Source organism: Paractinoplanes aksuensis (genome assembly GCF_024137025.1).
Taxonomy (GTDB): Bacteria; Actinomycetota; Actinomycetes; order Mycobacteriales; family Micromonosporaceae; genus Actinoplanes; species Actinoplanes aksuensis.
Genome location: NZ_JAMYJR010000012.1, coordinates 57672 through 171712, shown reverse-complemented (window position 1 = coordinate 171712; position 114041 = coordinate 57672). Strand labels below are relative to the sequence as shown.

General features: G+C 71.1%; 102 protein-coding genes and 2 tRNA genes (1 of these 104 only partly in view). 45 read left to right on the top strand and 59 right to left on the bottom strand.

Features of this window, described 5'->3' with window-relative positions; all coding sequences use genetic code 11:
• Positions 1 to 499 precede the first annotated feature (499 nt).
• Positions 500 to 715 carry a hypothetical protein gene (locus M1L60_RS12830; RefSeq protein ID WP_253237605.1) on the top strand — a complete coding sequence of 72 codons (216 nt, stop codon included), beginning with the start codon at positions 500 to 502 and terminating at the stop codon, positions 713 to 715.
• Positions 716 to 1284: 569 nt separating this feature from the next.
• Here the strand turns inward: M1L60_RS12830 and M1L60_RS12825 are convergent.
• The 3 genes from M1L60_RS12825 to M1L60_RS12815 form a co-directional block, all read right to left on the bottom strand.
• Positions 1285 to 2082, bottom strand: coding sequence for a carbon-nitrogen hydrolase family protein (locus M1L60_RS12825; protein ID WP_253237604.1), 798 nt, complete (start codon positions 2080 to 2082; stop codon positions 1285 to 1287).
• Between the two features lie 134 nt (positions 2083 to 2216).
• The gene (locus tag M1L60_RS12820; protein ID WP_253237603.1) at positions 2217 to 2711 is read right to left on the bottom strand and encodes a hypothetical protein; all 495 of its coding nucleotides are present in this window, start codon (positions 2709 to 2711) and stop codon (positions 2217 to 2219) included.
• A gap of 103 nt (positions 2712 to 2814) precedes the next feature.
• The gene (locus M1L60_RS12815; RefSeq protein ID WP_253237602.1) at positions 2815 to 3174 is read right to left on the bottom strand and encodes a nuclear transport factor 2 family protein; all 360 of its coding nucleotides are present in this window, start codon (positions 3172 to 3174) and stop codon (positions 2815 to 2817) included.
• Between the two features lie 70 nt (positions 3175 to 3244).
• Here M1L60_RS12815 and M1L60_RS12810 point away from each other — a divergent pair, with 70 nt between their 5' ends.
• Positions 3245 to 3811 carry a PadR family transcriptional regulator gene (locus M1L60_RS12810; protein ID WP_253237601.1) on the top strand — a complete coding sequence of 189 codons (567 nt, stop codon included), beginning with the start codon at positions 3245 to 3247 and terminating at the stop codon, positions 3809 to 3811.
• A 64-nt stretch (positions 3812 to 3875) separates the two neighbouring features.
• Here M1L60_RS12810 and clpX read toward each other — a convergent pair whose 3' ends face one another.
• From clpX to M1L60_RS12785, 5 genes are all read right to left on the bottom strand, one after another.
• Complete coding sequence (clpX, locus tag M1L60_RS12805) at positions 3876 to 5165, bottom strand: ATP-dependent Clp protease ATP-binding subunit ClpX (protein WP_253237600.1); 1290 nt, start codon at positions 5163 to 5165, stop codon at positions 3876 to 3878.
• 255 nt (positions 5166 to 5420) lie between these two features.
• The gene (locus M1L60_RS12800) at positions 5421 to 6086 is read right to left on the bottom strand and encodes an ATP-dependent Clp protease proteolytic subunit (RefSeq protein WP_253237599.1); all 666 of its coding nucleotides are present in this window, start codon (positions 6084 to 6086) and stop codon (positions 5421 to 5423) included.
• An 11-nt stretch (positions 6087 to 6097) separates the two neighbouring features.
• On the bottom strand, positions 6098 to 6727 hold the full coding sequence (locus M1L60_RS12795; protein ID WP_253237598.1) for a ClpP family protease: 630 nt from the start codon (positions 6725 to 6727) through the stop codon (positions 6098 to 6100).
• Positions 6728 to 6989: 262 nt separating this feature from the next.
• Positions 6990 to 8339: a trigger factor gene (gene tig / locus M1L60_RS12790; RefSeq protein ID WP_253237597.1), complete on the bottom strand. Its 1350-nt coding sequence runs from the start codon at positions 8337 to 8339 to the stop codon at positions 6990 to 6992.
• A gap of 37 nt (positions 8340 to 8376) precedes the next feature.
• Positions 8377 to 8450, bottom strand: a tRNA-Pro gene (locus M1L60_RS12785).
• A 132-nt stretch (positions 8451 to 8582) separates the two neighbouring features.
• Here M1L60_RS12785 and M1L60_RS12780 point away from each other — a divergent pair.
• Positions 8583 to 8653: transfer RNA gene (locus M1L60_RS12780), tRNA-Gly, on the top strand.
• A gap of 427 nt (positions 8654 to 9080) precedes the next feature.
• On the opposite strand, the gene M1L60_RS12775 is transcribed toward M1L60_RS12780, so the two are convergent.
• Positions 9081 to 9752: a TetR/AcrR family transcriptional regulator gene (locus tag M1L60_RS12775; RefSeq protein ID WP_253237596.1), complete on the bottom strand. Its 672-nt coding sequence runs from the start codon at positions 9750 to 9752 to the stop codon at positions 9081 to 9083.
• Between the two features lie 60 nt (positions 9753 to 9812).
• Between M1L60_RS12775 and M1L60_RS12770 the strand changes: the two genes are divergently transcribed.
• Positions 9813 to 10736, top strand: a complete 924-nt coding sequence (locus M1L60_RS12770; RefSeq protein ID WP_256516378.1) for an oxidoreductase — start codon at positions 9813 to 9815, stop codon at positions 10734 to 10736.
• A 287-nt stretch (positions 10737 to 11023) separates the two neighbouring features.
• Positions 11024 to 11821 (top strand): SDR family oxidoreductase, encoded by a 798-nt coding sequence (locus M1L60_RS12765; protein WP_256516412.1) that lies wholly within the window; start codon positions 11024 to 11026, stop codon positions 11819 to 11821.
• Here M1L60_RS12765 and M1L60_RS12760 read toward each other — a convergent pair.
• Positions 11814 to 12401, bottom strand: a complete 588-nt coding sequence (locus M1L60_RS12760; RefSeq protein ID WP_253237593.1) for a DNA-directed RNA polymerase II — start codon at positions 12399 to 12401, stop codon at positions 11814 to 11816. The two genes, M1L60_RS12765 and M1L60_RS12760, sit on opposite strands and share 8 nt — an antisense overlap.
• A gap of 106 nt (positions 12402 to 12507) precedes the next feature.
• Here M1L60_RS12760 and M1L60_RS12755 point away from each other — a divergent pair, with 106 nt between their 5' ends.
• Positions 12508 to 13728: a GNAT family N-acetyltransferase gene (locus tag M1L60_RS12755; RefSeq protein ID WP_253237592.1), complete on the top strand. Its 1221-nt coding sequence runs from the start codon at positions 12508 to 12510 to the stop codon at positions 13726 to 13728.
• A 210-nt stretch (positions 13729 to 13938) separates the two neighbouring features.
• Here M1L60_RS12755 and M1L60_RS12750 read toward each other — a convergent pair whose 3' ends face one another.
• The 5 genes from M1L60_RS12750 to M1L60_RS12730 form a co-directional block, all read right to left on the bottom strand.
• A complete protein-coding gene (locus M1L60_RS12750) occupies positions 13939 to 15279 on the bottom strand; it encodes an extracellular catalytic domain type 1 short-chain-length polyhydroxyalkanoate depolymerase (protein WP_253237611.1) in 1341 nt (446 codons plus the stop codon).
• 113 nt (positions 15280 to 15392) lie between these two features.
• Positions 15393 to 16760: a glycoside hydrolase family 10 protein gene (locus M1L60_RS12745; RefSeq protein WP_253237591.1), complete on the bottom strand. Its 1368-nt coding sequence runs from the start codon at positions 16758 to 16760 to the stop codon at positions 15393 to 15395.
• A gap of 679 nt (positions 16761 to 17439) precedes the next feature.
• Positions 17440 to 17940, bottom strand: a complete 501-nt coding sequence (locus M1L60_RS12740; RefSeq protein WP_253237590.1) for a hypothetical protein — start codon at positions 17938 to 17940, stop codon at positions 17440 to 17442.
• 508 nt (positions 17941 to 18448) lie between these two features.
• The gene (locus tag M1L60_RS12735; RefSeq protein ID WP_253237589.1) at positions 18449 to 18973 is read right to left on the bottom strand and encodes a P-loop NTPase family protein; all 525 of its coding nucleotides are present in this window, start codon (positions 18971 to 18973) and stop codon (positions 18449 to 18451) included.
• A gap of 58 nt (positions 18974 to 19031) precedes the next feature.
• Positions 19032 to 19814, bottom strand: a complete 783-nt coding sequence (locus M1L60_RS12730) for an IclR family transcriptional regulator domain-containing protein (RefSeq protein ID WP_253237588.1) — start codon at positions 19812 to 19814, stop codon at positions 19032 to 19034.
• A 151-nt stretch (positions 19815 to 19965) separates the two neighbouring features.
• On the opposite strand from M1L60_RS12730, the gene M1L60_RS12725 reads away from it, so the two are divergent.
• The 6 genes from M1L60_RS12725 to M1L60_RS12700 all read left to right on the top strand — a co-directional run bounded on the left by M1L60_RS12725 (position 19966) and on the right by M1L60_RS12700 (position 24861).
• Complete coding sequence (locus M1L60_RS12725; protein ID WP_253237587.1) at positions 19966 to 20907, top strand: ABC transporter substrate-binding protein; 942 nt, start codon at positions 19966 to 19968, stop codon at positions 20905 to 20907.
• Entirely contained in the window at positions 20904 to 21677 is a 774-nt protein-coding gene (locus M1L60_RS12720; protein ID WP_253237586.1) for an ABC transporter permease, read from the top strand. The genes M1L60_RS12725 and M1L60_RS12720 overlap by 4 nt, the downstream gene beginning before the upstream one ends.
• Positions 21674 to 22438, top strand: coding sequence for an ABC transporter permease (locus tag M1L60_RS12715; RefSeq protein WP_253237585.1), 765 nt, complete (start codon positions 21674 to 21676; stop codon positions 22436 to 22438). Before M1L60_RS12720 ends, M1L60_RS12715 begins: the two co-directional genes overlap by 4 nt.
• Before the next feature lie 9 nt (positions 22439 to 22447).
• Positions 22448 to 23230, top strand: coding sequence for an ABC transporter ATP-binding protein (locus M1L60_RS12710; RefSeq protein WP_253237584.1), 783 nt, complete (start codon positions 22448 to 22450; stop codon positions 23228 to 23230).
• 36 nt (positions 23231 to 23266) lie between these two features.
• The gene (locus M1L60_RS12705; protein WP_253237583.1) at positions 23267 to 23530 is read left to right on the top strand and encodes a GlsB/YeaQ/YmgE family stress response membrane protein; all 264 of its coding nucleotides are present in this window, start codon (positions 23267 to 23269) and stop codon (positions 23528 to 23530) included.
• A gap of 176 nt (positions 23531 to 23706) precedes the next feature.
• Positions 23707 to 24861: a helix-hairpin-helix domain-containing protein gene (locus M1L60_RS12700; RefSeq protein WP_253237582.1), complete on the top strand. Its 1155-nt coding sequence runs from the start codon at positions 23707 to 23709 to the stop codon at positions 24859 to 24861.
• 737 nt (positions 24862 to 25598) lie between these two features.
• Here M1L60_RS12700 and M1L60_RS12695 read toward each other — a convergent pair.
• Positions 25599 to 26255: a TetR/AcrR family transcriptional regulator gene (locus tag M1L60_RS12695; RefSeq protein WP_253237581.1), complete on the bottom strand. Its 657-nt coding sequence runs from the start codon at positions 26253 to 26255 to the stop codon at positions 25599 to 25601.
• Positions 26256 to 26313: 58 nt separating this feature from the next.
• Here M1L60_RS12695 and M1L60_RS12690 point away from each other — a divergent pair, with 58 nt between their 5' ends.
• Positions 26314 to 27456: an SDR family NAD(P)-dependent oxidoreductase gene (locus tag M1L60_RS12690; RefSeq protein ID WP_253237580.1), complete on the top strand. Its 1143-nt coding sequence runs from the start codon at positions 26314 to 26316 to the stop codon at positions 27454 to 27456.
• Positions 27457 to 27468: 12 nt separating this feature from the next.
• Here the strand turns inward: M1L60_RS12690 and pstS are convergent, their stop codons facing one another.
• From pstS to M1L60_RS12675, 3 genes are read right to left on the bottom strand one after another with little or no spacing between them, the layout of a single operon-like run.
• Positions 27469 to 28506, bottom strand: a complete 1038-nt coding sequence (pstS, locus tag M1L60_RS12685; RefSeq protein ID WP_253237579.1) for a phosphate ABC transporter substrate-binding protein PstS — start codon at positions 28504 to 28506, stop codon at positions 27469 to 27471.
• A gap of 10 nt (positions 28507 to 28516) precedes the next feature.
• Entirely contained in the window at positions 28517 to 29803 is a 1287-nt protein-coding gene (locus M1L60_RS12680; protein ID WP_253237578.1) for a GlnX family signal transduction membrane protein, read from the bottom strand.
• Between the two features lie 56 nt (positions 29804 to 29859).
• Positions 29860 to 30174 carry a hypothetical protein gene (locus M1L60_RS12675; protein ID WP_253237577.1) on the bottom strand — a complete coding sequence of 105 codons (315 nt, stop codon included), beginning with the start codon at positions 30172 to 30174 and terminating at the stop codon, positions 29860 to 29862.
• Between the two features lie 194 nt (positions 30175 to 30368).
• Here M1L60_RS12675 and M1L60_RS12670 point away from each other — a divergent pair, with 194 nt between their 5' ends.
• The 3 genes from M1L60_RS12670 (at position 30369) to M1L60_RS47765 (ending at position 32657) form a co-directional block, all read left to right on the top strand.
• Positions 30369 to 31400, top strand: a complete 1032-nt coding sequence (locus M1L60_RS12670; RefSeq protein WP_253237576.1) for an alpha/beta hydrolase — start codon at positions 30369 to 30371, stop codon at positions 31398 to 31400.
• A gap of 306 nt (positions 31401 to 31706) precedes the next feature.
• Positions 31707 to 32123 carry a nitroreductase family deazaflavin-dependent oxidoreductase gene (locus M1L60_RS12665; protein WP_253237575.1) on the top strand — a complete coding sequence of 139 codons (417 nt, stop codon included), beginning with the start codon at positions 31707 to 31709 and terminating at the stop codon, positions 32121 to 32123.
• A gap of 84 nt (positions 32124 to 32207) precedes the next feature.
• The gene (locus M1L60_RS47765) at positions 32208 to 32657 is read left to right on the top strand and encodes an FAD-dependent oxidoreductase (protein ID WP_253237574.1); all 450 of its coding nucleotides are present in this window, start codon (positions 32208 to 32210) and stop codon (positions 32655 to 32657) included.
• A gap of 226 nt (positions 32658 to 32883) precedes the next feature.
• On the opposite strand, the gene M1L60_RS12655 is transcribed toward M1L60_RS47765, so the two are convergent.
• From M1L60_RS12655 to M1L60_RS12635, 5 genes are read right to left on the bottom strand one after another with little or no spacing between them, the layout of a single operon-like run.
• On the bottom strand, positions 32884 to 33342 hold the full coding sequence (locus M1L60_RS12655; protein ID WP_253237573.1) for an SRPBCC family protein: 459 nt from the start codon (positions 33340 to 33342) through the stop codon (positions 32884 to 32886).
• Positions 33339 to 33671 carry an ArsR/SmtB family transcription factor gene (locus M1L60_RS12650; RefSeq protein ID WP_253237572.1) on the bottom strand — a complete coding sequence of 111 codons (333 nt, stop codon included), beginning with the start codon at positions 33669 to 33671 and terminating at the stop codon, positions 33339 to 33341. The genes M1L60_RS12655 and M1L60_RS12650 overlap by 4 nt, the downstream gene beginning before the upstream one ends.
• A 56-nt stretch (positions 33672 to 33727) precedes the next feature.
• The gene (locus M1L60_RS12645; protein WP_253237571.1) at positions 33728 to 34981 is read right to left on the bottom strand and encodes an erythromycin esterase family protein; all 1254 of its coding nucleotides are present in this window, start codon (positions 34979 to 34981) and stop codon (positions 33728 to 33730) included.
• Complete coding sequence (locus M1L60_RS12640; protein ID WP_253237570.1) at positions 34962 to 36152, bottom strand: acyltransferase family protein; 1191 nt, start codon at positions 36150 to 36152, stop codon at positions 34962 to 34964. Before M1L60_RS12640 ends, M1L60_RS12645 begins: the two co-directional genes overlap by 20 nt.
• Positions 36153 to 36161: 9 nt before the next feature.
• The gene (locus tag M1L60_RS12635; protein WP_253237569.1) at positions 36162 to 36560 is read right to left on the bottom strand and encodes an NUDIX domain-containing protein; all 399 of its coding nucleotides are present in this window, start codon (positions 36558 to 36560) and stop codon (positions 36162 to 36164) included.
• A 137-nt stretch (positions 36561 to 36697) separates the two neighbouring features.
• Here M1L60_RS12635 and M1L60_RS12630 point away from each other — a divergent pair, with 137 nt between their 5' ends.
• Positions 36698 to 37597, top strand: a complete 900-nt coding sequence (locus tag M1L60_RS12630) for a ricin-type beta-trefoil lectin domain protein (protein ID WP_253237568.1) — start codon at positions 36698 to 36700, stop codon at positions 37595 to 37597.
• Here the strand turns inward: M1L60_RS12630 and M1L60_RS47560 are convergent.
• From M1L60_RS47560 to M1L60_RS12610, 3 genes are all read right to left on the bottom strand, one after another.
• On the bottom strand, positions 37551 to 39425 hold the full coding sequence (locus M1L60_RS47560; protein ID WP_308208456.1) for a diguanylate cyclase domain-containing protein: 1875 nt from the start codon (positions 39423 to 39425) through the stop codon (positions 37551 to 37553). The genes M1L60_RS12630 and M1L60_RS47560 overlap by 47 nt on opposite strands.
• A gap of 21 nt (positions 39426 to 39446) precedes the next feature.
• Positions 39447 to 41306: a SpoIIE family protein phosphatase gene (locus tag M1L60_RS12615; RefSeq protein WP_253237567.1), complete on the bottom strand. Its 1860-nt coding sequence runs from the start codon at positions 41304 to 41306 to the stop codon at positions 39447 to 39449.
• 167 nt (positions 41307 to 41473) lie between these two features.
• Entirely contained in the window at positions 41474 to 41788 is a 315-nt protein-coding gene (locus M1L60_RS12610) for a type II toxin-antitoxin system PemK/MazF family toxin (protein WP_253237566.1), read from the bottom strand.
• Positions 41789 to 41962: 174 nt separating this feature from the next.
• Here M1L60_RS12610 and gnd point away from each other — a divergent pair, with 174 nt between their 5' ends.
• Positions 41963 to 43402: an NADP-dependent phosphogluconate dehydrogenase gene (gnd, locus tag M1L60_RS12605; protein ID WP_253237565.1), complete on the top strand. Its 1440-nt coding sequence runs from the start codon at positions 41963 to 41965 to the stop codon at positions 43400 to 43402.
• A 4-nt stretch (positions 43403 to 43406) separates the two neighbouring features.
• Positions 43407 to 44528 (top strand): FAD-dependent oxidoreductase, encoded by a 1122-nt coding sequence (locus tag M1L60_RS12600; RefSeq protein WP_253237564.1) that lies wholly within the window; start codon positions 43407 to 43409, stop codon positions 44526 to 44528.
• On the opposite strand, the gene M1L60_RS12595 is transcribed toward M1L60_RS12600, so the two are convergent.
• Both M1L60_RS12595 and pgm read right to left on the bottom strand, forming a co-directional pair.
• Positions 44494 to 46800 (bottom strand): putative bifunctional diguanylate cyclase/phosphodiesterase, encoded by a 2307-nt coding sequence (locus M1L60_RS12595; protein WP_253237563.1) that lies wholly within the window; start codon positions 46798 to 46800, stop codon positions 44494 to 44496. The two genes, M1L60_RS12600 and M1L60_RS12595, sit on opposite strands and share 35 nt — an antisense overlap.
• A gap of 70 nt (positions 46801 to 46870) precedes the next feature.
• Positions 46871 to 48514, bottom strand: a complete 1644-nt coding sequence (pgm, locus tag M1L60_RS12590; protein ID WP_253237562.1) for a phosphoglucomutase (alpha-D-glucose-1,6-bisphosphate-dependent) — start codon at positions 48512 to 48514, stop codon at positions 46871 to 46873.
• A 160-nt stretch (positions 48515 to 48674) separates the two neighbouring features.
• Between pgm and M1L60_RS12585 the strand changes: the two genes are divergently transcribed.
• Together M1L60_RS12585 and yaaA are read left to right on the top strand one after the other, a co-directional pair.
• Positions 48675 to 49040, top strand: coding sequence for an STAS domain-containing protein (locus M1L60_RS12585; protein WP_253237561.1), 366 nt, complete (start codon positions 48675 to 48677; stop codon positions 49038 to 49040).
• 9 nt (positions 49041 to 49049) lie between these two features.
• Entirely contained in the window at positions 49050 to 49847 is a 798-nt protein-coding gene (gene yaaA / locus M1L60_RS12580) for a peroxide stress protein YaaA (protein WP_253237560.1), read from the top strand.
• Between the two features lies 1 nt (position 49848).
• Here yaaA and M1L60_RS12575 read toward each other — a convergent pair whose 3' ends face one another.
• Entirely contained in the window at positions 49849 to 50469 is a 621-nt protein-coding gene (locus M1L60_RS12575) for an FKBP-type peptidyl-prolyl cis-trans isomerase (RefSeq protein ID WP_253237559.1), read from the bottom strand.
• 291 nt (positions 50470 to 50760) lie between these two features.
• Between M1L60_RS12575 and M1L60_RS12570 the strand changes: the two genes are divergently transcribed.
• Entirely contained in the window at positions 50761 to 51654 is an 894-nt protein-coding gene (locus M1L60_RS12570) for a hypothetical protein (RefSeq protein WP_253237558.1), read from the top strand.
• A 62-nt stretch (positions 51655 to 51716) separates the two neighbouring features.
• Positions 51717 to 56540: an MMPL family transporter gene (locus M1L60_RS12565; RefSeq protein WP_253237557.1), complete on the top strand. Its 4824-nt coding sequence runs from the start codon at positions 51717 to 51719 to the stop codon at positions 56538 to 56540.
• 4 nt (positions 56541 to 56544) lie between these two features.
• On the opposite strand, the gene M1L60_RS12560 is transcribed toward M1L60_RS12565, so the two are convergent.
• Both M1L60_RS12560 and M1L60_RS12555 read right to left on the bottom strand, forming a co-directional pair.
• Positions 56545 to 57282, bottom strand: a complete 738-nt coding sequence (locus tag M1L60_RS12560) for an SDR family NAD(P)-dependent oxidoreductase (protein ID WP_253237556.1) — start codon at positions 57280 to 57282, stop codon at positions 56545 to 56547.
• A gap of 141 nt (positions 57283 to 57423) precedes the next feature.
• Positions 57424 to 58326, bottom strand: a complete 903-nt coding sequence (locus tag M1L60_RS12555; protein ID WP_253237555.1) for a DMT family transporter — start codon at positions 58324 to 58326, stop codon at positions 57424 to 57426.
• Positions 58327 to 58396: 70 nt separating this feature from the next.
• Here M1L60_RS12555 and M1L60_RS12550 point away from each other — a divergent pair, with 70 nt between their 5' ends.
• Entirely contained in the window at positions 58397 to 59308 is a 912-nt protein-coding gene (locus tag M1L60_RS12550) for a LysR family transcriptional regulator (RefSeq protein WP_253237554.1), read from the top strand.
• A 370-nt stretch (positions 59309 to 59678) separates the two neighbouring features.
• Positions 59679 to 61094, top strand: a complete 1416-nt coding sequence (locus M1L60_RS12545; RefSeq protein ID WP_253237553.1) for an SDR family NAD(P)-dependent oxidoreductase — start codon at positions 59679 to 59681, stop codon at positions 61092 to 61094.
• Between the two features lie 1254 nt (positions 61095 to 62348).
• Here M1L60_RS12545 and M1L60_RS12540 read toward each other — a convergent pair.
• The 6 genes from M1L60_RS12540 to M1L60_RS12515 all read right to left on the bottom strand — a co-directional run bounded on the left by M1L60_RS12540 (position 62349) and on the right by M1L60_RS12515 (position 69352).
• The gene (locus M1L60_RS12540) at positions 62349 to 63182 is read right to left on the bottom strand and encodes an SWIM zinc finger family protein (protein ID WP_253237552.1); all 834 of its coding nucleotides are present in this window, start codon (positions 63180 to 63182) and stop codon (positions 62349 to 62351) included.
• A 293-nt stretch (positions 63183 to 63475) separates the two neighbouring features.
• On the bottom strand, positions 63476 to 66421 hold the full coding sequence (locus M1L60_RS12535) for a DEAD/DEAH box helicase (RefSeq protein WP_253237551.1): 2946 nt from the start codon (positions 66419 to 66421) through the stop codon (positions 63476 to 63478).
• Positions 66418 to 66861 (bottom strand): DUF5990 family protein, encoded by a 444-nt coding sequence (locus tag M1L60_RS12530; RefSeq protein WP_253237550.1) that lies wholly within the window; start codon positions 66859 to 66861, stop codon positions 66418 to 66420. Before M1L60_RS12530 ends, M1L60_RS12535 begins: the two co-directional genes overlap by 4 nt.
• A gap of 57 nt (positions 66862 to 66918) precedes the next feature.
• A complete protein-coding gene (locus M1L60_RS12525; RefSeq protein ID WP_253237549.1) occupies positions 66919 to 68181 on the bottom strand; it encodes an ATP-grasp domain-containing protein in 1263 nt (420 codons plus the stop codon).
• A gap of 10 nt (positions 68182 to 68191) precedes the next feature.
• Positions 68192 to 68947, bottom strand: coding sequence for an alpha/beta hydrolase (locus M1L60_RS12520; protein ID WP_253237548.1), 756 nt, complete (start codon positions 68945 to 68947; stop codon positions 68192 to 68194).
• A gap of 54 nt (positions 68948 to 69001) precedes the next feature.
• On the bottom strand, positions 69002 to 69352 hold the full coding sequence (locus M1L60_RS12515; RefSeq protein WP_221381009.1) for an STAS domain-containing protein: 351 nt from the start codon (positions 69350 to 69352) through the stop codon (positions 69002 to 69004).
• Between the two features lie 193 nt (positions 69353 to 69545).
• Here M1L60_RS12515 and M1L60_RS12510 point away from each other — a divergent pair, with 193 nt between their 5' ends.
• From M1L60_RS12510 to M1L60_RS12500, 3 genes are read left to right on the top strand one after another with little or no spacing between them, the layout of a single operon-like run.
• Complete coding sequence (locus tag M1L60_RS12510; protein ID WP_253237547.1) at positions 69546 to 71024, top strand: amino acid permease; 1479 nt, start codon at positions 69546 to 69548, stop codon at positions 71022 to 71024.
• Positions 71021 to 71890, top strand: coding sequence for a universal stress protein (locus M1L60_RS12505; RefSeq protein WP_253237546.1), 870 nt, complete (start codon positions 71021 to 71023; stop codon positions 71888 to 71890). Before M1L60_RS12510 ends, M1L60_RS12505 begins: the two co-directional genes overlap by 4 nt.
• Before the next feature lie 50 nt (positions 71891 to 71940).
• Positions 71941 to 72507 (top strand): Uma2 family endonuclease, encoded by a 567-nt coding sequence (locus M1L60_RS12500; RefSeq protein ID WP_253237545.1) that lies wholly within the window; start codon positions 71941 to 71943, stop codon positions 72505 to 72507.
• A gap of 3 nt (positions 72508 to 72510) precedes the next feature.
• Here M1L60_RS12500 and M1L60_RS12495 read toward each other — a convergent pair whose 3' ends face one another.
• On the bottom strand, positions 72511 to 73473 hold the full coding sequence (locus tag M1L60_RS12495; RefSeq protein WP_253237544.1) for a serine/threonine-protein kinase: 963 nt from the start codon (positions 73471 to 73473) through the stop codon (positions 72511 to 72513).
• Positions 73474 to 73556: 83 nt separating this feature from the next.
• Here M1L60_RS12495 and speB point away from each other — a divergent pair, with 83 nt between their 5' ends.
• Both speB and M1L60_RS12485 read left to right on the top strand, forming a co-directional pair.
• On the top strand, positions 73557 to 74591 hold the full coding sequence (gene speB / locus M1L60_RS12490) for an agmatinase (protein WP_253237543.1): 1035 nt from the start codon (positions 73557 to 73559) through the stop codon (positions 74589 to 74591).
• Between the two features lie 180 nt (positions 74592 to 74771).
• Positions 74772 to 75329 (top strand): winged helix-turn-helix domain-containing protein, encoded by a 558-nt coding sequence (locus M1L60_RS12485; RefSeq protein WP_253237542.1) that lies wholly within the window; start codon positions 74772 to 74774, stop codon positions 75327 to 75329.
• 13 nt (positions 75330 to 75342) lie between these two features.
• Here the strand turns inward: M1L60_RS12485 and M1L60_RS47555 are convergent, their stop codons facing one another.
• On the bottom strand, positions 75343 to 75819 hold the full coding sequence (locus tag M1L60_RS47555) for a GNAT family N-acetyltransferase (protein ID WP_274622877.1): 477 nt from the start codon (positions 75817 to 75819) through the stop codon (positions 75343 to 75345).
• 663 nt (positions 75820 to 76482) lie between these two features.
• Here M1L60_RS47555 and M1L60_RS12475 point away from each other — a divergent pair.
• Entirely contained in the window at positions 76483 to 77613 is a 1131-nt protein-coding gene (locus tag M1L60_RS12475) for a M20 family metallopeptidase (RefSeq protein ID WP_253237540.1), read from the top strand.
• On the opposite strand, the gene M1L60_RS12470 is transcribed toward M1L60_RS12475, so the two are convergent.
• The 3 genes from M1L60_RS12470 to M1L60_RS12460 all read right to left on the bottom strand — a co-directional run bounded on the left by M1L60_RS12470 (position 77540) and on the right by M1L60_RS12460 (position 80237).
• Positions 77540 to 78007: a response regulator transcription factor gene (locus M1L60_RS12470; RefSeq protein ID WP_253237539.1), complete on the bottom strand. Its 468-nt coding sequence runs from the start codon at positions 78005 to 78007 to the stop codon at positions 77540 to 77542. The two genes, M1L60_RS12475 and M1L60_RS12470, sit on opposite strands and share 74 nt — an antisense overlap.
• 302 nt (positions 78008 to 78309) lie before the next feature.
• Entirely contained in the window at positions 78310 to 79221 is a 912-nt protein-coding gene (locus tag M1L60_RS12465; protein WP_253237538.1) for a glycoside hydrolase family protein, read from the bottom strand.
• An 80-nt stretch (positions 79222 to 79301) separates the two neighbouring features.
• A complete protein-coding gene (locus tag M1L60_RS12460) occupies positions 79302 to 80237 on the bottom strand; it encodes a sulfotransferase family protein (protein WP_253237537.1) in 936 nt (311 codons plus the stop codon).
• A 677-nt stretch (positions 80238 to 80914) separates the two neighbouring features.
• Between M1L60_RS12460 and M1L60_RS12455 the strand changes: the two genes are divergently transcribed.
• From M1L60_RS12455 to M1L60_RS12435, 5 genes are all read left to right on the top strand, one after another.
• Entirely contained in the window at positions 80915 to 81847 is a 933-nt protein-coding gene (locus tag M1L60_RS12455) for a glycosyltransferase family 2 protein (protein ID WP_253237536.1), read from the top strand.
• Positions 81848 to 81892: 45 nt separating this feature from the next.
• A complete protein-coding gene (locus M1L60_RS12450; protein WP_253237535.1) occupies positions 81893 to 82858 on the top strand; it encodes a glycosyltransferase family 2 protein in 966 nt (321 codons plus the stop codon).
• Positions 82855 to 84195, top strand: a complete 1341-nt coding sequence (locus M1L60_RS12445; protein ID WP_253237534.1) for a glycosyltransferase family 2 protein — start codon at positions 82855 to 82857, stop codon at positions 84193 to 84195. The genes M1L60_RS12450 and M1L60_RS12445 overlap by 4 nt, the downstream gene beginning before the upstream one ends.
• 96 nt (positions 84196 to 84291) lie before the next feature.
• Complete coding sequence (locus M1L60_RS12440) at positions 84292 to 86733, top strand: hypothetical protein (RefSeq protein ID WP_253237533.1); 2442 nt, start codon at positions 84292 to 84294, stop codon at positions 86731 to 86733.
• 67 nt (positions 86734 to 86800) lie between these two features.
• Positions 86801 to 87166, top strand: a complete 366-nt coding sequence (locus tag M1L60_RS12435) for a hypothetical protein (RefSeq protein ID WP_253237532.1) — start codon at positions 86801 to 86803, stop codon at positions 87164 to 87166.
• Here the strand turns inward: M1L60_RS12435 and M1L60_RS12430 are convergent.
• From M1L60_RS12430 to M1L60_RS12420, 3 genes are read right to left on the bottom strand one after another with little or no spacing between them, the layout of a single operon-like run.
• Entirely contained in the window at positions 87163 to 88548 is a 1386-nt protein-coding gene (locus tag M1L60_RS12430; RefSeq protein ID WP_253237531.1) for a right-handed parallel beta-helix repeat-containing protein, read from the bottom strand. The two genes, M1L60_RS12435 and M1L60_RS12430, sit on opposite strands and share 4 nt — an antisense overlap.
• Complete coding sequence (locus tag M1L60_RS12425; RefSeq protein ID WP_253237530.1) at positions 88545 to 89549, bottom strand: glycoside hydrolase family 26 protein; 1005 nt, start codon at positions 89547 to 89549, stop codon at positions 88545 to 88547. Before M1L60_RS12425 ends, M1L60_RS12430 begins: the two co-directional genes overlap by 4 nt.
• Positions 89546 to 90358: a polysaccharide deacetylase family protein gene (locus tag M1L60_RS12420; protein ID WP_253237529.1), complete on the bottom strand. Its 813-nt coding sequence runs from the start codon at positions 90356 to 90358 to the stop codon at positions 89546 to 89548. Before M1L60_RS12420 ends, M1L60_RS12425 begins: the two co-directional genes overlap by 4 nt.
• Positions 90359 to 90517: 159 nt before the next feature.
• Here M1L60_RS12420 and M1L60_RS12415 point away from each other — a divergent pair, with 159 nt between their 5' ends.
• Both M1L60_RS12415 and M1L60_RS12410 read left to right on the top strand, forming a co-directional pair.
• Positions 90518 to 90748 (top strand): hypothetical protein, encoded by a 231-nt coding sequence (locus tag M1L60_RS12415; RefSeq protein WP_253237528.1) that lies wholly within the window; start codon positions 90518 to 90520, stop codon positions 90746 to 90748.
• Positions 90749 to 90815: 67 nt separating this feature from the next.
• Complete coding sequence (locus tag M1L60_RS12410) at positions 90816 to 91472, top strand: hypothetical protein (RefSeq protein WP_253237527.1); 657 nt, start codon at positions 90816 to 90818, stop codon at positions 91470 to 91472.
• Here the strand turns inward: M1L60_RS12410 and M1L60_RS12405 are convergent.
• A complete protein-coding gene (locus M1L60_RS12405; protein WP_253237526.1) occupies positions 91449 to 92156 on the bottom strand; it encodes a ScyD/ScyE family protein in 708 nt (235 codons plus the stop codon). The genes M1L60_RS12410 and M1L60_RS12405 overlap by 24 nt on opposite strands.
• Positions 92157 to 92273: 117 nt before the next feature.
• Here M1L60_RS12405 and M1L60_RS12400 point away from each other — a divergent pair, with 117 nt between their 5' ends.
• Positions 92274 to 93458, top strand: a complete 1185-nt coding sequence (locus tag M1L60_RS12400) for a metallophosphoesterase (protein WP_253237525.1) — start codon at positions 92274 to 92276, stop codon at positions 93456 to 93458.
• Between the two features lie 138 nt (positions 93459 to 93596).
• Positions 93597 to 97079 (top strand): ATP-binding cassette domain-containing protein, encoded by a 3483-nt coding sequence (locus M1L60_RS12395; protein ID WP_253237524.1) that lies wholly within the window; start codon positions 93597 to 93599, stop codon positions 97077 to 97079.
• Between the two features lie 50 nt (positions 97080 to 97129).
• Here M1L60_RS12395 and M1L60_RS12390 read toward each other — a convergent pair whose 3' ends face one another.
• On the bottom strand, positions 97130 to 98080 hold the full coding sequence (locus tag M1L60_RS12390; protein ID WP_253237523.1) for a hypothetical protein: 951 nt from the start codon (positions 98078 to 98080) through the stop codon (positions 97130 to 97132).
• Positions 98081 to 98137: 57 nt separating this feature from the next.
• Positions 98138 to 99034 carry a S1C family serine protease gene (locus M1L60_RS12385; RefSeq protein WP_253237609.1) on the bottom strand — a complete coding sequence of 299 codons (897 nt, stop codon included), beginning with the start codon at positions 99032 to 99034 and terminating at the stop codon, positions 98138 to 98140.
• 214 nt (positions 99035 to 99248) lie between these two features.
• Here M1L60_RS12385 and M1L60_RS12380 point away from each other — a divergent pair, with 214 nt between their 5' ends.
• Genes M1L60_RS12380 through M1L60_RS12370 form a run of 3 tightly spaced genes read left to right on the top strand, consistent with a single transcriptional unit; the run spans position 99249 to position 100871 of the window.
• Positions 99249 to 99518, top strand: coding sequence for a peptidoglycan-binding protein (locus tag M1L60_RS12380; protein WP_253237522.1), 270 nt, complete (start codon positions 99249 to 99251; stop codon positions 99516 to 99518).
• 10 nt (positions 99519 to 99528) lie between these two features.
• On the top strand, positions 99529 to 100236 hold the full coding sequence (locus M1L60_RS12375; protein WP_253237521.1) for a TIGR03089 family protein: 708 nt from the start codon (positions 99529 to 99531) through the stop codon (positions 100234 to 100236).
• Between the two features lie 32 nt (positions 100237 to 100268).
• Positions 100269 to 100871 carry a class I SAM-dependent methyltransferase gene (locus M1L60_RS12370; protein WP_253237520.1) on the top strand — a complete coding sequence of 201 codons (603 nt, stop codon included), beginning with the start codon at positions 100269 to 100271 and terminating at the stop codon, positions 100869 to 100871.
• Between the two features lie 192 nt (positions 100872 to 101063).
• Here the strand turns inward: M1L60_RS12370 and paaE are convergent, their stop codons facing one another.
• The 9 genes from paaE to paaN form a co-directional block, all read right to left on the bottom strand.
• A complete protein-coding gene (gene paaE, locus M1L60_RS12365) occupies positions 101064 to 102110 on the bottom strand; it encodes a 1,2-phenylacetyl-CoA epoxidase subunit PaaE (RefSeq protein WP_253237519.1) in 1047 nt (348 codons plus the stop codon).
• A gap of 1 nt (position 102111) precedes the next feature.
• Positions 102112 to 102603, bottom strand: coding sequence for a 1,2-phenylacetyl-CoA epoxidase subunit PaaD (gene paaD, locus M1L60_RS12360; protein ID WP_438862097.1), 492 nt, complete (start codon positions 102601 to 102603; stop codon positions 102112 to 102114).
• The gene (gene paaC, locus M1L60_RS12355) at positions 102597 to 103463 is read right to left on the bottom strand and encodes a 1,2-phenylacetyl-CoA epoxidase subunit PaaC (protein ID WP_253237518.1); all 867 of its coding nucleotides are present in this window, start codon (positions 103461 to 103463) and stop codon (positions 102597 to 102599) included. The genes paaD and paaC overlap by 7 nt, the downstream gene beginning before the upstream one ends.
• Positions 103464 to 103470: 7 nt before the next feature.
• Positions 103471 to 103797, bottom strand: a complete 327-nt coding sequence (gene paaB, locus M1L60_RS12350; RefSeq protein ID WP_253237517.1) for a 1,2-phenylacetyl-CoA epoxidase subunit PaaB — start codon at positions 103795 to 103797, stop codon at positions 103471 to 103473.
• Positions 103794 to 104717: a 1,2-phenylacetyl-CoA epoxidase subunit PaaA gene (gene paaA / locus M1L60_RS12345; protein WP_253237516.1), complete on the bottom strand. Its 924-nt coding sequence runs from the start codon at positions 104715 to 104717 to the stop codon at positions 103794 to 103796. Before paaA ends, paaB begins: the two co-directional genes overlap by 4 nt.
• Positions 104714 to 105565 carry a 3-hydroxyacyl-CoA dehydrogenase family protein gene (locus tag M1L60_RS12340; RefSeq protein ID WP_308208457.1) on the bottom strand — a complete coding sequence of 284 codons (852 nt, stop codon included), beginning with the start codon at positions 105563 to 105565 and terminating at the stop codon, positions 104714 to 104716. Before M1L60_RS12340 ends, paaA begins: the two co-directional genes overlap by 4 nt.
• Before the next feature lie 119 nt (positions 105566 to 105684).
• Entirely contained in the window at positions 105685 to 106413 is a 729-nt protein-coding gene (locus M1L60_RS12335) for an enoyl-CoA hydratase/isomerase family protein (protein WP_253237515.1), read from the bottom strand.
• Complete coding sequence (locus tag M1L60_RS12330) at positions 106410 to 107612, bottom strand: thiolase family protein (protein ID WP_253237514.1); 1203 nt, start codon at positions 107610 to 107612, stop codon at positions 106410 to 106412. The genes M1L60_RS12335 and M1L60_RS12330 overlap by 4 nt, the downstream gene beginning before the upstream one ends.
• An 18-nt stretch (positions 107613 to 107630) precedes the next feature.
• Positions 107631 to 109301: a phenylacetic acid degradation protein PaaN gene (gene paaN, locus M1L60_RS12325; RefSeq protein ID WP_253237513.1), complete on the bottom strand. Its 1671-nt coding sequence runs from the start codon at positions 109299 to 109301 to the stop codon at positions 107631 to 107633.
• A gap of 74 nt (positions 109302 to 109375) precedes the next feature.
• On the opposite strand from paaN, the gene M1L60_RS12320 reads away from it, so the two are divergent.
• Positions 109376 to 110011, top strand: coding sequence for a TetR/AcrR family transcriptional regulator (locus M1L60_RS12320; RefSeq protein ID WP_253237512.1), 636 nt, complete (start codon positions 109376 to 109378; stop codon positions 110009 to 110011).
• Positions 110012 to 110030: 19 nt separating this feature from the next.
• Positions 110031 to 111209, top strand: coding sequence for a glycoside hydrolase family 3 N-terminal domain-containing protein (locus M1L60_RS12315; RefSeq protein ID WP_253237511.1), 1179 nt, complete (start codon positions 110031 to 110033; stop codon positions 111207 to 111209).
• A gap of 23 nt (positions 111210 to 111232) precedes the next feature.
• Here the strand turns inward: M1L60_RS12315 and ileS are convergent, their stop codons facing one another.
• Positions 111233 to 114041, bottom strand: the 3' portion of a protein-coding gene (ileS, locus tag M1L60_RS12310) for an isoleucine--tRNA ligase (RefSeq protein WP_253237510.1). The gene runs 308 nt beyond the window's last position; 2809 of the gene's 3117 nt are visible here — the last part of the coding sequence; its start codon lies beyond the right edge, outside the window; its stop codon occupies positions 111233 to 111235.

The window sequence follows — 114041 nt, the reverse complement described above, 5'->3', positions numbered from 1 at the left end:
TTAATTGGCACTGGCTTATCAAGCACCCTGTTGAGTTCTCAAAGAACAACCGCTACCCGGCTAACCGCTCCGGGGCAACCGCTCAAACTTACCTGGTCGACTTCGCAAGCGCAAGATCCGAGATCTTGCTTGCATCGCCCAAGTTTGTCCCACGACTCGAACCCGCCGTCCGGCGGGTAGATCGTGAGAGTGGCCTCGCGGACCGGCCGACGATCACTTTCGCGATCTGCTTGCCCGGTTCCCACTGGCCTGACTAACTTACCCGGTTGGTTTCGCTAGCGCAAGTCGCCCTGCCCCGCTCCACCCGGCCTCGTCGGTCAAGCGTAACGCCTACCCTCCGGAGCCGCCGGTCAAGCGTCGCTTTCGCGCCGTTCGTCCGGGTTTCCCTCGGGCAGAGAGAAAGTTACTTGACCGAGTGCCGCCCATGCAAATCGGCCCCCGTGCCCAACCAGGAACCGAGACGACCCGAAACGGCTTCGCGACGTGAAAGAGTGGGCACATGGGTGCTTCGGAGACGCTGGCGGCCGACGTGCTCGTAGACATGATCATGCCGTTCGGCCAGTTCGTCATCGGCGCACTTGTGCTGGTCGCGCTGGTTGTCTCGGTCCGCCGGCTTCTCGCACGGGGCCCGTCCCGCATGGGCGGGGCCATGCTTCTCTCGGGCGTCGCGGTCATCGGTTTCGCGCTGGTCGGCTACTTGATCCAGCTTTTGTGACGCCGCTGACACCCTCGCGCAGAGCACACTGAAGCAAGCCTTTTCGGTTTCGTAGCCGGTCGCGACTGCCATCACGGGGAAGGTGGAACCCGCGCCTCCCCGAGGACAGCTGCGTCTCGAACTTGCCAAGGCGACCGGCACCGGGGCACCCAGCACCGAGCGCCTGGCCGGGGACACCCGCGACGAGGACGACCGGGAACGACTGCGCGACGGGGTCGAGCGGCTACCGGGGACCGCCCCACCGGTCACGCGTGAGGGAAGCGCGGTCCGGGTGCCGGCTTACGTCGGCCGCAGAGCCGTCTCATACCGGTGCCGTGCCGCCCGGCCGCTACCTGGCCGCTTCACGCTCGGCCTGCCACCCATGCGGCCGCTTCGGGGACGCCGTCCGGCGCTGCCCAAGCGACGCCGCAGCACCGCGGGATCGGCAAGACAATCCCTTCGGGGAGCGGCGTCCACATCCTTGGTGCGCCCAGCCTTCCCCTCAGCTTTCAGGGCGAGGACGTGTCCCGGGTACGCGGGAGCCGGCTCCACGGTGAACATGGCCGCACGCCCCGGACACCGGCCGGCGCCTAGAGGCGGCGGTTGGCCAGGCTGGGCAGTTCGGTGCGGATCTTGTCCAGCCGTTCGAAGTCGAGGTCCGCGGTCACTGTGCCGACCGTGTCGGGCGCCTGGGCCAGCACGGTTCCCCAGGGGTCGATGATCATGCTGCGCCCGAAACACGTACGCCCGGGGTCGTGATCGCCGATCTGGCCGGCCGCCACGACGTAGCACTGGTTCTCGATCGCGCGCGCCCGGAGCAGGACCTCCCAGTGGTCGCGTCCGGTGTGCATCATGAACGCCGCCGGCACGACCAAGATCCGCGCGGCCCCGTCGACGGCGAGCCGCCGGTACAGCTCGGGGAAGCGCAGGTCGTAACAGATCGAGAGGCCCGTACGCACGCCGGCGATCTCGGCCACGACTGTCTCGTCGCCCGGCGCCACGGACCTGGACTCCTGATAGGAGACGCGACCGGCGATCTCGACGTCGTACAGGTGGATCTTGCGGTAGCGGGCGACCAGGCCGCCGCTCGGGTCGAAGACCAGGGACGTGTTGTAGGTGCGCTGGGGGTCGGGGCCGCTCTCGTGGAAAGAGCCGGCGTGCACCCACAGGCCGAGCTCACGCGCCGCGGTCGCGAAGAACTCCGCGAACTCGCCGTCGGCCGGCTCGGGTTTGGGAGCCGTCTCCCCCGGGCCGAGGTAGTCGACGTACTCCGGCAGCACGGCCAATTCGGCTCCCGCGGCCGCGGCCCGTTCGAGCTGATCGCGGGCCACCTGGAGGTTGTGGTTCCGGTCGGCCCGGGAGTTCACCTGACACACCGCAACACGCATGCCTGAAGCCTACGAGCGCTCACCGCACGGTCCAACCTTCCCGGCTGACCCAGTACCGAAGAACTGCTTCGTCCCCCTACCGACGGCGCTACCCACAGGCCGGGGTCCACGGTTGACTCTCCCCCGAGCGGAGGTCAGGCGGAAGGAGGTGATGCAGCGGCCCGGCCGAGCAGAGCACGGAGAAAGCGGCGATGCTTCGGCGCCAGGCGGCCCCAGATCCGGCGTCCGAGAGGCCGGTCGAAGCGGACCACCATCGCCTGGGTCACCGAAGTCGCAGTGGTGTGCAGGACGAGGCGGGCGGTGACGCCGGTCGCGGCCCGCGCTTCCAGAACGATGTCGGAGGTGGTGTGGTGCAGGATTCGCCAACCGAGTACCTGGGCCCGGGACCACGGCGGGGCCAGCCGGATGCCCAGCAGGGTCCATACGGTGATCATCTGCGCCCGCGTCGTCAGGGGGCAGCGTTCGAGGGTCTGGCGCGCCCATTGCTCCGCCGTGCGGTCGGTCGACGTGGCAAAAGTGAACGACTCGCGGTAGTCGACGGGGTGCAGGCCGGCGAGCGCCTCGAGGCCGGGTGGCGTCTCGATCTCGCGGACGACGGTCATGACGATGGCCGAGCACAAGATCCGCACGGCACGGCATGGGCCGGGCGAGCAGGAGATCCGCACGGCACGGCATGGGCCGGGCGAGCAGGAGATCCGCACGGGCGCATTATTGGCCGGGCGACCATCGGGGTCAGGCCAGCCGAGCTTGCATGGCTTCGGCCAGGGCATGGATTCCCTTGAGCGGGCGGATCATCACCGTGAAGTCGGTGACCAGGCCGCCCGGGCCCACCCGCAGGAAGTCGCAACCCTCGAGGTGCTTGTCGCCGATGCGGGCCTCGAACACCAGGGCGTGATCGGGCGGGGAGGTGAGCTCGCGGGTGTAGCGGAAGTCCTCGAAGACCTGAATGACGGCCCTGAGGATCGGGTCGACGGCGAAACGGCCGCGATAGGGGGTGTAGACCACTGGGCTGCGGAAGACGACGTCCTCGTGGAGCAGGGCCAGGGCGGCGTCGATGTCTCGGGCTTCGATGGCGGCTCGGAACGGATGCACGACGGCCCCCGATAGGCAACTAATTGAATAGGTGCGGATTACGCTAACCTGCGGGCGAGGAGGTGTCCAGATGTCACTGCGCCACGCACTGCTGGCGGCCCTGGCCCAGGGCGAAGCATCGGGGTACGAGCTGGCCAAGCGATTCGATGTGGGAGTGGCGAACTTCTGGTCGGCCACCCCGCAGCAGCTCTACCGCGATCTGGAACGGCTCGAGCAGGACGGTCTGGTCAGCGCCCGGGTCGTGGAGCAGACCCGGCGGCCCAACAAGCGGGTGTTCGAGCTGACGGCCGAGGGTCGCGACGAGCTGCGGGCGTTCGGCGCCCGGCCGGCCAAACCGCCGGCGATGCGCGACGAGTTCCTCGTCAAGTTGCAGGCCGTCGACCCGGGCGAGCCGGGGGCGATCATCGCGGCAGCCGCGGAGAGGATCGGGCGGTCACGGGAGAAGCTCGCCGGGTACGACCAGATGCGGGAGCGGATGCTCTCGGGGCGCGACGAGGACGAGTACCTGCGCGAGAGCGAGCAGGTCGGGCCCTATCTGACCCTCATGGCGGGGCGGATGTACGAGCAGATGAACATCCGCTGGGCCACGACCGTGATCGAGACGCTCACCAACCGCCAGGCGACCGCGTCCGGTTAGGGCGCCGCACATGCAAAAGCCGCCGCGGCACCGGGGAGGGTGACGGCGGCGGCTTCTGGTGGTGTCAGGCGGACTTTTCCTCGCGCTCGCGACGGCGGCGGCCGACGAACTCGCGCGGGACGATGGTCGGGTTGACGTTTTCGAGGACGACCTCGCGCGTGATGACCACGCGGGCGGCGTCGGGGTTGCTGGGCACCTCGTACATCACGGAGAGCAGAACCTCTTCCATGATGGCGCGGAGACCGCGGGCGCCCGTGCCGCGCAGCATCGCCTGGTCGGCGATGGCCTCGAGCGCGCCGAAGTCGAACTCGAGCTCGACCCCGTCCAGCTCGAAGAGGCGCTGATACTGCTTCACGTAGGCGTTGCGAGGCTCGGTCAGGATCTTGATCAGCGCCTCGCGGTCGAGGTTGCGGACCGTGGTGATGACCGGCAGACGACCGATGAACTCGGGGATCAGACCGAACTTCAGCATGTCTTCCGGCATGACGCGGCTGAAGATGTCGTCGGTGTTCCGCTCGGAGATCGACCGCAGGTGGGCGCCGAAACCGACACCGCCGTGACCCACGCGCGACTCGATGATCCGGTCGAGACCAGCGAACGCGCCACCCACGATGAACAGCACGTTGGTGGTGTCGATCTGGATGAACTCTTGGTGGGGGTGCTTACGGCCGCCCTGCGGCGGGACGTTGGCCACCGTGCCCTCGAGGATCTTCAGCAGAGCCTGCTGAACGCCCTCGCCCGAGACGTCGCGGGTGATCGACGGGTTCTCGCTCTTACGGGCGATCTTGTCGACCTCGTCGATGTAGATGATGCCCTGCTCGGCCCGCTTGACGTCGTAGTCGGCGGCCTGGATGAGCTTGAGCAGGATGTTTTCCACATCCTCGCCCACGTAGCCGGCCTCGGTGAGCGCCGTGGCGTCCGCGATCGCGAACGGCACGTTCAGCATGCGGGCCAGGGTCTGCGCCAGGTGCGTCTTACCGCAGCCCGTGGGGCCGATGAGCATGATGTTGGACTTGGCCACCTCGACGTCGCTGCCCGCACCGGGGGCGCCGCTCGACTCGGCCTGGATCCGCTTGTAGTGGTTGTAGACGGCGACCGAGAGCGCCTTCTTGGCCTGTTCCTGACCCACCACGTACTGGTCGAGGAACTGGCAGATCTCCATCGGCTTGGGAAGCTCTTCCCACTTCACCTCGCCGGTCTCGGCCAGCTCTTCCTCGATGATCTCGTTGCAGAGGTCGATGCACTCGTCGCAGATGTAGACCCCGGGGCCCGCGATGAGCTTCTTGACCTGCTTCTGGGACTTCCCACAGAAGGAGCACTTCAGTAGGTCGCCGCCGTCGCCGATCCGTGCCACCTACGTACTCCTAAGACTCATCGGCCGGCTTTCACCGACCCCTGACTGAGGGCTGATTGCCTCGTTGCCATCTCATCGTCTGCCGAACCGCGTAACTGAGGCTGCACGCTCGACGTTACCCGCAAAGGTGCCGTTCTCCGACCCCCCAAAACGGGCGTGTCAGGGGTCGGCCAGTCTATATCGTGCCGACCGGCCCCTGAGATCCCGTCCGACCGCCCCGCCGCCGCCGAAGCGGCCGACCGGGACGGCCAGTGGTCAGCTGCCCGAGCCCACCGACTGCAGGCTCTTCTTGCGGCTCGCGAGCACGACGTCGACGATGCCGTACTCCTTGGCCTCGTCGGCCGTCATGATCTTGTCGCGGTCGACGTCCTTGCGGACCTGCTCGGGCGTGCGACCGGTGTGACGCGAGATCATCTCTTCCATCTGGGTCCGCATGCGCAGGATCTCGCGCGCCTGGATCTCGATGTCCGAGCCCTGGCCGTAACCACCCTCGGTGGCCGGCTGGTGGATCAGCACCCGGGAGTGCGGCAGGGCCATGCGCTTGCCCGCCGTGCCACCGGCCAGCAGAACAGCCGCCGCGCTGGCGGCCTGCCCGAGGCAGACCGTCGAGATGTCGGGGCGCACGTACTGCATGGTGTCGTAGATCGCCGTCATGGCGGTGAAGGACCCGCCGGGCGAGTTGATGTACATCAGGATGTCGCGGTCGGGGTCGGAGCTCTCCAGCGTCAGCAACTGGGCCATCACGTCGTTGGCCGACGCGTCGTCCACCTGGACGCCGAGGAAGATGATCCGGTCCTCGAACATCTTGTTGTAGGGGTTCGTCTCCTTCATCATCCCGTTCGAGGAACGCTCGACGAAGGAGGGCAGCACGTAGCGGTTGTGCACCGGCGCGAACCCAGAGGGCAAGGTCAGGTCAGTCATAGTTCAGCTCCTCAGTTCAGCGTGCCGGCGCCATCGGTGACCTGAGTGGCCCCGGTGATCACCTTGTCGATGAAGCCGTAGTCAACAGCCTCCTGAGCCGTGAACCAGCGGTCACGGTCGGAGTCCTGCTCGATCTGCTCCTGGGTCTGGCCGGTGTGGAAAGCGACCCGCTCCTGGAACATTCGCTTGGTGTAGAGCATCTGCTCGGCCTGGATGGCGATGTCGGCGGCCGTGCCGCCCATGCCACCCGAAGGCTGGTGCATCATGATCCGCGCGTGCGGCAGCGAGAAACGCTTGCCCGGGGCGCCGGCGCAGAGCAGCAGCTGCCCCATCGACGCGGCCATGCCCATGGCCACAGTCTGCACGTCGTTGTCGATGAACTGCATCGTGTCGTAGATCGCCATACCCGAGTAGACGGAGCCACCGGGCGAGTTGATCCAGAGGTGGATGTCGCGCTCAGGGTCCTCGGCGGAGAGCAGCAGCAGCTGCGCGCAGATGCGGTTGGCCACCGAATCGGAAACCTCGCTGCCGAGGAAGATGATGCGCTCGCGCAGCAGGCGGTTGAAGACCGAGTCGTCGAGGTTGCCACTGAGGGAATCGCCGCGGAGCACAGGGCTCGCGGGGAGATGAAGATCGGTCATGGCAGCCCTTCGAAGCTGACTGTGCCGGCCAGTGGCGGCCGGCAAGTTGTCCGTCGTACGACCAACCTAACCGGTCCTTTGCGCATCAGCTTCCCGCTCGGGCAGGTGTTCGCTGACAGCGCAGGGAGGCCCACAAACACAGCGACGCGATCGCCCCGCTGATGAGGAGACAGTCGATTTTTCGTCGCCGCCGGGTTTGCGGTGATGGAAAATCGACTGTCTCCTCATCAGCCAAGAGGGGCGATCGCGTTCGCCAATGAACTCAGTGGTTGTGGCCGGCGTGCTCGTCCTCGCTGGCGGCGCGGAGGTCGTCGAGGGTCAGGACGGTGCCTTCGCTGTCCTTCATCTCGACCTGCTCCATGACCGAGGCCAGGGCCTTGCCGCGACGCACGTCGCCGAACACGGCGGCTGCCGCGCCCGACTGCACGAGCTGGTCGTAGTACTGCTGAGGCTGCATCTGAGCGCGCTGCGCCCGGTGCACGATCTCGTGGCCGAACTCGTCGTCCGACACCTGGACGTCCTCGGCGTCGGCGATCGTGTCGAGCAGCAGCTGAATGCGGACGCCCTCCTGAGCGGCCTCGGTCAGCTCCTCGTCGATCTGCTCCTCGGTCTTGTCCTCCGAGGTCAGGTAGTCCTGCAGGGTCGCGCCGATCCGCTCCAGCTGGTCGGTCATGGCCTGCTTGCGACCCTCGACCTCGTCCTTGACGACGCCTTCGGGAGCCGGGATGTCGGCCGTCTCGACCAGCTGCTTGAGCGCCTCGTCGCGAGCCGCGTAGATCTGCTCGACCTTCTTGACCTTGGTCAGCCGCTCGCGCAGGTCGCCCTTCAGCTCGTCCAGCGTGTCGAACTCGCTGGCCATCTGGGCGAAGTCGTCGTCGATCTCGGGCAGCTGCTTGTCCTTGACGCTGCGGACCGTCACCTCGACGTCGGCGTCGCGGCCGGCGAAGTCGCCGCCCACGAGCTGCGTGGTGAACTGCGCGTCGGCCCCCGCGACCAGGCCGACCAGAACCTCGTCGAGGCCCGGGAGCAGCTGCTTGCTGCCCACCTCGTGCGAGATGTTGGTGGCCGAACCGCCCGGCACCTCGACGCCGTCGACAGTCGCCTTCAGGTCGAGCTGCACGTAGTCACCCTCGGCGGCCGGGCGCTCCACCGTCTTCAAGGTGGCGAACCGCTCGCGCAGGCCGTTGATCTGCTCATCGATCTCGTTGTCGCCGATCTCGACCGCCGGGACCGTGACCGAGATGGTCTTGAGGTCGGGCACGGTGATCTCGGGACGGACGTCGACCTCGGCCGTGAACTTCAGCGGCTCGTTGTCGCCGAACTCGGTGATCTCGACCTCGGGGCGGCCCAGCGTCTTGACGTCGTGCTCACGCACGGCGGCCAGGATCTGCTGCGGGATCGCCTCTTGGACGGCCTCGTTGAGGACCGCGCCACGCCCGACACGCTGGTCGATGACCGCTGAAGGGATCTTGCCGCGACGGAAGCCCGGCACCTGCACCTGCGCGCCGATCTCCCGGTACGCCTTCTGCAGGCTCGGCTTGAGCTCGTCGAACGGCACCTCGATGGCGAGCTTCACCCGAGTCGGGCTCAGAGTCTCGACGGTGCTCTTCACAGGCGTACTCCTTGTTGCTGCGGATAGTTGATGTCAGTCGGGGTGGCGGGATTTGAACCCACGGCCCCTCGCTCCCAAAGCGAGTGCGCTACCAAGCTGCGCCACACCCCGTGGCGACGGCCAGTGTATGCGGTCCGCTTCCGCGCGCGTGCGCTGGAGTCACCTGCTGGGGAATCCGGTTCGCGCGGACGGGAGTTGATTCAGTAAGCTGTCCCGAGCAACCCCGTTCCAGACGGGGGCGTTGCGGGCGTAGCTCAATGGTAGAGCCTCAGTCTTCCAAACTGATTACGCGAGTTCGATTCTCGTCGCCCGCTCGTCGGTGGGAGGCCCCTGTCCGCAGAAAGCGCGGAGCTGGCCTCCTCGCATTCTCACCTGGGGGCCGAGCCCCCAGACCCCACGTTCCGGCCGGTAACTGGCCGTAGAGAGTGGGGGCGCTTCGACTCCTGTCGCCTTCGGCGTCCAGCTCGGCGGGGTGTTTGGTGTGGCGTACGGCCTTCAGCACGGTCCCGCGGTGGTCGCGGTGGGTGATATCGGGTTGATCTCTGCGTGGGAATTAAGGGTTTGCTAATAGACGGACGTCTAAGTGCGGGACTAAATTCTGCGCGGGTGTCTGGGGTTGTGACTCCAGGAGTTCTCGGTTGGGGCACCCATGCCGGCCGAGACGCGCGGCGCTGGGTGGCGGCCCGGCGCCGCGCCCCACACCCGCGACGGCCTCGCTCCGGTTGAGCCGTTGCCGTGGGTTCAGGCGGGGTGGGGGGCGGCGCCGCGCAGGAATTGGGTTACTGCTGTGGTGGTCAGGGTTTCCAGCAGGGTGGGGTCCACCCAGGCGCCGTTGATCAAGGTGGCTATGCCTTGCATGGTGGCGAAGAGGACCAAGGCCGAGGGTTCCAGGTTGCCTGCGGGTAGGTGGGCTGTGGATTGTCCCTGGAGCATCAGGTCTTGTAGCTGGGTGAAGGCGGGGACTGCGGCTGCGGCCACCTCGGTGGCGCCGGGGCGGTGCTTGGTGGTGAACATCAGGTCGAGCAGAGCTGCGTCTTGGGTGGCGAAGGTTACGTAGGCGGCGACGGTGGCTTTCAGGCGCGCTGGGAAGTCGTCGGGGGGTGCGGTGGCCAGGGCGGCGTTCAGCTGGATGGTCAGGCGGTGGAAGCCGGTGATGGCCAGGGCGTCGAGCAGGGACTGGCGGTCGGGGAAGTGGCGGCGGGGGGCCGCGTGACTTACGCCGAGCTCTCGGGCGAGCTCGCGTAGTGAAAGTTCTGAGGCGCCTTGCGTACGCAGGGTGCGTTCTGCTGCTTCGAGCAGGGCTGTGCGTAGTTGGCCGTGGTGGTAGGGGCGGCCGGGCGTGTCGGCCGGCGGCGATATGGGTGCGGGTGGCGTCGTCGGCGTCGGCGTCGTTGAAAGTTCGGGGTCGGGCACGGGGTGATCCTAGCTAAGTTGTCGTTGACGACTTTGTTGTCGGTGGCTACATTGTTGGCTATGACTACATTCTCGGTGGCTACAGTTCCGGACATGAGCGGGCGGACGGTTGTCATCACCGGCGCCAACAGCGGCATCGGCAAGGTCGCGGCGCGCGTGCTGGCCCAGCGCGGGGCCCGCGTCGTGCTGGCCGTGCGGGACGTCGCCAAGGGGCAGGCGGCGGCCGGGTCGATGCGTGGGGACCTCGAGGTGCGCGAGCTCGACCTGGCCGACCTGAGGTCGGTGCGGGCGTTCACCGCGGAGTTCACGGAGCCGATCGACCTGCTGATCAACAACGCGGGGGTGATGTGGCCGCCGCTGACCCGGACCGTGGACGGGTTCGAGCTGCAGTTCGGCACCAACCACCTCGGGCACTTCGCGCTGACCAACCTGCTGCTGCCGCAGATCCGCGGGCGCGTGGTCACCGTGTCGTCGGGCGGGCACCGGGCCGGCACCATCGCTTTCGACGACCTGCAGTGGGAGAAGCGGCCCTACAAGCCGATGGCCGCCTACGGGCAGTCGAAGCTGGCCAACCTGCTGTTCACCGCCGAGCTGCAGCGGCGGCTCACCGAGGCCGGCTCGCCGGTCATCGCCACCGCGGCCCACCCGGGGCTGGCGTCGACGAACCTGTTCCGGTCGACGGGGCGGTTCGCGCGCCTCGAGCGCTGGGTCCTGAGCCTGTTCGCGCAGAGCGAGGACGACGGGGCCCTGCCGACCCTCTTCGCAGCCGTGGCCGCCGTCCCGGGCGACAGCTACGCCGGGCCGAGCGGGTTCCTGGAGGGGCGGGGTGCGCCCAAGCTGGTCGGGCGGTCGAAGGAGGCCCGCGACCCCGGGGTGGCGCGACGGTTGTGGACGGTCTCGGAGGAACTCACCGGGGTCACGTTTCCCCGGATTGCGCGGATGGCGCACGAAAGCGAGGCGGCGGACCGGACGGGTCGGCGCTAGCCTCGCACGATGACCGTGCTCTGGACCGCGCTCATCGTCATCGGGGTGGTCATGGTCGTGGCGGCGGTGTGGCCCAGTGTCCGCGAGGGCCGGCGACGCCACGACAAAGACCGGGACGGCGCCTGACCCGAGCGTCGGCCGGGCCGCCGGAATACCCGGCCGGTTCGCGGGCATACCCGTGCGGGACGACACCCGTACACAGGAGGCACCCCGTGAATCCGAGCGACAAATACCCCGGTCCCCCGCTCGACGGCGGCGATCAGCAACCGCCCGGCTCGACCGAGGCGATGCCGGACCGCCCGGACCACGGCGAGGAGAGCTACCAGGGTTCGGGCCGGCTGAACGGCCGCAAGGCGGTCATCACGGGCGGGGACTCCGGCATCGGGCGGGCGGTCGCCATCGCGTACGCGCGGGAAGGCGCCGACGTGCTGATCTCGTACCTGCCCGAGGAAGAGAACGACGCGCGCGACACTGCCGGGTACATCGAGAAGGCCGGCCGCAAGGCCGTGCTCGTGCCCGGGGACATCCGCGACGAGGCGCACTGCCGCGCGATCGTCGACCGCGCCCGCGCCGACCTCGGCGGCCTGGACATCCTGGTCAACAACGCGGCGTACCAGATGGCCCAGCCGGGCGGGATCACCGAGATCACCGACGAGCAGTTCGACCGGGTGATCAAGACCAACCTGTACGCCATGTTCTGGCTCTGCCGGGCGGCCGTGCCCCACCTGGAACCGGGCGCCACGATCATCAACACGGCCTCGGTGCAGGCGTACCAGTCGTCGGCCCACCTGATCGACTACGCCACGACCAAGGGCGGCATCGTGGCCTTCACCAAGGCGCTGGCCGAGGACCTGGCCGACAAGGGGGTCCGGGTCAACGCGGTCGCGCCCGGCCCGATCTGGACGCCGCTGATCCCGGCCACCATGCACGACGAGAAGGTCAAGAAGTTCGGCGCCGACGTGCCGCTCGGGCGGGCCGGCCAACCGGCCGAGCTGGCCGCGGCGTACGTCTATTTCGCGAGCCCCGAGTCGAGTTACACGACCGGCGAGGTGCTGGGCGTCACGGGCGGCAAGCCGGTCAGCTGAACAGGCCGAGGACCCAGTTGACGGCGTCCATGACCCACTCCGTCTGCTGGAGCCAGGCCAGGCCGACGCCGGCCAGGAACAGGGCCGTGACCAGGTGGGAACCGCGGGCGGTGCGCCGGACCCGGCCCATCTGACGTTCGAGCACCAGGTGGCCGACGACGCGGGCCAGGCAGAAGACGCCGACCGCGACGGCCAGCGTCACGACCAGCACGACCGTCGGCGTGCCGAACGGGCCCTCGCCCGAGAGGGCCCAGATGCCCCAGCAGACGAAAGCGAACAGCACCGCGGCGCTGGTCCACTCGCCGCCCTGGCGCAGCTCGCTCCACTTCCAGCTGATGCTGTGGTGGGCGTGCGGCGCCGGGGCGCCGGGCCAGCCCACGCCGGTCGGCTCGTGCTCGGCCTGGGGCCGCGCGTTGACCTGAGCCCGGCCCTGGTTGAACGGGGCCGACGGCGCGGCCTCGGGCGCCGGGAAGTGGGCCGTCGGCGGTGGGCCGTTCGTCGGCGTGGTGGGCGCGTCGGCCCACGGGTCTTGCGGCGGCATGTCGAGCGTCCGCTCCGACCACTGCGGTTGCTCAGGCATTGGTTGTTCCCCCTCCGGTCGGGCGGTGCGTGCCACCCGCCCTCATCGAGAGTAGCGACCCGGCAAATCATTCGCTCCCACGGCCGCCGTCCGTTACACAAGTCCCATGTTCGAATCCGTGAGCCTGCGCGCTGCCACCGAAGACGACCGGCGCGGGATCGCCGACCTGTTGCTGTTCCTCTTCCACGAGCATGGCACCGACGATCAACTCGATCTGGAAATGAAGATCATCGAGCCCGGCCGGTCGGTGGTGGCGATCGACGAGGGCACGATCGTCGGCAACGCGGCCGTCCAGTCGCGCGACCTGACCGTGCCCGGGGCGGTGATCCCGGCCGCGCACGTGACCGGCGTCGGCGTCGCGCCCACCCACCGCCGCCGCGGCCTGCTGACCGCGATGATGCGCCGCCAGCTCGCCGACATCGCCGCGGCCGGCCGCGAGCCGGTGGCGGCGCTGTGGGCGAGCGAGACCGCGATCTACCCGCGGTACGGCTACGGCCCGGCGGCCGACCGGCTGCGGTTCGACATCCGCAGCCGCGAGGTCAAGGTGACCGGTCCCGCGGCGCCGCCCGGCAAGTTCCGGCTGATCGACCCCGAAGCGGCCCGGGCCGAGCTGGTGGCGATCCACGACGAACTGCGGATCCACCGGGTGGGCTGGTCGAGCCGGCCCGACTACTGGTGGGACTACCTGCTGGCCGACATCGAGCCGTTCCGCGACGGTGCGACCCCGCAACGCGGCGTGGTCTACGAGACCGCCGACGGCCCGGCCGGCTATGCGCTGTGGCGGATCAAGGAGGGCTGGGACTCGTACGGACCGGCCGCCCAGGTGCTCGTCAACGAGCTGGTCGCCGGGCACCCGGGCGTCTACGCCGAGCTGTGGAAGTTCCTGCTGGCCACCGATCTGACCCGCACCGTGAAGTACGACTTCGCGGGACTCGACGAACCGCTGCAGTACATGGTCGACGAGCCCCGCAAGCTCGCCCCGCGCTACGCCGACGCGCTCTGGATCCGGCTGGTCGATCTGCCGGCCGCGCTCGAGGCCCGCCGTTACGCGACCCCGGTCGACGTGGTGTTCGAGGTGACCGACCCGGTGCTCGAGGCCAACGCCGGGCGGTGGCGGCTCATCGGCGACAAGGACAAGGCTTCCTGCGTACGTACGGACGACGCCCCCGATTTCGCCTGCACGGTCACCGAGCTGGGCGCGGCCTACCTGGGCGGCACGACGCTGGCCGCGCTGGCCACGGCGGGCCGGATCGAGCAATTCACCGCCAACCTGCCGTCGACCGCGTTCCAGTGGTACCGGCTGCCGGGCGCTCTCGAGGTGTTCTGACCGTGCTCGCGGTAGCGTCGGCGGCATGGCTGAGCCCGAACGCCGCCGCCGGCGCCTGCGTCCCCCGTCCGGCTCGGCGGTGCCGGCCCCGCCGCCGGCCCTGGACGAGGTCGTGACCGAGCCGATCCCCGACCCCGAGCCGGTGGCGCGGCCGCCGCACGGCGGCCGCGGCGGTCGCCCGCCGACCCGCCCGGGGGCCGCCCCCGCGGCTCAGGCGGCGGAACAGGCCGCGCCGTTGAGCGTGAAGCCGCTCGGCGCGCCGCTGTTCCCGGTGTGGTTGGCCTGGAAGCCGATCGAGACCGACGAGCCGGGCGCGATCGAGCCGTTGTAGCTGACGTTGCGCGCGGTCACCGCCCCTGACGGGGGCGAGTAGGTCGCGTTCCAGCCCGAGGTGATCGTCTGCCCGGACGGCAGGGTGAAGCCGAGGCTCCAGCCGCTGATCGCCGCGCTACCCGTGTTGGCCACCGTCACCTGCGCCGTCAATCCGGTGTTCCACGCGTTGACCGTCGTCGTCACGCGACACGCTCCCCCACCCGGCGGAGGCGTCGTGGGCGGAGGCGTGGTCGGTGGCGGCGTCGTGGGCGGAGGCGTGGTCGGCGGCGGCGTGGTGGGCGGAGGCGTGGTCGGCGGGGTGCCCGCGTCCAGTCCGAAGAACGCGATGGCCAGGCGGGCCATCCCGCTCAGCGGCAGCGAGTGACCGACCCCGGCCACACTGATGCCCTCGACCGGCGCTGTCACGGCCGAAGACCCATAGCGCGTACGGGTCCAGTTGCTCTGCGGCGAGTCCGTGAGCACGGGCGTGGCGCTGACGCCGAGCACGTTCGTCCACTGCTTGATCTGCTCGCCGAAGTTCGGATACTGCAGCGTGGCGTCCGTCGTGCCGTGGACGACCTGCATGCGCGGGCGCCGGCCGCTGTAACCGGGGTAGGCCGCGCGCACCAGATCGCCCCAGGCCTGCGCGGTCCGGCTCACCTGACCGTTGGCGCAGGCGCTGTTCCACATCGAGCCGTCGGTCGTGGCGAAACAGCCGAACGGGACGCCCATGAACGCGGACCCGGCCGCGAACACATCCGGATAGTCACCGAGCAGGACGTTGGTCATCATCGCGCCCGAGGACGCCCCGGTGACGAACGTGCGGTTCACGTCGGTGCTGTAGCGCTGCTGCACGTACCGGACCATGGACACGATGCCGGCCGGGTCGCTCGTGCTGTCGTGCTTGAGCGCGCCCGGCGTGGACACGTCGTAACACTGGCCGGACCGGGTGGCCGACGGGTAGATCACGATGAACCCGTGTTGATCGGCCAGCGAGGCGAACTCCGTACCGGAAAAGAAAGCCGGACCCGTGCCGGTGCAGTAATGCACGGCGACGAGCAACGCGGGGTTGGCCGCGAGGCGATCCGGGACGTACAGATGCATGCGCAGGTTGGTGGGGTTGTTGCCGAAGCCGGTGACCTCTTGCAGGCTCGCGGCCGAGGCCGGCGACGCCGGAGCGACAAGGGTCAGGGCAGCGGCCGCCACGGCTGCGGCCGCGAACCGCCAGATCCTTCTCATGGCACGGCGCGGGGCGTGCTTCATCGCGTCCCGTTTCGCCGCGCTCGGCAGCTCGGCACTCACCGCGTCGCGGTGCGACGGGGCATCCGACTCGGGTTCCACCGCATCGCCTTTCATCGGGCGGCGCAGGTCGCGGTGGCGGGGCCGGTGCCGGTGCCCTGGAAGCCGAATTCGGTGCTGGCGCCGGCGTTGACCCCGCCGTTGTATGCGACGTTGGTGAAGCTGACGGCGCCGCTCGAGCCGCTGGCCGAGGCGTTCCACGAATTGGTGACCGACGAGCCGGACGAGAGGGTGAGGCCGGCGGTCCAGCCGTTGATCCGGGCGCTGCCCGCGGTGACCTTCACGGTGGCGACGAAGCCGCCGTTCCACTGGTTCAACGCGACGGTCGCGGTACAGCCCGAGCCGGTCGGCGGAGTGGTCGGCGGGGTGGTCGGCGGGGTGGTCGGCGGGGTGGTCGGCGGGGTGGTCGGCGGTGGCGTCGTTCCGCCGTTCAGAGCATCCAGGGCCGCGGTATACGCGGCTTTCTTGTTGCCGTTGTTGTCGAACAGGAGCGGGGTGCCGCTCGCGCGCCAGGAATCGGAGTCACGGATGCCCCACACGGTGATGCCGTTGCAACGGGTCACGGCCAGACAAGCGCGCACGGCCGTGGCGTACGCATTGGCCTGTGCAGTTCCGGAACCCTCGATGTCGAGCTCGGTGATCTGCACGTCGAGACCCAGATCGGCGAAGCGCTGCAGGTTGGCCTGATAGTCCGAGGGAAGTGGAGAATTCGCGTTGAAGTGCGACTGGAAACCGACACAGTCGATCGGGACGCCGCGCGTCTTGAAGTCTTGCACCATGGCGAAAACGGCGTTGCTCTTGGCGTTCTGACCGTCGGTGTTGTAGTCGTTGTAGCAGAGCTTGGCGGCGGGATCGGCGGCCCGGGCGGCCCGGAACGCGGCCTCGATCCAGTCGTTGCCGGTGCGCTGCAGATTCGAATCCCGGCGGGCGCCGGAACTGCCGTCGGCAAAGGCCTCGTTGACGACGTCCCATGAGTCGATCTTGCCCTTGTAGTGGGTGGCGACCTGGGTGACGTGATTGAGCATGGCGTTGCGCAGGGCGGTGCCGCTCATGTTCTGGGCCCAGCCGGGCTGCTGCGAGTGCCAGGCCAGGGCGTGGCCGCGAACCTTGGCGCCGATGGACGCGGCCCGGGCGACGATCTGGTCGGCGGAACCGTAGGAGAACTGGCCCTGGGTGGGCTCGGTGGCGTCCCACTTCATCTCGTTCTCGGGGGTGACGCTGTTGAACTCGCGGTTGAGGATCCCGGAGTAGGTCGAGTCGGAGAGCTTGTAGGCGGCCACCGCAGTGCCGAAATAGCGGCCCTTTTCGGCGGCTGAGGCACCGAGGGTGGTGGCGGCCTCGGCGGTCGGGGCCAAGACGAGCGCGCCGGCCGCGGCCAGGACGGTGGCCGAGGCGGCCAGGAGGAGACGGCGTGGGTCCATGGAGGTGCCTTTCCGAGCTGTGGAGCGTCGGTGGGAGCGCTCCCGGGGATGCGACAGAAAGTGACCCGGATCGATCGAAACATTAACGCCGGGTTCCGGTATCCACAACGGCCAATCTTCTTTCCAGTTCTCGGGTATTGGTCGTGGTAGTTGGCCTGGGCTGGCTCTATGCCGTCTATGCGCTGCCGGAAGTTTCGGGATTTCCCTTCGCGGGGGGCGTCGTTGCTTGCTTGCGCTGGGACGGCTGGGCCCGACGGTGACCATGCTGGGCTGAAAGGCAGCTACGCCCTGCATGGTCACCGTCGGGCCCAGCCTTGGGTGGGATCCAACTAACGGCAGCGTCGTGGTCGGCGCTTCTCTGATTGCCGGGGTGGCTGAGGAGACCCCTTGCGGCTGGGGGATTTGGCTTCCGCGTTGTGCATGGAGCCGCGATTTTCTGTCACCCGGGCCGGCCTGGGTGGTGGGGTGCGCGTTCGCACCGTGCCGGTTGCGATGGTCGGTTGAGATAGGAGCGACAGGAGCGATAGGACGGAGGTGAGGGCTGGGGTGGGGGTATCCCCAAAGGGAGGGGGGTGGCTTGAGCGGGTGTGCGCCTGTGGGGGTATTTACATTTGGGGTGGCGCCCGCTGTGGACAGTTGGAGGCGGTCGGGCAGCTGGTCCCTGGTTGCTGGTTGCTGGTCAGGTTAGGTTCTTGGCGTGGTGCCAGGCTTGGTCGAAGTCTTTGCTGTCGGTCTGCCACTGCGGCAGGTCGGGGTCGTACAGGTCGATCGGTGGGTTCAGTGGCCAGTCGTCGGGGGTTGTTCTGATGGCGCTTCCGTTGCGGTAGACCTCTACCTGGCGTAGTCGGCGGCCGTCGGGGCCCAGCTCCTCGAAGTACAGGCAGGGCTCGGTGTCGTCGGCGTCGTCCCACGGGCGTCGTAGGTAGACGACCTCCAGGGCGGCCAGGGCGCCGAAATCTGGGTGGCCGCGCTGGGCGGCGCGCTGTTTCCTCAGACCGTCCAGGCCGAGCGGCATGTCCGCGGAGTTGATGTCCACCTCCACGAGTTCCTCCTCGGCGAACTGGGCCACCCTGTCCGGGTCGTCGACCACCTCGACCTCGGCGAACGTCTCCGCGATCTCTTGTGCCGACCGGGCGTGAATCCACCGCCACAGGCCGCCCATCCCGTAGTCGTGCAACACCAGGAATCGCTTTTCGCCGCGTCGCTCACACCGTGATCGTGCCTGAACAGCCAAGCGTGCGGGCGCGGGAACCGCCCGCGGTCAGGCTGACAACTCGCGGTAAGGAACGCGAAAATCGGCTGAGCCCAGCAGGCTGGGTGCGTGACTACTTCCGACCGGATTCACCTACGCCTCTTCGTTGAAGTGTCGCCGAGCCGGAGCGCGGAAGTCGCCGCCGCTCTGACCCGTCGGCTGGCCCACCTCGGCAATGTGCGGACGGCGGACCTCGGCCGGTACTGGAAGATCCCCGAGTACACGGAGTTCGACATCGAGGTCACGCCGACCGGGAACGTATCAGCGTGCGTCGCGGCCATACGAGCGCTACAGCCCGCGGGATGGTCAGGCGACGCCTGGACGTCGCATCCCGACGGGCCGAAGTTTCTTCTCCCGCAAGTCCGGTGGGTGTGGCTCACGTCAGACGACCGATGATTCGGACTGCATACACAGCGGCAGAACCAGAGGCGCTGGGTCAGCCTTGGGGGATGCTGGCCGCGTGGAGCGGTCCTTCTAGCCAGCGGTCGGCGGCGGGGGTGGTGCGCAGCCGGACGACGGGTAGGTCCGGGCGTTGCCGGGCCAGGTTGGTGACCCGGGCGGTGGTGCGGCCGTGGGTTTTCCAGGCCCAGCGGATGATGTGCTCGTCGTCGGTGAAGAACGTTCGTAGTGGGGGCTCGATATTGCCGTTCCACAGGACCTGGCGGCGTAGGCGGCGGGTGAGGGTTCGTTGCACGACGCGGCGCATGACGGTTCGGCGGGGCAGGTCGAGCCACACCAGCAGGTCGGCGCGGCCGGCCAGGTGGGCCAGGACCGAGTCGTACTGCCATTCGGTGACCCAGGACGGGCCGGCGCTGAAGCGGTGGACGTCTTCCTCGAAGGAGGGGCGCTTGGTCCAGGACGGGCCGTGGAAAAGGCTGTCGATCTCGATGTGTGGCACGTCCAGAGTCGCGGCTATGCGGGCGGCCAAGGTGGTCTTGCCGGAACCTGAGGTGCCGGTCACCAGGATTCGCCGCGGTCGGCGCGGTAGAGGGCTGTCGGCGTCGAGCACGGTGGCGTGGTCAGGCTCGGGCCGCGTGGTGGGTGTTGAGGCGCAGGTCGGCGTCTATGGCGGCGGTGGCGGCCAGTAACGGGGGTAGCAGGCGGCGGCGCATGGCTTCGACGGTGGCTCGGGCGGCGTGGACGGAGATGTTCACGGCTCCGGCTACGGCGCCTGCGCGGTCGTGGATGGGGGCGGCTATGGCTCTCAGGCCCTTTTCCAGTTCCTGGTCGATGATGGCGTAGCCCTGGGCCGCCACTCGCGTGAGCTCTGTGTGCAGGGCCGCGGGTGTCGTCAGGGTCTTGGCGGTCAGGCGGGTGAGCTCGGCCCGGGCCAGGTAGGCGTCCAGGTCGGCCGGGGGGAGGGCGGCCAGCAGGACCCGGCCCATCGAGGTGGCGTACGCCGGGAATCTGGTTCCTAGATTGATCGAGACGGCCATGATGCGGCTCGTGGGGACGCGGGCCACGTAGACGATGTCGTCGCCGTCCAGGATGGACAACGACGAGCTTTCGTGGACCTGGGCCACCAGTCGTTCCAGGTGGGGCGCGACGACCTCGGGCAGGGACAGGCTGGAGAGGAACGCGTAGCCCAGCTCCAGCACCCTCGGGGTCAGGCTGAAGAGGCGGCCGTCCGTGCGTACGTAACCCAGGTCGGCCAGGGTGAGCAGGAACCTTCGGGCGGCGGCGCGGGTCAGGTCGCAGATCCGGGCGACCTCGCTGAGGGTCAGCTCGGCGTGTTCGGCGTCGAAGGCGCGGATGACGGCCAGGCCGCGTTCCAGCGACTGGACGTGGTGGGGCTGCCTCATAGCGAGGATCTCGAGCGCATACCGATCGATGAAGATCGTTGACGTGACACGGCCCACATCCTAGCGTTCACATCGAGAACTTTCGTTCGCAATGCGCACAGCTTACCGGAGGAAACGAATGCGACGGGTCTTCACGGGGATAGCTACAGGGATGGCGTTGGCGCTGGTCGTAGCGACGGGCGCGTGCGGGTCGGACGGCGGCTCCGGTGGGGACACCGGTTCCGGCGGCGTCGACCAGGTCAAGGTCGGGGTCATTCCGATCGTCGACGTGGCGCCGATCTACCTCGGGCAGCAGAAGGGCTTCTTCAAGAGCCGCAGCATCGAGCTGACCATGGAGAGCGGCCAGGGCGGCGCGGCGATCGTGCCCGGTGTGGTCAGCGGGCAGTTCCAGTTCGGCTTCAGCAACTTCACCTCGCTGCTGATCGCGCAGACCAAGAACGTGCCGATCAAGACGGTGGCCAACGGCGTCGCCTCCACCGGCGAGCAGGGCAAGGACTTCGGCGCGGTCATGGTGAAGGCGGACAGCCCTATCAAGACGGCGGCCGACCTGGTCGGCAAGAAGGTCTCGGTCAACACGCTCAAGAACATCGGCGACACGACCGTGCGCGAATCGGTGCGCAAAGCCGGGGGCGATCCGAAGAACATCAACTTCGTCGAGGTGCCCTTCGCGAACGCGCCGGCCGCGCTCGAGGAGGGTCAGGTGGACGCGGTCTGGGTCGTCGAGCCGTCGCTGTCACAGGTCAAGGCGGCCGGCGGACGGCTGGTGGCCTCCAACTACGTCGACGCGGCGCCGAATCTGAGCGTGGCCGCCTACTTCACCTCGGCCAAGCTCGCCGGGGAGGACGCCGACCTGGTCAAGCGGTTCACCGAGGCGATCAACGAGTCGCTGACGTACGCCGACGGGCACCCGGACGAGGTGCGGGCCGTGCTCGGCAGCTACACGAAGATCGACGAGAAGACCCGGGCCGGGCTGACGCTGCCCAAGTGGCCGACCGAGATCAACAAGGAGTCGGTGGACACGCTGGCCAAGCTGGGCGGTCAGGACGGCATCTTCGACGGGGCCACCCCTGACGTGGCGAAGCTGCTGCCGTGAGAAACAGAACCGGCCTGCTCGGCCTGGCCGGGCTGGCCGGTCTGCTCGTACTCGTCGAGGCTCTGCCCCGGCTCGGCCTGGTCAACGACGCCTACCTGCCGCCGACCAGCCGGATCGCGGCGGCGCTGGGCGACGAACTCATCACCGCCGAGTTCTGGCGGGCGATCGGCGACACGCTGACGGGGTGGGCCATCGGGCTGGTCATCGCGGTGGCGGCGGGCGTGGTGGTGGGCATCGTCGTCGGGTCGGTGCCGGTGTTGCGCGCGGCGACCGCGTCCACGATCGAGTTCCTGCGGCCTATCCCGTCGGTGGCGCTGATCCCGCTGGCGGTGCTGCTCTACGGCACCGACCTCGGCTCGACGTTGCTGCTCGTCGTGTACGCCGCGTTCTGGCAGGTGCTGGTGCAGGTGCTGTACGGGGTGGCCGACGTCGACCCGATCGCCGACGAGACCGCGCGCAGCTTCCGGTTCGGGGCGTGGGCCCGCGTACGCCATGTGCTGTGGCCGACCGCCCTGCCGTACGTCTTCACCGGCGTACGGCTGGCGGCTTCGGTTGCTCTGGTTCTGGCCGTCACGGCGGAACTGGTGATCGGTGCGCCCGGGCTCGGCAAATCGATCGCGGTGGCGCAGACGTCGGGGGCGGTGCCGCTGATGTACGCCCTGATCGCGGTGACCGGCCTGCTCGGCGTGGGGATCAACCTGGCCGCCCGGATCTTCGAGCGCCGCTCGCTGGCCTGGCACCAATCCGTACGCGGGGAGGTTCCCGCATGAAGCGAGTCGCCTACGTGCTTGGGTTGCCAGTCGTGTTGTTCGCGGCCTGGTACCTGCTCAGTGCGGGCAGCGAGAGCTTCTACGCTCCCCCGCTGTCCAAGATCCTGGAGTCGTTCGGGAAGACGTGGACGCTCGACCGCCTCACCGCCGACGTCGTGCCGAGTCTGCTGCGGCTCGGGGCCGGTTACCTGCTGGCCGCGGTCATCGGTGTGGCCCTCGGCATCACCATCGGGCTGAACCGGTGGGTGCGGGCCACCCTCGAACCGGTGCTCGAGTTCTTCCGGGCCGTGCCGCCACCCGTGCTCGTGCCGGTCATCATGCTGTTCGCGGGCATCGGGGACGGCATGAAGGTCATCGTCATCGTCTTCGGGTGCGTGTGGCCGGTGCTGCTCAACACGGTCGAAGGCGTGCGGGCGGTCGACAGCGTCCAGATCGACACCGCCCGGGCGTACGGAATCAGTGGTCCCGCCCGCATCGGCCGGGTGATCCTGCCGGCGGCGTCGCCGCAGATCGCCGCCGGGCTGCGGCAGGCCCTGTCGATCGCGATCATCCTCATGGTGATCAGCGAGATGTTCGCGGCCAGCAACGGGCTCGGCTTCACCATCGTCCAGTTCCAGCGCAGCTTCGCCATCCCCGAGATGTGGAGCGGGATCATCCTGCTCGGCCTGCTCGGTTTCGGGCTGTCGCTGCTGTTCCGGCTCGCCGAGGGGCGGGCGCTCCGCTGGTACCACGGTCTGCGCGCGGCGCAGCGCAGGTCCTGAGAGGTCGACATGCTCGAGGTTTCATCGCTGAACAAGGTCTACCGCTCGGGCGCGCGCGAGGTCGAGGCGCTGCGCGACCTCACGTTCACCGTCGACAGCGGCGAGTTGGTCTGCCTGGTCGGCCCGTCCGGCTGCGGCAAGACCACGCTGCTGCGCTGCATCGCCGGCCTGCTCGAGCCCAGCGCCGGGAAAGTCCGCCTGGACGGGCGCGAGGTGAGCGGTCCGCCGCCGGGTCTCGCGATGGTCTTCCAGGAGTACGGGCGTAGTTTGTTCCCTTGGATGTCGGTGCGCGACAACGTCGAGCTCCCGCTGAAGCAGCGCAAGATCGCTCGCCATCGGCGGACCACACTGGTTCAGGACGCTCTCGACGCGGTCGGGCTCACCGGCACCGAGTCGGCCTACCCGTGGCAGCTCTCCGGCGGCATGCAACAGCGCGTCGCTATTGCCCGGGCCATTGCGTACGAGCCGTCGACCCTGCTCATGGACGAGCCGTTCGCCGCGGTCGACGCGCAGACCCGGGCCGACCTCGAGGATCTGGTCCGCGCGCTGTGGCAGCGGCTCGAGGTGACCGTCCTGTTCATCACGCACGACATCGACGAGGCGGTCTATCTGGGGCAACGGGTCGTGATGCTGTCGTCGTCACCGACCGTCGTGCAGGACGAGATCACGGTCGACCTGCCGCCGGCCCGCGACCAACTGCACACCCGGGCCGATCCGCGCTTCACCGAACTGCGAACCCATGTGTACGAACAAATCCAGGCTGCCAAACGTGGCGCGGGCGCGTCATCCTGAAGAGGACCGCGCCGCTAGCGCAGCAGGAGGCGTCACATGGAGATCTCGGGATTCTTCACCGCCATCATCGTCGGACTCGTCATCGGCGTACTGGGCCGTCTGGTCCTTCCGGGCCGCCAGAAGATCTCAATTTGGCTGACGTTGCTGATCGGCATTGTCGCCGCCGTCATCGGCACGTTCCTGGCCGCGCTGATCGGCGTCGACGAGACCGGCGGCGTCGACTGGATCGAGCTGATCCTGCAGGTCGCGCTGGCCGCGGGCGGGGTCGCCCTGGTGACCCGGGCCCGCTCGACCCGTTGACGACATTCCGGTTACCGGTCCTTTGCGGAATACCGCCGGCGTGATCACGCACTGACGGCTGGTGACGGAGCTATGTCTTTTGTCGCTCCGTCGGTACCACCCTCATGGTGTGCATACGCGGCGATGTGCGATGCTGCGCGCCACATACGCAGCTCTCATTGTTCGGAGCCCTTCATATGGCATCGTTCCTCTTCCTTGTCGCCGGGGTTGTCGTCGGATTCGCGGCCGGCTGGCTGGTGCGCGCGCAGCGCTCCCCCAAGCCCGCCGCCGACGAGACGCCCGCCTCTAGCGCCACCACCAGCGCGCCGGTGACGGCCGCCCCCGCCACCACCACCGAGGACGAGCCGAAGGCCGCCCCGGCCACCGAGCCGGCCCCCGAGCCCGTCGCGGCCTCCGAGCCCGTCGCGGCCACCTCGCCGGCGGCGTCCGATGAGCCGGTCGCGGACGTCAAGGACGTCGAGCCCGCCAAGGACGCTGAGCCGCTCGCGGAGGTTCCGTCCGCTGTCGAGCCGAAGGCCTTCGCCGCAACCGAGCCGGCTGTCGATCCTGTCGTCGAGCCGAAGCCGGTCGAGGTGTCGGAGCCGATCACCGCCGAGCTCGAGCCGGTCGTGGCGGCCGACGAGCCCACGTCCGAGGCCGAGCCCACCGCCAAGCCCGAGGCGGCCGCTGCCGCGGAGTTCGAGGCCGAAGCCAAGGCTGCCGCCGCCGACATCGAGCTCGCGGCCAAGCCGGAGCCGATCACCGAGCCGGAGCCGATCGCCGTCACCAAGGTGGAGCCGGTCGCGGTGGCAGTGGCCGCCGACCCCGTCGCCGTGGTCGTGCCGCCCACCGAGCCCGAGCCCGTGGCCAAGCCGGCCCCGAAGCCGCGCGCGACCCGCACCCGCACCCCGGCGAAGCCCAAGCCCGCCCTCACCGAGCCGCCGGCCGCGGGCGAGCCCGCCCTCGCGCCGGCAGCCATCGCCGAGCCCGTGGTCGCCGCCCCGGTCGTGGCCGAGCCGGCCACGATCCCGTCGCAGGCCGCCCCTGTCTTCTCCAGCGCCGACACCGCGGCTGCCATCCCGGGAGCCGCCGAGGCCGACGAGGTCGCCGCCGTCCCCGCCCCGGTCGCCGTAGCCGCGATCACCGAGCCCGACGACCTCACCAAGATCGCCGGCATCGGCCCGAAGATGGCCATGGCCCTGGCCGCCAGCGGCATCACCACGTTCCGCCAGCTCGCCGAGACCGACGTGCCCACCCTGCGCACCGCCGTCACCTCAGCCGGCCTGCGCCTCGCCCCCACCCTGCCGACCTGGCCCGAACGCGCCAAGCAACTGGTCGACACCAACCTCTGAGCAACAACACGACGATGCCCGGCGGCCCATGGTCCGCCGGGCATCGTCGTTCCCAGAAGCCGGAACGCTGCAGCAGCGGGACACGGCTGGATCAGGCAGCCCGGCCCCGGCCGGTAGCACCATCACCTTCCCGTCCGCCTGTCGGACGAGGCCGATCTCAACGCCCGGAAGCCCTGACGCCACCACGGATCCCGCGCGCCAAAACCCGCCCATCTCCCCGGCCAGCCAAGCAGGTCTTCCACCCCACCCCACCGGAACCGACGTCGAAAGAGCAAACGCCGACCTTCCTGACAGTGGGGGTCGACGGTAATCACGGCGGCGTCCAGCCTCGGCGAGATCCCGCACGTGGCCAAGCTGTCGCCGTTCGCGCTCACCGGCAAGCCTGACGGCGGAGCAGATCGCATTCCCGACCTCGCCCTTGCTTAGGAGCGCGGTCGTGTCTCGATGGCACGCGTGGTCACGCAGGGGCAATTCACCTGGTCCGCCGGCGCCGAGGAGATGTTCGGGGACATCGAGCCGGGACGGGGCCGCGCCTCCGGAACGTGCGGCCCCTCGGAAAGACAGCGTGCGCTCTAGGGTCCGTTTTAGAAGTGGGGTCGAGTTGCGGTGCGGTCCAGGTGTCGTCTGGGTGTGCGCCGGAATCGTCCTAATACCGGGGTTGTATTCGGATGATTTCGGCGTGCAGCCAGGCGGCGGCTGGGCCTCGCCGCAGCCCGGCTCCACTTCTAAAACGGACCCTAGCGGGCCAGACGGTCCAGCAGTTCGCCGAGCAGGGCGTGTTCGCCCGGGCTGAGGCCGGCCGGGTCGTCGTCGACCAGTGCGCGCAACCTCAGTGCCGCGCTCGCGCGGGTCGCGGGGGCGTCGGCCGAGGGTGTGTGCAGGACCCCGGCCAGCGCGGCCTCGCGGACCCGCTCGGACAGGCCGAAGTCCGGCTCGGGCTGGCTGATCAGGGTGAGCGTGATGCCGACGTTGGCCGCGAGCACCTGTTCGGCGGCGTCGGCGGCCGGCACCTTGAGCAGGCCCTGGGCCGCGGCGGCGGTGAACCGTTCGCGCAGCGCGGCGTGCGCGGGGGCCGTGACGGCGCAGGGCTTTCCCGGCTCGGCCCGGCCGTAGAGCAGCCCGTAGAACGACGGGTGCTCCAGCCCGAACCGCACGTGCCGGTCCCAGCCCTCGCGCAGGTCGTGCCGCGGGTCGCCCGAGTTCTCGATCGCCGTGTACTGGGTGAAGCCGTGGTTGGCCACGGCGTCGATCAGGCCCTGCTTGCTGCCGAAGTGGTGGTAGAGCGTCGGCGCCTGCACCCCGGCGCGTTCGCACACCGCCCTCGTGGACACCGAACCGCCATTTTCCAGCAACTCCGCCGCGGCGAGCAGGAGCCGATCCCGTGCGTTCTGCATGCTTGCTACATTAGCTCATGTAGCGCTACATTGCCCGCTATAGCGAAAGGAGAAGTCCATGAGGACCTGGTTCATCACTGGTGGGACGCCCGGGGGTTTCGGCCTTGTCTACGCCGAGGCCGCACTGGCCCTGGGCGATCAGGTGGTGGTCACCGCGCGCCGGCCCGCCGAGCTGCAGGAATGGGCTGAACCGCACGGCGACCGTGTGCTCGTGCTCCAGCTCGACGTCACCGAGGCCGAGCAGGTACGGGCGGCGGTCAAGACGGCCGAGGAGCGGTACGGCGGGATCGACGTGCTCGTCAACAACGCGGGCCGGGGCTGGTTCGGCTCGGTCGAGGGATCGCCCGACGAGACGGTCCGGCGCACGTTCGACCTCAACCTGTTCGCGGTGGTCGACGTGATCCGCGCGGTCCTGCCGGGCATGCGGGCCCGCGGCGACGGCTGGATCGTGACCATGTCGTCGGTGGCCGGTCTCGTCGGCGCCCCGGGGTTCGGCTACTACTCGGCGGCGAAGTTCGCGCTCGAGGGACTGTCGGAGACCCTGCGCCAAGAGGTCGAGCCGTTCGGCGTACGCGTGCTCGTCGTGGAGCCGGGAGCGTTCCGCACCAACGCCTACGCGAGCTTCGAGAGCGAGCCCGTCAATGAGACCGTCGACGCCTACGTGCCGATGGTCGAGGGGGTCAAGGCCGCGTTCGTCGACGCCAACGGCAACCAGGCCGGTGACCCGGAACGCGGGGTGCAGGCCGTGATCAGCGCGATGAACGCGCCCGTCCCGCCGCAGCGGATCGTGCTCGGCAACTCCGGCTACGACGTCGTTGTCGCGGTGCACGAGAACGCCCTGGTCGAACTGCGGGCGCACGAGAAGCTGTCGCGCGGGGCCGACTTCGATCCTCTTCCCCCGGCCGTCGCGAACTTCGTCGCGGCCACCAACGCGCACGACCTGAACGCGCTGGCCGCGGTCTTCGGCGACCGGGCCACCGTGCGCGATGACGGCGCGACCTTCACCGGCGCGGCCGAGATCCGCGAGTGGATCCAGGCGCACCTGCTCAACCCCAGGATCGTGATCACGCCGACCTCGTTCGCGGGCGACCGGCTGGTGGCCTCCGGGGACGGTGACTTCCCCGGTGGGCCGCTCTCCTTCGCGTTCGTGTTCGGTATCGAGGACGACCGGGTCACCGACCTCACGATCGAGCCCGTCTGATCGGCCCGGGTTCTACAGCGACGCGATCGACTGTTCGACCCGGGTGCGCAGTTCGTCCGGCAGGGGTGCGTAGCCCGAGGCAGCGGCCGTGTCCTGGCCGGCGCGACTGGCCGCGTACGCCAGAAAGCTCTTGGTCAGTTCCGACGAGCCCTGCCGGCAGGCGATCTCATAGGTGACCAGCACCAGCGGATAGGCCAGGGCGTCGCCGGTGCGGTAGTCGAGCTCGAGGCGCAGGTCGCCCTGGGCGCCGGTGACCTCGGCGCCGGCCACGGTACGGGCGGCAGCCGCGTCGTTCAGGGCCACGAACTCGCCCGCCGCGTTGCCGACGCGGGTGGTGGGCAGGTTCGAGAAGCGGGCGTACGAGGATTCGACGTAGCCGATCGCGCCGTCCGTGCGTTCGATGGCCGACACCACGCGGTTGCTGCCGTCGGCCCCGACGCCGGTGGCCGGCGGCCACAGCGCGCGCCGGAAGTCGGTGGCCGCCGTCGCCGTCAGGAACTTCGTGAAGTTGTCGGTCGTGCCGGAGCTGTCGGAGCGGTACACCGGGCGGACCGGCGTGGACGGCAGCGCGACCCCCGGGTTGTCGGCCTTGATCTTCGGGTCGTTCCAGCGGGTGATCCGCCCGGTGAAGATGCGGGCGATGGTGGCCGGTGACAGACGCAGGTCGTCGACGCCGGTGACCGTGAAGGCCAGGGCGATCGGGCCCACCACCATCGGCAGGTGCAGCACCGGGCCCCGGCAGCGGGCGGTGGCCCGGGCCTGCTCGGCGGCGGCGATCGGCGAGTCGGAGCCCGCGAAGTCGCCGGTGCCCGCATAGAAGGAGCGTCGGCCCGCGCCCGAGCCCGTGCTGGCGTACTCAATGGTCGCCTCGGCACAGCTCACCTGGTAGTCCTTGATCCAGGCGCTGACGGCGTTGGCCTGGGCCGACGAGCCCTGGGCGGTGATCGAGCCGCCGGTGCAGTCGATGGCGGCCCGGGGCGGAGTGCTCGGCGATTCGCACGCGGCGACGCCCAGCAGCAGGAGGGCCGCGGCGATGATGCGTTTTCTCATGGCAGCCTCCTCAGCGGTATTCGGCCAGGCGCTTGCGGACCGACAGCGGGACCAGCAGGATCACCAGGCCGAGGGCGACGGCGGGGATGAACGGCCAGCCCGTGAGCAGGATGTCGGCGTCGCGCCGGGCCACGTCGAAGTCGTCCCGGCGGGCGGCGGTGATCTCGGCGACGGCCGCGTCGTAGTACGAGAAGTCGAACGACGCGTCGCCGCGCCGGATGCCGGTCAGGGCGGTGATCGCCTCGGCCTTCTTTCCGGAGTCGGCCAGCTCGACGATCTTTTCGTGACCGGCCCGGTACGCCTTCCAGCGCTCCACGACCTGCTCGGTGTAGTACGGGCCGATGTCGGGGCCGCCCGCGACCGTCGGCAGACCGGAGTCGCCGGCCTCCAGCGCGTCGGCCTTGCGGTCGAAGTCCTGGCGGTAGACGTCGAGGCGGTTGCTGATCAGGTAGCGCGAGGTGTCGGCCGACGCGTCGTAGCTGACCGCCCGGGCCCGGGTCAGGTCGAGGAACGGGATCAGGCTCTCGTCGCGCGCCTTGCTCAGCACCTGCCCCTGCAGGATCAGCACACCCGCCATCGGAACGAGCAGCAGCGCGGTCAGCACGGTGGCGGTGATCAGGGCCGGGTTGAACAGCCGCCGGAACCGCCGGGCCAGCCACACCTGCAAGCCGATCAGCAGGATCAGCAGCAGCCCGCCCAGAACCGCGGCGAGGGTCACCCCGGCGACCTCGGTCGCGCGCTTGCTTCCGTACGCCGTATCGAGTCTTTCCTCGGCCGCCTCGCGCAGACTCGTGGCCGCGGGCAGCAGGTCGAGGTGCAGCACGTTCGTCGCCTGCGTGTAGTAGCCGGCGGCGGCCGGCCCGGCGGTGAGCGCCTGCCAGACCCGTTCGCGGTACGCGCCCAGGTCGTGCAGCAACCCGAGCACGAGCGCGCGTTCGTCGTCGCCGGTCGCGCCGGTCAGCGAGCGTTGCAGGCTCTCGTCGATCTGGCGGCCGCGCTCCCGGTAGGCGCCGAGCGCGTCGATGTTGCTGCCGGCCAGGTCGTCGCGGCCGGTGGTGAGCACGAGCCGGGCGACCTGGGCGTCCATGTCGCTGAGGGCGAAGTAGAGGTCGGCCGCGTTGGCCGCCTGCGGGGCGGTCTGATCGCCGATGATGCGGGCCTGCTGCTGAACGCGGGCCATGACCAGGCAGGCCGCGACGAGCAGGACGGTAGCGGTCAGGACGGCGGCGCCGGCCCAGAGCCGTAACTGGGCCGGGGTCTGCCTTTCTGCTACGGGCACGACCTCAAAGTAATGCACGTGCACCATTCTCAGAACGCCGGGTTTTTGTTAACCGCGCGTTTTCCTGCAATTCCTCAGGCGGTTGCTCCGCGTAGTCTTTGGCGGGGTACGCCGGCCGCGGCGAGGCGCTGGGCGACCGGGCCGCGAGGGTTGTCGACGAACACGGTGACCTGATGGTCGTCGCCCAACTCGCAGGCGGCGGCGACCGATCCGACGTCCAGCGGGTCGAGCTCGGGCACGTCGGCCAGGTTGACTATCAGGCGAAACGGACGGACGCGGCGCACCGTGTGGACCAGGACGCGACGCAGTTCGACGCCGCGCTCGGCGTCGGCCAGGCCGCGCGGGGTGATCACCACGCTGCCGTCCGGAACCGTTTCCACGTCTACCACGATCTCACCCTCCGTATAACTCCCGGACCACTTTACGACGCGAATGCATCGTGTGTCGACGGCGTGTGCCGTTTGTGATCCCACACTCGAAAAGCTTGCTTTCCGGCGTCCGGGCAATACACAAAAGCGGAAAGCGCGTGGCCACCATTCGGGACAGGACGGGCATCACCGGCGCGATGCGGCACAATTCACCGGTGCGAATCGGTCGGATCCTGGCGGCAACGGTCATCGTGCTCGCGGCGGTGGCGGGCTTCCTGACGTACGCGCGGACGCAGTCCCAGCGCGCGGTCAGCCTGGCCCCGTCCGGGCCGCATCCGGTGGGCCGGCTGACCGATCTGTGGGTCGACCGGTCCCGCACCGACCAGTTCGCCCCCGTCGGCGGCACGCCCCGCATGCTGTCGACCTGGGTCTGGTACCCGGCCGCGGCCGGCGCCCGCGAGCCCGAGTCGGCCTACGCGCCCGGCCCGTGGGCCGGCCTGCACCGCTTCGGCTGGGCCGCGACCGAGCTCGACCGCGTCCGCACCGGCACCCGTGACGAGGCGCCGTGGGCCCACGGCCGCTTCCCGATCGTCGTGCTGCTGCCCGACCTCGGCCTGTCGGCCCCGCAGTACGCGGCGGTGGCGTCCGGCCTGGCCGCGCGGGGCAACCTCGTCGTCGGCGTCACGCCCACCTACAGCTCACGACTCAGCGTCATCAACGACCACCCGATCGCCGCCAGCGCCGCCGGTTCCGCACCCGACCGGCAGGACCAGCTGGTCTCGGTGTGGGCGGCCGACGCCCGCTTCGCCGCCGCCCGCGCGTCCCAGCAGTTCGGACCAAGAGCCGACAACAACCGAATTTCGTACGTGGGTCACGGGCTGGGCGGCACCGCGGCGATCGCGGCGTGCCGCGTGGCCCGCCGCTGCACCGCCGCGGTGTCGCTGGCCGGCCCGCCCCCGACCGACGGTTCCAGCCGCCCGCTGCTGCTCCTCGACACCGCCCCGGCCCCCGGCAGCCGCTCGTTCGAAGTGCGGGGCGCCGGCCGCCTGTCGTTCACCGACCTGGCCGCCTTCCACGTGTCGGCCCCCCTGCGCTGGACACTGCCCCTCGGCTCCATCGACGGCCGCCGCGCCCTGGCCATCACCATCGACTACACAGCCTCGTTCCTGCACGCAGCCACCACCGGCGAAACCTGGAAAGCCCCGCCCTACCCCGAAGTAAGCGAGGCCACTGTCCTCAGCCGCTGAGCCGAATCGGACCACCCTTCCACCCGCGCGTGGTCAATGCGGGGGGCGGCTTCGGCGTCCCCCGCCACCCTGCCTGGTTCCCGGTACGTCCTACGGCGAGGCGCAAGCGTGGCCGACCCTGCGCAACGGTGACAGCGGTCCGAGCTGCGGGTCCGGTAGGGTGCTCGGTGTGACTGCCGGGTCGGCCTTGGGCCATCACCGAGTGGGGCACCCGGCTGAAGGGTGATCCCGCGGCGGGCGCGCGGCCCGCCGCCGCTTTCTGTTCCCCCCGTTGCTCATCTTCCCGGGACCGACAGAGAGCGACCCATGCCCAACCCTTTCAACCAGCAGATCATCGACGAGTTCCGCGCCAACGACGGCCGCGTCGGCGGAATGTTCGCCGGCAGTGACCTCATCCTCCTGACCACGCGCGGCGCCCGCTCGGGCAACCCGCACACCACTCCCCTGGGCGTCCTCACCGACGGCGACCGCATCCTGGTGATCGCCTCGGCCGCGGGCGCACCGACCAACCCGGACTGGTTCCACAACGTCCGCGCCCACTCCCAGGTCACCGTGGAGACCGGCGCCGAGACGTACGAGGCCACAGCCACTCCCCTGACCGGCGCGGAACGAGACGAAGCGTTCACCCGCGCCGCCGCCGACGACCCCGGCTGGTCGGACTACCAGGCCAAAACAACCCGGACGATCCCCGTGATCGCCCTGACCCGAATCACCGCCGGCTGACCCGGCTCCCAGGGCGGGCGGTCGTCACTGCCGCCCGCCCCACGCAGCATCATCACCGCCCCACGCCGCATCCACACCTACGCCGTGCTCAGTCGTCCGGTCGAATGGTTCGCCGCGATCAACTTCGCCGACCCTGAAACCGCCCGCCGGCAGATCGCGGCCGAGTTCGAAGGGTGGGCCCCCGAACTCGTCTCCCTGATCGCCGAAAGCGACGCTGCCCCGATCCTGCGCAGCATCTACGAACTACCGAACCGGCACCGCTGGAGCCCCACAACCGGCGTCACACTGCTCGGCGACGCCGCCCACGTCACCGTCCCCGGCGGCGAGGGCGCAAACATCGCCATGCTCGACGGCGCAGAACTCGGGCTGGCCATCGCGGCCGACGCAGCCACCGCTTTCGCGTCATACGAGCGCGTCATGTTCGAACGGGCCGAGTCAGAAGCCATTGCGGCCCACGAGACCATCGAGCTCATCTTCGGCGCTACCGCTCCCCACGGCCTCGCCGGCCTCTTCAACAATGCAGACGAGGAATAGGCCTGACACGTCGGGTTTCGGGCGTAACCATTTACGCAGGTCGCCCGGGTGGGTTTCGCGGTCTGGACGCGCCAGCGGCCAGCGAAACTCACCCGGGCCCTCGACGGGAGTTGCGGTCTGTGCCACCCACCCCGCCACGACATCCTGCTCTTGATCTTGAAGAAGATTGCCCCTCGACGGGAGTCGCGGCCTGAACGGCCGGCTACAACATCTGCTGCGGAATGGCTCAAGAAAGCTTCAGCAGATACGCGTCCAGCGCGGCGTAGGACTGTTCCGCTCCGTCTTCCATTCCGGACTCGATCATGCCGTCGCGGTCGGCCTTCGAGTCGAAGGTGGACGACGACGTGACCGTGGTGCGGCCGTTCTCCTCGGTGAAGACGTATTGCTCGGTGAGGATGTGGCCGGCCATCGGCTCGTACTCGAAGGTCCAGGTGAAGCTGTTCGGGGCGTCGATGGCCTTGATCTCGCCGCGGAAAGCGTGCTGAGTGCCGTCGGCCGTTTCGACGAAGCGCCATTTGCCGCCGACCTGGAAGTCGATGTCGACGTCGAGCGGGTTGCCGCGGCCCCACCAGTGGCGCAGGTGCTCCGGTTGGGTGTGGCAGGCGAAAACGACGTCGCGCGGGGCGTCGAACGTGCGGCTCATGACGAGTGTGGTGTCGGTGGGGGTCTGGACGTTGATGCTCACGATTGCTCCTCGGACTGGATTTGGCCCAGGTAGGCGTCGAGCGCGTCGTACCTCTCGGTCCACAGGCGTTCGTATTGCGACGCCCATTCCGCGACCGAGCGCACCTGCGCCGGGACGATGCGGCACCACCGCCGCTGGGCCTCGCGGGTGCGGACGATCAGCCCGGCCGCTTCGAGCACGTTGAGGTGTTTCGAGACGGCCTGGGCGCTGATGGGGAAGTCTCCGGCGAGTTCGCCGGCGGTCGCGTCGCCCGTGGCGAGCCGGGCGAGGATCGCGCGGCGCGTGGGGTCGGCGAGGGCGGAGAAGACACCGTCGATCGGATCCGGCATGACAACCACCTGGTTTATAAACTGGTAGGTTGAGAATACGCCGCACCGCCGAGTTGTCAAACCCCGGTCGGGTAGGTCTCCAGTTCGTGCGTGTCGACGTGCAGCGGATGCAGCGGGCGCAGGGCCCGGGTCTCGTCGAACCACAAGAACGCGTCGTAGCGGTCGCCGATCACCGACGGCACGTAATTGGCCAGCTGTTCCTGCTCGGGGCGGTAGACGACACCGATCGCGCGGTGCGGCAGCGGGTCGACCAGCACGTCGGGGCGCTCCCCCAGCGGCGGGAAGACGAACAGCGCCCGCGGCGGGGCCGTCGCGTGCAGCACGTCCTCGAGCGAGCCGGGACGGCCGGGCGGCACCGGCAGTTCGGTCATCGGCCCGCCCCACGTGCGGCCGGCGATCACCGAGCCGCGGTGGCCGGCCAGCCCGACCAGCACGACCTGGTCGACGCCGAACCGTTCGCGGGCCAGCGATCCGATCGTCACCTCGCCCAGCGCGGCCTGGTCGGTGGCGTTGGCGTCGCCGACGTGCGTGTTGTGGGCCCAGACGACGGCCCGCGAGCCGTCGCCGTAGTGGTCGAGCAGGCGGGCCAGCGTGGCGTCCATGTGGCGGTCGCGCACGTTCCAGGCCGTCGGGCCGCCCGCCGCCATCGCGCGGTAGTAGTGCTCGGCCCCGGCCACCACCTCGGCGTTCTGCCACACCGCGAGGTCGCGTCCGCGCAGGTCGATGAGCATCCGGACGACGCTGTCGGCACAACTGGCCCGCAGGAACTTCGTCGCCCACGCGTACGACTGCGGGTCTTCCGAGTACGCGGCCAGGCAGTGATACGCGGCCAGCGCCGGCTCCACGCTGTCCGGGTCGTGCTCGCGCAGCCAGGTCAGGATCTCGCGCAGCGACTCCCACATCGAATAGACGTCGAGCCCGTGGAAGCCGACCTCGCGCCCGTTGGACATGTTGAACGTGCGCAGCCAGGACGCGAAGTCGACGACCTCGTCGTTGCCCCACATCCAGGTCGGCCACCGTTCGTAACCGAGAAGGGCCTCCAGCGGCGACGCGTCCCCACCCCGGACAGACGCGTGGACCCGTTCGCAGTCGGGCCAGTCGCCCTCGACCGCGACGAACGAGAAACCACGCTCCGCGATCAGGCGGCGGGTCAGCGCGGACCGCCACGCGTAGTACTCGTGGGTGCCGTGGCTGGCCTCGCCGATCATCACGACCCGCGCGGCGCCCACCCGGTCGAGCAGGACGTCCAGGTCCCCCTCGTCGACCAGGGGCCGGGCGATGGCGGCAACCTCATCCCCGTACCGATGCATGGGGTTGACGTACCCGTCGTGGTTTGTCCCATACGTCGGACATTCGGCGGGCCCAGCGCTGTCCCGGCAGTTCGAGGTAGCGGTGGGTCACCCACGACACGGTCAGGACCACGCACAGGTACGCGGCCACGAGCGCGATCTGCGACCAGAGCCCCAGCCCGGCCGGGAACAGTGGCCGCATCACCAGCAACAGCACGTAGTGGTTGAGATAGACCGAGTAGCTGACCACCCCGATCCAGGCCAGCCACCCCGGCGTACGCCACCGGCGAGTCAGCATCCCGGCCGCGAACAGCCCCGCGAACACGGTCAGGGTGATCACGGCCCGGGCCACATAGCGCGGGGTCAGCGCGTCCAACGCGACCAGTTCGGCCGACCAGTTGAACAGCAGCCCGGCCGCCACCACGGGCGCGACGACGGCGACCGGCCACCAGCCCGTGCGGCCGGTGTCGGCTCGGTAGATCGTGGTGCCGGTGAACATGACGGCCACGATCAGCAGCCCGTCCCAGGCGTGCGCGGGGTCGGCGCCCGCGGTGACCAGCGTGACGGCCAGACCGCCGAGGGTCAGCGCGCCCGCGGTCACCGCCCACCGGCGCCGGCTGAGCAGGGCGGCCAGGCCTCCTACGAGTGCGAGAGCGGCGTACGGCGTCCGCACTGCCTGGGGTGCGAGCGGCGCGCTGAGGACGGCGGCCAGGGCCAGCACAACGGCCACCACCCCGTCGGCCCGGTGCAGGCGCAGCGCGAACAGGGCCGCCACGAGCAGGTAGAAGACCATCTCGAAGCTGAGCGTCCAGAACACCGGGGTGGCCGGCGCGACCCCCAGCAGGAACGGCACCATCGTCGCGTGGGCCACGACCGCCGTGCCCGGGTCGGCCGGACGGTAGTAGCCGAGCAGCACGACCGCGAGGGCGACCGCCGTGTACAGCGGCAGCAGCCGCCCGGCCCGGCCCACCCAGAAGCGGCGCAGGCTGCCGTGGCGCTCCAGCGAGGCCGGGACGATGTACCCGCTGACCAGGAAGAACAGCATGACGCCGGCCGGACCGGCGTGCAGCCACTCGGCGCTGACCGCGCGCGCATCAGTGAGCAGGTAGCGGCTCACGTGGGCGTAGAGGACGAGCAGGACGGCGACGGCCCGCAGTCCGTCGAGCCAAGCCATCCGGGGCGCGGCGGGCATCCGGGCACCCTACGCCGTGAACAGCTCCAGCGCCGCCGGGAGCTGCGAGTGCAGGGGCGCGGGCAGTGCGTCGAGCGGGAACCAGCCGAGCTCGTCGAACTTGTGCGGCTCGCCGATCCGGGCCGCGGCCGGGTCGAGGCGCACGGCGAACACGATCGCCACCCAGTGCGAGCCGGGCCGCAGCACGTTGCGGACGCCCCGCAGGTCGATGCTCAGCGGCGGGGTCGCGTACTCCTCGGTGACCTCGCGGGTGACCGCCTGCTCGAACGTCTCGCCGAACTCGAGAGCGCCGGCCCCGCAGTCCCAGGCGCCCGGCTCGTCGCGGGCCTGGGCCGATCGGCGGGCCAGCAGAACGCGCCCGTCACCGTCGTGACAGACGAACACACAAGAGACTTCCGGTCGATCCATGGAGATCATCATTCCTCACTGATCATCAGACCGTTACGTACGGTAAAAGTCCGGTATCGGGTGATCGAAGCCGCCCGATATGGCGTATGTTCTCGTACCGGTCCAGGGTGGACCTCGATCTTGTCCAGGGGGAAACTATGGCGGAGGACGAGAAGCGCGAGGATCCCGTGCTGGTGCGGCCGTACGTGAAGGCCGTGGCCGAGGCCGAGCGGGCGCCCGACGAGCAGGCCGAGACCTGGCCCGCGACCGCCGACGAGCCCCGCGAGGCCGACACGCTCGTGCAGCCGGCCGTCGAGGACGAGCCGCCCGCCCCGGCCAAGCCGCGCCTGACCATGCACCCGCTGGCCCGGGCCGGGATCTTCGTGGGCGGGGTCGCGGTCGCGCTCGGCGTGGTCGGCTACCTGATCTTCGGTCCGGCCGCCGACCCCGCGCTGCCGCAGCCCGGCGTCGCCCTGCCCGCCGCCCCGGGCCAGGCCCCGCTCGACCAGCCGCCCAGCGCCGGGCCGTCCGCGGCGAAAGCGTCGGTCAGCGCGTCGGCGAGTGTCTCGGCCGGCGCGTCGGTGTCGGCCTCGCCCAGCGCGTCCTTCCAGTCGCTGGCGCCGCTCGTGCCGAGCGGCTCGGTGCCCCCGCCGACCAGTGCCGCGCCGCCCACGACCGAGCCGACGCTCGGGCCCCCGGCCGCCGACCGCACCGGCCAGGTGACCGCGGCCAGCGGGCGCTGCCTGGCCCTGGGCAGCCTGTTCGGCTCGAACGGCAGCCCGGTCAACGTCTCCGGCTGCATGTCGGTCGCCTACCAGTCGTTCACCCTGGCCACCGACGGCACGCTGCGGGTCAACAACAAGTGCGCGCAGTCGACCGGCGACGGCACCGTCCGGGTCACCGACTGCGGCGACGGCGCGTCGTCCCAGTGGCGGGCCGGCGACAACGGCACCCTGATCAACGGCGGTGGCTGCCTGACCGACCCCGGCCGCTCCGGCGCCACCACCACGGTCAGCGCGTGCTCGGGTGGGTCGAGCCAGAGCTGGACGCTGCCCTAGACGCGAGCTTGGCCCGGTACATGGCGGCGTCGGCCTCGCGCAGCAGGCTTTCCGGGTCGGCGCCGTCGCGGCTCACAGCCACGCCGATGCTGACACCGACCGTGACCCGGCCGCCGTCGATGGCGTAGGGCTCGGTCAGCCGGGTGGCGATGGTGTCGCGCACCAGCTCCTCGGCGCCGTCGGCGGGCAGGCCGTCGAGCAGCACCACGAACTCGTCGCCGCCCAGGCGGGCCACCGTGTCGGACTCGCGCAGCAGGCCGGTCAGGCGCTGCGCGACCTCGATCAGCAGCACGTCGCCGGCCGCGTGGCCCAGCGAGTCGTTGACCGCCTTGAAGCCGTTGAGGTCGAGCAGCAGCACGGCGAACCGGTGGCCGGCCTGCCGGGTCGCGCGCAACCCGGCCTGGCCCATCCGGTCGGCCAGCAGCACCCGGTTGGGCAGGCCGGTGAGCGGGTCGTGCAGGGCCGCGTCGCGCAGCCGCTCCTCCTGCTCGCGCAGCGCCGACACCATCGCGCTGCGGTCGAGGGCCGCGGCCAGCAGCGCGCCCGACTGATTCATCATCTCGCTGCCGGGCGGGGTGCTCTGCTGGATGTGGCCGACCGCGGCCAGCATCCCCCAGTCGCGGGTGGCGCTGCGCACCGGCACCACGAAGACGGCGTCGCCGGCCGCACCGTCGGCCAGCTCGAACAGCGCGCGGGGCGGGAACGCGCTGACCGGCATGACCGCGCCGGCCAGGTCGTGCCCGGCCGGGTACTCGCCCTCGATGCGCAGCTCGGTGTCCAGGGCGGGCACCGCCCCGTCGCGCCACAGGCCGAGGCAGCCGGCGAAGGCCGTGGTGCGCTTGAGCCAGGCCATCTCGCGCGGGTCCCGGTCGTGCGCGCCGAGCAGGTCGATGCCCAGCTCGTGCTGCACCTTGAGCGTCTCCTGGAGGCTGCACACCTGGCCGAACAGATAGCGGGTGAGGTCCTCGGTGACGGGCAGGCCGCTGGGCGGGCAGCCGCACGAGTCGCGCTGCACGAAGCTGGTCGGCACCCGGCGTACGATCCGGGGCGCCTCGAACCGGCCGGTCAGCTCGGCCAGCAGCCCGATGGCGGCCGCGCCGATCGTGTCCGCGGGCTGGCGCACGGTCGACAGGCTGGGCCGCATGTACATGCCCCCGGCCAGGTCGTCGAAGCCGATCACGGCCAGGTCGCCGGGCACCTTGTGGCCGAGCTCGGTCAGCCGGCGGATCAGGCCCATCGCGTTGCGGTCGGTGCCGCAGACCACGGCCGTGGCCGGCATCCCGGCCGCGACCAGCCGATCGGCCGCCAGTTCACCGCCGCTCTCGTGGTTGTCGCCGGCGTCGAAGAGCAGCTCGGGCCGCGGAGCCAGACCGTGCTCGAGCTGCTCGGCCTCGTACCCCTCGCGACGTTCGCGCACGTCGAAGTGGGCCAGGTGACCGGCGAACGCGATCCGGCGGTGCCCGTGCTCGAGCAGGTGCGCGACCGCGGCCCGTACGCCACCGTTGTTGTCGGCGAAGACGGCCGAGCAGCCGGTCATCTCGTGGCCGACGGTCACCACCGGGATGCCCGCGCCCAGCACCGATTGCGCGTACGTCTCGGGGATCGCCCCGGCCAGCACGATCACCCCGGCCAGATGGCCCCAGGCGACCGGCCGCCGATAGTCGGGGACCCCGCTGCGGTCGGCGTTGTACGAGCCGGGGTCGAGCGTCTGCAGCGCGAGGAGGCGGTCGCCCGCGAGGACGGCCGCCTCGTTCGCGCCGGCGATGATGGTCCCGTAGTAGTCGCCCCCGACGAAGGGCGACAGGACACCGTACGTGCGACCACCCACGGCGGACATGATCTCCCGAAATCAGGCGTTGAGGGTCGCAGATGAGAGATATCGCCGCAGATCCTGGGTTTCTCCGGTAACGGGCCGGGCGGCCAGGATGCAGGTGTCGTCGTCCGGGTTGGTGCGCCGCAGCCGCGACAGCAGCTGGGCCAGCGGCTGCCCGGGCGAGGCCCGCACGGCCTCGTCGACGGTGGCGATCACCGAGGCCAGCCCGTCGTCGGGGCCGCGCCGGCGATGCTCGACCAGCCCGTCGGTGTAGAGCAGCAGGACGTCGCCGACCCGGAAGTCGAGCCGCGCGGTCCGGTACGTCGCGTCCTCGACCACGCCCAGCATCGGGCCCTCGGGCCGGTCGAGGGCGGCGGTGCGGCCCCCGCGGCTCAGCAGCGGCGGCGGGTGACCGGCCTGGGCCCAGACGACCTCGTGGCGGGCCGGGTCGAACCGGGCGATCACGGCCGTGGAGGCCAGCTCGGGCGACTCGCGGGCCAGCTCGCACGACAGCGTGTTCAAGTGTTTGAGCAGCTCGGCCGGGCAGCTGGTGGTGACGGCCAGCGCGCGCAGGGCATGCCGCAGCTGGGCCATCGTGGTCGCGGCCGGGGTGCCGTGCCCGGCCACGTCGCCCACGGCCAGCAGCACCGAGCCGTCGCGCAGCTCGGCCGCGTGGTACCAGTCGCCGCCGACCAGGCTCTCGTCGCCGGCCGGCAGGTAGCGCAGGGCCACCTTGAGCCCGGGCAGCACGATCGGGCCCTCGGGGATGGGCAGGATGATGCGCTGCAGGCGGGCGGCCAGCTCGTGCTCGGCGGCCAGGCTGCGGCGCTGCTCGTCGAGCTGGCGTTCGACCTCGGCCAGGCGCTTGGCCCCGGTCTCCTGCGCGGTGACGTCCTGCACGATGCCGTAGACGCGCAGCGGGCGGCCCTCGGCGTCGCGGCTGGCGTCGGCCACCGTACGCAGATGTTTGATCCGGCCGTTGACCCGCACCCGGGTCACCACGTCGACCCGGTCGCCCCGGTCGAGCTGGGCCTTGGCCGCGGCCCGCAGGGGCTCGTCCTCCTCGAGCGCGCTGCCGTCGGACGCGCCCGGGGCCAGCGGACCGAGCCGCGGGTCCCGCTCGTAGATGCGGTAGAGCTGGTCGGACCAGTAGATCTCGCCGCTGACCAGGTCCCACTCGCCCCAGCCGAGGTTGCCGAGGCGCTCGGTGCTGGCCAGCCGGTCGCCCAGCCCGCCCGGCACCTCGTCGTGCCGGGTCCAGTTGAGCAGCAGGCCCTCGCCGAGCCGGTGGGCCCGCACCGAGTACGTGCCGTCGCGGTGCGCGAACGGGCCGAGCGCGGCCGGCGCGCCGGTGTCGAGGACGGCCTGGTAGGCGGCCCAGCGCTCGCTGGCGATGACCTCGGGGAAGTGGTCGGACATCCGCAGGCCGAGCAGCTCGGCGCCGCGCAGGCCGTTGGGCGCGACGGCCTCGGGGCTCACCGCCGTCCAGATCAGGTCGATCAGGCGGCCGTCGGGGCCGCGCTCGGCGCTGAGGAACGAGGCCATGCCCGGGGTGATGTCGAGGACCCGCTGCACCATGCCGGTCCAGGGCGCGAACCGCCGCACCGGCACGGTGAGCTGCGGAGCCGTGCGGCCGGTGTCGAGGCCGGAGATGATCGGGGTGTCGGAGTCGGCCACGTCGAGCAGCCGGATCACGCCGGTCGCCACCTCGAGCAGGCCGCGGTCCTCCTCGGCGGCCATCCGCAGCAGGTGGCGGTGGGCGTCGGCCAGACGGCACCGGGCCCGGCCGGCCAGCAGGCCGACGGCACGCTCGATGGTGAGCCGGCCCGCCTCCCCGGCCACCGCCGGTGCGGTCGGGCGGAGGCTCTCGACCGCCGCGGCGTACGCCTGTGCCACTGCTCGTCCTCCCCAGGCTCCGTATGTCCGGTTCCTGAATACGCCAGTGAGGAGGGGGTCGTCATCGGCCGTTCATCTCGACCGCTCGCTACCTGCGGCGTGTCCGGGCGCTGGTCACCCGACCGGGGATACCCCGATGGAGTGTCGCAACAGGAGAACGGCCCTGATCAGAGTTCGAAGAGTGACCGCATGGCCTCGGTGAGTCGAGCCATGCTCGAACCGGTGACCATGCCGATGCGCTCCGCGCCGACCTCGGGCGGGATCCGGCGCATGCGGTTGACCACGACGACGCCGGTGATCGGGTCCTGCTCGGTCAGCGGCACCGCGTACGGCGGCAGCTCGGTGACCCCGCGCTGGCGCACGATCGGCGCGCAGAAGGGCGAGGCGTTCTTGCGTTCGTTGTACGAGTCGGCCGAGAGCACGAGAACGCGGTAGCGCAGGTCGGTGCGGTTGCCGATGGTCCAGATCTCGCCCCGCTTCATGTGGGCGTCCCCGTCGGCATGGGCCAACCCTACCGCCGCGCGATCTTAGGCCACCGCGGGGCACACCGGCCGAAAATGCCGCGGTGCTCACCGGGTGGGACGGTGATGAACCCTGACCGACACGAAGCCGTAAGAATAGGCGGCGTGGCTTGCTGCTAGGGAAGGGTGTCAATGATGTCGGAGAAGGCACAAATCGGGGTCACCGGCCTCGCGGTTATGGGACGGAACCTGGCTCGCAACTTCGCCCGGCACGGGCACACCGTGGCCGTGCACAACCGGTCGTACAACCGCACCAAAGAGCTCGTCGAGGAATTCGGGCACGAGGGCAAGTTCCTGCCTTCCGAGTCGGCCGCGGATTTCGTGGCCAGCCTGGAGCGCCCGCGCCGCGTGATCATCATGGTCAAGGCCGGTGGGCCGACCGACGCCGTGATCGAGGAGTTCGCGCCGCTGCTCGAAGAGGGCGACATGCTCATCGACGCGGGCAACGCGCACTACCTGGACACGCGCCGGCGGGAGGCGGCCCTCAAGGAGCGCGGCCTGCACTTCGTGGGCACGGGCGTCTCGGGCGGCGAGGAGGGCGCGCTGCACGGCCCGAGCATCATGCCGGGCGGCTCGGTCGAGTCGTACCAGGCGCTGGGCCCGCTGCTCGAGGACATCTCGGCCAAGGTCGACGGCGAGGCGTGCTGCGTGCACGTGGGCCCCGACGGCGCCGGGCACTTCGTCAAGATGGTGCACAACGGCATCGAGTACGCCGACATGCAGCTCATCGCCGAGGCCTACGACCTGCTGCGTCAGGTCGGCGGGCACTCCCCGTCGGAGATCGCCGACGTGTTCCGCGGCTGGAACGAGGGGCGTCTGGGGTCGTACCTGATCGAGATCACGGCCGAGGTGCTGAAGCAGACCGACGCGGCGACGGGCAAGCCGTTCGTCGACATCGTGGTCGACCAGGCCGAGCAGAAGGGCACCGGCCGCTGGACCGTGCAGGCCGCCCTCGACCTCGGGGTGCCGGTCAGCGGCATCGCCGAGTCGGTGTTCGCCCGGGCCCTGTCCGGCGGGGCCGACGTGCGGGCCGCGGCCGCGCAGGCCGGTCTGCCCGGTCCGTCCGCGACGGCGGGCGCGCACCAGGGTGACCTGCAGGCCGACGTCGAGCAGGCGCTGTTCGCCTCCAAGATCGTGGCCTACGCCCAGGGCTTCCAGCAGATCCAGGCGGCCAGCGCCGAGTACGGCTGGTCGATCGACCCGGGCGCGATGGCGAAGATCTGGCGTGCGGGCTGCATCATCCGGGCCAAGTTCCTCGACTTCATCAAGCAGGCGTACGACAAGTCGCCCAAGCTGACCACCCTGCTCGTCGACCAGTACTTCCTCGACGCCGTCAGCGGCGCCCAGGACGCCTGGCGCCGCGTGGTCGTCACCGCCGCCCAGCACGGCATCCCGGCCCCGGGCTTCGCGTCGGCCCTGGCCTACTACGACGGTCTGCGCGCCGAGCGCCTGCCGGCCGCCCTGATCCAGGGCCAGCGCGACTTCTTCGGCGCCCACACCTACCAGCGCGTCGACAAGGACGGCAAGTTCCACACCCTCTGGGCCGCCGACGGCCGCCCCGAAGTGGACGCCTGATCCGATGAGGGTCGGGGTTGTGGGCGCCGGGATCGGCGGCTTGACCCTGGCCCATGCGCTGCGGCGCCGGGGCATCGACTGCGTGGTTCTCGACCGCGACGCCGGCCCCGGCGCCACCGACGGTTACCGGCTGCACCTCACCGAGGAAGCCTTCACGGCGCTCGGCGAGGTGTTGCCGGAGTCGTCGATGCGGGCGCTGCGTGACTGCGGCGCCGGCAACAAAAGCTTCCGGCAGTTCGCCGTGCTCGACCATCGCGGCCGCACCCGTCTGCGCATCCCGATCGAGCACGCCGGCGAGGTGCTGCTGATCGGCCGCCGCCCGCTGCGGACCATCCTCGCCCGCGGCCTCGAAGATCAAATCCGCTGGCGTACGACGGTGACCGAGCCGCCCGGCCCGGAGTTCGACCTCGTGGTCGCCGCGGACGGCACCGGGTCGCGGATCGCCCGGCAATGGGTGGGCCGGCCGACCGCCCGCCGGTCGGGGATCATCGGCATCGCCGGGCGCGCCCAGCTGCCGCAACGCATCCCCGCCGACCTGCACGACGGGCTCGCCTTCATGATCGGCCCGCGCGGAGTCGGCGCCTTCCTCAGCCTCCACGCCGATCCAGGTGACGATCCGGCGGCCGAGGAGCCGTACGTTGTCTGGTCGGTCGCCGCTCCCCTGGATGCGGCCGACGGCGACCTGAAAGCGCTCGCGCACCGGCTGACAGCGGGCTGGACCGACGACTTCCACACGCTGATCGACCGGTCCGAGCCCGGCAGTGTGGCCGCCTTCCCGTTTTTCTTCCCGGCCGCGCTCGAACCGTGGCCGGCCGGGCGGGTGACGTTGCTCGGCGACGCCGTCCACCCGATGCCGCCGACCGGCGGGGCGGGCGCGAGCACCGCGATCCTGGACGCCGTCCACCTCGCCCGGGACCTGGCCACCATGCCGTCGGCCACGGCTCTGGCGACGTATCAGGCCCGCCTGCTGCGGTACGCGCCGCCGGCCGTCGACGAGGCCCGGCCCGCGCTGCGCTGGCAGCGCCGGCTCGCCCACACGGTGCTGTTCGCCCTGGCCACCGAGGTCGGCCTGCCCGCGGCCGGGGCCTGGCTCAGACTGCGCGCAGCGCGGGCTTCTCCTTCATGAGGGCGCCGGCCTCGTCCGGTGAGAGGGGCTTGGCCATGAAGAAGCCCTGGCCCAGGCGGTAGCCCATCTCGCGCAGGCGGACCAGCTGGGTCTCGTTCTCGATGCCCTCGGCCACGGCGCTGAGCTGCAGGTACTCGGCCAGCTGGGCGACCGCGGCGGCCACGGCCAGGCGACCCCGGTCCGCGCCCTCGGCGATGCCGTCGACGAACGACTTGTCGAGTTTGAGGACGTCGACCGGGAAGGCCCGCAACAGGCTCAGCGAGGAGCTGCCGGTGCCGAAGTCGTCCAGGGCCAGCCGTACGCCCATCTCGTGCAGAGCGTGCAGCGTCTCGCGGACCTGGCGGCCGTCGGCCACCGACGACTCGGTCACCTCGAGCACCAGGTTGCGCGGCAGCAGGCCGGTGTCGCTGAGCACGGCCGCGACCTCGTCGACGAAGCCCGACTCGCGCAGCTGGCGGACCGCCACGTTGACGTTGATCGCCTTGATCGCGCCCTCGCCGTGCTCCCGCTGCCAGCGGGCCAGTTGCTCGCACGCCTCGCGCAGCACCCACGAGCCGAGCGGCACGATGAGACCGGAGCGCTCGGCGACCGGGATGAAGTCACCCGGCGAGACGAACCCGCGCGTCGGGTGCTGCCAGCGCACCAGCGCCTCGGCGCCGTGCAGGCGGCCGGTGACGATGTCGAAGACCGGCTGGTAAACCAGGAACAGCTCGTGCCGGATGATCGCGTTGTGCAGCTCGCTGCCCAGGCGGGCGTGGTTCACGACCTCCTGGCGCATGCGCGGCTCGAACCGGGTCCAGGCCGCCTTGCCGCCCTCCTTGGCCGCGTACATGGCGATGTCGGCGTTGCGCAGCACCTCGTCGGCCGAGTCGCCCGAGCCGGCGATGGCCACGCCCACGCTGGCGTGGGCCAGCAGCAGGTGCTCGCCGACCCGGAACGGCTCGGTCAGGGCCTGGATGAGCCGGTCGGCGGCCGATTCGGCCGACGCCTCCTCCTCGATGTCGAGCAGCACCGCGAACTCGTCGCCGCCGAGCCGGGCCGGCAGGTCGATGTCGGACCGGGTCCGCCGCAGCCGCTGCGCGACCTGGTAGAGCAGCTGGTCGCCGACGGCCGGGCCCATCGTGTCGTTGACCATCTTGAAGTCGTCGATGTCGATCAGCAGCACGGTCGCGGGCTGGTGCGCGGCCAGACGGTCGGCCAGGGCCGAGGTGAACCGGGTGCGGTTGGCCAGCCCGGTCAGCGGGTCGGTCATCGCCAGGCGTTCCAGCTCGGCCTGCTGCTCGCGCAGCCCGGCCAGCATCCGCCGGTGGTCGCTGATCCCGATCAGCTGGCGGGCCACGACCAGGGCCGTGATGAGCACGGCGCCGAGGATCACGGCCCGTTCCCGGCCGTCCATCTGCTGAGCGGCCACGGTGGTGAACAGGGTCGCGGTGGCGACGATGGCGACGAACGGCAGCAGGTCGTAGACCGAGCGGCGGCGCCGGGGCGCGGCCGGCGCGGCCGGGCGTTGCAGGGTGAGCCGCTGCCGGTAGGCGGCCGCGCCGAACGAGAGGGCGACCAGCGGGCTGCCCAGCACGGACAGCAGCAGGCGGAAGAAGTCGTTGCCGGCGATGAGCAGCACGGCCAGGGCGACCGCGACGATCGGGGCGACGGCCAGCAGGCGCAGCGAGAGGGAGTCGATGGGCCCGTCCGGGCGGCCCGCGGCCTTGCCGATGACGACCAGGCAGAGCAGACCGGCCACGCCGACCACGCCGGCCGTGGCCCGGGTGGCCAGGTCGGTGCCGGCCGGCGCGTAGCTGAGCACGACGTACCAGAAGATCAGCGTGCCCGAGACGGCCACGGTGGCTCCGTCGAGCAGCACCCGGGCCCAGCCCAACGGCGTACGGTCGCCCATCGGCAGCCGCAGGAAGGCCGACATCACCCAGAACATGCCGGTCAGCATCGGCCCGGCGACGTAGAGGGACATGCCGGCGTTGTTGTTGGCCAGGGCCAGCGCGGTGCACGAGCTGATCAGCAGGATGACCGCGCCGTGACCGAGCTGACGCCAGAACGCGCGGACGACGCGCGGCAGCACCACCATCGAGCCGATGCGCTGCAGCGACCACGCCGCGGCGGCCAGGGCGATGGGCCCGCCGATATAGCCGAGCACCACATCCTGCGGGTCGCGCACCAACAGCCACACGGTGACGGCGAGAGTCGCCACCAGCGCGACCAGCAAAGATGTGAGCCCGCTACCGGCACGCCGGGCGGCGGGCCCCACGGGTTCAGTCATGCGCGTCCTAGGGCTGAGTCGGTTTCCCTACCGCCTTCCTGTCGGCCGCACGACGCGTTTTCTGAGAATTTCAGCCCCGGAGCGCCGCCGACACCACGGCCCGGGCCTCCTCCTGGATCCGGGCCAGGTGGTCGGGGCCGCGGAACGACTCGGCGTAGATCTTGTAGACGTCCTCGGTGCCGGACGGGCGGGCCGCGAACCAGCCGGGCTCGGTGACCACCTTGAGCCCGCCGATCGGCGCGCCGTTGCCGGGCGCGCTGGTCAGCACGGCGGTGATCGGCTCGCCGGCCAGTTCCTTGGCCGTGACCTGCTCGGGCGAGAGCTTGGCCAGCACCGCCTTCTCGTCCCGGGTGGCCGGGGCGTCGATCCGGGCGTACGCGGGCTCGCCGAACTTGGCCGTCAGGTCGCGGTAGTGCTCGCTCGGCGTGCGCCCGGTGACGGCCAGGATCTCGGAGGCCAGCAGGTCGAGCAGCAGGCCGTCCTTGTCGGTGCTCCACGGCCCGCCGTCGCGGCGCAGGAACGAGCCGCCGGCGCTCTCCTCGCCGCCGAAGCCGATCGAGCCGTCGAGCAGGCCCGGCACGAACCACTTGAACCCCACCGGCACCTCGTCGAGGCGGCGGCCCAGGTCGGCCGCGACCCGGTCGATCATCGAGGACGACACCAGCGTCTTGCCGATGGCGGCGCCCGACGGCCAGTCCTTCCGGGCCGCGAACAGGTAGTTGATCGCCACCGCGAGGTAGTGGTTGGGGTTCATCAGACCCGCGTCGGGGGTGACGATGCCGTGCCGGTCGGCGTCGGCGTCGTTGCCGGTGGCCAACTGGAAGCGGTCCTTCTGCTGGATCAAGGACGCCATGGCGTACGGGGACGAGCAGTCCATCCGGATCTTGCCGTCCCAGTCCAGCGTCATGAAGCCGAAGGTCGGGTCGACGTTCGGGTTGACCACGGTCAGGTCGAGTTTGTAGCGGTCGGCGATCGCGCCCCAGTAGGCGACGCTGGCCCCACCCAGCGGGTCGGCGCCGATGCGCAGCCCGGCCGACCGGATCGCGTCGAGGTCGATCACGGCGGGCAGGTCACCGACGTACGCGTCGAGGAAGTCGTAGCCGGAGACCGTGTCGGCGGCCCGGGCCCGGGTGGCCGGCACCCGCCGCACGTCGCGCAGCCCCTCGCCGATGAGCACGTTGGCCCGGTCCTGGATCCACTTGGTGGCGTCGGTGTCGGCCGGGCCGCCGTTGGGCGGGTTGTACTTGAAGCCGCCGTCGTCGGGCGGATTGTGCGAGGGCGTGACCACCACCCCGTCGGCCAGCCCGCTCGACCGGCCGCGGTTGTACGTGAGGATCGCGTGCGAAACGGCCGGCGTCGGCGTGTACCCGTCGCGGCTGTCGATCAGCGTGGTCACGTCGTTGGCCGCGAACACCTCGAGCGCAGTGATCATGGCCGGCTCGCTGAGCGCGTGCGTGTCGCGGCCGAGGAACAGCGGCCCGTCGGTGCCCTGGGCCCGGCGGTACTCGACGATGGCCTGGCTGGTGGCCGCGATGTGATCCTCGTTGAACGCGGTGCGCAGGCTGGAGCCGCGGTGCCCGGAGGTGCCGAACGCGACGCGCTCGCCGACCACCTCGGGGTCCGGGTGCTCGGTGTAGTAGCGCGAGACCACCTTCGGCACGTCGATCAGATCGCGCGGCTCGGCGGGCTGTCCGGCGCGGGGGTTGACGGACATGGGCGGCCTCCTTCAGGGGCATGGACCTGCCATGGAGCGTATCGATAGCTCCTTCCCCGCACCGCCGATCGGTACTCGGTTGTCCAGCAGTTGAGTTCGCGGACATCAACAAGGTGACTTTCGGTCACCGATTGGGCAGAGACAAACCGTTGATGAAGACGTGAATGAACCGGGGGTCGGCGTGCATGTGTCAGTGGTCGACAACAGCGACGAATCTGTGGTCGTCACCGTGCGGGGCAATCTCGACATCGACAGCGGGACGACCCTGACGACGACGCTCGATCAGGTGCTCGGCCGACCGGAGCCACGGATCGTCGTCGACCTGTCCGGCATCGAGTTCTGCGACTCGACCGGGCTGAGCGCCCTGGTCGTGGGGCACAACCGGGCCGCCGCCGGTGGGGGCTGGCTGCGGCTGGCCGCGCCCGGCGAGTTCCTCGGGCGGCTGCTCGACACGGTCGGGCTGACGCCGCGGCTCGCCGTCTATGCGACGGTGGGTGACGCGCTGGTGGGGCGGGACGAGGTCTAGTCTCGCGGGGTGCTGATCCTGTTGCCGCCGTCCGAGGGCAAGACCGCTGCCACCGAGGGTGAACCCGTCGACCCGGGCGCGTTGTGGCTGCCGGGGCTGAGGACGGCCCGCAAGCGGGTGCTGACCCGGCTGGTGGCGATGAGCAAGCGGACCAGCGCCCGGGCCGTGGCCGACTCGCTGGCCACCCTGGGGTTGTCGGCCGGGCAGGGCGACGAGATCACCCGCAACGCCGGACTGCTGACGGCCCCCACGGCGCCGGCCGCCTCGATCTACAGCGGGGTGCTGTACGAGGCGCTGGACGCGCACAGCCTGGCCCCCGAGGCGCGGGCCTGGGTCGATCAGCAGACTGTGGTGTTCTCGGGGCTGTGGGGCGTGGTACGCCTCGACGACCGGATCCCGGCCTACCGGCTCTCGGTCGGGGTGACCCTGCCCTCGGTGGGCGGGCTCACGGCGTACTGGAAAAAGCTCTTGCCGAAGGCGCTCGACCCGGTGGCGGCGGGCGGGCCGGTGCTCGACCTGCGCTCCGGGGCGTACGGGGCCATGTGGATCCCGCCCGGCCGCGACGCCGCCACCGTGCGGGTGCTGCACGAGCGGGTCGTCGACGGCGTGGCCAAGCGCTCGGTGGTCAGCCACTTCAACAAGGCGACCAAGGGACGCATCGTACGGGCCCTGGCCGAGGCCGGCGCGCAGCCGGCCTCGGTCGACGAGATCGTCGCGGCCCTGCGCGACCTGAAGTACACCGTCGAGGAACAGCCCGTCGCGGCGGGCCGCCCCCGTCAGCTCGACGTCGTGGTGGCCGAACTCTGACCTACTTGGCGTCGAGGATGTCGACCACGAAGCGCAGGTCGCCGCGCTCGGGGCCGTAGGCCATGGCGGCCGGCACGTCGATCTGGATGCGGCTGCCGACCTTCTGGCCGGGGATGCTCTTGTCCCAGCCCTCGATGACCTGACCGGCGCCGATCGCCGTGCTGAACGGCTGGCCGCGCTGCCACGACGAGTCCATGATCTCGCCGGTCTTGTAGCTGACCAGCACGTAGTTGGCGGTGACGGTCTGGCCCGCCTTGACCGCGGGGCCCTTGCCGGCCACCAGCGGGGTCACCTTGAGCTCGCTGACGGCGCCGGTGCCGCCCTTGACCACGGGCTCCTTGGACAGCGCGGCGGGCGTGTCGACCGGCGCGGGCTGGTCCTGGGCCGGCGGCACGGCCTGCTCCGACGGCGGGACCTCGGCCGGCGGGGTCTCGGCGGGCGCGGCGGCGGACGGCGGCGCGGCGGCCGTCGGGGTGGCGGGCTCGTCGTCCCCGCCGCGGACGGTGACGAAGACGGTCACCAGAACGGCGACCACGGCCAGCCCGGCGACGGCGCCGCCGATGGCCTGGCTGCGGCGCTTGGCAGTGTCGCCGGTGATGGGTCGGGCGGTCTCGGTGCTCATATGTCGTCGACTCTCCTGTTATCGGCGTGGGCCGGAAACTTCGGACACGGTACCCGTCCCCGTGACGAAGCCCACGGCGAACCTCGTCCGAACCACCTAGGCCCGTGATCACCCGAACGGGCGGTCACTCATTCCGCTCTTCACCGTCACGCATCGAAGTGCCATTGTTGACGCCCTGCACCGCTTTTATCGCGCTGTGAACCCTTCCAACCACCCCGGCCACCGCCCCTGAACACGACTAAAGACTCTGCCTACTTCGTTCTGTGCTCATTGTGATTTCTGGAGGGTCGGTTGCCGTCGACCGAAGATGGTCGCCGCAGGCGCCGGACCGGCCACCGCGCCCGCCCCTCGGGGTTCGCCGAGGGCGGTCGCCAGTGGAACGAGGTCCTCTCCTCGGCCGCGGTGATCCTGGCCGGGGTCCTCGTCGTGATCGGGTTCGGCTTCGTCGCCGTCCGCGGGCTCAAGGGCAACGACGAGCCGGCCCCGCCGATCGACCCGCCCGCACCCGCCCTGGGCGACCTGCGGCTGCCCCCGCCGACCGGTAGCAGCAACGGTCAGGGGCTCATCCCGTTGGGCAGCGCGTCGCCCTCGCCCCCGCCGAGCCCGACCAAGGTCGCCACGGTGCCGCCACCCTCACGCGACCAGCTGCGGCTCGCCCAGGACCCCGTACCGTCGCTGGTGAACCTGTCGGCCGAGGGCGAGAGCGACTGGGTGCACTGGGGACTCGACGGCACGTTCTCCCTGGAGCGGGACAAGAAGGGCGAGTTCCGCATCCTGGAAGGCGCCCCGACCGCGCCCCGCTTCCAGCACACGCTCAGCCCGCAGAAGTTCAAGTGGACCGGCGGTGACCCGGTGGCCGCCAGCGACGGCACGACCACCGGCATCCGCACCTGCGGCCAGGGCAACGGGTTCACGCTCACGGCGCCGGCCGGCCCGACGCCGCGGGTACTGAAGCTCTATGTAGGTGTCTTTGCGGCACGCGGAAAGCTGACCGCGCGGCTGAGCACCGGAGAGTCGACCGGCACTACCGTCTTGGACCAACGCGGTGACACGCTGCGCACGGCCGTCCTGACCGTGGCCTACCAGGCGCCCCGATCGGGCCAGGTTCGGCTGAGCTGGACTACCGACGCGGCGTACGGGAAAGGTTGCTCAGGGGTAGCCCTGGAAGCGGCCACGCTTTCGTGAAGTGTTCTCATAGCACTCCTGCCGGGATCCGGCGGTAGTCAGGAACGACCAGAGGGGTTGACGTGTTCGCGGGCTGGGGATCGTGGGTCGCCCGCTTCCGGTGGCCGGTGCTGTCCGTCGCGCTCGTCGCGGTGATCAGCGCGGGCATCTGGGGGCTCGGTGTGTTCGGCCAGCTCTCCGAGGGCGGCTACAACGACCCGAACAGCGAGTCGGCCCAGGCCACCGAGGCCGTCCAGAAGGCGTTCGGCGCCCAGGGCGGCGACCTCGTGGTCATCTACACGCCGACCAAGGTCAAGATCACCGACGTCCCGCTGGGCAAACGCGTCCGCGACAGCCTGACCGCGCTACCCAAGTCGGCTGTGAAGGGCAGCACCTCGTACTTCTCGACGCGGTCGCCCCAGTTCGTCTCCAAGGACAAGACGAGCGCCGTCGCCCTGGTCACGCTGGTCGGCGCGGACGACGGGGCCAAGCTCGAGTCGTACCGGGACGTCAAGGACAAATTCGCCGTCGAGGGCGCGACCGTGCAGCTCTCGGGCGGCGTGGTGCTGGCCGACACGACCTCCACCCTGTCGACCCAAGACCTGGCCAAGGCCGAGATCATCTCGCTGCCGGTCGTCCTGGTGCTGCTGCTGTTCCTGTTCGGCTCGCTCGTCGCCGCTTCCCTGCCCGTGCTGGTCGGCGGGGCGGCCGTGCTCGGCTCGCTCGGCATCCTGCACGCGATCGCCGGGGTGCACGAGGTCAACTCGTTCGCGGTCAACGTGGCCAGCCTGCTCGGCCTGGGCATGGCCATCGACTACGGCCTGTTCATGGTCGGCCGCTTCCGCGAGGAACAGGCGGCCGGGCTCACGCCGTCCGAGGCCGTGCGGCGGACGGTCGCCACCGCCGGGCGTACGGTCGTCTTCTCGGCCACCCTGCTGATGATCGCGCTCGCCGGGCTGATGCTGTTCCCGCAGGGGTTCCTCAAGTCCCTGGCGTACGGCGGTCTGGCCGCGGTCGGATTGGCCGCGCTCCTCTCCCTGACGTTGCTGCCGGCCCTGCTCGCCATCCTCGGCCCGCGCGTCGACAAGCTGCCGATCAAGCTGCCCGGGCGAGGCAAGGAGGGCACGTTCTGGGGCCGCCTGGCCGCCGGCGTGCTGCGCCGGCGCGTCATCGTGGCGCTGCCCATCCTGGCCGGGCTGCTCGTGCTGGCCGCCCCGATCGCCGGCGCCCGGTTCGGCGAGGCCGACGAGCGGACGCTGCCCCCGGGCAACGCGGCCCGGCAGGCGATCGAGACCCTCAAGTCCGACTACCCGCAGTTCAGCGGCAACGGCATGCCGATCGTGCTGCGCGGGCAGGCCGACTCGTCGGCGTTCGCGGTCACGCTGCGCCAGATCCCCGGCATCGCCCAGATCAGCCCGGCCCAGCGCGCGGGCGAGATCACCGTCTTCAACGCGACGCTGCGTACGGCCGACCCGTTCAGCACCGAGGCCCGCGAGGTGGTCGACCAGATCCGGTCGCTGCCCGTGCCCAACGGCGCCGAACTGCTGGTCGGCGGCACGACGGCCCGCAACGTGGACAGCCTCGCGGCCACCGCGGCCAAACTGCCGTGGATGGTCGGCCTGCTGGTCGGGGCCACGCTGCTGCTGATGTTCTTCGCGTTCGGCTCGATCCTGCTGCCGATCAAGGCGGTGGTGATGAGCGCGCTCAGCCTCAGCGCCACCTTCGGCATCCTGGTCTGGATCTTCCAGGACGGGCACGGCGCGTCCTGGCTCAACGTCACACCGGCGCCGCTCGAGGCGGGCATCGTCGTGCTGATGGCGGCGGTCGTGTTCGGGCTGTCGACCGACTACGAGGTGTTCCTGCTGTCCCGGATGGTCGAGGCGCGGGCCCACGGCGCGTCGACCAACGAGGCGGTGACGATCGGCCTCGCCCGTACCGGCCGGGTGATCAGCGCGGCCGCCCTGCTGCTGATCGTGGTGACCGGGGCGTTCGCGCTGTCGTCGGTGACGACCATGCGGTTCGTCGGGGTCGGCATGATCGTGGCCCTGCTGCTGGACGCCACGGTCGTCCGGATGCTGCTGGTGCCGGCCGTGCTCGGGCTGATGGGGAACGCGGCCTGGTGGGCGCCGGCGTCCTGGCGCCGCTTGCAGGAGAGGGCGGGGCTGGCCGAACACGCGGGGGAAGAGGCCCCGGCGCTGACGTCGGGGCGGCACGCGGTGGGTGAGGTGACGGCGGTGCTGGCGTTGCCGCCGGGGCCCTCGGCTTCGAAGTACTCGGCCTGGGACCGGGAGGCGGCGGGGGTCATGCTGCTGCCGCCGGGGATGATGGGGCGGTCGATCCCGATCGGCGAGGAGGCGGCGACCCAGATCCTGCCGAAGATCACCGAGGCCAAGTCGGGGTCGGCTGTGGTGCCGGCGTTGCCGGCCGCGCCGGTGGACGACGACATCGTCGACGCCGAGATCATCGAGGACGACGAGATCGAGCCGGCCCAGAACAAGAAACCCGCCAAGAACGACGAACCGGACGACGAGCACGTCGACGCGGAAATCGTCGACGCCGAGCCCTTCGCGGCCGGCTCCCCCGCTCACGACTCGTCCTCCGACGAGCCCGACCCATCCGCCTCTGACCCCGCCGCTTCCGACCCCTCCGCCACCGCCGCTTCCGACCCCTCCGCCACCGCGCCCTCCGCCTCTGACTTCGCTTCCGACGAGCCGGTGGCCGGTTCGGTGGAGAGCGATAAGTCGGACGACGCAGATGCTGACATCGCCTCGGAGGGTGACGACGAACCGGTCGCCGCCACTGAGGAAACCGCGGCCGCCGGGCCCGCGAAGGAGGATTTCGCGTCTGCGACGGCCGACTCCGCGGGAGTCGACACGGATGCCCCGACGACCGATGACGACCACGCTCCGCTGCTCGCCTCGGACGAAAACATCTCGGCGGTCGTCGAGGACGCCTCCCCCGGCGCCGTGGAGTCGGGCGCTCCGACCCCGGTTGTTGAAAAGGTCCCGGCGGCCGCGGGGAAGGAAGTCTCAGCCCCCGTTGTGGACGCCGTCCCGACACCGGCCAGCGACGCCGTCCCGGCCCCTGTTGCGGAGGACGCCCCGGCTGCTGCCGAAGAAGCCATCCCGGCTCCTGCCGTGGAAGATGTCCCGGCCCCTGTCGTGGAAGATGTCCCGGCTCGTGCCGCGGAAGTTGCCCCGGGCCCCGGTGCGGAAGATGTCCCGCCCGCTGCCGCGGAGGACGTCCCGGCCGTTGCTGTGGAAGACGTGCCGGCCCCCGGTGCGGAAGATGTCCCGCCCACTGCCGTGGAAGACGGCCCGGCCGCTGCCGTGGAAGACGTTGAGGAACCCGTCGCCGAAAAGGTGGCCGAGGCCGAACCGGTCGCCGATGACGTGGTCGAGGGTGAGACGGTTCCGGACGAGCCGTTCGTCCCCTCGTACCAGCCGGAGCCTTACTACCCGATGCCGGGCGTCTACCGCTCGGAGTCGCGGGGCACCGAGCCGGACTACTCCGCGCCCGACGACTTCTTCTTCGCGCCGTCGTCGGCGGGGACGTTCGCCAGCTCGCTGGAGCTGCCGTCCGCGCCGGAGTCCACCGTCCCGTACTTCGGTGACCGGCCCGACTTCGAAAGCACCCGCAACCTGGCCACGCCGCGCAGCCTCGACGACCCGGAACCGGCGCCGACGTTCGAGGCCCCGAACCGCCAGGTGGCGCGCACGTTCGAGACGCCCGACCCGGAGACCTCGGGCAGCATCGTCCTGCCCGACCTCGACCCGCCCGCCGCCACGCCGACGCCGGCTGCCGTCGAGGAGCCGGAGCTCGACGTCACGCGCAGCTTCGACGCGCCCGACCTGGAGGCCACCCGGCGCCTGCAGGTGCCCGGCCTCGAGTCGACCCGTCGCCTGGACGCCACCGCGATCGACCGCGCCCGCCGCCTCGAAACCCCCAAGACCGACCCGGTCGAGTCGGCGGCCCCGACAGCCGGAACGGTCTCCGAGCCGCTGCCCAAGCGCCCGGCGCCGACCGCCGAGACCATCGCTGAACCGGTGCCCAAGCGCCCCGCACCGACAGCCGAAACGGTCGCCGAGCCCCTACCGAAGCGTCCAGTTCCGACGGCTGAGACCGTCGCCGAGCCGCTGCCCAAGCGCCCGGTGTCTCCCACCGACACGCCGCGTTCGGTGCCGTTCGTGCCCGGGACGAGCGCGGACCCGTTGCCCCGGCGTTCAGTGACGCCGCCCGCGGCTGAGCCCCTGCCGAAGCGGATCGTCCCGCCGCCTGCGGCCGAGCCTCTGCCCCAGCGGATCGTTCCGCCGCCCGCCGCCGAGCCTCTGCCCCAGCGGATCGTGCCGCCACAGCGGGCCCCGGAGCCGACGCGCGCCGCCGAGCCGCTCCCCCAGCGCCCGCTGCTGCCGCCCGCCGCCGAACCGCTGCCGCCGCGGTCCGAGCTGAACCGCCCGTTCGCCACCGAGCCGCCGCCGGCCGAGAGCGGCACCCGCCGCCCCGACCTGGGCGGCCTCTTCGCCCCGCGCCGGCCCGCCGAACCGGACCCCACTCCGTTGCGACGGCCCGCGACTCAGGGCGAACAGCCGTACTCGTTCCGCCCGGGGCAGGAACCCACGGCCCCGGCCGCGGAGACGGCCCCGCCGGTGACGCCCGCTCCGTCGTACGCAAATCCGCCGACCACCCCCCGGCGCCCGGCCGACCTGGGTGACCACCTGCGCGAGTCGCGCCCGGCCGACCTCGGCGACCACCTGCGGGAGTCGCGGCCGGCCGACCTGGCCCAGTACAGCAGCCGGCCTCGCCGTACGACCTCGGAGAAGCCGAAGCCCGCCCGCCGCCCGGCCACCCTGGCCGACCAGGTGCCCAAGCCGCGCCGCAAGCCCGACCCGGAACAGCCGGGCGAGTAGGACCTCAGCGGAAGACCAGGCCGCCGCCGACCTCGAGCACCTGCCCGGTGAGCGCGCCCGAGCCCTCCGACACCAGCAACCGCACGGTGGCGACCAGGTCCTCCGGGACCAGCGCGCGCGGCAGGGCCTGGGTGGCCAGCAACGGCGCGTGCGCCTCGGCGTCCCGGCCCGCGGCCAACTCGGCCTCACCCTCGGTGCGGATGGCGCCCGGCGACAGCGCGTTGACGGTGATCCCGGCCGGGCCGAGCGCGCGGGCCAGCGACCGGGTCAGCCCGATCAGCGCCGCCTTGCTCGACACGTAGGCCGGGCCGGACGGGCCACCCATCCGCACGGTCGGCGAGACCACGTTGACGATGCGCCCCCAGCCCCGCTCGGCCATGCCCGCGCTGAGCGCCTGGGCCAGCAGCATCGGCGCGGTGACGTTGACCGCGAACGTCTGCTGCCACTCGGCCAGCGGCAATTCGGCGAAGTCCACGTTGGAGGCCTTGGCCGCGTTGTTGACCAGCACGTCGATCGCCCCGGCCCGCTCGGCCAGTTCGCGGACCGCGCCCGGGTCGCTCAGGTCGGCGTCGAGCAGCGTCGCCTCGGCGCCGAGGTCACGGCAGAGCCGGGCCACGTTCTCGGCCTCGTCGGCGGCGGCCAGGTGATGCAGCCACAGCTTGTGCCCGGGCCGGGCCAGCCCGACGGCGATGGCCGCCCCGATGCCGCGCCGAGCCCCCGTGATCAGAATCCGCCGCCCCATGTCGTTCACCTTATGCCGATCAACAGCGAAAAAGACCAGGTGAACATCGATGTGTTGACGAACGGCGGCGAGGCCGAGCGGCCCGCTGGCGCAGGGTCGCTCGGCCTCGCCTGTCCTTGTGGTGCCCAGGGGCCACGATCGTTACACCGCGCGCTCCCCGGCCATGGCGGCGCTGGGCACCGGCAGCGGCGCGACCGGGACCGGGCGGGTCGAGAGCCAGCAGCCGGCCGCGACCAGGGCGAACCCGGCGATCGTGCTGAGGCCGAAGTGCTCGTCGAGCAGCGCCACGCCGAGCAGGACGGCCACCACCGGGTTCACGTAGGTGACCAGGCCGGCCCGGGTCGAGCCGACCTGGCCGATGAGCTGGTAGAAGGCGAGCAGGGCCAGCGCCGTGCAGAACAAGCCGAGGACGGCCAGAGAAGCCCAGGCCTCCGTGCGTACGGGCTGGGTCGGCAATGCGAAGGCCGTGAACGGGAGCAGGGCCAGCGCGGTGATGCCGGTCGTGGCGCCGACCAGCGACTCGGTCGGCACGTCGGACAGGCGGCGCTGCACGAGCATCGTGGCCACCGCGTAGCTGATCGCGGCGACCAGCACCATGCCCGCGCCGAGCAGCCCGAGGCGGTCGCCGGAGAGGTCGAGCCCGACCAGCAGGGCCACGCCCCCGAAGCCGAGGACCAGGCCGGCCACGCGGATCCGGGTGAGCCGCTCGGTGCGGGCCATGAGCAGCGCGATCGCCACCGGCTCGACGGCGATGAGCAGGCCGGTCAGCGAGGAGCTGATGTGCGTCTCGCCGTGGGTGATGAGCAGGAACGGCCCGAGGATGTGCACGAAGGCCAGCACGATCACGGGGCCCATGCGCCCGCGCAGGCTGGCCAGCGAGCCGCGGGCGGCCGCGATGGGCAGCAGCACCAGCGCGGCGATGGCGACCCGGCCGAAGACCACGAGCAGCGGCGACAGGTCCTCGATGGCGATCTTGATCAGGAAGTACGGGATGCCCCAGAGCACCGAGACCACGAGGAAGAGAAACCAGGCGCGTCGATTCACACCTCGACCCTGCTCCCGTACGGTAGTAAGCGGTAGTACTGACTTGCTGATGTGGTGATTAGGTGAGCTTATGATCGACGTGCGCCGGGTGGCCGTTCTCCGCGAGGTGGCGCGGCTGGGCAGCTTCAACCAGGCCGCGACCTCGCTCCGGTTGACCCCATCGGCCGTGTCCCAGCAGGTCGCAGCCCTGGAACGCGAACTCGGGGCGGCCGTCGTGCTCCGCAGCACACGCGGCGTCGAGCTCACCGCCGCCGGCCGCGTGCTGGTCGAGGCGGGCGAGGCGATAGCAGCCGAACTGGCCCACGCCGAACGCGAGATCGCCCGCCTGGGCCAGGCCGACAGCCTGACCGTCGCGACGTTCACCAGCGGCGGCCAGGGCCTGCTGCCCGCGGCTTTGACCCGCTTCGCGGCCGAACGCCCAGGCGTCGAGTTCACCGTCCTCGAGAACGACCCCGAGGACGCCCTGCCCCTCGTGCGCTCCGGCGCGGCCGACCTCGCGCTCGTCTACCACTTCGACGAGATTCCCCCCGTACGACCGGGAGACCGCTCCGGTCTGGCCTACGCCCCACTGCTGGACGACCCCATGTGGATCGTGCTGCCGGCCGCCCACCCCCTGGCCGCGCGCGAATCGCTGACGATCGCCGAACTGGCCGAGGAGCGCTGGGTCCACGGCTGCCTCGAGATCGTCGACATGCTCGGCCACTACGCGGCCCTGGCCGGCTTCGAGATCCGCACGGCGTGCCGCGGCACGGACTACATCTTCGCCCAGTCCCTGGTCCGGGCCGAGGTCGGCATCAGCATGATCCCGCAGGTCGCGCTGACGGCCGGTGCCCAGCCCGGCCTGGCCGCGGTGCCGCTGGCCCCACCGTGCCCGTGCCGCTACATCGGCATCGTCACCCCACGCCGCCGCCCCAACCCCCTGACCGACGCCCTGGTCCGAGCCCTGCACGACACCGTCGCCGCCCTACCCGTCCTCGCCTGAAGCGCGCCACCAGCCGCAACCAGCCCACCGCCCGCCGCTCGTGGGCCCGCCGCTCGTGGGCCCGCCGCTCCCCAGCCCTTCGGCGCGCCGCCCAGCCACCGCCTGCCGCACGTCGGCCCGCCGCCCCCAGCCCATCGGCTCGCAGCCGCCAGCCCACCCGCCCTGGGGGAGCCCCCACCCTAAAGACAGCGCCGAATTTCGCGCCGAGTTTTCCACAGGGCGGCGAACCGGCACGGCCGTTGTCCACAGGGTCGGGCGCGAGGGGAAATTGGTGGGAAGCTCTTGCCGAGGGACGCGAGCGGTCGATGGTCACGAGGGCTCAGTACAGTTCCTGGGTCGGAATTTTGTGGGTGAAGGATGGGCAGTGGGCATGACGGGCGAACCTGAGACGGCCGCCGGGGTGGACGCGGAGCGGCTGGCACTCTGCCTTTCGGTGATCGCCGAGGTGGAGGCGCTGCCCGCCGAGCACCCTGACGCGGTCGCGGTGCGGCGGGCCACCGCCGGGCTGTTCAAGACCGTGAAGCTCAAGCGCCGGCGCGATCGGCGCGACGCGATCCTGGCCGCCGACCGCGCGGTCACCGAGGCCACGGCCACGGGCGCGCCGGGGCGGATCGACGACGAGACGGCGGGCATCCCGCTGCGGTCGTCGGTCGGGTCGTCGGGCACGGCCGGGGTGCTGCGGCAGGCGCGCGGCTGCTACGTGTGCAAGCAGCGGTTCACTCAGGTCGACGCGTTCTATCACCAGCTCTGCCCGGACTGTGCCGTGCTCAACCACGACCGCCGCGACGCGCGCACCGACCTGACCGGCCGGCGGGCGCTGCTCACCGGTGGCCGCGCCAAGATCGGCATGTACATCGCGCTGCGGCTGCTGCGCGACGGCGCCGACCTGACGATCACGACGCGCTTCCCGCACGACGCCGTGCGGCGCTTCTCGGCCATGCCGGACAGCGCCGAGTGGCTGCACCGGCTGCGCGTCGTCGGCCTCGACCTGCGCGACCCGGCGCAGGTGGTGGGGCTGGCCGACTCGGTGGCCGCACGCGGCCACCTCGACATTCTCGTCAACAACGCGGCCCAGACGGTCCGGCGCTCGCCCGGTTCGTACGCCGCCATCGCCGCCGCCGAGGCCGAGCCCCTGCCCGACGGCCCGCTGCCCGAGCTGGAGTATTTCGGCACCGCGGGCGTCTCCCCGGCCGCCATGCTGACCTCGGGCGCGCCCGTGCTCACGCCGCAGCAGATCACCGAGATGGCGCTGACCGCCCGCTCGGTCGAGATCGACGCCGGCGGCCTGGTGCCCGACACCGCGCCCACCAACAGCTGGAGCGACCGCGTGCACGAGGTCGACCCGCTTGAGTTGCTGGAAGTGCAACTCTGCAATGTAACGGCCCCGTTTGTGCTGGTCAGCCGCTTGCGTACGGCGATGACGCGCTCACCGCACCCGCGGCGTTACGTGGTGAACGTGTCGGCCATGGAGGGGATCTTCGCCCGCGGCTACAAGGGTGCCGGGCACCCGCACACCAACATGGCGAAGGCGGCGCTCAACATGCTGACCCGCACGAGCGCGGTCGACATGTTCGCCGACGGCATCCTGATGACCAGCGTCGACACCGGCTGGATCACCGACGAACGCCCCCACCCGACCAAGATGCGCCTGGCCGACGAGGGCTTCCACGCCCCCCTCGACCTGGTCGACGGCGCGGCCCGCGTGTACGACCCGATCGTCCGCGGCGAAAAAGGCGAAGACCTGTACGGCGTCTTCCTGAAGGACTACGCCCCCGTCGACTGGTGAACGGCGCGCGAGCCATGGCCGTCAACGGACCATGGCTCGCCCCGCACGTTGCCCGCTCAGGGCTGGTTGGCGCCGCCGTCGCGCTGGGCCCCACCGTCACCGCGGGTGCCACCATCACCGCGCGTCGCACCGTCACCGCGGGTGCCACCGTCACCGCGCGTCGCACCGTCACCGCGGGTGCCACCGTCACCGCGCGTCGCACCGTCACCGCGGGTGCCACCATCACCGCGGGTGCCACCATCACCGCGGGTGCCACCATCCCCGCGGGTCGCACCGTCACCGCGGGTGCCACCGCTACCCGAGCCCGAGCCGCTGCCGGTGCCAGTTCCCGTGCCACTGCCCGAAGCAGAACCACTGCCCGTGCCGGAGCCGCTGCCCGAGCCACTGCCAGTCCCAGAGCCACTGCCCGTACCTGAGCCATTGCCAGCACCCGAGCCGGAACCAGCACCCGACCCACTGCCAGCACCCGAGCCAGAACCAGCACCCGACCCACTGCCAGCACCCGAGCCAGAACCAGCGCCTGAGCCACTGCCAGTGCCAGATCCCGAGCCAGTGCCAGTGCCCGAACCAGAACCACTGCCGGCGCCCGACCCCGAACCGCTGCCGTTGTCGCCGCGGCTGCCGCCCTGCCCGTTACCCCGACCATCGCGGTCGCCGTTGTTGCCGCCCCGACCATCGCGGTCGCCGTTGTCGCGGCCGCCGCCCTGCCCGTTACCCCGACCATCGCGGTCGCCGTTGTTGCCGCCCCGACCATCGCGGTCGTTGTTGTCGCGGTCGCGGGACGGGAAGCGGTCGCCGTGGGGGCGATGGCCGTGACCGAACCGGTCGCGGTCCCAACTGACCTCGAGGGCGAAGGTGCGCCGGCCCGCGCGCTCGCAGTCGAAGTCGTCCCAGCGGCCGAGGCGCTCGCCGATGCGGCCGGCGATGACGCAGTCGCGGTAGTTGCGGAAGTAGCGGACGACCCGTTCACGGTCGGCACCCTGCGAGGCCGATGCCGTCTTGGAGACGCTCGCGTCCGTCCCGGTCGCCGCCGGCGCCGGACCCGCACCGATGGTGACCCCTGCGATGACACCAAGACCGGTGACGGAGAGCACCCGGGTAACACGGTTCATTTCACACCTTTTTCTCGCCAAGACATCACGTCGCGAGAAGAAGATCACCTACGCAGCACGTAACCGTGTATTTCCACAGCACTTACTTCATCAGGGACGAAAGCCCTACTAAGGGATTAATCCAACCAGTCAGGCGCCCGGCCTATTCGTCCGGCAGGGCCCGATAAGCGGGCCGCAGCACCTCGACGATCGGCCGCCCGGCCTCGGCCAACGGCGGTGGATCAAGCTGGTCGAGCAGGGCGTCCGGCCGGCTCACCGCCCCCGGTCGTCCACCGACCGGCACCGCCGCCGGCCCCGCGCTCCCCCAGAAGTGGTCCACCTCGCCGAGGTCCTCGCCCGACCCCGCAGGCTCATCGGTCCGCGCGCCCGCCGACGAGCCCGCGCCGTAACCGCCCACCGAGGAGCCCGCGCCATGACCGCCCGCCGCTCCGCTCCCCGAAGAGGAGGCAGCGACCGCGTGAGCGCTGCGGAGTTCGCGCAAATGGACCAGCAACTCGTCCCGCCCGCGCCCCCGCCACGTGAAAGCGCCGAACGGGTCCTCCTGGAAACTGCGGGCCACCGCGTAACAGGTAGCCGCGAGATGCACGCACGGCATCGGCCAGCGCTCGCACGAGCAGTCCATCGCCACTTCGTCGAGCGACAACGGCACCAGGCTGAGCCCGGCCGCGGCGAACACGTCGGCGATCCCGTCCGGCATTCGTCCGCCCAGCAGCGAGGCCGCAAATCGCGCCTCGCTCGCCATCGCCTCTTCCAGCGCCGCCCACTCGGACGCCCCGAACGCCCGCACCGCGATCCGCGCCCGGAACGCCCGCGGGTCCTCGGGCCCGCGCACCTGCGCGACCACCAGGCTGCTCGAGATGGTCAGGCTGCGCACGTGCCCCGACCGCTCGTCCCGCCGCCCCCGCGCGAACGTCGGCCCCATCCGCAACGACTCGAACGTCCCGAGGAACGCGACCGCCAGCCGATCGTCACTCACCACGAACCCCCACCCGCGAGAGGAAAGGGGCCACAGGCCGAGGAAGCAGGCGGCGAGCTCCGATCGGCCCGCCGGGAACGCCGGCAGCGGAAAGGTCGCCCCGGCGGAAACGCCGCCTTGCGAATGGTCGGCCCGGCGGAAACGCCGGCAGCGGCAGGGCCGCCCCAGTAGGAACGCGGAAACGCCGCCTTGCGAATGGTCGGCCCGACGGAAACGCCGACAGCGGCAGGGCCGCCCCAGCAGGAACGTCGACGGCGAGTGGGGCAGCGGGGCGAGCAATTCGGAGGGCGGCGTCAGTCAACGATGGCCTCCGGGGCGAGGGTCAGCAGGTCGCGGATCTCGGTCGTGGACAGGGCGGTCAGCCACCCCTCGCCGTTGCCGACGACGCGGGCGGCCAGCACGCCCTTGTCGGCCAGCAGGCGGTCGATCCTTTCCTCGAGCGTGCCCAGGCAGACCAGCGTGTGCACCTGCACGTCGCGCTGCTGGCCGATGCGGAAGGCGCGGTCGGTGGCCTGTTCCTCGGTGGCCGGGTTCCACCAGCGGTCGACGTGCACCACGTGGTTGGCCGCGGTCAGGTTGAGCCCGGTGCCGCCGGCCTTGAGCGAGAGCACGAAGATGCCGGGCCGCTCGTCGGCCTGGAACGCGGCCACCATGGCGTCCCTCTCCTTGCGGGACGTGCCGCCGTGCAGGTAGCGCACCGGCACCCCGAACCGGGCGGCCAGGTGCGGCGTCAGCATCGCCCCGAAGCGGGCGAACTGCGTGAAGCACAGCGCGCTCTCGCCCCGGGCCAGCGCCCCGTCCAGGATCTCTTCGAGGCGTTCCAGCTTGCCCGAGCGGCCGGGCAGCGGGGAGCCGTCGCCCAGCAGCAGCGCCGGGTGGACGCAGGCCTGTTTGAGCTTGGTCATGGCGGCCAGCACGATGCCCTTGTTCCAGCGCTCGGTGCTCTCGTCGAGCTTGGTCGTCATCTCGTCGAGGACGGCCCGGTAGAGCGTGCTCTGTTCGCCGGTCAGCCCGCACAGGTGCCGCACGTGGCGCTTGTCGGGCAGGTCGTCGATGAGGATCGGGTCGGATTTGGTGCGCCGTAGCATGAAGGGCCGGGTGGCCTGGCGCAGCCGCGCGGCCGCGTCCTCGTCGCCGAAGCGTTCGATCGGCACGGCGAAGCGGGCCCGGAACGTGTGGGCCGAGGCCAGCACGTCCGGGTTCAGGTAGTCGAGGATCGACCACAGCTCGGCCAGCCTGTTCTCGACCGGTGTGCCGGTCAGCGCGATGCGCATGCGGGACGGGAACCGCCGGATGGCCCGCGCGGCCGTGCCGGCGCTGTTCTTGACGTGCTGGGCCTCGTCGAGCACGACCCTGTCCCATTCGACCGCGGCCAGTTCATCGGCGTCGCGCACGGCGGTGGCATAGGTGGTCAGCACGAGGTCGGCATCGCGCGGGACGACGCGTTCGTCGCCGTGCAGCACCGCCACGCGCAGCGAGGGCGCGAACCGGGCGGTCTCGCGCTGCCAGTTGCCGAGCACCGACAGCGGGCAGATGAGCAACGCCGGCCCGTCCCGCTTGTGCAGCAGCAGCGCCAGCAGCTGGATCGTCTTGCCCAGGCCCATGTCGTCGGCGAGGCACGCGCCCAGCCCGAGCGAGTCGAGAAAGGCCAACCACGAAAAACCCCGGCGTTGGTACGGCCGCAGCGTGCCCTGCAAATCGGGCGGTGGATCGAGCAGTTCGAGCCGCTGCTCCAGATCGCCCGCGAGCAGGTCGGCCACCCACCCCTCGCCGCTGCTGGCCGTCACCGGCAGCGGCAGCTCTTCCGGCGGCAGCAACTTGATCGTCTGCAGCGCGCGCCCGGCCGTCATGCTGCCGCCGCCGCGCGCGAGGAAGCGCAGCCCGGCATCGAGCCGCTGGGCATCGAGATAGACCCAGCGACCCCGCAGCCGTACGAGGGGAACCTTGGCCTGGGCCAGGTCGGTGAGCTCGTCGGTGGTGAGCATCTGGCCGCCCAGCGCCAGGTGCCAGTCGTAATCGATCATATGGGCGAGGTCGGCCGCCTGGTCGCGCAGCACGGCCGGGACCGCGTCGCGCGGCCGCACGTTCAGGCCGAGCCCGAGGCTGGGCCGGTCGCGCCACCAGGCCGGCAACAGCACGCCGTTCCCGGCCGCCTCGAGCGCGGCCGCGTGGGTGAGGAACCGGTGCGCCCCCTCGGTGTCGAGCACCACCTCGACCGGGCGCGGCTCGCGCAGCGCGGCCTCGAGGTCGGGGTAGAGCCGGGCCGCCCGGCCCAGCCCGCCGAGCAGACGTTCCTGCGGGTGACTGGTCCAGCGGCGCAACGGCGCGTACCGGTCACGCCAGACGTCGGCCGCGGTCACCAGCGCGCTCGGCTCGTCGACCGCCTGCAGCAGGAACTCGAGCAGCCACGAGTCGCGGGCCGGGACCGAGGCCGAGGCCGGGCGCGGGTCGAGCGCGCCGGACCCGGACTCGTCGAGGTGGCTGAGCCGGAAGCAGAGCCGCACGGCAGCGCCGGTCACGGCGTCGGTGTGCCAGGCGTCGAGCCGCTCGCTCAGCTCGTCGACCAGGGCCGGCGCGGCCCGGAAGGCCGGTTCGCCGGTGAGCGCGGCCAGCCAGCCGTCGCCCAGCCGCACCCCGGACTCGGCCAGCCGGGTGCGGACCAGGCCGTCGACCAGCCGGTCGAGGGCCGCGGCCAGCGCGTCCTCGGCGGGCAGGCCGGCCACGGCGCCGGGGCGGGCGCGTTCGGCCCGGGCCGCCGCGGGCAGCCGCCGCAGCAGGTCGTTGCGGTGGATGGCGTCGAAACCGGTGAGCACGGGCCGCCACCGGGCGACCGGGCCGTGCGGATGGACGGCGGGCAGCACCCGGCCCCGCCGCACGAGGTCGGCCGCGAAGTCGCACAGCTCGATCAGCCACGTGACCGAGGCCCCGGCCCGGCCGTCGAACTCGTCGACCACCTCGTCGTCGACGAACGGCACGACGACGGCCGGCACCGGCCACGCCCGCAGTCGCGGCGTGCCGCGGCGCGGCGGCAGCCCGAGCTGGGGTGACGGCAGCGGCCCGGCGCTGGTCGACGGCAACACCAGCGTGGCCGGTGGCCGCGCCTCACCCGCGGGCAGGGCCGCGGCCGGAACGGCGACCGGAAGCCCCTGACGGACGGCCTCGCCCCACAGGTTGATCGAGCCGTCGCGCCCCACGAACCCGTGGAGCACGCGCGGCCCGATCGCGACCAGATCAGTCATCGCACCGACCACTCGACGGCGGGCGGCCGCACCCGGGCACAGACCGGCCCGCCGAGCTCGTCGGTGAGCCCGAGCGACGCGGTGAGCACCCCACTGCCGTCGTGCGCGGCCCGCAGCGCGGCGGTCGGCACGTCACCGAACATCAGCTTGGCCCGGCGGAACATGTCGAACCCGAAGTCGCCGACGTTGCCCCAGCTCAGGTACAAGAATCGGGCCCCTGGCCGCCCGTGCACCCAGGGCCCGCCGACGTCGAGCAACTCGTCGACCTCGCGCGAGGTGATCTCGAATTCCCAGACGGCCGACGACTCCCAGGCCGGCACGAGCTCGACCACCACCCGCTGCCGCTGCACCCCCACGTGCACGTTGGCCAGGCGCAGGGCATCGGCCTGCGCCCCGCCCCGCTGGGCCGGCAGGTCGCGCCCTTCGATCCTGATGTGCACGGGACGACCCTAGCCCCGGGGTCCGACAAAATCGGAAAGCCCAGCCTTCAGTCGGGTTCAGGGGCGGCGGTCGGGGTGGTCGGATGGGGCGTTGTCGCGGATCCAAGCGTCGGTCAGGCCGCCGAAGTGGGCCAGGAACTTCTCGTGCTCGTGCACGGGGTAGGTGGCGCGCACCGTCTCGCGCAGCAGCGACTGGTACTCGTCGGAGCTCACCCACTCGTAGACGATCTCGTCGACGTTGCCGAGGTAGCGCGCGCAGAAGTCGGCGTACTTGTCCGCCTCGAAGTAGTCATCGGCGAGACGGCGGTAGGCGGCCAGCTTCTCGGCGTACGAAAGGGAAGGGTCGTCACCGATCGCGAAGTAGACCGACGTATCGGTGTCGAGCCGCGGCTTCCGGCCGGTCACCACGCAGTAGACCGTCCAGCGCAGCAGCGCGGCCATCGCCCACGGGAAGTAGTAGTGCAGCGAGGTGATGGCCACGTCGGGGCACGCGTTGGCGTAGTCGATCGGGTGGACGTCGTCGCCGCGCACGAGCGACTCGCACGAGTTGAACTCCCACCGGAAGAACGCGTTGACCAGCCGCGAGATGGTCACCACCTCGTCGCCCTGGCTCGCCGTGAGGAAGCCGTGCTGCACCTCGTAGCGGTTGTGCATGGGCTGCTCGGGGCGGAACTTCATCACCATCGTCTCGGGGCCGATGGACAGCGAGCGCGCGAACACGTCGTACCCCTCGACCGAGGCTTGCAGGTGCATCAGTCGTTCGCCCGAGGCGTCGTACGCGGTGTGCAGTTCATCGGGGTTGCGGATCTTCGACACGCCGACCCAGGCGCCGCCGTCGTACGGCTTCATGTACATCGGATAACCGACCTGCTCAGCGGTCGCGTCCAGGTCGAAGGACTGGTTGTAGCGGGCCGCCGTGTACGCGTACCGGCTGTTGTCGAGGGGGTTCTTGTACGGCACCAGAACCGTCTCGGGGACCTTGAGCCCGAGCCGCATCATCGCGCAGTAGGCCGCGTGCTTCTCCATCGACTGGAACGTGAAAGGGCTGTTCAGCAGGTACACGTCGTCCATCAGCGCGATCTTCTTGAGCCACTCGCGGGGGTGGTAGTACCAGTACGCGAGCCGGTCGATGACCAGGTCGTGCCGCGGCTTGTAGCGCAGGTTGAACGGCTCGATGGTGACCCGCACGGACGACGTACGGTGCGACTTGCCGTCGGGCCCGCTGACCACCCCGAGCCGCCGCAGCAGCGACTCGTAGGCCCGCGGCCAGTCGTCTTCCATTCCCAGCAAGAGTCCGATGGTGTGTTCGACGTCCGCCACGGTTGCCTCCCTAGGGCCAAACTTTGCGAAGCAGCGAAGCCAGGTGGGGATCGAAGGCGTCACGCCACGCCGGCCAGTCGTGACCGCCCTCGATCTGGGCGAACGAGACCGGGTAGCCCTGCCCGCGCAGCGCCTCGGCCATGCTCCGGTTATTCGCCAGGTTCTCCTCGAGCCTGCCGCAAGTCATCGTCACCGGCACCCCGGGCCCGGTCGAGGCCCGCAGCACCCGCCCGGTCCATCGGACGATCGGCAGATAGCGCCCGAACCCCGATTCCTGCCGGTCGAAGCGCGGCTGGAAGAAGCTGCTGGACTGCAGGAACAGGCCGGCGAACGGCTCGGGGTGACGGCGCTGGCAGTGCAGCAACGCGAGAGCCCCGAGGCTCGCACCGACGCCGACCACGGGCCGGCCCGGCGAAAGGCGGTCGGTGAGTCGCGGCAGGATCTCTTGTCCCAGCCCCCGGGCGTACGCCGGAAGGGCCGCATACCAATCGAAGCGGGGCCCTGCGGGCAGCAGCACGACGTGGCACGACTCGATGCGCCCGGCGGTGATCGACGCGGCGACGAAGCGGCCGAGGTCGGCGTGCTGGTCGTAGTCGGGCCCGTCGTGGGCGACCAGCACGCGCTCGGACGGGCCGGCGGGCGACCAGACGCGGGCGGTCAGAACGGTCCGCAGCTGCTTGGACGGCAGGTCGAGCGACCACCACGTGCCGGTGGCCGCGGGCAGACTCCACCAGTCGGGGTCACGCCGCAGAGAGACCCGTTCCATGAACGCACTCTAAAGGCCGTACGCCCCGGGCGCGCGGCTTGTGGAGGGTGGGATTCAGGGGGTGTAGGTCTGCGTCGGCGACGGCTCGGGCGGCAGGCCGAACATCTCGGTCAGCCCGGTCACCCGCAGTTGCCGGTGCACGAACTCGCTCGGGTTGCGCAGCACGAACCGGGTGCCCACCTCGCGGGCCACGTTGTAGCCGCTGACCAGGGTGCCGATGCCCTGCGAATCCATGAACGTGACGTATGTGAGGTCGACGATCAGGGTCACCGGGCGCTCGCGCTGCACGGTGCCGATCAGCGTCTCGCGCAGGGCGCCCACGGTGGCCGCGTCGAGGCTGCCCCGCACGTCGACGACGAGCGCGCCGTCCGCCTGGCGCCGCGTCGTCATCACCGCCTCGCCCATCACCGAACCTCCGTACCATCGGCCCCGTTCGTCGCCACCGTACCCCGCATTTCGCCCTACTCGCAGGCTGGCGCGTGTTTCCGCGGTCCCGTCGGACAGCCGGTGCGGGCAAAAAACAACGCCCAGCGCTTGCGCGGTGACCATGCGTATGCCCAAAGTCACATAGGCGAGAGCCGATGACGGGAGGGGTGACATGGCCACGACTTCGGGACGGCCGGGCATCTTCGCGGTGCGCGACGTCCGGTCCCTCATCACCGAGACAGCGGAAGAGGGGCACGGCCTCAAGAAAGCGGTCGGCGCGACACAGCTGACCGCCATGGGTGTCGGCGCGATCATCGGCACCGGCATCTTCGTGGTGATCGGCGAGGGGGCCGGCATCGCCGGGCCCGCGGTCATCCTGTCCTTCGTGCTGGCCGCGGTCGCCTGCACGTTCTCGGCGCTGTCCTACGCGGAGCTGGCCTCGTCCATCCCGGTCTCCGGCAGCGCCTACACCTACACGTACGCCACCCTGGGCGAACTGGTGGCCTGGATCATCGGCTGGGACCTGATCCTGGAGTACGGGGTCTCGGTCGCGGCCATCGCGGTCGGCTGGGGCGGCAACCTCAACGCGTTCCTCGACGCCGCGTTCGGGTTCGCCCTGCCCGACGCCATCGCCAAGTCGCCCGAGGACGGCGGAATCTTCAACCTGCCGGCCGTGGTCGTGGTCCTGGCCATCACGTTCCTGCTGATCCGGGGCGTCACCGAGAGCGCCCGGGTCAACCTGGTCATGGTCGTCATCAAGCTCGTCGTGCTGCTGTTCTTCATCGTCGTGGCCTTCGCCAACTTCGGCACCGGCAACTTCCAGTCGTTCGCGCCCGAGGGAGTGGACGGGGTGACCGCGGCGGCGGCGGTGATCTTCTTCGCCTACATCGGCTTCGACGCGGTCTCGACCGGCAGCGAAGAGGCCCGGAACCCGGCCAAGGACCTGCCGCTGGCCATCATCGGCTCGCTGGTCATCTGCACGCTCTTCTACGTGGCCACGGCGACCGGCGCCATCGGCATCGCCTCGCCCGAGCAGCTCGAGGGCAGTGACGCGCCGCTGGCAGCCGCGCTCGACCAGGGCGCCGGCATCAGCTGGGCGGCCGCGGTCCTCGCCCTCGGCGCCGTCGTCGCGATCACCAGCGTCGTGCTGGTCATCATGTACGGCCAGACCCGCATCTTCTTCGCCATGTGCCGCGACGGCCTGCTCCCCCAGCGTCTGGCCAAGGTCAACCAGCGCTACGGCACCCCGGCCCGCCTGACGCTCGTGCTGGGCGTGCTGATCTCGGTCCTGGCCGCGCTGGTGCCGCTGAGCGAGATCGTCAAGCTGGTCAACATCGGCACGCTGTTCGCGTTCGTGCTGGTCAACATCGGCGTGATCGTGCTCCGGCGCACCCGGCCGGACATGCCCCGCCCCTACCGCGTGCCCTGGTCGCCGGTGCTGCCGCTGCTCGGCATCGGGTTCGCCGTCTACCTGATGACCGACCTGCCCTGGGACACGTGGGTGCGATTCGTCGTCTGGCTGGCGATCGGCGTGCTCATCTACTGGCTGTACGGCTACAAGAACTCCCGCCTGCGCCGCGAGCCGTCCTCGACCCCGAACTGGGCCCGCGAGCACGACCCGGACCGCCCCCAGGACGGTGAGCCGTCATGACCGGCCCCGTGATCGTCGGCGTCGACGGCGGCCCCACCTCGCCCGACGCCGTGGCCCTGAGCCGCTGGTTCGCCGAGACCTCGGACGCCCCGCTGATCGTGGCCGTCGTGCACCCGGCGCCGGCCGCGCTCGGCTCGGGCCGGGTCGACGCCGAGTGGGTGGCCGACCGGCACCGCGCCGCCCAGCGCGTCCTCGACGGCGCCCGCAAGGACCTCGAAGACGCGACCGGCGAGATCGACTACCGGATGGTGGCGTCCTCGTCGGCCTCGCACGGACTGCACGACCTGGCCGAACAGACCGGCGCCGCGATGATCGTCATCGGCTCGGGCCGGCAGGCCCCCAAGGAGAGGCTGCTGGCCGGCAGCACGGCCGAACGCCTGCTGGCCGGCAGCGTCTGCCCGGTCGCCATCGCCCCGGCCGGCCTGCCCGCCCCACCGGGCGAGCGGCGCGTCATCGGCGTGGCCTACGTGGACACGCCGGACGGCCGGGCCGCCCTGAACGCCGCGGCCGCCGTGGCCCGCCGCACCGGCGACCAGCTGCGCCTCTACACGGTGGTGGCCGAGGGCGACGCCAGCCTGCCCTTCCTGATCGGCGACGACGTCGAACGGGCCTTCCTCGACACGGCCCGCGAGACGTACGAGGCCTCGCTGCGCAAGGCGGCCGAGTCGGTAGCCGGCGTCACCGTGGAATGGGCCGTCATCGCGGGCGACGTGGTCGACGCCCTGGCCGACCTGACCGAGGTCGACGTGCTCTTCTGCGGCTCCCGCGGATACGGCCCGGCCCGCCGCGTCCTGCTCGGCGGCGTCTCCACCCGCCTGGTCCGCCGCGCCTGCCGCCCCCTGGTCGTCGTCCCCCGCGGCGGCTGACCACGGTATCTTGAGTCCGGCAGCAGAACAGATGTCCAGGAGGTGTGTGCATGACGGTCGAGATGGTCGCGCCGGCCTGGATGCATGAGCAGGTCACGGCCGAGCAGTACGCGTCGTGGACCGAGGAGCAGTGTGCAGGCATCGAGATCGTGGACGGGATGGTTCTCGTGCGTCCGAGCGCGTCCAAGCGCCACAACCGCCTGGCCCGGCTGCTGGCAAACGCTCTGGACTCTGCTGCCGGGCCGGAGTGGAACGCCGACATCGATTTCGATGTCCGGTTGCACGACGTGCCGTTGAACAACCGGCGGCCGGACGTGACGGTCTACCGGGCAGAGACCATCGACATCACTCCGACCCGCCCTGAGCATGTGCTCCTGGTGGTCGAGGTGGTCTCGCCCGGGTCGGAGACCACCGACCGTATCGTCAAGGCCGAGCAGTACGCGAGGGCAGGCATCCAGTTCTATTGGCGCGTCGAGCAGGCGGCCACCGGCGTGCCCCTCGTCTACACGTACGTCCTCGACCCGGCGGCCGGACGCTACCGCGACAGCGACATCTTCACCGGCACCGTGAAAATGACGGTGCCGTTCCCCATCGCGATCGATCTCGCCCAGGTCTGACCATCAGTCGGCGCGGTGACGGCCAGCGGCGGCGTCGACGGCCACGGCTGCGGTGGCTTCCTCGGCGGCTTGCTCGTCCCAGGGTGAGATGGACGGGCGGGGCGGGGTGGTGTCGATCTCGCCCATGGGGACGAAGACGCGGGCGTCCACGGCCTCGGCCAGCAGCAGGGCGGCCACCATCGCGGTCGGGCGTTCCTGCGGGTCGCGGTTGAGGCAGCGGGACACCAGGTCCTCCACCTCCGGCGGCAGGCCGTCGAGTTCGGGCAGGGGGTCGGGGTCGAGGTAGCGCTGGGCGTGCACCAGTTCGGTGGGTGAATCGGCACGCCACGGCAGCCGGCCGGTGATGCACTGGTGCAGCAGCGTGCCCAGGGCGAACATGTCGCTGGCGGGGGTGGGCGGCTCATTCTCGAAGAGCTCCGGAGCCACGTACGCCGGTGTGCCCATCACGGGCATGGCCGGGTCGGGGTCGGGGACGCCGGGCGACGACGCGATGCCGAAGTCGAGCACCTTGGCCCCGCTCGGGGTGAGCATCACGTTGGCCGGTTTGACGTCGCGGTGCACGACCGCGTGGGCGTGGGCCGCGGCCAGCCCGGCCGCCACCTCGGCGCAGATCCGCACCCCGATGCGCCAGTCGAGCGGGCCCGCGGCCAGATGCGCGCTCAGCGTCTGGCCCTCGACGAGCTCCATCACGATGTACGGCACCTCGTGGGCGCCCGGATCGGGCCGGGACGTGCCGAAATCGTGCACGCCGGCCACGTTCGGGTGGGCCAGCCGGGCCGCCGAGCGGGCCTCCGACCGTACGAGATCGACCCCGGCCACCTCGCCCAGCGTGCCCGACACGGCCGGCGCCATGATCTTGACCGCGACCGGCCGGTCGAGAATCCGGTCGTGCCCGCGCCACACCTCGGACATGCCGCCGACGCCGATGCGCCGCACGAGCTCGTAGCGCCCGCCGAGCGTCCGCATGTACCGCCTCCTCGTAATCCTCGGATCGCGGTACCCGCCGGTCAGGACGCAGAAACGCCGCAACGGGAGATACAGTCCCGAGCGTGACGCGCTACGGCCCGATGTTCGGCCCCGATTACACGTTCCTGGGTGTGCCCGCCTGCGACTGGCAAGACCCGCCCACGTACGCCGACGCCGACGTCGTCATCCTCGGCGCGCCGTTCGACGGCGGCACCTCGCACCGCCCCGGCGCCCGGTTCGGGCCCCAGGTCATCCGGGGTACGGACTACCTGCCCCACGACGCCTCCCGCCCGCACATGGCGATGCGCGTGGACGCTCTCAGCGGCGACCTGACCGTCAAGGACGCGGGCGACCTCGAGGTGTTCAGCGGCGAGATCCAGCGCAGCTGCGACACGATCGAGGACGCGGTCGCGTTCGTCGCCGAGAACGGGGCGATCCCGGTCATCCTGGGCGGCGACCACACGATCACCTGGCCCGACGTGGCCGGCGTGGCCCGCCACCACGGCGCCGGCAACATCTCGGTCATCCACTTCGACGCGCACGCCGACACCGGCGACATCGAGTTCGGCTCGCTCTACGGCCACGGCCAGCCGATGCGCCGGCTCATCGAGTCGGGCGCGGTCCGCGGCGACCGGTTCCTGCAGCTCGGCCTGCGCGGCTACTGGCCCGGCCCCGAGACCCTGGACTGGATGGCCGACCAGGGCATGAACTCGTTCCACATGAGCGAGATCGTCGACCGCGGCCTCGACGCCGTGCTCGACCAGGCCTTCGAGATCGCCCTGGACGGCTGCGACGGCGTCTTCCTGTCGGTCGACATCGACGTCTGCGACCCCGGTCACGCCCCCGGCACCGGCACCCCCGAGCCGGGCGGGTTCACCGCGCGCCAGCTGCTCGACAGCGTCTCGCGCATCTGCCACGAGCTGCCCGTGGTCGGCATGGACATCGTCGAGGTGTCGCCGCCGTTCGACCACGCCGAGATCACCGCGATGCTCGGCAACCGGGTCGTGCTCGAGGCGCTCTCCGGGATGGCCCGCCGCCGCAAGGACGGTTCGGGCCCGCGCTGGAACCGGGCCACCCCGCTGCTCGAAGGCCGGGGCGGCAACGCGCCATCAGCGTGACTCTGGGTCACCGTGATGAAGCGGCCCGCGTCGATCATTCATCGACGACCGAGCATCCACTCAGCACATCGGTGCACCGTACAGCGTTTTCCGGACCGACTCGTGCGCCATTCGACCAGGTTTCGTGATCCACGCAGCTGCGCACTTGTTCCCCCCAGATCCGTCACGCAGAGTGCCTACATGTCCCCCGACACCGCGACCCTGTCGCCCTATCAGCAGATCGCCGCCGAACTCCGCCACCAGATCTTCACCGGCAGCCTGGCCGTCGGCGCCAAGCTGCCGTCCGAGCACACGCTGGCCGGCGCGCACCACGTCGCCCGCACCACCGTCCAGTCGGCCCTGCGCGTGCTGCGCACCGAGGGCCTCATCTCGTCCCGCAAGGGCGCCGGCAACTTCGTCACGGCCCTGGCCGTGGTCGACGCCCACCGCTGCCCGTCCCGCATCGAGCTCGACCACCAGCAGGTGGGCTGGCTCAGCCGGCTCCCCCGCCCCGCGCACGGCCTGGACCGGGTGCTGCACTGCGAGCTCGAACACCCGCACCCCGGCTTCCACGCCGGCCTGGGCCAGCACGCCGCGGGCATCGGCTGGTGGGTGCAGTGGTCGCTGTCCGCGTCCGAGATCAACGCCATCGCCAACTGCACCACCGTCCGCACCGCCGGCCACCAGGACGACAACCACTGCCTGCTCTACCGCGAACACCCCGGCCGGCACCTGTTCGGCAGCGACTACTCAGCCTGACCTCATGTGCGCCTCACCCGGCAACCCGCTTCGTGTACCGCCGGCACGGCACGACAACCGCCCCGTCCTCGTGCGCCGCCTCGTAGTCGAACGCCCCCGCGTCGACCCAGCCCGACCGCTCGTAGAACCGACGGGCCCGCGCGTTCCCCGGCACGACCGCCAGCCAGGCGCTGTCATGCCCACCCGCGGCCACCAGCCGTTCCGCCTCAGCCAGCAGCACTCCGGCGACCCCGCTCCCCCGAAAGGAAGTACCGACATAAACCTGTTCGACTTCCTCCGCCACCACCATCACGAAGCCGGCCACAACCCCATCCACGACGGCGACAGTCGTATCCGCCACCCGCTCCCCGGCCCGAACCCCGAACGACCTTTCCGTACGAGCCCGAACCAGAGCCTCCGGCACGTGCCCCACATGTCCATCCCGCCAACCCGCAGCCCAAACAGCCGCTACAGCCGGCGCGTCTTCCGGCTCGGCCGCCCGCAACTCCATCCGAACCAGCTCTCCCTCCACAGCCGAACCCCCTGACCCCGGCCGGTCCACCAGCCGCGCCACAACACCGATCATCACCGCCCGGCCGACTTCGCGCCCGGTCGGCGACGGGTCGCGCCGGGCCTTGATGCTCCTTCACGGCGAAACTCGCCGACGGAGGGTAGCCGGGGCGATCCGAGCAGCAACGGCGAAGAGTGAGATGGATCTACGCTGCGTGTTCGCCGACCACGCAGCGTCATCAGGATTTGCTCGAGGACCGGAGTGGCGCGCGAATAGTCTTTTGTGTGACGCGGCAAAAGATCGCGGAATGAGTCACACGCGCGCGGCGAGAGTCGACTGTGTACAAACGGCGGGCGTTTCCGTCGCATGAGGAACTCACCGATTGTTGCGAGCAGATTACGCGCGGGAAACGCGCGAGAATTTCCGGCCCGTACGCCGGAGTTCGACCTCCCCCAATTCGGTCGCGAGCGATGATACAGCCTGGACGGTTCGCGGCAAGCAGGGGGCGGTGCGCCGGCGCCTCTCGGCCGGCCGCGGTTCGGGCTCTTCACCGACGGTGACCAGGTGGCCGGTCGGGGGCGCCGACCACGACCTGGGCCGGTCTGCGCGAGAGCCGACGAGCCGTAGCGTGGGAGCACCCGACGGGCTAGGAGGGCAACAAGGGTGGATCACCTACTTGACCAGGCCTGCGAGCTGATCGCCATCCCGTCCACAGCGGATCGCCCGCAAGATCTGCAGCGCGCGCTCGACCTGGTCCTGGCCTTCGTCGGGCCCGGCTTCGCCGTCGAACGGTTCGAGTCGAACGGCAAGCCCAGCGCCTTGATCCACGCCGGCGCCACGACCGACTTCCGGGTCATCCTCAACGCTCACCTCGACGTTGTCCCAGCCGATGACGAGCAGTTCGTGCCGCGCATCGACGGGGACCGGCTCTACGGGCGCGGCGCACACGACATGAAGGTCGCCGCCCTGGTCATGGCCGACGTGTTCCGCGAGCTCGGTCATGAGCTGCCCATCGCTTTGCAGCTGGTCACCGACGAGGAGGTGGGCGGCGCCGACGGCACCGCCCATCAGGTCGCCTCGGGGGTCCGGGGCGGGTTCGTCGTGATCGGGGAGCAGAGCGGGCTGCAGATCGTCACCGAGTCTCGCGGCCTGGCCCATGTGCGCCTCACCGCCACCGGCCGGGCCGCTCACGCCGCCTATCCCTGGCTCGGTGACAACGCCCTGCTCAAGGTGGCGGCCGGCGTCGAACGGCTGTTGCGGGTCCATCCCGTGCCCGACAGTGACGTCTGGCGGACCACCGTCAACGTGGCCCGCTTCGACACGGCCAACCGGGCCGTCAACCAGGTGCCGGCCGAGGCGTCGGCCTGGCTCGACATCCGGTTCCCGGCCGAGGATGCCGACTTCTCTGGGCGTACGCCGGAAGAGATCGCCGCCCACCTGGGCGGTATCACCGGACTGACCGCCACCGTGGAGGCTCTCGGCAGCCCCCACCATGCCGACCCCGGGAGTGTCGAGGTCGGGCTGCTGCGGGCCGCGGCCCAGCAGGCCGGTTTCGCCGGGAATCTGCTGGCCAAGCACGGTGCCGCGGACGGGCGCCACTACACCGCGGTGGGGGTGGACGCCGTCATCTTCGGGCCGGGTGGGGACGGGCAGCACAGTGCGGTCGAGTTCGCCGATCTGACCACCGTCACCCCGTACGGGAAGGCCTTGCGCTCTTTTCTCAGAGCGCTCCCGGCAGGTCCTCGTTGGCCAGGAGCAGCCAGCGGACCCGGCGGACCAGTTCGGCCGGGTTGAACGGCTTGACCAGGTAGTCGTCGGCGCCGACGGTCATGCCCAGGTCGATGTCGACCTTGCGGCCGTGGCCGCTCATCATCAGCACCGGGATCTGGGCGGTCTCGGCCGACGAGTGCAATTCGTAGCAGACGCTGAGGCCGTCCAGGCCGGGCATCGACACGTCCAGGATGAGCATGTCGGGCTGCTCGGTGACGACCATGCGCAGCGCCGAAGCGCCGTTGTCGGCCGTCACGACGCGGTAGCCGGCGGCCACCAGCTTGTGGGTGACCAGGTCGCGGATCGCCTCGTCGTCGTCGGCGACCAGGATGGTCGGCTCGGCCAGGTCGGCGCACCAGTCCGCGACGGGCGCGGGGTGGCCGAGCTCCGGCTCGACGAACGTGGGAACAACTGACACCGCTGCTGCACCGACCATTGATCTCTCCCCTTGACCCGTGGTTGCCCTGCTCGAACGCAGCCACCATCGGCGCTGCCGGGCGGGGCTGCAGCAGAACGTCGGTTGCACATCGGGAGCAGCGGAGAAGGCTTGGACCAAGGGCTGGAAAAAGAGAATGGCGGAGTCCCTCCTTGTGAGAGAAACCCCGCCACCGACAGTGCGGCCGTTTACCGCTCGCACATCGCGTCAGTCGGGAACGCTAGTGCACCCGGATCGACGGGCGGGCACGGAGCCCGGACATCGTGATAACGCTCACCACGAGGTCAGAGCAGTTCCGTACGCAGGTCATGGGCTCCGTCGTGCCGGGTGGCCTCGTAGTAGACGCGCCGGCGGCCGTCGGGCAGCGCGACGAGCGACAGGTAACGCAGGCCGTTCGGGGCGTGCGGACTGCCCAGCGGTTCCCCGGGCTCGGCCGTGAGCTCGCCGAAACTGCCGTCGGCCAGGCGCTTGCCGCGGGCCACGCCGGTGCGTTCCTCCCAGTTCTCGCCGGCCGTGGCCCGGCCGTCGTAGGCGACCGTGATCTCGTCGCCCTCGACCTGGACCGACGAGACCCGCACGCCCCGCGCGTCCCACTCCCCGGCCCGGCCGGCCAGGGCCGTGCCGCGCCACGTCCAGTGCACGCCGTCGCGGCTGGTCGCGTACTCGGTGGTCATGCGGTCGGCGTCGTCCCAGCTCTCCAGGGGGTGCACCGAGGCCCACAGGTGCCACCCGTGCGCGTCGTGGTGCAGCACCGGGTCCTTGACGCCCACCGTGTCGTCGCCGGCCAGCACGACCCGCGGGGTGGCCGTGGCCAGGCCCTCGGGGGTGTCGGCCTCGAGCAGCTCGACCCGCCAGTGCTTGGTGCCGGGGGTCGCCGCGCTCACGTAGAGGCGCCACCGGCCGTCGTCCGTCCGCACCAGGGCCGGGCGCTCCAGCGATTCGGCGCCGAACTGGTCCTTGGTCACCTCGGCCACGGTCTCGAAGGCCAAGCCGTCGGCCGAGCGGGCCACGACGTTGGCGATGCCGCGGCCCTCGCCGATCGGCAGCCGCACCCGGTACGCCAGGTAGATGTGACCGTCCGCGACGATCGAGCTGGGCGCGCCCGACCAGGCCCCCGGTTCGTCACCGGGCGGCTCGACCACGACGGCGGACTCTTCCCAGCGTGGCAAGGGCAGGGTCGTGATTCCCGTGGACAAGGCGGCTCCTTGGCGTAGTCGGCGGTGACGCGACGAAGGGTAGACGCCCAAGTGTGCAACATCTATGGGGAAAGTGGGGATTAGCGCGGAGCGGCGTGTCGGTCGACCGCCAGCCAGTCGTCGTACGACTCGCCCGTGACCTCGGTCAACAGGGCGATGTCGTCGGCGAAGTGCGGCAGCAGGGCCGCGCGCTCCTCGGGTGTGGTGACCGGGCGGGTGCCCTGCTTGCGGTGCAGCAGGGTCAGCAGCGGCCCGCGGGCGGCCAGCCGCAGCGGAACCGGGAACCGGTGCCCGAAGGTACCCCCGCCGCGGAGCAGAAAGCGCAGAACCTGGTTGAGGCCGTTGTCCTCGACCACGTGCCGGTTCACGTTCTCGCGCGGCACGGCCGTGAGCACCCCCGTGTGTACGCCGAGGAACTCGCACACCCGGTCCAGGGTCGCGGCCGGCGCGTCCTTGAGCTCCTTGTACCGCAGCAGCAGCACCTGCTCACGCGGCAGATGTTCGTACAGGTGGCGCAGCTGCTCGCCGTAACGCCCGAGCCCGACGTAGTGCCAGAACGGCGCCCACCCGGCCGCGATGCGCGCGGGCTCGGCCCGGCAGGCGGTCAGAAAGTCGGCCTCCGGCTCGAGGCCGGCGTTCCACAGGTGGGTCCAGTTGGAGTGGGCGCGGTCGACCGGGTCGCGCAGCAGCACGATCAGCCGGGCCGACGGGGTGAGCGACTTGATCCGCTCGTGCGAGTCGAGATCGTGCAGGTAGAACGGGGTCGCCTCGCCCAGCAGGGTGCCGTGCGGGGCCGGGTCGAACAGCGCCTCGTAGTCGGCCTGGCGCCACACGTGCTCCTGGTAGGTCTGCACGTCGCCCGGGCCGCCGTGGGCCGGGGGCGGACCGTCGGAGAGGAAGAACTTGGGTTCCTTGACCGCGGGCAGGAACAGCTGGGGATGACCGGCCAGCGCCGCGTGCAGGGCGGTCGTGCCCGCCTTGGGGACGCCGGCGATCAGGAAGTCGGGGAGCGCCATGGAAGTCAGCCTACAGATTCAGTAGGCATTTAGAAGACGTCGCCACCAGGTCGCACGCCGGTAGCGCGGGCACCGGCCGGGCCCGCACAGGGAGCATTCCGTTCCTCGCCGGTAGTGCTGGTGGGCGTGGGGATCATGCCCGCAGACACACAGGGCTTCATCAGCGTTCATCGTCTCACCAACGGTAAGGCGGCCCGGAGGCTACGGGGGCGCATCGACTGGGTGACCTGCGTGAATACATACCCCGGCCGGCGCTTTCCGACTCATCGATGGACCGGCAACCAACCTGCAACCGATTCCCTACGCTGCGTGATGTCCGTATGCGGTGACCCAATTCACTGCGAGTAATCCGGCATTTTGGACCTGCCCTATTCCAGGGGCCTTGACCAGCCTATGAGTTATTTGCCGGTTTCCGGAGCTACACACCATTCTCAACCGCATTTGTCCGATACCACGGGTATCAATGTGACGAAAATCGTCGGCAGTTGTCCGTGTGAATACATCGCGGTCATCCGGTTGGCGTGAATGATCCACCCGGTCCCCGGTAGGTTGTCTTTTCGGTCAGTTGACGCTTGGTAGCCACTTGCTACGTTGGTCCACAGAAGCGAAAGCCCTACGCTTCTTACCGTCAGATTTGCCGATCGAACCGCAATGCCGCCCCCCGGGAAGGTAACGACATGGAGTTTTCGACGCCCAGCGCGAACACGTGGGGTGACGGAGGAACGTCACCGACCGTAAGCGTGGTCATTCCGACCCTCAACGAGGAGCGCAACCTTCCGCACGTGTTCGCCAAGCTGCCGGCGAACATCGACGAGGTGGTTCTGGTCGACGGCGGGTCGAAGGACCGGACCGTCGAGGTCGCCCGCGAGCTGCGCCCCGACGTGGTCGTCGTGCAGCAGACCCGCACCGGCAAGGGCAACGCCCTGGCCTGCGGCTTCGCCGCCTGCACGGGCGACATCATCGTGATGATCGACGCCGACGGCTCGACCGACCCGGCCGAGATCCCGCTGTTCGTCAAGAAGCTGACCGACGGCGCCGACTTCGTGAAGGGCAGCCGGTTCAACCACGGCGGCCACAGCCACGACATCACCAAGCTGCGCAAGCTCGGCAACGACGGGCTCAACCTGGTGGTCAACGTCCTGTTCGGGACGAAGTTCACCGACCTCTGCTACGGCTACAACGCCTTCTGGGCCACCGTCGTGCCGGTCCTGGACCTGCCCGACACCAAGCTGCCCAAGAAGACCGACGGCACCAAGCACTGGGGCGACGGCTTCGAGATCGAGACAATGATCAACATCCGGGCCGCGGTCGACGGGATGAAGGTCGGCGAGGTCGGCAGCATCGAGCACCGCCGCATCCACGGCGAGACCAACCTGAACACGTTCCGGGACGGTTTCCGCGTGCTGCGCACGATCTTCAGCGAGTACGGCCGCATGCGCAGCCAGAAGCGCACGGGCGAGCGCCGCCCGGGTGGCGTCATCGTGCACCAGCAGCCCGGCACCCGCGCCCACGGCATCAAGCCCACGCCGGCCCCCGCCGCCGAGGCCCCGGTCGTTCGTGAGCGCGACGAGGTCGGTGCCGCGAGCACCGACATCAAGCCCCTGAGCTGACCTCCACCGCGCCCGTCCCCACCCCTCGTTCCAGGAGACGCTCCCGTGGATTCCACCCCCCTCGACACGACCATCGTGATCCCGACGCACACCGAGGACCGCTGGTCCTCGCTCGTGCGGACGGTCGCCTGCGCCAAGTCGCAGCAGGCCGAGCCGGCCGAGGTCGTCGTGGTCACCGATCACAACCGCAGCCTGTTCGAGCGCATCCAGCGTGAGCTGCCGGGCGTGACAGTCCTCGAGAACGCCTACGCCAAGGGCGTCTCCGGCAACCGCAACACCGGCGCCTTCCACGCGAAGACCGCCCTCGTCGCCTTCATGGACGACGACATCACGGCCGGCCCCGAGTGGCTGGGCCAGCTCGTCGCGCCCTTCGCCGACCCGCGCGTGGTCGGCACCGGCGGCGGCATCCTCCCCGACTGGGAGGGCCCCGCCCCCCGGTGGATGCCCGACGAGTTCCTGTGGGCGGTCGGCGGCTCGTACGCCGGCATGCCCACCGAGACCTCGCCGATCCGCAACGTGTGGTCGGCCAGCATGATCGTCCGGCGCGACGTGTTCGACGCCGTCGGCGGCTTCCGGGTCGGCTTCGGCAAGCTGGGCGACCGCAACCGCCCCGAGGACACCGAGCTCTGCCTGCGGATGAGCGCGCACGACGGCGGCCACTGGATGTACGTGCCGAGCGCGATGATCCGCCACGAGGTGCCGGCCAACCGCTCGTCGTTCCCGTGGTTCGTCAAGCGTTGTTACGCCGAGGGCCGCGGCAAGGTGCAGATGTCCGCCCTCGACGAGGGTGGCAGCCACAACCTGGGCGCCGAGCGCTCCTACATCTGGTCGCTGCCCAAGGCGGCGCTGCGCAACCTGGGCGCCGGCCTCACCGGCAAGGGCGCCGACAACTTCCTGCGGGCCGGCGGCATCGTCGCCGGGGTGGCCGCGGCCGGCTGGGGCGGTCTCGTCGAGACCGTCGCCGCCAAGCGCGCCCCCAAGGCCCCGAAGACGCTGGAGACCGTCCGATGAGCGCCGACCTCGGCCGCAGCGTGATCCCGGCCCAGCGCACGCCGCTGGACGACAAGATCCTGCCCGGCATCGTGCGCGACGTCGAACTGTCGCAGCCCCTGCCGGTTATCCCGGCCGAGCAGCCCGACGGCCGCCGCGCCGAACAGGCCTGGCTGCTGGTCCGGCTGTTCTCCGAGCCGCTCGGTGCGCTGCTGCTCGACATCCCGTCCGCCGGGCTGAACCCGGCCGACCTGGCCCAGGCGGTCGAGGCCGAGCTGGGCGAGGCTGTCCGCAAGCGTCTGGGCGACGTCCCGGTGCCGGTGCACGGCATCAACCCGGCCAGCGAGCCCGACTTCCTCGCGAAGCGGCGCGCGGTGCTCACCACCGCCCCGCACATCACCGTGGTCGTCTGCACCCGGGAGCACCCGGCCGAGCTGACCAAGTGCCTCGACAGCCTGCTGGCCCAGGAATACCCGGCCTTCCGGATCCTGGTCGTCGACAACGCCCCCGAGACCGAGGCCACGGCCGACGTCGTGCGGGCCGCGGCGGCTCGCGGTCCGGTCGACTACATGGTCGAGCCCAAGGGTGGCCTCTCGTTCGCCCGCAACGCCGCCGTCCGGGCCGCGCCCGGTCAGATCCTGGCCTGGCTCGACGACGACGAGGTGGCCGACCCGCACTGGCTGGCCGAGGTGGCCCGCGCGCTGCACGAGCACCCCGACGCCGACGTGATCTCCGGCGTCATCGTGCCGGCCGAGCTCGAGACCAAGGCGCAGATCTGGTTCGAGCAGTTCGGCGGGCACAGCAAGGGCCGCGGGTTCAAGCCGGACGAGTTCGGGCCGCACACCAAGCACATCCAGAGCCCGCTCTACCCGCTGCCGCCGTTCGGCACCGGCGCCAACATGACCTTCCGCCCGGGCGTCATCGAGCGGATCGGCCTGTTCGACACCGCGCTCGGCGCCGGCACCCCGGCCATGGGCTCCGAGGACACCCTGGCCTTCACCCAGGTGCTGCTCACCGGGGGCACGATCGTCTATCAGCCCAGCGCGATCACCCGGCACTACCACCGGCGCGACCTCGAGGGGTTGCGCAAGCAGATGGTCGGCTACGGCACGGGGCTGGTCGCCGCGTACACGAGCCTGCTGCTGTCCCGTCCGCTTCTGATCTTCCCGTTGCTGCGGCTGGTGCCCAGCGCGCTGAAGGACATGACCGGAAAGGACACTGCGCGCACCGCGACCATCCGCGAGGACTTCCCCCAGGAGCTGCTGTCGGACAACCGGCGTGGCATGCTGGCGGGGCCGCGCGCCTACCTGAAGTCGCGCCGTGCGGCACGGGCTAAGGTACGCGCCACCCAGGCTTAGCTCGATCCAGCGCTTTGCGCGCAGGACAGACCGGGCGCGTTGCCCCGTAACGCGTCCCGGCCTCAGCGCCACGACGTACACGGAGGCCCACCTACCATGCAACAACGCTCGGCCGATACGCCGGAACAACCGGCGCCGGACTCCACCGTACGGATCGTGGTCGGCGCCGCCGGTGAGGCCTTCCCGTCGCCCGACGCCACGGCGGTGATCTCGGCCGTCGACAAGGACGCGACCACCCGTCTCGAGGTCGGCGACCGCACCGTCAAGATCCCGATCGGCCCCGACGACTCGTCGGACACCCGCTACATGCCGGCTCCCGTGCTCACCACCGCCGGGGGTTCGGCGGCGCTGGCCGAGCCGGCCACGGCCGAGCCCGAGACCGGCGCCGACCACCGCCCCGAGTTCGCCATCGCCGGCGGTCTGACCGCGGTGATCGGCCTGCTGGGCCTGGTCGTGCCGAACGGGCCGCTGAGCCTGATCCTGTCGCTGGTCTTCGTGCTGGTCGGCCCGGGCGCGGCCATCATGTCGGTCGCCAACGTGCGCAACCGGCTGGTCTCGTGGGCGCTGACGGTGGCCGGCAGCATCGCCGTGCTGACCCTGCTGTCCGCGGTCACGCTGTGGGCCAAGGTGTGGGAACCGACGGCCTGGCTGGCCGCGCTGGGCGCGGTCACGCTGGTCGGGTCGATCGTCCAGTTCGTCCGGCTCACCCGCTCGGGCGTGCCGCTGATCCTGGGCCGGGTCGGCAAGCCGCGCGACACCGCGGACAACGGCCTCGTGTTCGGCGCCGTCCCGTTCATCACGCTCGTGCTCGGCGTGGGTCTGTGGGCGCTCGCCCTCACCCAGCTCAACCCGGACGACGTGGGCCTCTACGGCTTCAGCGCCGCGCTCGGCGTGCCGTTCATCGTCGGTGCGGTGCTGCTGTTCATCGGCTTCGCGGTCGAGCTGTTCGGCCGGGCCCGCCCGCTGGTGCTGGTGGCCCACCTGATCGTCGTGCCGATCATCATGCAGGCCACAGTGCCGCTGCTGGACGGGACGATCGAGTACGCCTGGACGTACAAGCACATCGGCGTGGTCGACCTGATCAACGCCAACAGCAGCCTGATCAGCGGCAGCGACATCTACCAGCAGTGGCCCGGGTTCTTCTCCGCGGTGGCCATGCTCTCGAACGTCTCGGCCGTCGACGGGCTCTCGTTCGCCGCCTGGTCGTCGCTGACCTTCGCCCTGATCACCTCGCTGATGGTGGCCGCGCTGCTGCGCCAGTTCACCAAGGACAGGCGGATCATCGCGCTGGCCGTGCTGCTGTTCCAGGCCTGCATGTGGGTCGACATCGGCTACTTCTCGCCCCAGGCGATGGTGTTCGCGCTGATGCTGGCGTTCTGGGTGATCGTGACCCGCTGGCTGATCGGCCCGCCGGTGCTCAAGGCCGAGCCCAAGGGCCGCATCGGCCGGCTGCGGGCCTGGGCCGTGCAGGGCATGCCGCAGCGGGTCGAGACCGACGCCCGCACCCGTCGCTTCGCCGCCTTCGGCGCGGCCGGGCTGTTCGCCGCGATCGTCGTCTCGCACCAGCTGACCCCGGTGCTGATGATGGTGCCGCTGTTCGCGCTGACCATCCTGGGCATCCTGCGCCCCAAGGTGTTCCTGGTCGGCCTGGTCGCGATCATGCTGATCTTCTTCGTGCCCCGGCTGGGCTCGGTCAACAGCCAGTACAGCCTGTTCAGCTTCGACCTGCTGTCCAACGCCTCGGGCAACTCGGCCAGCTGGAACACCCCGGAGCAGGAGTTCTCGGCCACGGTGTCGCGGGTCCTGGCCATCGGCCTGTGGCTGGCCGCCCTGGTCGCGGTCTTCCTGACCCGCAAGCGGCTGGGCCGGGTGCTGGTGCCGGCGCTGATCGGCTTCCTGCCCATGGTCACCCTGGTCGCCGGCAACTACGGCGGCGAGGCGATCTACCGGGTCTTCGCGTTCTCGATGCCGTTCGTCGGCCTGCTGATCGGCGTGCTCTGGGCCGGCAAGGGCCGGCGCGGGGTGCCCGCGATGCTCGCCTCGGGTGTGCTGCTGGCCATGCTGATGCTGGCCGGTCTGCAGGGTCTGCAGGGCCAGCTGATGGTGCACCAGGTGCGGGCGACCGACATCGAGGCGGCGCAGTACTTCTACGCCAACGCCGAGCCCGGTTCCGGCCTGATCCTGGTCGCGCCGAACTTCCCGACCAAGCTCGAGGCCAACTACGGCGAGTTCAACAAGGGCCACGTCTCGGTCGACATCTCGCTGATCGGCGACCCGCTGTTCACCGGCAACATCAACGGTGGCCGGCTGCCCGATATCGAGACGTACATCCGCGCCATGAACTACCCGACCAACTACCTGGTCGTCAGCGACGCGATGGACGACTACACCGATTACTTCGGCACCGCCGACGACAACGCGATGCAGTCGCTGAACACGGCGCTGCGCGGGTCGGCCAACTGGCAGGTCTTCTACAACGGGCCCGGCGTGACGATCTACAAGCTGGTCGGCACGGCGGCGACCCCGGCGGCCAACTGATCCGGACCTCGTGAGTGAACGCCCGCCCGGCCTGCCGGGTGGGCGTTCGCCCGTTTAGTCTCTGGATGTGAAGCTTCCCAAGGTGGGCAAGAAGCAGATCATCGTCCTGGTGATCGCCGTCCTCGTCGTGTTCGCCCTGGTGACCGCGAACCGCTCCGACGACCCCGGCGAGCAGGAGGCGGGCTCCCTCGACAACGGCGCCGTGGTGGCCTGCGACGACTTCGCAGCCGGTTCGGCCAGGGCACGCAGCGACTCCACCCGGCTCGCGCTGGCCGACAAGGTCACCGCCTCGGCCGCCAAGAGCGACAACGACGCCGTACGCACGAGGGCCATGGAACTGGGCCGCAGCGCCGACGAGGGCAACGCAGCCTGGCGTACGGCCTCCAACGCCCTCACCGACGCCTGCGCGGCCGCCGGCTGGACCGCCGGTTAACGCTTGAGGGTCGAGGCTTTGTCGAAGCCGGTGCGGGCGACCCACTGGTCGTAGGTGACCGAGGCCTCGGTGAAGCTGCCGTTGAGGATGCCGAAGTGGTTGTCGCCGGTCTCGTAATTGTTCTGGTCGATGACCATGTTGGGCGAGGCGCCGCCGTCGATCTGCAGGCGGAAGACGGCCGCGTTGTCGTTGCGGGTCACCGTGTTGCCGGTGATCTTCAGGCCCTCGATGCTGCCCGCGAAGTCGCTGCCGGTGGCCAGCAGGTAGGTGAACTTCGACATGTCGCTGAAAGTGTTGCCGCTGACCGTCAGGCCGGCCGAGCACCGCAGCACCAGGCCGGTGTCGCCGTCGAAGCCCTCGGGGCCGCTGCCGCCGATCGCCTTGTTGTCGCTGAAGACGTTGTTGGCGCAGCCGCCGCCGTTGCCGGTGCCGGTCTCCATCACGCCGTCGTTCGTCTCGAACGTGTTGCCGGTGATCGTGGTGTTGGCGGCGTCGTAGATCTCCATGCCGCCGCCGTCGACGCCGTAGTCGGTGGACGGGCCGTAATTGCGGCGCACGGTGTTGTTGCGGAACACCGGGCCCGGCTTGGCCGTGATGAAGGTGGCCGACAGCCCGTACCCGCCGAAGTCGTCGTCGTCGGGGTCGGTGTTCTGGATGATCCGGTCCTGGTCGTGCACGTCGTTGCCGTCGACCAGCACGCCCTTGCCGCCGCGGCTGATCGAGATGCCGGCGCCGTTGTGGAACACCTCGGAGCCGGTCACCCGGACGTCCTCGGACTCGGTGACCAGGATGCCGTAGCAGCCGACCGGCTTGCCGGCCGCGTTCTCGCCGTGACTGTCGCGCACGGTCACCCCGCGGATGGTGACCTTGCTGGTCTTGTGGACGCGGATGCCGCTGCCGTGGTCGCCGGTGATGTTGACGTCGGCATTCGGCTTGGGCACGCAGCCTCGTACGGTGAGGTCGGCGATGGTCGTGCCGGGCGCCGCGACCAGGATGCCGTCGCGCACCCCGGCCACGCCCTCCACGGTCGCCTCTTCGCCCGGGGCGCTGCCGACCGTCAGGTTGGGCCGCGACACGGTGAACGGGGCGTAGGTGCCTTCCCGTACGAAAATCTTGGAATCGGCCGGGGCCACCTCCACGGCATGGGCGATCGTCCGCCACGGCTTCTCAGGACTGCCGTCCTCGTCGTCGGCGCCGTGGGTGGACACCCAGTAGCCCGGGCCCGCCTTGTCGACGTCGGGCGCCGACTCGTAGAAGTAGTTGAGGTATCCGAGGGCGGCCGTGCCGACGAGCAGGAGCACGACGACCAGGCCCAGCCACCGGCGGCGGGAACCGGCCGGAGCGCGATGGTTGCGCTTCGTCCGGTGGTGCGCTCCGGTCACCCGATGAAGACCGGGTCGCTCGACATCGCCTTGTAGGCCGCCAGGGCCGCCGCCGTCGAGTCGATCCGCCAGTTCTCGCGGGAGGTCGGGTGGGTGTCGGTGTCGAACCAGACGGCCGCGCCGACCGCGGGATGCGACTTGATCCACTCGTGGAAGCCGGCGATCCATTCAGGCTTGGTGTTGCCGCCGCGGTCGATCACCGAGACCTCGGAGATCATGATGGGCTTCCGGGCCGCGTACGTCTCGTAGAACTCGTCGAACATCTCGCCCGGGGACTGCGTCTGGGCGAAGCCGGAAACGCCGGCCCAATCGACGTATTCATCACCCGGATAGTAGTTCTTGTACGCGTTCCAATCCTCACTGGGGCGCGAATTCCAGTTGGGGCTCCAGACCCACGAGACGTTGTCCGCACCCTCCTCGCGGAAGATGCGGTGGATCCGGCGAAATGCCTGGATGTAGCCCTCGGTGTCCTTGTTGTTGGCCGGTCCGCCCCACTTGTAGAAATCGCGGTTCATGTCCCACGCCCACCGCATGAGAGTGGGTTTCTTCCGGTCGACCATGCGCTGGGCGGCCCGCGCGATGAGCTTGTCGGACGAGCCGTTGTTGACCACCTTGTACTCGGGGCCCCGCCACGAGAGCATCAGCGTGCTCTTGTTCGACACGTAGCCCAGCGAGACCGGCAGCTTGTCGGTCCACGAGAAGTAGCGGTGCACGATGCGTTCCGGGCGCCCGAGCTGGCGGCGGCGCAGGTCGATCCCCGCGCTGACGCTGCGACCCTTGAGGTCGACGTACGCGCCGAGCATGACCCGGCCCGGCTCGAACGGCACGGCGCCGCCGCCCTCGGTGACCGGGGTCGCGGCCGCTTCACCGCTGCCGGACGGCACGGGCGAGTGCGACACCACCGGCGGCACGGCGTCGGTCGAGCGGTACTTCTGGCAGGCGGCCAGCGGCACGGACGCCGCGGCGAGGGCACCCAGGCCCAGCAGGTTCCGACGGTTCATGTCAGGTTACGACCGAACGTACGAGCCACCTTGCGGGCCACCCGCCAGCCGGGCTGGGCGATCTGCTTGACCTTGGGGGCCAGGCCGGGCTCGCCGTGCCTGACCAGCTCGACCAGGTCGGCGCCGCTGTGGTCGGGGGTGGGCTGCAGCCGGGGGACGGCGAGGCGTTTCTCCCCCGGCGTGTGCAGCCGGCGGCCGACCTCGGTGGCGTTGTCGTACCCGGTGGACGCCACCAGGTCACGGACGCGACGGCTGTTGTACCCGTGCGGGTAAGCGAACGACCGTACCTTGACCTGCAGGCGCTGTTCGAGCTGCTCGTGGCTGCTCTTGATCTCGTCGCGCAGCTGGGCCGGCGGCAGCACGTCGAGCGGGTGGTGGATCAGGCTGTGGTTGCCGATCTCGACCCCCGCGGCGGCCACCTCACCCAGTTCGTCCCAGGTGAGCATCGGCCCGAAGTCGGGGGCCGACTCGCCGAGCCAGCCCGCGGTGCCGCCGAGGTGGCCGACCGAGGCGTACAGCGTCGCGCCGGCCCCGGTCTCTTTCAGCACGGGCACGCCCTCGGTGAGGAAGTCGCGGTAGCCGTCGTCGAAGGTGACCGCGACCAGCTTCTCGGTGCTGCCGGTGGCCAGCAGGTCGAGCGCCTCGGTCAGGCCGACCAGGCGGTAGCCCGCCTCGGTGAGCGCCTGCAGCTGCTCCCTGAGCAGCGCCGGGGGCACCGCGAGGTCGCGCATCGGGCCGCCCACGGCGGACACGGAGTGGTACATGAGCGCCGGAAGGGTGCTCCAGCCCGGCCTCGTCGTCACGGTCACGCGGTCGTCCTCGTACGCCTGGTGGTCTGAGGTTCCACGCTAAGTGGAACCCTTGCGCTGGTCGCGGGTTTCTCCGTTTTGTCCCTCTGCCGAAAGTCGTAGGCGAAGTCCCGCTCCGGGCAGAGGCGCGCAGGGATCTCCACTCGGAAGAGTGAGGTTATGACATTCGATCCGCTGCGCTGCGCGGAGGCTACTTGCCAGGCGGCCGTCGTGCTAGGGGCCACGCTGGTCCCCGCCGCCTGGCGAGCCCTCGATCCGGGCCTGGCCGCCGTCCTGGCGACCATGTTCGTGATCCTTTCGGGCGGTATCTACGCCCTGCACGCGGTCACTTTTGATTCGTTCCGTCTCACGGGACGGCGACTTTTCTCCGCCGGACCCCACGATGAATGAACCCTCAAGGTTTCCCGCCCGTATCCCCGGTCGACCACGGTTCTTGAGCACCCGGGGGCGACGGGATATGTTCCGATTGATCCACTTGCAGGCCGAGAGCGGCATTCCTCGCATAAGCGTGGCTTCCGACGGTTACGCCAGTGCCCGGATCGCGCTGACCCGATATCGCAGCGCCCCGGCCGCCTATTTCGGGGTCGGCCGCTTCGATCACGAGGGCACCCTGGCCGAGATCATCCTCGACCGGCTCTGCGGTCCGCTCGGCGACTGCCCGCGCCCGGCCACCCTGGTCCACGCCGCCACCTACTACCGCCTGTGCGAGACCTGCGCGACCGGGCTCGACGTGCTGACCGTGCCCGAGCTGGCCCGGCTCCTGGGCATCGCGTGCCGGCTCGCCCCCGTGCCGGCCCGCGCCGGGCGGCACGCCGCGCCCGAGGAGCCGTCGCCCGCCGGCAACCGGATCGCCCGCGAGTTCGCCACCCGCGTCGACGACCCGCACTGGCGCCGCGAGCTCTGCGCGGAGCTGCTGCACACCCCGGGCGCGGTCAACGGGCTGCTGATCGGGGTGGGCGCGCTGACCCACCGGGACGTGCTCGACCTCTACCCGCGGCTGCGGACACTGGCCGACGAGCTGCCCGTGCCGGTGCGCGAGGAGCTGGCCCGGGCCACGGCGCGGCCGCAGTCCCCGGCCGGCGTCGCCGGCCTACGCCTGGGCCTGAGCACCTAGATCAATTCGGCGTACGCGGGCCGTGGCTGGGCAGTCCGGGCAGGCCGTGACGTACGCGTAGCGGCCGTGGATGGTCAGGCCCGACGGCGTGCCCGGCCCGGCCGAGGCGACCACCCGGTGCCGGCCGCGGTCGCCCACGCGCACCAGGGCCCAGGCGCGCATGCCGTTCCTGGCCACGTCGAGCACGTAGAGCCCGCCCGGGCCCCAGGCCAGGTCGACCGCGGCGGTGAAGCCCCCGGCGTACACCTCGGGGGGCCGGCCCGGCACGACCCGCCAGACGCGCGCCCGCCCCGGCGCGAACGGATACCCCGCGAGCTCACCGACGTAGAACGCGCCGTCCGGGCCCTGGACGACCGCGGTCAGCACCGGTTGCATCCGCACCGGCATGCCCCGCGGCGTGCCGTCCGGCAACCGGGCCGGCGCCGGCACGACACGGCTCGGGAACGACGCGACAGCGGCCCGCCGGCCGCGCGGAGCCAGCCGGACCAACGTGTCCCCCTCGGTCACGTAGATCCGACCGCGGCGGTCGACCGCCGCATCGAAGTGCCTAGACGCCGCACCCGACCCGGGCGGCGCCATGAAGCGGTCGACCGCCGCATCGAATGGTCCGGTCGCCACGCCCGGGTCGGGCGGCCCGGCGGGCGCGCCCAGCAGGGTCGCGACCAGCAAAGAAGCTATGAACATGTGAATACCCCCGTGCCACCGTTATAGGGGCCGGGCCCGGGGCTGTCAGTCCTCGATCCGACCGGCCCTGAGGCGACGGGTGGGCACGCCGCCGCCGCGGGGTGCATAGTTCATCCCGTGTCCGTAGGTGAAGCAGTCGAGACCGAGCCGAGCCGCCGCCGGCCGGGCCGCGCCGTCCGGTTCGGGCTGACCCTGGTCGCGGTGCTGCTGCTGTTGTTCGGCGTGCCCTGGTTCTTCCTGGTCGTCTCGGGCAACGCGTGGCCGTTCGCGGTGCAGGTGATCGGCACGGCTCTGTTCGCCGTCGCTGTTGTCGCGTTCCCGCTGCTCATGTTCTCGGGCCACGGCCGCCACCACCGCGACGGCCCGGCCGTCGTCGCCGACACGACACTGGGCGTCGTCTGGGTGCTGTTCGTGTGGTCGCTGCTCGGCCAGATCCTCACCGCGGTGCTGTGGGTGGCCGGGGTCGACGGGCCGGCTCGCTACCGCATCGCCACGGCGGCCGTTCTGGCCGTCTCGGTGGTCCTGCTCGCCTGGGGCACCTACGAGGCCCGGCGGGTTCCCCGGGTACGCCGGGTCGAGGTGCGACTGCCCCGCCTGGGCGCCGGCCTCGACGGGCTGCGGCTGGTGCTGCTCACCGACACCCACTACGGCCCGATCGAGCGGTCCCGCTGGTCCCGTCGCGTCACCGAGGTGGTCAACACCCTCGACGCCGACGTGGTGGCCCACACCGGCGACATCGCCGACGGCGAGGTGGCCCAGCGCCGCCGCCAGGCCGCGCCGCTCGGCGACATCCGGGCGTCGATGGCCCGGGTCTACGTGACCGGCAACCACGAGTACTTCAGCGGGGCTCAGCGCTGGGTCGAGCACATGGCCGAGCTGGGCTGGGAAGCGCTGCACAACCGGCACCTGGTGGTCTCGCGCGGTGGGGACTCGCTGGTCGTGGCCGGGGTCGACGACCGCACGGCGGCCGGCTCGGGCCTGCCCGGGCACCACATGGACCACGAGGCGGCCCTGGCCGGCGCCGACGACTCGCTGCCCGTGCTGCTGCTGGCCCACCAGCCGGCCCAGATCGCGGGGGCCGTGGCCCACGGGGTCGACCTGCAGATCTCGGGCCACACGCACGGCGGCCAGATGTGGCCCTTCCACTACCTGGTGCTGACGGACCAGCCCGTCCTGCAGGGCCTGTCGCGCCACTCGGAGCGGACCCAGCTCTACACGAGCCGGGGCACCGGGTTCTGGGGGCCGCCCTTCCGCATCTTCGCGCCCAGCGAGATCACCCTGCTGACGCTGCGGGCGGGCTGACCCCGGCCGGAAAATCTCGCTCCGGCCGCCATGGTGACGGGCGCCATGGTCGTCCGGGCCGTAATTGCGTTGAAGACCTCCCGGTTGGCGATGAGGATGGGAAGACCGCCTCCCCCACCCGACCAGAGGACTACATCGATGCGCCTGCTTCGCGATCTGTGGGCCACCTCGAGGAGCCGATCGGCCCTCGCGGTGGCTCTCATCCTGCTCGGCGCAGCGGGGTCGGCGGGCGCGCTGGCGCTGTCCGGCCAGGTGCTCGTCAACCGGTCCATGCCGTTGTTCGGCGTGCTGGCCCTCGGGCTGGTGGCGTCGGTGCTCACCGACGTCTTCGTGGCGCTGGTGGCGGCCCGGCTCACCGCCGACTGGGCGGCCCGGGTGCGCCGCGGGCTCAACCGCGTCGCCTTCGGGCAGGACGTGCCCGCCCTCGAGAACACCCCGGTCGGCGAGATGCTCGACCGCATCGACTCCGATGTCTACGAGGTCGGGTCGCAACTGCGGGGCAGCGGCGTACGGATCGCGCAGTCGATCGCCGTCGCCGTCTTCTCGATCGTGACCGCGTTCTTCGTCTGGTGGCCGGCCGGCATCGGCATGGTGCTCGTGTCGATCCTGCTCTACGTCACGATGAACAAGCCCATCCAGCGCATCTCCCCGCTGCGGATCTCCGAGGAGGAGGCCTGGTCCGACCTGGCCGCGGTGATGGAGGAGTCGGTGCACGGGCAGGACGACGTGCGCACCAGCCTGGCCGCGCCCTACGTCCGGCGGCTGTACGCGCGGCGGGCGGCCGAGGTGCTGCGGCGGGGGCGGCTGGTCTGGCGCTCGTCGGCCCGCATCACCATGGGGGCCGGCACGATCACCCGGTCGCTGATCGCGGTGCTGGTCGTGGGCGGGGCGTGGGCGCTGATCAACGGGCACATCGACGGCGCCCGGCTGACCGCCGTGTGGCTGCTCGCGCTCGGCTTCGGCGGCACGCTCGAGCACGTCACCCGCATGGTGCCCGAGCTGCAGAACGCGCTGGGCGCCTGGAGCCGCGTGCAGCTGCTGCAGGACGTGCCGCAAGAGCCCACCGAGGGCGTGCCCCCGGTCGACGGCGACCTGGTCGTGCGGGATCTGACCTTCCGGTACGGCGAGTCCGACACCGGCCGTCCCCCGGCGCTCAAGGACGTCAGCCTGACCTTCGCCCGCGGCCGGTCGTACGCGTTGATCGGCCGCACCGGTTCGGGCAAGTCGACGCTGGCCAAGGTGCTGACCCGGGCCGTCGACGTGCCCCGGGGCGCGGTCTTCCTGGGCGGCGTCGACCTCAACGACCTCGACGTCGAGGGGCTGCGGCGCTGGACGGCGATCGTGCCTCAGCGCACCGAGATCCTGGCCGGCACGCTGGCCGAGAACATCGCGCTGTTCGACCACGACCTCTTGCCCAAGGCGGCGACCGCGCTCGACGAGCTGGGCCTGACCGCGTGGGTCAGCAGCCTGCCCGACGGCCTCGACACCAACCTGGGCGAGGGCGGCTACAAGCTCTCGGCCGGGCAGGAACAGCTGGTCGCGTTCGCCCGCATCCTGGTCCGCGACCCCCAGGTGGTGATCCTGGACGAGGCCACGGCCCGGATGGACCCGGTCACCGAGTCGTGGGTCCAGCGCGCCACCGACCGGCTGCTCACCGGGCGCATCGGCGTGATCGTGGCCCACCGCCTGTCGTCCGTGCAGCGCTGCGACGAGGTCGTGGTGCTGGCCGACGGCGAGGTGCTCGAGTCGGGCCCGCTGCGCGAGTCGCGGCGCTTCGCCGAGCTGATGGCCAGCAGCAACCTGGCCGTCCCGGCGAGCCCGGCCGGCAGCGGCGCCGTGCTGGTCGAGGAGCGCGACTGGGACACCGCGGCCCGGATCGAGCTGGGGGCCGAGGCGCTGGCCAACAAGCTGACCCCGGTCGAGCCGCCGCCGCTGCCCGAGACGCCGCCGGCCCGCACGATGCGCGAGATCCTGCGGCTGACGATGAACGACAAGCGGTACGGGCTGGGCGCGGTGGCGCTGTTCGCCATCCTGGTGCTGCTGGGCCTGGACGGCGCGATCCTGCCGCTGCTGTGGGCCAACGTCGTCGACGGCCTGGGCAGCCCGCTCTACCCGGCGGTCGGTATCGCGGTCGGTCTGCTGGTGGCGATCCCGACGCTGTACTACACGGGCGCCTGGTTCCCCGAGTGGTGGGTCCGCCAGATGCTGCGGATCAGCCTGCGGCTGGTGCACGGCCAGATCGGACCGCGCCGGGTCAGCAAGCACACCCCGGCCGAGGTGGTGGCCCAAGGCGGCGACACCGAGCGGGTCATCATGCTGGCCGACAACGTCATCGACAACGCCACCAGCATCGTCATGATCGTCGCGATGACCTGGGCCTCGGGCTCGATCGTGCCCGCGCTGTTCTTCACCGGCACGATGGTGATCTCGGGCCTCGCGGCCACGCTGTTCGGTCCTCGGCTGGAAAAAGCGGCCCGGCGTACGGTGGCCGCCCGCGCGGCGTTCGCCACGGCCTTGGTGTCGTCGCTGTCGGCGGCCCGCACGGTCAAGCTGGCCGGCGCGACCAAGCCGGTGCTGGCCCACCTGGCCCGCCTCGACGGCGTACGCAGCGAGCTGCAGCGCCGCGAGATCGCGATCCAGGTGTGGGCCCGGTCGACGCCGTCGATCGCCAGCGGCCTGCTGCCGATCGCGGCCTGGGGGCTCTATCTGAACGGGGCGCTGTCGGCCGCGGCCACGTTGATCGCGGTGGCGGTGCTGGGAGCCGCGCGCTGGTTCGCGTGGACGACGGCGTCGCTGGTCTCGCAGTTCCCGTCGGCCCGGGTGTGGACCAAGCGCACGGTGGCCATGACCGGGGTGTCCGACTACTCCTCGGACATCCCCGGGGTCGACCTGGCGGCCGGCACGGCGCCGGCCCCGCCGACCGCGCCGCGCAACCCGCTGCGCACGCTCGAGCTGCGCCGCTTCAGCGCCGTGCACGAGAACGGCACGGTCGGGGCGCAAGACGTCGACCTCACGGTCGAGCGGGGTCAGCTGGTGCTGGTGGTGGGTCCGGTCGGGGCGGGCAAGTCGTCGCTGCTGCGGGCCCTGGCCGGGATCGTGCACCACGCGGGCGAGCTGCGCTGGAACGGCGAACCGGTCGACGAGCCCGAGGTCTTCCTGCGGCCCAACCAGGTCGGGTACGTGGCCCAGCTGCCGCGGGTGCTGTCGGGCACGGTCGCCGACAACATCCAGCTCGGGCACGAGGTGGACGCGGCCGACGCGGTGTCGACGGCCCAGCTCGAGCACGACCTGGCCGCGGCCGGGGGCGGGCTGCAGCTGTTGATCGGGCACAAGGGCACGCGGCTCTCGGGGGGTCAGCTGCAGCGGCTGGCGCTGGCCCGGGCGCTGGCGCCGCGCACCGAGCTGCTGATCGCGGACGACGTGTCGTCGGCGCTCGACGTGACCACGGAGCTGGAGTTGTGGCGGGCCCTGCGCGACCACGGCGTCACGGTGGTGGGGTCGACGTCCAAGCGGGCGGCACTGAGCCAGGCCGACCGGGTGGTCGTGCTGATCGCGGGCAAGGTGGAGGACCAGGGCACGTGGCAGGAGCTGGAGGACCGCTGGGGGCACCTGGCGGGCTGAGAAGTGGGCTGAGGGCGGAGTGGGAGGGGGTCCACTCCGCCCTCAGCGGCTCATGGGCCCGGCGGGGGCGGCGATTCGACCTGCGGCGCGGGATCGGCCGGCGGCGCGGGATCGGCCGGCGGTGACCATGGATGCTGCGCATGCGCGGGTCCGGGCGGTGGGCCCCACGGGGACTGCGGCGAGGCGGGCGCGGGCCCGGACGGAGGGGCCCATGAGGCCGGGCCCCAGGGGGCCGGCGGCGGTGGGGGCGGATGGGGCGCGCCGGCGTGGGGCGGGAAGTACGGAGGCTGCGGGGCGTAGGAGTGGTACGGCGGAACTCCGGCCGGCGGTAGCGCTGCCGGACCCGCGTACGAAATCGGTGGTTGACCTTGATCGGGCCGGAAATAGCGGGTTGAGGGCTTGGTGGCGAGCAGCACGACGACGGCGATGGCCAGCATCACGGCCGAGGCCAGCGCGAAGATCATGATCGAGTCGTAGGCCAGGGCCAGGCCGCCGCTGTCGAGGTCGTAGAGGCGGTCGTAGAAATCGCTGCCCGACCAGTCCTCGAACACGATCTCGCCGTCGGGGTCGCCCTCGATCGGCTCGTCGGGCATCGGCTCGTCGAGGGAGGCGAAAGCGAACAGGCCGGCGACGCCGACCAGACCGCCGAAGAGGCAGGCGACCAGGCCGAGGGCGACCGGCGCGCCCAGGCCGACCCAGGTCAGGACGCGGGCGACATTGCTGCCGCGGCCGACGAGGATCGCGGTCACGCCGAGCCAGATCACCAGCACCAGCAGGGGCAGGCCGGACATGAGCGTCCAACCGAGGTTGGAGTCACGCTCGGCCGAGACCTCGGACGGGTCGGTGCCGGGGATCGTCGACGCCTGGTCGATCAGCCCGTCGTAGTGGATCGCGTCGGCGATCGACACCCCGATGACGAGCAACAGCAGTCCCACCAGCGCCACCTGGAACCAGAAGGCGACACTGACCACTGTGGGCCGGACGGGTACGGGCGAAGTCACGGACGCACCGTACGGTCCGGCCCGCCCGGGCGGCAGCCCCGATCGGCCACATTTGGATCAAGAAGAAAGGCCGCTTTCCATCTGCTTGACGGCGGCCACGACGGTGTCGGCCGGGATGGCGAAACCGACACCGATGCTGCCCGATTCGGACTCGCCGGCGGTGGCGATGGCGACGTTGATGCCGACCACGTGGCCGGACAGGTCGACCAGCGCGCCGCCCGAGTTGCCCTGGTTGATGGCGGCGTCGGTCTGCAGCAGGCCGCCGAGTTGCTCGCTGCCGCCGCCGGTGGCCGACTCGGTGGCGGTGTTGATGCTGCGGTCGAGGGCCGAGACGATGCCCGAGGTGACCGTGTTCTCGAGGCCGAGCGGCGCGCCGAAGGCCAGGACGGTGTCACCCACCGCCACGCTGTCGTCGGTGCCGAACGTGACCGGGGTCAGGCCGGTCAGACCGGTCGCCTGCACCAGGGCCAGGTCGTGGGTGGTGTCGGTGGCGACGACCGAGGCCGGCACGGTCTGCCCGGTGGACAGGCGCACGCTCACGGTTCCGCCGCCCTCGATGACGTGGTTGTTGGTGAGGATGAGCCCGTCGGCGGCCAGGACGACGCCCGATCCGAGCGACGAGGACCGGTTCGTGTCGACCAGCACGGTGACCACGCTGGGCTGCACCTGCTTGACGATGGCGGCCAGGCTGTCACTCTCGGTGGTGGCGGACGCGCTGGTGGCGGTGGTGGTCGTGGCCGTCGCCGGCTGGTCGATCAGATAGCGATCGGCGAAGACACCACCCGCTGTGCCACCGGCGGCGATCAACGCGAGCACGGCGGCGCCCCCGGCCACCCGGCGGGGCCACCGGCGGTCGCCGGATCCGCCCGGCGGCGGCACGAACGGCGGTGCGGGCGGGGGCGGCGGCGTGGTGTCGTACTGGTCCGGGTCGGGCCGGGTCATCAGGTCGGTCATGGTCACGCCTCGCTTCGTTGGCTGATGAGGCAACAGTGACCCCGAACCTTGTCGGAAACCGGTGAGCCGTCTGTGGGTTCGCTGTACGGGTCGTACCGCCCCCTAGGCCGAAAGTCGCAGAGGTCTCGGGGTTTCTTCCCACGCCGGTCCGATGTCGCGCACAGTCACGATCCGGATGCTGGAGTCATCCCCCACAACCAGCAGGAGGCAACAGATGTCGGCTCGAGGAATACTCACGGTGGTCGGTTCCGCGGTCGGCGGCGTGATCGGTCTGGGCACCCCGCCCCCGCCCGACCCGGACACTGTCCGCGAGCTGCTGGCCGAGCTCGGCATGCCGGCCGGGGACGACCTCGCCTCCGCGGTCGCGGCCTTCCAAGCCCGGGTCGGCCTGCGGACCGACGGCGTGGCCGGGCCGCGCACTGTTCACTTCCTCACCCGGTACGCCATGGAGCGGCGCGCATGGCGGCTCGACCTGGCTGCCTAGAGTCCTTTGAATGACGGCGTCCGACCTGATCACGTACTTCGACGACACGACCGGTGAGCGGTTCGGCCTGGCCGCGGGCGAGCTCGGCGGGTGGGTGGCGGCGACGACCGCCCTGCTCACCGAGGGCTGCGGGCTCGGGCCCGGGCACACCGCGGCGGTGCTGCTGCCCCCGCACTGGCAGACGGCGGCCGTACTGCTGGGAAGTTGGTCGGCCGGGCTCGAACTCTCGATCCGCGACTGGGCCACCGCCGGCCTCTCCCCCGCCGGCGCCCCGCTAGACGTGACTTTTGTGGAACACCGCCGCATCGGCAACTGGCTCGACGAGGTGCCCACCGGCGGACACCAGTTCGTGCTCGGCCTGGCCCCGCACGGCGCCGCCACCGTCGAGGTGCCGGCGGGCTACGACGACTACACCACCGCGCTGCGGCCCTACCTCGGCACGCACCCACCGCACCCCGCCATCGACGAGCTTCGCCCCGCGGTCACCGACGGCACGACCTATCAGGAGTACGCGCGGACCGCAGCCGGTGTGGCCGAGCACAACGGCATCGGCCGGGGCGACCGCGTGCTGATCGACACGGCGTTGCAGGAGCACCCGCTGATCTGGCTGCTGGCCCCGCTCACCGTGGGCGCGTCGATCGTGCTCTGCGCCAACCTCGACCCGGCCCGCCTCGACGAGCGGATCGCCCAGGAAGGGGTGACGGTAGTCCTGCGTTGATCTCGTCCACTGGGGACGATAGCCTGCGGCGCATGGAGGTCTTCGATCAACTCGCCGAGCAGTACCAGGGCGAACACAGCCATAATCCTTTTCAGGCCGCGCTGATCGAACGGATCGCCGCGCTGCTCCCGGCCGGCGCCTCGGTGCTCGACCTCGGCTGCGGGACGGGGGTGCCGACCGCTCAGATCCTGACCGGGTCGGACCACCGGGTCGTCGGCGTCGACATCTCCGAGGGCATGCTGCGCCTGGCTCGCGAGCAGGTGCCGGCGGCCGAGTTCGTGCACGCCGACTTCAAAGACCTGGCCGACGATTTCGGTCAGTTCGAGGCCGTGACCGCGTTCTTCTCGCTGCTGATGCTGAGCAAGGCCGACATCGAGCGCACGCTCGACAAGGTCGCGGGCTGGCTGAAGCCGGGCGGCTACCTCGGCGTCGGCATGGTCAACTTCGACGGCGACAGCCTGCCGTTCGACTTCATGGGCGTGCCGGTGACCGTTTCCGGCTACCTGCAGGACGATCTCACGGCCGTCCTCGAGGCGCACGGTCTCAAAGTGGTCAGCATCGAGACGGTCGCCTTCACGCCGGCCGACGGCCCGGAGGAGAGCCAGATCTTCGCCTTGGCCCAGCGGCCCCTCTGATCCGCCCGGGCCCGGTCGCTCCCGGCCGGGCCCACCCGCTTTCGGCTCGCGCAACCCGCTTCAGCCCCGCGCCACCCGCTTTCAGCCCGCGCCACCTACTTCCGGCCCACGCCACCCACTTCCGGCCCACGCCACCCACTTCCGGCCCACGCCACCCACTTCCGGCCCGGGCCTACCCGTCCTTGGCCGGGCCTACTCGTCGAACGTCACGGTCACCCGGGCCGACGACGGGATCGTCTGGCAGGTCAGGACGAACCCGGCGGCCACCTCGGCCGGTTCCAGCGCGAAGTTGCGGCGCATGGTCACCTCGCCGTCGACCACCCGGGCCCGGCACGTGCCGCAGACCCCGCCCTTGCAGGCGAACGGCAGGTCGGGGCGGGAGCGCTGGGCGCCCTCGAGCACGGTGTCGCCGTCGGCCACGGTGACCGTCGTGGCGCGGCCGTCGAGCAGCACGGTGACCTCGCTGCCCTCGGCGTTGACAACTTCGCGGGCCGGTTCCGGTGGCGCTTCGTCGACCCAGAACAGCTCGCGGTGGATGCGCTCGGGCGGGACGCCGGCCTCGCCCAGCACCTCGGTGGCGTCGATGACCATGCCGTACGGGCCGCACAGCCACCAGTGGTCGACGGCCGGCACGTCGAGCAGCAGCGGCAGCAGGGCGCGCAACTTCTCGCCGTCGAGCCGGCCGCTGAGCAGGTCGACCTCGCGGGCCTCGCGCGACAGCAGGTGCACCAGTTCGAGCCGGGAAGGATGGCTGTCCTTCAGGTCGGCCAGCTCTTCGGCGAACATCACCGTGTCGGCCCGCCGGTTGCCGTAGAGCACGGCAACCTGGGCCTTCGGGTTGCGCAGCAGCGAGGTCGCGATCGACAACACGGGCGTGATCCCCGAACCGGCCGCGATCATGACGTGCCGCCCGCCCGCCTCGAGGTCGGGCGTGAACGTGCCCGAGGGCGGAGCGACCTCGACCGCGTCGCCGACCCGCAGCTCGTGCACCAGCCAGCTCGAGACCAGGCCGCCAGGCACTTCGCGCACCCCGATCCGGGGGCGGGCGCCGGCCGGGGCGCAGATCGAGTACGACCGGCGCTCGTCCCGCTCGTCACCGGGCCGCCGCACGGTGAGCGACTGGCCGGGGCGGAACGCGTACCGGTCGGCGAGATCCGCGGGGACGTCGAAAGTCACCGCGACCGCGTCCGGGCAGAGCCGCTCGACCTCGGCCACCCGCAGCGCTTGGAAGTCCGGCACGTCAGATCTCCTTCACGTGCTCGAAGGGTTCCCGGCAGGCCGGGCAGCGCCGCAGCTCGCGGCACGCGGTGGCCCCGAACGCGGCCAGCCGCTCGGTGTCCGGCTCACCGCAGCGCGGGCAGGCGATCGGCTCGTCCCGGAGGCCGAGCCTGAGCGGCACCGGGCCGGTGGTGCGCCGGGGAGCCGGGCCGGGAGGCGAGATGCCCGCCGCGAACAGCTTGGCCTTGCCCGATTCGCTGATCCAGTCGGTGGTCCAGGCCGGCGCCAGCAGGGTGTTGACGCGCGCGTTCTCGTAGCCCGCGCGGTGCAGTGCCCGCAGCAAATCGGCCCGGATCGACTCCATGGCCGGGCAACCCGAATACGTCGGCGTGATCGTCACCTCGACGCCGTCACAGGTCTCGCGCACCTCACGCAGAATCCCCAGCTCGGCCAACGTGACCATGGGCAGCTCGGGATCGGTCACCGTCGCCGCCACTTCAGCCGCGCTCACCACACGCCGCCGGGTGTTGCGCGGGCGAGGCCTTGCAGCTCGGCGAGGATCCCGGGCAGCTCGACGCCGTGGTCGCCGTCGCGGCCGTGGGCGGTGATCGTTTCGGCGGTCGGCCCGTCGAGGGTGGCCACGCGCAGCACCTCGGCCAGGACAGCGTCGAACTCGGGGCGCGCCGAGGCGGGGTCGACGGCCACGCCGGTCAGGCGCTGCTCGACCGGGTGGGGCACGAAGAGCTCGCCGGTCAGCGGCCACACCGCGTCGAGGCCGGCCTGCATGCGCTCGTGGGAGAGCGAGGTGCCGTCGCCGAGGCGGACCGTCCAGCCGGCCGCGTACTCGCGGTGGTAGGCGACCTCTTTGACGCCCTTGGCGCCGATCGCGGCCAGCACCGGGTCGTGACTCGCGGCCAGCCGGTCGAGCAGCGCCAGCCGCCACGTCGCGAAGACGAGCAGCCGCGCGATCAGGTGGCCGAAGTCGCCGTCGCCCACCTCGGCCAGGCGCACGTGCCGGAAGTCGGCGGCGTCGCGCCGGTAGGCCAGGTCGTCCTCGTCGCGGCCCGCCCCCTCGGCCTCCCCGGCCCGGGTCAACAGCAGGCGGGCCTGACCGAGCAGGTCGAGCGCGATGTTGGCGATCGCCATCTCGTCCTCGAGCTCGGGCGCGCGGGTCACCCACTGCTGCAGCCGGTGCGACATGATCAGCGCGTCGTCGCCGAGCATCAGGCAGTAGGCGGCCAGGTCGGCGCCGTCCACCCCGTCCGGCAGCGCGGTGGGCACCCCGGCCAGGGGGTCGGCGAACCCGGTGCCGTACGCCCAGCGGGCGTCGTCGGCATGGTCGGTGAGGGCCTGGTAGGCGTCGTCGAAGCTCATCGCGGCCTCAGATGTGCGGGACGGATTCGGGGATGGCGTAGTACGTCGGGTGCCGGTACGCCTTGTCGCCGCTGGGCGCGAAGAACGCGTCCTTGTCGTCCGGCCCCGAGGCGACCACGTCGTCGGACTTCACGACCCAGATGCTGACGCCCTCGTTGCGACGCGTGTAGAGATCGCGCGCGTGGTGCAGCGCCATCTCGTGATCGGCGGCCCGCAGCGATCCGACGTGGACGTGGTTGAGGCCGCGCTTGGCCCGCACGAACACCTCGAACAGCGGCCACTCGTGCTTGACCTCGCCACTCACGCCGGCACCTCCTGCTTCTTCGCCGCTCATGCCGGGACCGCCTGCTTCTTGGCCGCGTGGGCGGCGGCTGCCTCCCGGACCCAGGCGCCCTCTTCGTCGGCCCGGCGCCGGTTGGCTATCCGTTCCTGGTTCATCGGGCCGTCGCCCGAGATCACCCGCTTGAGCTCGGACCAGTCGATCTCGCCGAAGTCGTAGTGCTCGCGGTCGGCGTTCCAGCGCAGGTCGGCATCGGGCAACGTGATGCCGAGGGCGTCGGCCTGGGGCACGCTCATGTCGACGAAGCGCTGCCGCAGCTCGTCGTTGGTGTGCCGCTTGATCTTCCAGGCCATCGACTGGGCCGTGTTGGGCGATTCCGCGTCGGGCGGGCCGAACATCATCAGCGACGGCCACCACCAGCGATTCACCGCGTCCTGCACCATGTCGCGCTGGGCCTGGGTGCCGCGCATCATCGTCATCAGCAGCTCGTAGCCCTGCCGCTGATGGAACGACTCCTCCTTGCAGATGCGGATCATCGCCCGCGCGTACGGCCCGAAGGAGCTGCGGCACAACGGCACCTGGTTGCAGATGGCCGCGCCGTCGACGAGCCAGCCGATCACGCCGACGTCGGCGAACGTCAGCGTGGGGTAGTTGAAGATCGAGGAGTACTTCTGCCGGCCCTCGATGAGCCGCCGGGTCAGGTCGCCCCGATCGGCGCCGAGCGTCTCGGCGGCTGAGTAGAGGTAGAGCCCGTGGCCCGCTTCGTCTTGCACCTTGGCCAGCAGGATCGCCTTGCGGCGCAGCGACGGGGCCCGGGTGATCCAGGCGCCCTCGGGCTGCATGCCGATGATCTCGGAGTGCGCGTGCTGAGCGATCTGCCGGATCATGGTCTTGCGGTAGCCGTCGGGCATCCAGTCACGGGGTTCGATCCGCTGATCCTTGGCGATCGTCGCCTCGAACACCTGCTCACTCATGACGCCTCCCAGGTAAAGAAGCCGTGGCCGGTCTTGCGGCCGAGTTCGCCGCGGGAAACCTTGTCGCGCAGCAGTTTCGGTGGGGCGAAGCGCTCGCCCAGCTCGCGGTGCAGGTGTTCGGCGATGGCCAGGCGCACGTCGAGGCCGACGAGGTCGGTCGAGCGCAGCGGGCCCATCGGATGCCGGTAGCCGAGCTCCATCGCGCGGTCGATGGCCTCGGCGCCGGCCACGCCCTCCTCGAGCATGCGGATCGCCTCGAGGCCGAGCAGCACGCCGAGCCGGCTGGTCGCGAAGCCGGGCGAATCCCGGACGACGACATCGCTCTTGCCCAGCCCGGCCACCCACCCGCGGGCCGCCTCGCAGGCGGCGTCGCCGGTCTCGGGCCCGGTCACGATCTCGACGAGTTTGCTGGCCGGCACCGGATTGAAGAAGTGCAGACCGAGGAACCGCTCGGGCCGCCGCAGACCCTCGGCCAGCCCGGTGACCGACAGGGAGCTGGTGTTGGTGGCCAGCACGGTGGAGTCGCCGACTGCCTGTTCGACCGCGGCCAGCACGCGCACCTTGAGCGCCGCGTCTTCCGGCACGGCCTCGACCAGCAGGTCGGTGTCGGCGTTGAGCCCCGACGCGTCGTCCAAGAGGATCAATCGTTCGAGCACCGAGTCGGCGGACTCGCTGAGCGCGCCCTTCTCGGAAGCACGCAGCAAACCCATCGCCACCCGGTCGCGGGCCGCCGCGGCCGCCGCCGGATCACGCTCGACCAGGCAGACGACCGAACCGGCGACCGCGAAGACCTGCGCGATGCCGGCCCCCATGCGCCCACCACCGACAACAGCGACGACTTTCGGCACAGCCGCCGCCGACGCACTGCCCGCGCCCGGCACAGCCGCTGTCGACGCCCGGCCCGCGCCGCTCGAGGTGGCCGCCGGGCCCGCGGACGCCGTCGAACCGGCCGGCACGTCCGGCGTGGTCACGAGCGGCCGCCGGCCAGGAAGGCGTCCATGCGGACGCGTTTGTCTTCCGACTCGAACAGGATGGCCTGGGCCAGGTCGTCGGTGAGCGGGTGGCCGGCGCCGTCGGCGACCAGCTTGGTCAGGCGCAGCGCGAGCGGGCCCGAGCGGGCCATCCGGTCGAGCAGCGCGTGGGCCCGCTTCAGCAGGTCGCCGGCCGGCACGACCTCGGTCACCAGGCCGAAGCGCAGCGCTTCGTCGGCGTCGAGCCGCCGCCCGGCCAGCAGCACCTGTTTGGCCACCGAGCCGCCGACCAGCTCGCGCAGCCGCCAGCAGGCGCCGGCCGCGGCCAGGATGCCCAGGCCGGGCTCGGGGTTGCCGAAGACCGCTGACGGCGAGGCCAGCCGGACGTCGCAGGCGTAGGTCAGCTCGGCCCCGCCCCCCAGCGCGTACCCGTCGACGGCGGCCACAGTGGGCAGCGGGAGCTTGGCGATGCGGTCGAACAGGCGGCTGTTGATGCCCTGCAGCGCTTGATCGCGGCCGCGTTCCCGCAGCTCGCCGATGTCGGCCCCGGCCGCGAACGTGCCCCCGTCGCCGGTGATCAGCAACAGCCGGGGCTGCTGTTCCAGGCTCGCGCAGACGTCGTGCAGCTCGCCGATCATCGCGGCGTTGATCGCGTTGCGGGCCTCGGGGCGCCGCAGCGTGACCACCACCCGGTCGTCGAGCTGCTCGACCCGCAGGGTACTCACGGCCGCTCCACCAGCAGGGCGACACCCTGGCCGACGCCGACGCAGAGGGTGGCGAGGGCCCGGCGGGCGTTCTCGCGTTCCATGCGGCCCAGCAGGGTGACCGTGAGGCGGGCGCCCGAGCAACCCAGCGGATGGCCCAGGGCGATCGCGCCACCGTCGGCGTTGACCTTGTCGTCGTCGAGCTTCAGCCGGCGGATCACGGCCAGCGACTGCACCGCGAAGGCCTCGTTGAGCTCGACCGCGTCGAGGTCGCCGGCGGTCCAGCCGGCCCGGGCCAGGGCCTTCTCGGTGGCGGGCACCGGGCCCAGACCCATGATCTGGGGCGGGACGCCCGCGCTGGCCGCCGTGACGATGCGGGCCCGCGGGGTCAGGCCGTAGCGCTCGACCGCTTCTTCGCTGGCCACGACGAGCGCGGCCGCGCCGTCGCTGAGCGGGGAGGACGAGCCGGCCGTGACCACGCCGCCCTTACGGAAGACCGGCTTGAGCGAGCCGAGCTTCTCGAGAGTGGAGCCGCGACGCGGGATCTCGTCGGTGGTCACCTCGCCGACCGGCACGATCTCGTTGGCGAAGCGCCCGGCGTCGATCGCGGCGATGGCCCGCTCGTGGCTGCGCAGCGCGAACGCGTCGCTCTCGGCCCGGGTGATGCCGTCGAGCGTGGCCACCTCTTCGGCCGTCTCGCCCATGGTGAGCGTGATCCGCCGGTCGTCGGGGCCGGTGCCGGCCGCCTTGTCGTGCTCTTTGAACAGCGGGTTGGTGAAGCGCCAGCCCAGCGACGTGTCGACGACCTCGCCCGGGCGGGCCCACGGGGTGCCGGGCTTCTGCATCACCCACGGGGCCCGGGTCATCGACTCGACGCCGCCGGCCACGACCAGGTCGGCCTCGCCGGCCCGGATCTGGTTGGCGGCCGAGACGACGGCGGTGAGGCCGCTGGCGCAGAGCCGGTTGACCGTGTAACCCGGCACCGTGTCGGGCAGGCCCGCGAGCAGCACGGCCATGCGGGCCACGTTGCGGTTGTCCTCACCGGCCTGGTTGGCCGCGCCGAGGATCACCTCGTCGATCGCCTCGGCGGGCACGCCGGCCCGGCCGACCGCCTCGCGGACGACGAGCCCGGCGAGGTCATCGGGCCGCAGGCCGGCGAGCGCGCCGCCGTACTTGCCCTGGGGGGTGCGGACGCCGCCGACGAGGTAGGCCTCAACCATCGTGGATTCCTCCGGTGCTCAGACGTGGTGACGGGACTGGAGGGTGAAGAACCGGCCGGTGACGAAGTGGTCGTCGCTCAGCGAGGCCGTCGCCGCCGGGTTGGCCCCGGAGCCGTGCAGGTCGCTGAACGCGGCGGTCTGGTTGACGAACACCCCACCGGTGAGATTCTCGGCGAGGTGCACCCCGGCGTCGAGCGCCGCCTCCCGCGCAGCGGAAAGGACCTCGGGATTCCTCGAGTGGACCAGCGCGGTGAGCGCCCCGTGGGCCCGGACCGTCTCGACCAGGACGCGGAGGCTGTGCTCGGTCGACTCGGTGGCGATGACGAAGGAGACCGGACCGAACCATTCCCGGGTGTACGCCTTGTCGTCGGCCGCGTCGAGCCGGACCACCACCGGTGTGCGGATCGTGGCGCCCGGGTTGGTCTCGTCGGTGACCGCGGCCGTGGGGCGGATGACGCTGGCCGCGCCGTCGGCCTCGGTCACGCGGGCCAGGACGCCGTCGTTGACGATCGCGCCGAGCGTGCCCGCGGCCCGGGCCGGGTCGCCCAGCAGCTTGTCGAGCGCGGCGGCCAGGTCGGCGCCGAACTCGTCGACGCTGCGGTGGCCGGCGTCGGTCTCGATGCCCGACTGCGGGACCAGGATGTTTTGCGGGGTCGTGCACATCTGGCCGCTGTAGAGCGACAACGAGAAGGACAGGTTGCGCAGCAGGCCCTTGTAGTCGTCGGTGGAGTCGACCACGACGGTGTTGAGCCCGGCCTTCTCGGTGTAGACGACGGCCTGGCGGGCGTTGGCCTCGAGCCAGTTGCCGAACTCGCTGGAGCCGGTGAAGTCGACGATGCGGACGTCGGGGTGGGTGGCCAGGGTGGCCGCGATGCCGTCGCCCGGCTCCTCGACGGCCAGGGTGACCAGGTCGGGGCTCTGACCGGCCTCGGCCAGCACCTCGCGGCAGATCTGCACGGTGATGGCCAGCGGCAGCACGGCGCCGGGGTGCGGCTTGACGATCACCGGGTTGCCGGTGACCAGGCTGGCGAACAGGCCCGGGTAGCTGTTCCAAGTGGGGAACGTGGTGCAACCGACGACCAGGCTGACGCCGCGGCCGACCACGGTGCTGGTCTTGGCCAGGCGCAGCGGGTCGCCGCCGCGCTGCGGCTTGGCCCACTCGGCGTCGCGCGGGGTGCGGGTGGTGGCGGCCAGCGCGTAGGCCACGGCCTCGAGCGCCCGGTCTTGCGCGTGCGGGCCGCCGGCCTGGAACGCCATGACGAAGGCCTGGCCGGTGGTGTGCTGCACGGCGTGGGCCAGCTCGAACGAGCGGGCGTTGATCCGCTTGATGATCTCGGCCGCGACGCCGGCGCGACCCTGGGGGCCGACGGCGCGCCAGGCCGGGGTGGCGGCGCGGGCGGCCGCGACCAGGGCCAGCGGGTCGGCCTTGGGATAGCTGACGCCGAGGTCGAGGCCCCACGGCGAACGCTCGGTGCTGACCGTGCCCTCGGCGCCGGGGACCTCGATCGGGAACGGGCCGCCGAGCAGGGCCCGGAACGCGCGCTCACCCTCGGGCGCGGCCTGCTCGCCGTAGACCGACTTGCTCGGCGACTCGGGGAAGGCCGACCAGTAGTCGCGGACGGTCGTCGCCCGGACAGCCTGATCGAGCAGCTCGGCATGCGTCTCGTAGAACCCGGCGGGGGTCGTCATCCTGCGCTCCCTTGCGCTCGCGTGCCATCATTATCTACCGTCCGGTCGGTCGGTAATCAAGCCCGGGAGAGAGAATGGCACCGACACCCGCGAAAGAACCTCGTCGGCGTGGCCGTCCCGGTCATGACCAGGATGCCGTGCTGGCCGCGGCCGTGCGGCTGTTCAACGAGCGCGGTTACGACTTCACCAGCATGTTCGACATCGCCGTGTCCCTGGGCATCACCAAAAGCAGCGTCTATCACCACATCAACGGCAAGGAACAGTTGCTGCAGATGGCGATGGACCGGGCGCTCGACGGTCTGTTCGAGGCGGCCGACGAGGTCCGCGCGCTCGACGTCCCGGCCCTGGAAAGGCTCGAACAGCTGATCCGCCGCAGCGTGCTGGTGCTGTCTGAGCGGTTCGAATACGTGACCGTGCTGCTGCGGGTGCGCGGCAACACCGAGGTCGAGCAGCACGCCCTGGCCCGGCGCCGCCAGTTCGACGTCCTGGTCACCGAGCTGGTCAAACAGGCTCAGGCCGAGGGCGGCGTACGTCCCGACATCGACCCCGCGGTGGCCGCCCGCCTGCTCCTGGGCATGGTCAACTCGCTGACGGAGTGGTACCGCCCGCGTCCCGGTGGCGCCGAGGCGATGGCCGACGCGCTGACCACGCTCGCTTTCGAGGGCCTTCACACGATCTCCCCCGACCGCACACCACCTCGGCCCGGTTGATTGGCTACCGTGGCGGTCGATGAAGCGAAGCCTGGCCGCCGCCGCGGTCGCCGTGCTCCTGGCCGTCAGTGGCTGCACCCCGGCCCCCTCCAGCGAGGCCCCGTCGTCGTCGGCCCCGGTCCCGGTGACGCCGAGTGCGGAGCCGTCATCCGCTCCGCCGCCCCCGAAGAACTGCGTCACCGAGACCCTGGACGGGCTCGACCTGCCCGAGCGGGTGGGTCAGCTGCTCATGATCGGCGCTGCCGTGAACGCGCCCAGCGGGCTGGGTGACACGGTCCGCCGCTACCACCTGGGTGGCGTCTTCCTGCGCGGCCGCAGCACGCACAGCGCGGCCGAACTGAAGTCGGACATCGCCACGCTGCAGAAGAGTGCCCCGATGCCGATGCTGCTCGCCGTCGACCAGGAGGGCGGCAGCGTCCAGACCCTCAAGGGCCGCGACTTCCCGAAGTTGCCGTCGGCCAGCCGGCTCGGCGCCGGGCCGGCCGCGACGCTGCGCGACACGACCCGCGAGAGCGCCCGCCGCCTGGCCGGGATCGGCGTGAACCTCAACCTGGCCCCGGTCGCCGACACCGTGCCGACCAGCATCGGCACCGGCAACCCGCCGATCGGCGCGTTCCGCCGCGAGTTCGGCTCGGACCCGGTGAAGGTCGCGGCGGCCATCCGTACGGTCGTCCCCGCCTCCCAGGACGCCGGCGTCCTGACTACGCTGAAGCACTTCCCCGGCCTGGGCCGCGTCCGCGTCAACACCGACGTCTCCCGGGGCGCGACCGACACCGTGGCCACTGTCGACGACCCGTACCTGGGCCCGTTCAAGGCCGGCATCGAGTCCGGCTCGGCCGCCGTGATGATCTCGTCGGCGCGCTACCCGAAGATCGACCCCGACGCGATCGCCGCCTTCTCGAAGCCGGTCATCACCGGCCTGCTCCGCGACAAAATCGGCTTCGACGGCCTGGTCATTTCGGACGACCTGGGCGCGGCCCGGGCGGTCACGGCCGTCCCGCCGGCCCAGCGAGCCGTACGGTTCGTCGCCGCCGGCGGCGACATGGTGCTCACGATCGTGCCCTCGGACGCCGCCCCGATGGCCGGCGCCCTCATCGACAAGGCCGAAAGCGATCAGGCCTTCCGGGTCCGCGTCGACGATGCCGCCCGCCACGTGCTCGAGACCAAGAAGAAGGCCGGCCTGCTGCGCTGCAGCTGACCGGCCATGGCTCCCCTTCCCGGTTACTGCGCCTTGCGCAGGTGGAACGTCAGGCCGAGCGACTCGTCGGTGAACTCGCGGGCGTCGGGCCCGGGCGCGGCGCCGGACTCGTAGGTCGTGGCCAGCACCTCGTCGGCGACCAGGGCGGCGTGCTCGGTCAGGGCCTGGGCGGTCTCACCCTCGGCCGACCAGCGCAGGTCGATGCGGTCCGAGACCTCGAGGCCGCTGGCCTTGCGGGCCTCCTGGATCTGGCGGACGGCGTCGCGGGCGATACCGGCCCGCCGCAGCTCGGGGGTCAGCTCGAGGTCGAGCGCCACCGTGCCGCCGGAGTCGGAGGCCACGGCCCAGCCCGCGCGCGGGGTCTCGGTGATCACGACCTCGTCGGGGGTGAGCGTGAGCTGCTCGCCCTCGACGTCGAGCGTCGCCGTGCCCGTGGTGCGCAGGGCGTCCTTGAGCTCGGCGGCATCGGCAGCCGCGATCGCCTGCGCCACGACCTGCACCTTCTTCCCGAAACGCTTGCCCAGCGTACGGAAATTGGCCTTGGCGGTGGTGTCGACGAAGGAACCGGCAACCGGGGTGACCTCGCCCACGTTGAGCTCGGCGGCGATCTCGGCCAGCAGGTCCGCCGGCAGGTCGCCGAAGCCGTTGGCGGAGGCCAGCGCGCGTGACAGCGGCTGCCGCACCTTCAGGCCGGACTCGGCCCGGGCCGCGCGGCCCAGCTCGACCAGGCGCCGGACCAGGGCCATTTGCGTCGACAGGGCCGGGTCGATCAGGGCCGGGTCGGGCTCGGGGAACGCCGCGAGGTGCACCGACTCGGCCGCCCGGGGGTCGACCGGGCTGACCAGGTCGCCCCACACCCGCTCGGTGACGAACGGGGTCAGCGGGGCCATGAGCAGCGTGACCGTGCGCAGGGCCTCGTGCAGGGTGGCCAGCGCGGCCGGGTCGCCCCGCCAGAAGCGGCGGCGGCTGCGGCGCACGTACCAGTTGGAGAGGTCGTCGACGAACGCGGCCAGCAGTCGGCCCGCCTCTTGCGTGTCGAACGCCGAGTAGGCCGCGTCGACCTTGCCGACCAGGGTGTTCACCTCGGACAGGACCCAGCGGTCGAGCAGCGGGCGGTCGGCCGGGGCCGGGTCGGAGGCGGACGGCTGCCAGCCCGCGGCCCGGCCGTAGAGGGCCTGGAAGGCGACCGTGTTCCAGTAGGTCAGCAGGGTCTTGCGCACGACCTCTTGCAGCGTCGTGTGGCCGACCCGGCGGGCCGACCAGGGCGAGCCCACGCAGGCCATGAACCAGCGGACCGCGTCGGCGCCGTGCGTGTCCATCAGCGGGATCGGCTCGAGGATGTTGCCGAGGTGCTTGGACATCTTGCGGCCGTCCTCGGCCAGGATGTGGCCCAGGCAGACCACGGCCTCGTACGACGAGCGGTCGAAGACCAGCGTGCTGACCGCCATCAGCGTGTAGAACCAGCCGCGGGTCTGGTCGATCGCCTCGGAGATGAACTGGGCCGGGAAGCGCTGCTCGAAGAGCTCCTTGTTCTTGTACGGGTAGCCGAACTGGGCGAACGGCATCGAGCCCGAGTCGTACCAGGCGTCGATGACCTCGGGCACGCGGGTCGCCGTCCGCGCGCACTGCGGGCAGGCGAAGGTGACCTCGTCGATGTAGGGCCGGTGCGGGTCAAGCGTGGACAGGTCGCGGCCGGCCTTCTGGCCCAGCTCGGCCAGCGAGCCGATGCAGGTCAGGTGGCCCTCGGCGCAGCGCCAGATGGGCAGCGGCGTGCCCCAGTAGCGGTTGCGCGACAGCGCCCAGTCGACGTTGTTGGTGAGCCAGTCGCCGTAGCGGCCGTGCTTGACCGTCTCGGGCTGCCAGGTGGTCTGCTCGTTCTCGCGCAGCATCTGGTCGCGGACGGCGGTGGTGCGCACGTACCACGAGGGCTGGGCGTAGTAGATCAGCGCGGTGTGGCACCGCCAGCAGTGCGGATACTGGTGCTCGTAGGGGTCGAGGCGGAACAGCAGATCTCTGCGCCGCAGCTCCTCGACCAGCGGTTCGTTGGCCGTACGGAAGAAGAGGCCACCCACCAGCGGGACCTCGGCCTCGAAGGTGCCGTCGCGCTGGATCGGGTTGACCATCGGCAACCCGTACGCGCGGCAGCTCGCGAGGTCGTCGGCGCCGAACGCGGGCGACTGGTGCACGAGGCCGGTGCCGCTCTCGGTGGTGACGTAGCCGGCCAGGATGACGATGTGCGCGTCGGGCACCTCGACCAGGTCGAACGGCGGCCGGTAGGTCCAGCGCTCCATCTGCTTACCGGTGAACGACTCGCCGGTCAGGCGCCACCCGTCGCCCAGCACCTGGGCCATCAGGGGCTCGGCCAGCACCAGCTGCTCGGTGCCGTCGGTGGCCACCACGTACGTCACGTCGGGGTTGACCGCGACGGCCGTGTTGGAGACCAGCGTCCAGGGCGTGGTCGTCCACACCAGCAGCGCCGCCTGGCCGGCGAGCGGGCCCGAGGTGAGCGGGAAACGGACGTAGACCGCCGGGTCGACGTCGGTCTCGTAGCCCTGGGCGAGCTCGTGGTCGGAGAGGGTCGTCTGGTCGCGCGGGCACCACGGGGCGACCCGGAAGTCCTCGACCAGCAGGCCCTTGTCGAAGATGCGCTGCAACGACCACCAGACCGACTCGATGTATTCCGGGTCCATCGTGCGGTAGGCGTCGTCCATGTCGACCCAGTAGCCCATGCGCTCGGTGAGCTGGGCGAACGCGTCGGTGTGACGGGTGACGGAGGCGCGGCAGCGGTCGTTGAAGGCGGCGATGCCGTACGCCTCGATGTCCTGCTTGCCG

What these genes read in the sequence shown, in the direction of transcription:
- M1L60_RS12380 (WP_253237522.1), top strand. Translation starts at nt 99,249, where the DNA reads ATGTCGGCTCGAGGAATACTCACGGTGGTCGGTTCCGCGGTCGGCGGC.
- M1L60_RS12575 (WP_253237559.1), bottom strand. Translation starts at nt 50,469, where the DNA reads ATGAGCACCGAGACCGCCCGACCCATCACCGGCGACACTGCCAAGCGC.
- M1L60_RS12595 (WP_253237563.1), bottom strand. Translation starts at nt 46,800, where the DNA reads ATGACTGAACCCGTGGGGCCCGCCGCCCGGCGTGCCGGTAGCGGGCTC.
- M1L60_RS12640 (WP_253237570.1), bottom strand. Translation starts at nt 36,152, where the DNA reads ATGCCCGCCGCGCCCCGGATGGCTTGGCTCGACGGACTGCGGGCCGTC.
- M1L60_RS12410 (WP_253237527.1), top strand. Translation starts at nt 90,816, where the DNA reads ATGTTCCGATTGATCCACTTGCAGGCCGAGAGCGGCATTCCTCGCATA.
- pgm (WP_253237562.1), bottom strand. Translation starts at nt 48,514, where the DNA reads ATGTCCGTCAACCCCCGCGCCGGACAGCCCGCCGAGCCGCGCGATCTG.
- M1L60_RS12455 (WP_253237536.1), top strand. Translation starts at nt 80,915, where the DNA reads ATGGAGTTTTCGACGCCCAGCGCGAACACGTGGGGTGACGGAGGAACG.
- M1L60_RS12635 (WP_253237569.1), bottom strand. Translation starts at nt 36,560, where the DNA reads ATGGATCGACCGGAAGTCTCTTGTGTGTTCGTCTGTCACGACGGTGAC.
- gnd (WP_253237565.1), top strand. Translation starts at nt 41,963, where the DNA reads ATGTCGGAGAAGGCACAAATCGGGGTCACCGGCCTCGCGGTTATGGGA.
- M1L60_RS12520 (WP_253237548.1), bottom strand. Translation starts at nt 68,947, where the DNA reads ATGGAACGGGTCTCTCTGCGGCGTGACCCCGACTGGTGGAGTCTGCCC.
- M1L60_RS12320 (WP_253237512.1), top strand. Translation starts at nt 109,376, where the DNA reads ATGGCACCGACACCCGCGAAAGAACCTCGTCGGCGTGGCCGTCCCGGT.
- M1L60_RS12505 (WP_253237546.1), top strand. Translation starts at nt 71,021, where the DNA reads ATGACCGGCCCCGTGATCGTCGGCGTCGACGGCGGCCCCACCTCGCCC.
- paaN (WP_253237513.1), bottom strand. Translation starts at nt 109,301, where the DNA reads ATGACGACCCCCGCCGGGTTCTACGAGACGCATGCCGAGCTGCTCGAT.
- M1L60_RS12795 (WP_253237598.1), bottom strand. Translation starts at nt 6,727, where the DNA reads ATGACCGATCTTCATCTCCCCGCGAGCCCTGTGCTCCGCGGCGATTCC.
- M1L60_RS12700 (WP_253237582.1), top strand. Translation starts at nt 23,707, where the DNA reads ATGGCATCGTTCCTCTTCCTTGTCGCCGGGGTTGTCGTCGGATTCGCG.
- M1L60_RS12725 (WP_253237587.1), top strand. Translation starts at nt 19,966, where the DNA reads ATGGCGTTGGCGCTGGTCGTAGCGACGGGCGCGTGCGGGTCGGACGGC.
- M1L60_RS12760 (WP_253237593.1), bottom strand. Translation starts at nt 12,401, where the DNA reads ATGCCTGAGCAACCGCAGTGGTCGGAGCGGACGCTCGACATGCCGCCG.
- M1L60_RS12825 (WP_253237604.1), bottom strand. Translation starts at nt 2,082, where the DNA reads ATGCGTGTTGCGGTGTGTCAGGTGAACTCCCGGGCCGACCGGAACCAC.
- M1L60_RS12745 (WP_253237591.1), bottom strand. Translation starts at nt 16,760, where the DNA reads ATGGACCCACGCCGTCTCCTCCTGGCCGCCTCGGCCACCGTCCTGGCC.
- M1L60_RS12445 (WP_253237534.1), top strand. Translation starts at nt 82,855, where the DNA reads ATGAGCGCCGACCTCGGCCGCAGCGTGATCCCGGCCCAGCGCACGCCG.
- M1L60_RS12765 (WP_256516412.1), top strand. Translation starts at nt 11,024, where the DNA reads ATGCCGGACCGCCCGGACCACGGCGAGGAGAGCTACCAGGGTTCGGGC.
- M1L60_RS12545 (WP_253237553.1), top strand. Translation starts at nt 59,679, where the DNA reads ATGACGGGCGAACCTGAGACGGCCGCCGGGGTGGACGCGGAGCGGCTG.
- M1L60_RS12650 (WP_253237572.1), bottom strand. Translation starts at nt 33,671, where the DNA reads ATGCCGGATCCGATCGACGGTGTCTTCTCCGCCCTCGCCGACCCCACG.
- M1L60_RS12665 (WP_253237575.1), top strand. Translation starts at nt 31,707, where the DNA reads ATGCCCAACCCTTTCAACCAGCAGATCATCGACGAGTTCCGCGCCAAC.
- M1L60_RS12405 (WP_253237526.1), bottom strand. Translation starts at nt 92,156, where the DNA reads ATGTTCATAGCTTCTTTGCTGGTCGCGACCCTGCTGGGCGCGCCCGCC.
- M1L60_RS12460 (WP_253237537.1), bottom strand. Translation starts at nt 80,237, where the DNA reads ATGGCGCTCCCCGACTTCCTGATCGCCGGCGTCCCCAAGGCGGGCACG.
- M1L60_RS12800 (WP_253237599.1), bottom strand. Translation starts at nt 6,086, where the DNA reads ATGACTGACCTGACCTTGCCCTCTGGGTTCGCGCCGGTGCACAACCGC.
- M1L60_RS12695 (WP_253237581.1), bottom strand. Translation starts at nt 26,255, where the DNA reads ATGCAGAACGCACGGGATCGGCTCCTGCTCGCCGCGGCGGAGTTGCTG.
- M1L60_RS12375 (WP_253237521.1), top strand. Translation starts at nt 99,529, where the DNA reads ATGACGGCGTCCGACCTGATCACGTACTTCGACGACACGACCGGTGAG.
- M1L60_RS12715 (WP_253237585.1), top strand. Translation starts at nt 21,674, where the DNA reads ATGAAGCGAGTCGCCTACGTGCTTGGGTTGCCAGTCGTGTTGTTCGCG.
- paaB (WP_253237517.1), bottom strand. Translation starts at nt 103,797, where the DNA reads ATGAGCGGCGAAGAAGCAGGAGGTGCCGGCGTGAGTGGCGAGGTCAAG.
- M1L60_RS12500 (WP_253237545.1), top strand. Translation starts at nt 71,941, where the DNA reads ATGACGGTCGAGATGGTCGCGCCGGCCTGGATGCATGAGCAGGTCACG.
- M1L60_RS12415 (WP_253237528.1), top strand. Translation starts at nt 90,518, where the DNA reads ATGACATTCGATCCGCTGCGCTGCGCGGAGGCTACTTGCCAGGCGGCC.
- M1L60_RS47555 (WP_274622877.1), bottom strand. Translation starts at nt 75,819, where the DNA reads ATGGAGTTGCGGGCGGCCGAGCCGGAAGACGCGCCGGCTGTAGCGGCT.
- M1L60_RS12515 (WP_221381009.1), bottom strand. Translation starts at nt 69,352, where the DNA reads ATGGGCGAGGCGGTGATGACGACGCGGCGCCAGGCGGACGGCGCGCTC.
- M1L60_RS12750 (WP_253237611.1), bottom strand. Translation starts at nt 15,279, where the DNA reads ATGAGAAGGATCTGGCGGTTCGCGGCCGCAGCCGTGGCGGCCGCTGCC.
- M1L60_RS12330 (WP_253237514.1), bottom strand. Translation starts at nt 107,612, where the DNA reads ATGGTTGAGGCCTACCTCGTCGGCGGCGTCCGCACCCCCCAGGGCAAG.
- M1L60_RS12560 (WP_253237556.1), bottom strand. Translation starts at nt 57,282, where the DNA reads ATGGGGCGGCGGATTCTGATCACGGGGGCTCGGCGCGGCATCGGGGCG.
- M1L60_RS12385 (WP_253237609.1), bottom strand. Translation starts at nt 99,034, where the DNA reads ATGACCGACCTGATGACCCGGCCCGACCCGGACCAGTACGACACCACG.
- M1L60_RS12535 (WP_253237551.1), bottom strand. Translation starts at nt 66,421, where the DNA reads ATGACTGATCTGGTCGCGATCGGGCCGCGCGTGCTCCACGGGTTCGTG.
- M1L60_RS12485 (WP_253237542.1), top strand. Translation starts at nt 74,772, where the DNA reads ATGTCCCCCGACACCGCGACCCTGTCGCCCTATCAGCAGATCGCCGCC.
- M1L60_RS12810 (WP_253237601.1), top strand. Translation starts at nt 3,245, where the DNA reads ATGTCACTGCGCCACGCACTGCTGGCGGCCCTGGCCCAGGGCGAAGCA.
- M1L60_RS12630 (WP_253237568.1), top strand. Translation starts at nt 36,698, where the DNA reads ATGGCGGAGGACGAGAAGCGCGAGGATCCCGTGCTGGTGCGGCCGTAC.
- M1L60_RS12425 (WP_253237530.1), bottom strand. Translation starts at nt 89,549, where the DNA reads ATGAACCGTCGGAACCTGCTGGGCCTGGGTGCCCTCGCCGCGGCGTCC.
- M1L60_RS12440 (WP_253237533.1), top strand. Translation starts at nt 84,292, where the DNA reads ATGCAACAACGCTCGGCCGATACGCCGGAACAACCGGCGCCGGACTCC.
- M1L60_RS12830 (WP_253237605.1), top strand. Translation starts at nt 500, where the DNA reads ATGGGTGCTTCGGAGACGCTGGCGGCCGACGTGCTCGTAGACATGATC.
- M1L60_RS12600 (WP_253237564.1), top strand. Translation starts at nt 43,407, where the DNA reads ATGAGGGTCGGGGTTGTGGGCGCCGGGATCGGCGGCTTGACCCTGGCC.
- M1L60_RS12755 (WP_253237592.1), top strand. Translation starts at nt 12,508, where the DNA reads ATGTTCGAATCCGTGAGCCTGCGCGCTGCCACCGAAGACGACCGGCGC.
- M1L60_RS12690 (WP_253237580.1), top strand. Translation starts at nt 26,314, where the DNA reads ATGAGGACCTGGTTCATCACTGGTGGGACGCCCGGGGGTTTCGGCCTT.
- M1L60_RS12315 (WP_253237511.1), top strand. Translation starts at nt 110,031, where the DNA reads ATGAAGCGAAGCCTGGCCGCCGCCGCGGTCGCCGTGCTCCTGGCCGTC.
- M1L60_RS12550 (WP_253237554.1), top strand. Translation starts at nt 58,397, where the DNA reads ATGATCGACGTGCGCCGGGTGGCCGTTCTCCGCGAGGTGGCGCGGCTG.
- M1L60_RS12710 (WP_253237584.1), top strand. Translation starts at nt 22,448, where the DNA reads ATGCTCGAGGTTTCATCGCTGAACAAGGTCTACCGCTCGGGCGCGCGC.
- M1L60_RS12370 (WP_253237520.1), top strand. Translation starts at nt 100,269, where the DNA reads ATGGAGGTCTTCGATCAACTCGCCGAGCAGTACCAGGGCGAACACAGC.
- M1L60_RS12770 (WP_256516378.1), top strand. Translation starts at nt 9,813, where the DNA reads ATGACTACATTCTCGGTGGCTACAGTTCCGGACATGAGCGGGCGGACG.
- M1L60_RS12495 (WP_253237544.1), bottom strand. Translation starts at nt 73,473, where the DNA reads ATGCGGACGCTCGGCGGGCGCTACGAGCTCGTGCGGCGCATCGGCGTC.
- M1L60_RS12705 (WP_253237583.1), top strand. Translation starts at nt 23,267, where the DNA reads ATGGAGATCTCGGGATTCTTCACCGCCATCATCGTCGGACTCGTCATC.
- M1L60_RS12645 (WP_253237571.1), bottom strand. Translation starts at nt 34,981, where the DNA reads ATGCATCGGTACGGGGATGAGGTTGCCGCCATCGCCCGGCCCCTGGTC.
- pstS (WP_253237579.1), bottom strand. Translation starts at nt 28,506, where the DNA reads ATGAGAAAACGCATCATCGCCGCGGCCCTCCTGCTGCTGGGCGTCGCC.
- paaC (WP_253237518.1), bottom strand. Translation starts at nt 103,463, where the DNA reads ATGAGCTTCGACGACGCCTACCAGGCCCTCACCGACCATGCCGACGAC.
- M1L60_RS12610 (WP_253237566.1), bottom strand. Translation starts at nt 41,788, where the DNA reads ATGAAGCGGGGCGAGATCTGGACCATCGGCAACCGCACCGACCTGCGC.
- M1L60_RS12395 (WP_253237524.1), top strand. Translation starts at nt 93,597, where the DNA reads ATGCGCCTGCTTCGCGATCTGTGGGCCACCTCGAGGAGCCGATCGGCC.
- paaA (WP_253237516.1), bottom strand. Translation starts at nt 104,717, where the DNA reads ATGAGTGAGCAGGTGTTCGAGGCGACGATCGCCAAGGATCAGCGGATC.
- M1L60_RS12730 (WP_253237588.1), bottom strand. Translation starts at nt 19,814, where the DNA reads ATGAGGCAGCCCCACCACGTCCAGTCGCTGGAACGCGGCCTGGCCGTC.
- M1L60_RS12510 (WP_253237547.1), top strand. Translation starts at nt 69,546, where the DNA reads ATGGCCACGACTTCGGGACGGCCGGGCATCTTCGCGGTGCGCGACGTC.